General features: G+C 63.5%; 90 protein-coding genes, 1 tRNA gene and 1 pseudogene (1 of these 92 running past the window's edge). 49 read left to right on the top strand and 43 right to left on the bottom strand.

Annotated features, from left to right (window positions below; all coding sequences use genetic code 11):
- Window positions 1–150: 150 nt before the first annotated feature.
- From I2H31_RS08100 to I2H31_RS08110, 3 genes are all read right to left on the bottom strand, one after another.
- Window positions 151–3,648 carry a DUF4394 domain-containing protein gene (locus tag I2H31_RS08100; protein WP_196292526.1) on the bottom strand — a complete coding sequence of 1,166 codons (3,498 nt, stop codon included), beginning with the start codon at window positions 3,646–3,648 and terminating at the stop codon, window positions 151–153.
- A gap of 269 nt (window positions 3,649–3,917) precedes the next feature.
- Window positions 3,918–4,433: an MOSC domain-containing protein gene (locus tag I2H31_RS08105; protein ID WP_196292527.1), complete on the bottom strand. Its 516-nt coding sequence runs from the start codon at window positions 4,431–4,433 to the stop codon at window positions 3,918–3,920.
- Between the two features lie 30 nt (window positions 4,434–4,463).
- Window positions 4,464–4,928 carry a hypothetical protein gene (locus I2H31_RS08110; RefSeq protein WP_196292528.1) on the bottom strand — a complete coding sequence of 155 codons (465 nt, stop codon included), beginning with the start codon at window positions 4,926–4,928 and terminating at the stop codon, window positions 4,464–4,466.
- A 365-nt stretch (window positions 4,929–5,293) separates the two neighbouring features.
- Between I2H31_RS08110 and I2H31_RS08115 the strand changes: the two genes are divergently transcribed.
- From I2H31_RS08115 to mutM, 3 genes are all read left to right on the top strand, one after another.
- Window positions 5,294–6,265: a M48 family metalloprotease gene (locus I2H31_RS08115; protein ID WP_196292529.1), complete on the top strand. Its 972-nt coding sequence runs from the start codon at window positions 5,294–5,296 to the stop codon at window positions 6,263–6,265.
- A gap of 112 nt (window positions 6,266–6,377) precedes the next feature.
- On the top strand, window positions 6,378–7,292 hold the full coding sequence (locus I2H31_RS08120) for a PhzF family phenazine biosynthesis protein (RefSeq protein WP_196292530.1): 915 nt from the start codon (window positions 6,378–6,380) through the stop codon (window positions 7,290–7,292).
- 221 nt (window positions 7,293–7,513) lie between these two features.
- Window positions 7,514–8,344 carry a DNA-formamidopyrimidine glycosylase gene (gene mutM, locus I2H31_RS08125; RefSeq protein ID WP_196292531.1) on the top strand — a complete coding sequence of 277 codons (831 nt, stop codon included), beginning with the start codon at window positions 7,514–7,516 and terminating at the stop codon, window positions 8,342–8,344.
- A gap of 113 nt (window positions 8,345–8,457) precedes the next feature.
- Here mutM and I2H31_RS08130 read toward each other — a convergent pair whose 3' ends face one another.
- From I2H31_RS08130 to I2H31_RS08170, 10 genes and pseudogenes are all read right to left on the bottom strand, one after another.
- Entirely contained in the window at window positions 8,458–12,888 is a 4,431-nt protein-coding gene (locus I2H31_RS08130) for a beta strand repeat-containing protein (RefSeq protein ID WP_196292532.1), read from the bottom strand.
- A 269-nt stretch (window positions 12,889–13,157) separates the two neighbouring features.
- Window positions 13,158–13,457, bottom strand: a complete 300-nt coding sequence (locus I2H31_RS08135; RefSeq protein ID WP_196292533.1) for a hypothetical protein — start codon at window positions 13,455–13,457, stop codon at window positions 13,158–13,160.
- Window positions 13,458–13,547: 90 nt separating this feature from the next.
- The gene (locus I2H31_RS08140) at window positions 13,548–13,820 is read right to left on the bottom strand and encodes a hypothetical protein (protein WP_196292534.1); all 273 of its coding nucleotides are present in this window, start codon (window positions 13,818–13,820) and stop codon (window positions 13,548–13,550) included.
- Window positions 13,821–13,832: 12 nt separating this feature from the next.
- On the bottom strand, window positions 13,833–14,123 hold the full coding sequence (locus tag I2H31_RS08145; protein WP_196292535.1) for a hypothetical protein: 291 nt from the start codon (window positions 14,121–14,123) through the stop codon (window positions 13,833–13,835).
- A 179-nt stretch (window positions 14,124–14,302) separates the two neighbouring features.
- Window positions 14,303–15,412: a radical SAM protein gene (locus I2H31_RS08150; RefSeq protein ID WP_394368957.1), complete on the bottom strand. Its 1,110-nt coding sequence runs from the start codon at window positions 15,410–15,412 to the stop codon at window positions 14,303–14,305.
- Window positions 15,413–15,568: 156 nt separating this feature from the next.
- Window positions 15,569–15,709, bottom strand: a pseudogene (locus tag I2H31_RS25880) (radical SAM protein); the annotation flags it as partial.
- A gap of 48 nt (window positions 15,710–15,757) precedes the next feature.
- Window positions 15,758–16,480 carry a tetratricopeptide repeat protein gene (locus I2H31_RS08155; RefSeq protein ID WP_196292537.1) on the bottom strand — a complete coding sequence of 241 codons (723 nt, stop codon included), beginning with the start codon at window positions 16,478–16,480 and terminating at the stop codon, window positions 15,758–15,760.
- Window positions 16,481–16,577: 97 nt separating this feature from the next.
- On the bottom strand, window positions 16,578–17,063 hold the full coding sequence (locus tag I2H31_RS08160; protein ID WP_196292538.1) for a hypothetical protein: 486 nt from the start codon (window positions 17,061–17,063) through the stop codon (window positions 16,578–16,580).
- 118 nt (window positions 17,064–17,181) lie between these two features.
- Window positions 17,182–18,114, bottom strand: coding sequence for a DUF2806 domain-containing protein (locus tag I2H31_RS08165; protein ID WP_196292539.1), 933 nt, complete (start codon window positions 18,112–18,114; stop codon window positions 17,182–17,184).
- Window position 18,115: 1 nt separating this feature from the next.
- Entirely contained in the window at window positions 18,116–18,868 is a 753-nt protein-coding gene (locus tag I2H31_RS08170; protein ID WP_196292540.1) for a prolipoprotein diacylglyceryl transferase family protein, read from the bottom strand.
- 270 nt (window positions 18,869–19,138) lie between these two features.
- Here I2H31_RS08170 and I2H31_RS08175 point away from each other — a divergent pair, with 270 nt between their 5' ends.
- From I2H31_RS08175 to I2H31_RS08185, 3 genes are all read left to right on the top strand, one after another.
- Window positions 19,139–20,833, top strand: a complete 1,695-nt coding sequence (locus I2H31_RS08175; RefSeq protein ID WP_196292541.1) for a hypothetical protein — start codon at window positions 19,139–19,141, stop codon at window positions 20,831–20,833.
- Window positions 20,834–20,838: 5 nt separating this feature from the next.
- On the top strand, window positions 20,839–22,077 hold the full coding sequence (locus tag I2H31_RS08180) for a radical SAM protein (protein ID WP_196292542.1): 1,239 nt from the start codon (window positions 20,839–20,841) through the stop codon (window positions 22,075–22,077).
- A 318-nt stretch (window positions 22,078–22,395) separates the two neighbouring features.
- Window positions 22,396–22,635, top strand: coding sequence for a hypothetical protein (locus tag I2H31_RS08185; protein ID WP_196292543.1), 240 nt, complete (start codon window positions 22,396–22,398; stop codon window positions 22,633–22,635).
- A gap of 159 nt (window positions 22,636–22,794) precedes the next feature.
- On the opposite strand, the gene I2H31_RS08190 is transcribed toward I2H31_RS08185, so the two are convergent.
- The gene (locus I2H31_RS08190) at window positions 22,795–23,838 is read right to left on the bottom strand and encodes an SDR family NAD(P)-dependent oxidoreductase (protein WP_196292544.1); all 1,044 of its coding nucleotides are present in this window, start codon (window positions 23,836–23,838) and stop codon (window positions 22,795–22,797) included.
- A 188-nt stretch (window positions 23,839–24,026) separates the two neighbouring features.
- On the opposite strand from I2H31_RS08190, the gene I2H31_RS08195 reads away from it, so the two are divergent.
- Both I2H31_RS08195 and I2H31_RS08200 read left to right on the top strand, forming a co-directional pair.
- Window positions 24,027–24,554 carry a hypothetical protein gene (locus tag I2H31_RS08195; RefSeq protein WP_196292545.1) on the top strand — a complete coding sequence of 176 codons (528 nt, stop codon included), beginning with the start codon at window positions 24,027–24,029 and terminating at the stop codon, window positions 24,552–24,554.
- Window positions 24,555–24,686: 132 nt separating this feature from the next.
- Window positions 24,687–25,724: a bile acid:sodium symporter family protein gene (locus I2H31_RS08200; RefSeq protein WP_196292546.1), complete on the top strand. Its 1,038-nt coding sequence runs from the start codon at window positions 24,687–24,689 to the stop codon at window positions 25,722–25,724.
- Between the two features lie 146 nt (window positions 25,725–25,870).
- On the opposite strand, the gene I2H31_RS08205 is transcribed toward I2H31_RS08200, so the two are convergent.
- A complete protein-coding gene (locus I2H31_RS08205; RefSeq protein WP_196292547.1) occupies window positions 25,871–26,584 on the bottom strand; it encodes a dienelactone hydrolase family protein in 714 nt (237 codons plus the stop codon).
- A 148-nt stretch (window positions 26,585–26,732) separates the two neighbouring features.
- On the opposite strand from I2H31_RS08205, the gene I2H31_RS08210 reads away from it, so the two are divergent.
- From I2H31_RS08210 to I2H31_RS08220, 3 genes are all read left to right on the top strand, one after another.
- A complete protein-coding gene (locus I2H31_RS08210) occupies window positions 26,733–27,782 on the top strand; it encodes an LLM class flavin-dependent oxidoreductase (RefSeq protein ID WP_196292548.1) in 1,050 nt (349 codons plus the stop codon).
- Window positions 27,783–28,028: 246 nt separating this feature from the next.
- Window positions 28,029–30,527, top strand: coding sequence for a TonB-dependent receptor (locus tag I2H31_RS08215; RefSeq protein ID WP_230687591.1), 2,499 nt, complete (start codon window positions 28,029–28,031; stop codon window positions 30,525–30,527).
- A gap of 6 nt (window positions 30,528–30,533) precedes the next feature.
- The gene (locus I2H31_RS08220; RefSeq protein WP_196292550.1) at window positions 30,534–31,811 is read left to right on the top strand and encodes a PepSY-associated TM helix domain-containing protein; all 1,278 of its coding nucleotides are present in this window, start codon (window positions 30,534–30,536) and stop codon (window positions 31,809–31,811) included.
- An 88-nt stretch (window positions 31,812–31,899) separates the two neighbouring features.
- Here I2H31_RS08220 and I2H31_RS08225 read toward each other — a convergent pair whose 3' ends face one another.
- The 3 genes from I2H31_RS08225 to dnaB all read right to left on the bottom strand — a co-directional run bounded on the left by I2H31_RS08225 (window position 31,900) and on the right by dnaB (window position 35,680).
- Window positions 31,900–32,682 (bottom strand): sulfite exporter TauE/SafE family protein, encoded by a 783-nt coding sequence (locus I2H31_RS08225; RefSeq protein WP_317192200.1) that lies wholly within the window; start codon window positions 32,680–32,682, stop codon window positions 31,900–31,902.
- A 24-nt stretch (window positions 32,683–32,706) separates the two neighbouring features.
- Window positions 32,707–32,910: a hypothetical protein gene (locus tag I2H31_RS08230; RefSeq protein ID WP_196292551.1), complete on the bottom strand. Its 204-nt coding sequence runs from the start codon at window positions 32,908–32,910 to the stop codon at window positions 32,707–32,709.
- Between the two features lie 211 nt (window positions 32,911–33,121).
- Window positions 33,122–35,680 carry a replicative DNA helicase gene (gene dnaB / locus I2H31_RS08235; RefSeq protein ID WP_230687636.1) on the bottom strand — a complete coding sequence of 853 codons (2,559 nt, stop codon included), beginning with the start codon at window positions 35,678–35,680 and terminating at the stop codon, window positions 33,122–33,124.
- A gap of 277 nt (window positions 35,681–35,957) precedes the next feature.
- Here dnaB and I2H31_RS08240 point away from each other — a divergent pair, with 277 nt between their 5' ends.
- Together I2H31_RS08240 and I2H31_RS08245 are read left to right on the top strand one after the other, a co-directional pair.
- Window positions 35,958–37,355, top strand: coding sequence for a UDP-N-acetylmuramate--L-alanine ligase (locus I2H31_RS08240; protein WP_262895770.1), 1,398 nt, complete (start codon window positions 35,958–35,960; stop codon window positions 37,353–37,355).
- 2 nt (window positions 37,356–37,357) lie between these two features.
- Window positions 37,358–38,059, top strand: coding sequence for an alpha/beta fold hydrolase (locus tag I2H31_RS08245; protein WP_196292554.1), 702 nt, complete (start codon window positions 37,358–37,360; stop codon window positions 38,057–38,059).
- A gap of 261 nt (window positions 38,060–38,320) precedes the next feature.
- Here I2H31_RS08245 and I2H31_RS08250 read toward each other — a convergent pair whose 3' ends face one another.
- Window positions 38,321–38,881, bottom strand: a complete 561-nt coding sequence (locus I2H31_RS08250) for a hypothetical protein (protein WP_196292555.1) — start codon at window positions 38,879–38,881, stop codon at window positions 38,321–38,323.
- A 68-nt stretch (window positions 38,882–38,949) separates the two neighbouring features.
- On the bottom strand, window positions 38,950–39,741 hold the full coding sequence (locus I2H31_RS08255; protein WP_196292556.1) for a M48 family metallopeptidase: 792 nt from the start codon (window positions 39,739–39,741) through the stop codon (window positions 38,950–38,952).
- A 221-nt stretch (window positions 39,742–39,962) separates the two neighbouring features.
- Between I2H31_RS08255 and I2H31_RS08260 the strand changes: the two genes are divergently transcribed.
- The 7 genes from I2H31_RS08260 (at window position 39,963) to I2H31_RS08290 (ending at window position 47,650) form a co-directional block, all read left to right on the top strand.
- A complete protein-coding gene (locus I2H31_RS08260; protein ID WP_196292557.1) occupies window positions 39,963–40,577 on the top strand; it encodes a fumarylacetoacetate hydrolase family protein in 615 nt (204 codons plus the stop codon).
- 172 nt (window positions 40,578–40,749) lie between these two features.
- Complete coding sequence (locus tag I2H31_RS08265; protein ID WP_196292558.1) at window positions 40,750–42,735, top strand: M23 family metallopeptidase; 1,986 nt, start codon at window positions 40,750–40,752, stop codon at window positions 42,733–42,735.
- Window positions 42,736–42,902: 167 nt separating this feature from the next.
- Window positions 42,903–43,349, top strand: a complete 447-nt coding sequence (gene bcp / locus I2H31_RS08270) for a thioredoxin-dependent thiol peroxidase (RefSeq protein ID WP_196292559.1) — start codon at window positions 42,903–42,905, stop codon at window positions 43,347–43,349.
- A 360-nt stretch (window positions 43,350–43,709) separates the two neighbouring features.
- Window positions 43,710–44,594, top strand: a complete 885-nt coding sequence (locus tag I2H31_RS08275) for a transketolase (RefSeq protein WP_196292560.1) — start codon at window positions 43,710–43,712, stop codon at window positions 44,592–44,594.
- A gap of 79 nt (window positions 44,595–44,673) precedes the next feature.
- Window positions 44,674–46,101: a vWA domain-containing protein gene (locus tag I2H31_RS08280; RefSeq protein WP_196292561.1), complete on the top strand. Its 1,428-nt coding sequence runs from the start codon at window positions 44,674–44,676 to the stop codon at window positions 46,099–46,101.
- A gap of 117 nt (window positions 46,102–46,218) precedes the next feature.
- Window positions 46,219–46,581, top strand: a complete 363-nt coding sequence (locus I2H31_RS08285) for an endonuclease domain-containing protein (RefSeq protein ID WP_196292562.1) — start codon at window positions 46,219–46,221, stop codon at window positions 46,579–46,581.
- A gap of 112 nt (window positions 46,582–46,693) precedes the next feature.
- The gene (locus tag I2H31_RS08290) at window positions 46,694–47,650 is read left to right on the top strand and encodes a transketolase family protein (protein WP_196292563.1); all 957 of its coding nucleotides are present in this window, start codon (window positions 46,694–46,696) and stop codon (window positions 47,648–47,650) included.
- Window positions 47,651–47,862: 212 nt separating this feature from the next.
- Here the strand turns inward: I2H31_RS08290 and I2H31_RS08295 are convergent, their stop codons facing one another.
- Together I2H31_RS08295 and I2H31_RS08300 are read right to left on the bottom strand one after the other, a co-directional pair.
- On the bottom strand, window positions 47,863–49,266 hold the full coding sequence (locus I2H31_RS08295; RefSeq protein WP_230687593.1) for an eCIS core domain-containing protein: 1,404 nt from the start codon (window positions 49,264–49,266) through the stop codon (window positions 47,863–47,865).
- A 13-nt stretch (window positions 49,267–49,279) separates the two neighbouring features.
- Complete coding sequence (locus tag I2H31_RS08300; protein ID WP_196292564.1) at window positions 49,280–49,513, bottom strand: hypothetical protein; 234 nt, start codon at window positions 49,511–49,513, stop codon at window positions 49,280–49,282.
- 201 nt (window positions 49,514–49,714) lie between these two features.
- Between I2H31_RS08300 and I2H31_RS08305 the strand changes: the two genes are divergently transcribed.
- From I2H31_RS08305 to I2H31_RS08320, 4 genes are all read left to right on the top strand, one after another.
- Window positions 49,715–50,263 carry an RNA polymerase sigma factor gene (locus I2H31_RS08305; protein WP_196292891.1) on the top strand — a complete coding sequence of 183 codons (549 nt, stop codon included), beginning with the start codon at window positions 49,715–49,717 and terminating at the stop codon, window positions 50,261–50,263.
- A gap of 66 nt (window positions 50,264–50,329) precedes the next feature.
- Window positions 50,330–50,785 (top strand): hypothetical protein, encoded by a 456-nt coding sequence (locus I2H31_RS08310; RefSeq protein ID WP_196292565.1) that lies wholly within the window; start codon window positions 50,330–50,332, stop codon window positions 50,783–50,785.
- 13 nt (window positions 50,786–50,798) lie between these two features.
- Entirely contained in the window at window positions 50,799–51,290 is a 492-nt protein-coding gene (locus I2H31_RS08315; protein ID WP_196292566.1) for a hypothetical protein, read from the top strand.
- 268 nt (window positions 51,291–51,558) lie between these two features.
- Window positions 51,559–52,752 (top strand): aspartate aminotransferase family protein, encoded by a 1,194-nt coding sequence (locus I2H31_RS08320; protein ID WP_196292892.1) that lies wholly within the window; start codon window positions 51,559–51,561, stop codon window positions 52,750–52,752.
- A 222-nt stretch (window positions 52,753–52,974) separates the two neighbouring features.
- On the opposite strand, the gene I2H31_RS08325 is transcribed toward I2H31_RS08320, so the two are convergent.
- Window positions 52,975–53,433 (bottom strand): tellurite resistance TerB family protein, encoded by a 459-nt coding sequence (locus I2H31_RS08325; RefSeq protein ID WP_196292567.1) that lies wholly within the window; start codon window positions 53,431–53,433, stop codon window positions 52,975–52,977.
- A 233-nt stretch (window positions 53,434–53,666) separates the two neighbouring features.
- Between I2H31_RS08325 and pfkA the strand changes: the two genes are divergently transcribed.
- Window positions 53,667–54,638, top strand: a complete 972-nt coding sequence (gene pfkA, locus I2H31_RS08330; protein WP_196292568.1) for a 6-phosphofructokinase — start codon at window positions 53,667–53,669, stop codon at window positions 54,636–54,638.
- A 77-nt stretch (window positions 54,639–54,715) separates the two neighbouring features.
- Here the strand turns inward: pfkA and miaA are convergent, their stop codons facing one another.
- Window positions 54,716–55,636 carry a tRNA (adenosine(37)-N6)-dimethylallyltransferase MiaA gene (gene miaA / locus I2H31_RS08335; protein ID WP_196292569.1) on the bottom strand — a complete coding sequence of 307 codons (921 nt, stop codon included), beginning with the start codon at window positions 55,634–55,636 and terminating at the stop codon, window positions 54,716–54,718.
- 31 nt (window positions 55,637–55,667) lie between these two features.
- Window positions 55,668–56,807, bottom strand: coding sequence for a glycosyltransferase (locus I2H31_RS08340; protein WP_196292570.1), 1,140 nt, complete (start codon window positions 56,805–56,807; stop codon window positions 55,668–55,670).
- 130 nt (window positions 56,808–56,937) lie between these two features.
- Between I2H31_RS08340 and I2H31_RS08345 the strand changes: the two genes are divergently transcribed.
- From I2H31_RS08345 to I2H31_RS08365, 5 genes are all read left to right on the top strand, one after another.
- Window positions 56,938–60,639 (top strand): PAS domain S-box protein, encoded by a 3,702-nt coding sequence (locus I2H31_RS08345; RefSeq protein ID WP_230687595.1) that lies wholly within the window; start codon window positions 56,938–56,940, stop codon window positions 60,637–60,639.
- A 56-nt stretch (window positions 60,640–60,695) separates the two neighbouring features.
- Window positions 60,696–61,082: a response regulator gene (locus I2H31_RS08350; RefSeq protein ID WP_196292572.1), complete on the top strand. Its 387-nt coding sequence runs from the start codon at window positions 60,696–60,698 to the stop codon at window positions 61,080–61,082.
- 94 nt (window positions 61,083–61,176) lie between these two features.
- Complete coding sequence (locus I2H31_RS08355; RefSeq protein WP_196292893.1) at window positions 61,177–61,944, top strand: MBL fold metallo-hydrolase; 768 nt, start codon at window positions 61,177–61,179, stop codon at window positions 61,942–61,944.
- 18 nt (window positions 61,945–61,962) lie between these two features.
- The gene (locus I2H31_RS08360) at window positions 61,963–62,421 is read left to right on the top strand and encodes a hypothetical protein (protein ID WP_196292573.1); all 459 of its coding nucleotides are present in this window, start codon (window positions 61,963–61,965) and stop codon (window positions 62,419–62,421) included.
- Window positions 62,422–62,427: 6 nt separating this feature from the next.
- Window positions 62,428–64,032: an NFACT RNA binding domain-containing protein gene (locus I2H31_RS08365; RefSeq protein ID WP_196292574.1), complete on the top strand. Its 1,605-nt coding sequence runs from the start codon at window positions 62,428–62,430 to the stop codon at window positions 64,030–64,032.
- Between the two features lie 165 nt (window positions 64,033–64,197).
- Here the strand turns inward: I2H31_RS08365 and uxuA are convergent, their stop codons facing one another.
- From uxuA to I2H31_RS08405, 8 genes are all read right to left on the bottom strand, one after another.
- A complete protein-coding gene (uxuA, locus tag I2H31_RS08370) occupies window positions 64,198–65,361 on the bottom strand; it encodes a mannonate dehydratase (RefSeq protein ID WP_196292575.1) in 1,164 nt (387 codons plus the stop codon).
- Window positions 65,362–65,526: 165 nt separating this feature from the next.
- Window positions 65,527–66,348 (bottom strand): SDR family oxidoreductase, encoded by an 822-nt coding sequence (locus I2H31_RS08375; protein ID WP_196292576.1) that lies wholly within the window; start codon window positions 66,346–66,348, stop codon window positions 65,527–65,529.
- A gap of 148 nt (window positions 66,349–66,496) precedes the next feature.
- Window positions 66,497–68,752 (bottom strand): glycoside hydrolase family 3 N-terminal domain-containing protein, encoded by a 2,256-nt coding sequence (locus I2H31_RS08380; RefSeq protein ID WP_196292577.1) that lies wholly within the window; start codon window positions 68,750–68,752, stop codon window positions 66,497–66,499.
- A gap of 236 nt (window positions 68,753–68,988) precedes the next feature.
- The gene (locus tag I2H31_RS08385) at window positions 68,989–69,855 is read right to left on the bottom strand and encodes a sialate O-acetylesterase (protein ID WP_196292578.1); all 867 of its coding nucleotides are present in this window, start codon (window positions 69,853–69,855) and stop codon (window positions 68,989–68,991) included.
- 152 nt (window positions 69,856–70,007) lie between these two features.
- Complete coding sequence (locus I2H31_RS08390) at window positions 70,008–71,432, bottom strand: agarase (protein WP_196292579.1); 1,425 nt, start codon at window positions 71,430–71,432, stop codon at window positions 70,008–70,010.
- Window positions 71,433–71,566: 134 nt separating this feature from the next.
- Window positions 71,567–73,438 (bottom strand): glycoside hydrolase family 2 protein, encoded by a 1,872-nt coding sequence (locus I2H31_RS08395; protein WP_230687598.1) that lies wholly within the window; start codon window positions 73,436–73,438, stop codon window positions 71,567–71,569.
- Between the two features lie 123 nt (window positions 73,439–73,561).
- Window positions 73,562–75,100 carry a RagB/SusD family nutrient uptake outer membrane protein gene (locus I2H31_RS08400; RefSeq protein WP_196292580.1) on the bottom strand — a complete coding sequence of 513 codons (1,539 nt, stop codon included), beginning with the start codon at window positions 75,098–75,100 and terminating at the stop codon, window positions 73,562–73,564.
- A gap of 164 nt (window positions 75,101–75,264) precedes the next feature.
- Entirely contained in the window at window positions 75,265–78,468 is a 3,204-nt protein-coding gene (locus I2H31_RS08405) for a SusC/RagA family TonB-linked outer membrane protein (RefSeq protein ID WP_196292581.1), read from the bottom strand.
- A 316-nt stretch (window positions 78,469–78,784) separates the two neighbouring features.
- Here I2H31_RS08405 and I2H31_RS08410 point away from each other — a divergent pair, with 316 nt between their 5' ends.
- Window positions 78,785–79,801: a LacI family DNA-binding transcriptional regulator gene (locus I2H31_RS08410; RefSeq protein ID WP_196292582.1), complete on the top strand. Its 1,017-nt coding sequence runs from the start codon at window positions 78,785–78,787 to the stop codon at window positions 79,799–79,801.
- Window positions 79,802–80,021: 220 nt separating this feature from the next.
- Here the strand turns inward: I2H31_RS08410 and I2H31_RS08415 are convergent, their stop codons facing one another.
- Together I2H31_RS08415 and I2H31_RS08420 are read right to left on the bottom strand one after the other, a co-directional pair.
- On the bottom strand, window positions 80,022–85,418 hold the full coding sequence (locus I2H31_RS08415) for a carbohydrate-binding protein (RefSeq protein WP_196292583.1): 5,397 nt from the start codon (window positions 85,416–85,418) through the stop codon (window positions 80,022–80,024).
- A gap of 437 nt (window positions 85,419–85,855) precedes the next feature.
- Window positions 85,856–85,937, bottom strand: a tRNA-Leu gene (locus I2H31_RS08420).
- Window positions 85,938–86,135: 198 nt separating this feature from the next.
- Between I2H31_RS08420 and I2H31_RS08425 the strand changes: the two genes are divergently transcribed.
- The gene (locus I2H31_RS08425; protein ID WP_196292584.1) at window positions 86,136–86,600 is read left to right on the top strand and encodes a low affinity iron permease family protein; all 465 of its coding nucleotides are present in this window, start codon (window positions 86,136–86,138) and stop codon (window positions 86,598–86,600) included.
- Between the two features lie 77 nt (window positions 86,601–86,677).
- Here I2H31_RS08425 and I2H31_RS08430 read toward each other — a convergent pair whose 3' ends face one another.
- The gene (locus tag I2H31_RS08430) at window positions 86,678–87,364 is read right to left on the bottom strand and encodes a Dps family protein (protein WP_196292585.1); all 687 of its coding nucleotides are present in this window, start codon (window positions 87,362–87,364) and stop codon (window positions 86,678–86,680) included.
- A 114-nt stretch (window positions 87,365–87,478) separates the two neighbouring features.
- On the opposite strand from I2H31_RS08430, the gene I2H31_RS08435 reads away from it, so the two are divergent.
- The 3 genes from I2H31_RS08435 (at window position 87,479) to I2H31_RS08445 (ending at window position 91,271) form a co-directional block, all read left to right on the top strand.
- A complete protein-coding gene (locus I2H31_RS08435; RefSeq protein ID WP_196292586.1) occupies window positions 87,479–88,201 on the top strand; it encodes a VIT1/CCC1 transporter family protein in 723 nt (240 codons plus the stop codon).
- A gap of 80 nt (window positions 88,202–88,281) precedes the next feature.
- A complete protein-coding gene (locus tag I2H31_RS08440; protein WP_196292587.1) occupies window positions 88,282–89,112 on the top strand; it encodes a polyphosphate kinase 2 family protein in 831 nt (276 codons plus the stop codon).
- Between the two features lie 92 nt (window positions 89,113–89,204).
- Window positions 89,205–91,271 carry an IPT/TIG domain-containing protein gene (locus I2H31_RS08445; RefSeq protein WP_196292588.1) on the top strand — a complete coding sequence of 689 codons (2,067 nt, stop codon included), beginning with the start codon at window positions 89,205–89,207 and terminating at the stop codon, window positions 91,269–91,271.
- A gap of 324 nt (window positions 91,272–91,595) precedes the next feature.
- Here the strand turns inward: I2H31_RS08445 and I2H31_RS08450 are convergent, their stop codons facing one another.
- The gene (locus I2H31_RS08450; protein ID WP_196292589.1) at window positions 91,596–93,383 is read right to left on the bottom strand and encodes an ABC transporter ATP-binding protein; all 1,788 of its coding nucleotides are present in this window, start codon (window positions 93,381–93,383) and stop codon (window positions 91,596–91,598) included.
- 129 nt (window positions 93,384–93,512) lie between these two features.
- On the bottom strand, window positions 93,513–93,911 hold the full coding sequence (locus I2H31_RS08455; RefSeq protein WP_196292590.1) for a DoxX family protein: 399 nt from the start codon (window positions 93,909–93,911) through the stop codon (window positions 93,513–93,515).
- A 362-nt stretch (window positions 93,912–94,273) separates the two neighbouring features.
- On the opposite strand from I2H31_RS08455, the gene I2H31_RS08460 reads away from it, so the two are divergent.
- The gene (locus I2H31_RS08460; protein ID WP_196292591.1) at window positions 94,274–94,636 is read left to right on the top strand and encodes an STAS domain-containing protein; all 363 of its coding nucleotides are present in this window, start codon (window positions 94,274–94,276) and stop codon (window positions 94,634–94,636) included.
- A gap of 49 nt (window positions 94,637–94,685) precedes the next feature.
- Entirely contained in the window at window positions 94,686–94,952 is a 267-nt protein-coding gene (locus I2H31_RS08465; RefSeq protein ID WP_196292592.1) for an antitoxin VbhA family protein, read from the top strand.
- 139 nt (window positions 94,953–95,091) lie between these two features.
- Here I2H31_RS08465 and I2H31_RS08470 read toward each other — a convergent pair whose 3' ends face one another.
- A complete protein-coding gene (locus I2H31_RS08470) occupies window positions 95,092–96,117 on the bottom strand; it encodes a chemotaxis protein CheB (RefSeq protein WP_196292593.1) in 1,026 nt (341 codons plus the stop codon).
- A gap of 171 nt (window positions 96,118–96,288) precedes the next feature.
- On the opposite strand from I2H31_RS08470, the gene I2H31_RS08475 reads away from it, so the two are divergent.
- Window positions 96,289–99,333, top strand: coding sequence for a CheR family methyltransferase (locus tag I2H31_RS08475; protein ID WP_196292594.1), 3,045 nt, complete (start codon window positions 96,289–96,291; stop codon window positions 99,331–99,333).
- A gap of 26 nt (window positions 99,334–99,359) precedes the next feature.
- Here I2H31_RS08475 and I2H31_RS08480 read toward each other — a convergent pair whose 3' ends face one another.
- Together I2H31_RS08480 and I2H31_RS08485 are read right to left on the bottom strand one after the other, a co-directional pair.
- A complete protein-coding gene (locus tag I2H31_RS08480; protein ID WP_196292595.1) occupies window positions 99,360–99,566 on the bottom strand; it encodes a hypothetical protein in 207 nt (68 codons plus the stop codon).
- 74 nt (window positions 99,567–99,640) lie between these two features.
- Complete coding sequence (locus I2H31_RS08485) at window positions 99,641–99,841, bottom strand: hypothetical protein (protein WP_196292596.1); 201 nt, start codon at window positions 99,839–99,841, stop codon at window positions 99,641–99,643.
- 356 nt (window positions 99,842–100,197) lie between these two features.
- Between I2H31_RS08485 and I2H31_RS08490 the strand changes: the two genes are divergently transcribed.
- Both I2H31_RS08490 and I2H31_RS08495 read left to right on the top strand, forming a co-directional pair.
- Window positions 100,198–100,590: an endonuclease domain-containing protein gene (locus I2H31_RS08490; protein WP_230687600.1), complete on the top strand. Its 393-nt coding sequence runs from the start codon at window positions 100,198–100,200 to the stop codon at window positions 100,588–100,590.
- Between the two features lie 72 nt (window positions 100,591–100,662).
- Window positions 100,663–101,082, top strand: coding sequence for a hypothetical protein (locus I2H31_RS08495; protein ID WP_196292598.1), 420 nt, complete (start codon window positions 100,663–100,665; stop codon window positions 101,080–101,082).
- 279 nt (window positions 101,083–101,361) lie between these two features.
- On the opposite strand, the gene I2H31_RS08500 is transcribed toward I2H31_RS08495, so the two are convergent.
- The gene (locus I2H31_RS08500; RefSeq protein ID WP_196292599.1) at window positions 101,362–101,844 is read right to left on the bottom strand and encodes a hypothetical protein; all 483 of its coding nucleotides are present in this window, start codon (window positions 101,842–101,844) and stop codon (window positions 101,362–101,364) included.
- Window positions 101,845–101,966: 122 nt separating this feature from the next.
- On the opposite strand from I2H31_RS08500, the gene I2H31_RS08505 reads away from it, so the two are divergent.
- The 4 genes from I2H31_RS08505 to I2H31_RS08520 all read left to right on the top strand — a co-directional run bounded on the left by I2H31_RS08505 (window position 101,967) and on the right by I2H31_RS08520 (window position 106,347).
- Window positions 101,967–104,345, top strand: a complete 2,379-nt coding sequence (locus tag I2H31_RS08505; RefSeq protein WP_196292600.1) for a PAS domain-containing sensor histidine kinase — start codon at window positions 101,967–101,969, stop codon at window positions 104,343–104,345.
- Window positions 104,346–104,525: 180 nt separating this feature from the next.
- On the top strand, window positions 104,526–105,641 hold the full coding sequence (locus tag I2H31_RS08510) for a cytochrome-c peroxidase (RefSeq protein ID WP_196292601.1): 1,116 nt from the start codon (window positions 104,526–104,528) through the stop codon (window positions 105,639–105,641).
- Between the two features lie 114 nt (window positions 105,642–105,755).
- On the top strand, window positions 105,756–105,980 hold the full coding sequence (locus I2H31_RS08515) for a heavy metal-binding domain-containing protein (RefSeq protein ID WP_196292602.1): 225 nt from the start codon (window positions 105,756–105,758) through the stop codon (window positions 105,978–105,980).
- A 151-nt stretch (window positions 105,981–106,131) separates the two neighbouring features.
- Window positions 106,132–106,347: a heavy-metal-associated domain-containing protein gene (locus tag I2H31_RS08520; RefSeq protein ID WP_196292603.1), complete on the top strand. Its 216-nt coding sequence runs from the start codon at window positions 106,132–106,134 to the stop codon at window positions 106,345–106,347.
- A 286-nt stretch (window positions 106,348–106,633) separates the two neighbouring features.
- Here I2H31_RS08520 and I2H31_RS08525 read toward each other — a convergent pair whose 3' ends face one another.
- Window positions 106,634–109,228, bottom strand: coding sequence for a cellulase family glycosylhydrolase (locus I2H31_RS08525; protein WP_196292604.1), 2,595 nt, complete (start codon window positions 109,226–109,228; stop codon window positions 106,634–106,636).
- Window positions 109,229–109,426: 198 nt separating this feature from the next.
- Between I2H31_RS08525 and galK the strand changes: the two genes are divergently transcribed.
- The 5 genes from galK to I2H31_RS08550 form a co-directional block, all read left to right on the top strand.
- Complete coding sequence (gene galK, locus I2H31_RS08530; protein ID WP_196292605.1) at window positions 109,427–110,593, top strand: galactokinase; 1,167 nt, start codon at window positions 109,427–109,429, stop codon at window positions 110,591–110,593.
- Window positions 110,594–110,728: 135 nt separating this feature from the next.
- Window positions 110,729–111,784 (top strand): UDP-glucose--hexose-1-phosphate uridylyltransferase, encoded by a 1,056-nt coding sequence (locus I2H31_RS08535; protein WP_196292606.1) that lies wholly within the window; start codon window positions 110,729–110,731, stop codon window positions 111,782–111,784.
- 99 nt (window positions 111,785–111,883) lie between these two features.
- A complete protein-coding gene (locus tag I2H31_RS08540) occupies window positions 111,884–112,918 on the top strand; it encodes a LacI family DNA-binding transcriptional regulator (protein WP_196292607.1) in 1,035 nt (344 codons plus the stop codon).
- 173 nt (window positions 112,919–113,091) lie between these two features.
- Window positions 113,092–113,814: a 3'-5' exonuclease gene (locus I2H31_RS08545; RefSeq protein WP_196292608.1), complete on the top strand. Its 723-nt coding sequence runs from the start codon at window positions 113,092–113,094 to the stop codon at window positions 113,812–113,814.
- A gap of 140 nt (window positions 113,815–113,954) precedes the next feature.
- Window positions 113,955–115,343 carry the 5' portion of a DUF294 nucleotidyltransferase-like domain-containing protein gene (locus tag I2H31_RS08550; protein WP_196292609.1) on the top strand. Its footprint extends 525 nt past the window's final position, so only the first 1,389 of its 1,914 coding nucleotides appear in the window; it begins with the start codon at window positions 113,955–113,957; its stop codon lies beyond the right edge, outside the window.

A 115,343-nucleotide genomic window follows, 5' to 3' on the forward strand; every position in this document is an offset into this window, starting at 1 on the left:
CGCAATCCGTGCCCACTGCGCGTCCGTCAACAAATAGTCCATGCCCAAATATACTACTTACTGTTAACACCTCCTAGCCACAAAAAAGCCCCGACTGCTTCCAGTCGGGGCTTTTTCGCTTTAGAAACCGGGTGGTTCCGCCAGCTTGTCTTATTCCACCACGAGGCGTTTCACCACGAGGCCGGCGGCGGTGCGGGCCTGCACCGAGTACACGCCGGCGGCCAAGCCGGTCAGGGGCAGCTCCAGGGTTTCGGCGGCGCCGACGGCCAAGGTGCGGGTGAGCACCGTGCGGCCCAGGTTATCCACCACCGATACGGCCGTGGCTTGCTGGCCGCGCAGGGCCGCGGGCAACAGCAGCGCGGCCGTGGCGTGGGCCGGGTTGGGGTACACCGTGGCCAGCTGCGCCAGCTTGGCCGGAGCGGCCGCCAGCACGGTCAGGTTCTGGGTCGAGAACACCACGGCGTAGCGCCCGCCCAGCGCCGCGTTGGCGGCCAGCTGCAGGCTCACCGACGGCGTGGCGGCCAGGTCGGTATAGGTGCCGTTGAGGGCATCGCGCAGGTAGGCGTGGTAGCCGGTGGGCAGGTTGGCCAGGTTGTCCACGGCCAGCGTGTAGGCGCCCGTGGTAGCGGCGGCCACTTGCAGGGGCAGCACGGCGTCGGCCCCGGTCAGGGCGGGCCGGCCGTCGATGGACAGAGTTTCGGTACCGGCTTCGGTGGCCAGCCACAGCCCGTTGGTGGCCGCCAGGAAGTGGGCATCATACGCCGCGTCGAAGCCAGCGGTGGCGCCTTGTTCGAAGTACATCACCGCCTGCAGGGCCGCGGTGGCGTTGCGCAGGGTGAGGGCCAGCTGCGGGCGCACATCCACGGCGGTGCGCTGGAAAAGGGTGTTGTCGTAGGTGGTGAGGCGGGCGGCGTTGGTGAAGTTCACGGTGCCCGTCTGGCCGGCGGCCGTCCGCACAAAGAAGCCCTGGGCCACGGGCAGCACGTTGGTGCCGCCGTTCACGCTCACGCCGTTGTTGTAGCTGGCGTAAGCCCCCGTGTATTGGCCGTTGCTCTTGAACACGTACAAAGCCGGTTCCATGCCCGAGGAGGCCGCCAGCACTGTGTTGTAGTCGATGGCCGACGGGTAGGGGTTGCCCAGGAACTGGTAGCCAGCGGTGGCCTGCGGGCCGCGCGCGAGGCCGGTGCGCGAAACCGCCCCGTTGTTGAGCGTGCCCACGAAATCGACCAGCTGCGAGGCATTGATGTTCACGGTGTAACCGGCGCTCACAATGATGGGGTCATTGAGGGCATTGGGCGACTGGAAGCCCTTGTCGAACTCCGGCGACGTGTTGCTCAGGCCCAGGCGCGACTGGTCGTAGGTGAAGACGTTGGGGAAGGTCGGGAAAAGCGGCGGCGTGGGGCTGGTGTTGTAGCCGGAATTCACCACCGGCGTGAAGCCCGCGGTGGCAAAGTCGGCCACCGTGTTGCCGTTCACCGGCGAACTGTAGTGGCGGTAGCCCGGCCCGTTATTCAGGTTAGACGTGATGTAGCGCTGCACGGAAGCCGTGCCCACCACCACGCCGCCGGTGTTCACCACCACTGCCGTGCCAGCTGCCGACGACAGCAGCGTCAGGGGCTGGCCACCGGTGATGAGGTTGCCGGCTTGCAGCAGCAGCACCTGCGTTACGCTCACGGCTTGGCTCAGCGTGACGCCCGCGGGGCTGCCAATGGCCAGGTTGAGCACGCGGCTGGGCAGGCCCGAACCCGTCACCTGCGCCTGAGGCACGGTGTTGGAGTAGCCATAGTTGGCATCGGGGCTGAACGTGCGCGTGCCGGTTACCAGCACCGCTCCGGCGTTGGTGCCCGTGGAGGTAATGCCGGCCGGGTCGCAAATCACCAGGTTGGCCTGCGCCTCGAGCACAAAGTTGCCGGAGCCCGTCAGCGGCTGGCAGTTTTGCTGCAGCGTGCCGCCGGTTTGCACCAGGAAGGTGCCGGTCACGGAGAGGGGACCGTTCAGGATGGCGTTGCCGGTGGCGGTCACGGTCACGTTGTTGTAGTTGCCCGATATGGATTGCGTCGTGCTCACGGTCAGGTCCGTCAGCGGGGCCGCCGCCGTGGTGAAGGCCACCGTGGCCGGCCCGGCCGTGGCGCCGCCGGCGCAGTTGCTCACAATGCTCACCGTGTAGGCGGTGTTGGGCGTGAGGCCCACCAGGTTGGCCGAAGTCGCGTTGGCCGGCAGCGTCTGGGTGGTGGTGGCCGGCGCGGTGGTCAGGGTATAGGTAGTGGCCGAGCCGTTGCCGGAGAAGGTTATCGTGGCCGAATTGCTGGTGACGTTGGTGGCCGTCAGGCCGGTGGGAGCGGCGCAGGTGGGCGCCGTGGTCGTGAACGTGGTGCTCACGGCGCTCGACGTGAGCAGGCCCGCAAAGCAATTGCTCACGATGCTCACCGTGTAGCTCGTGTTGGGCGTGAGGCCCGTCAGCACCACCGGCGAGCCCGTGGCGGTCTGGGTGGTGGCCGTGCCGCCGGCCGGCGTCACGGCCACGGTGTAGTTGGTAGCCGAGGGGTTGGCGGTAAAGGTGATGGAAGCGCCGGTATCGGTAATGCTGCCAGCCGCCGGGCTGGTGGGGGCATCGCACACGGGCGGCGCGATGGGCACGGCCACGTCGAACACGTTGAAGCCGGCAGACTGGGCCGTGGGAATCACGGTGCGCTTGTTGTCGACTACGCCCGTCGCCAGGTTCACGTCGAACACGTTGGTGGGCGAAATGCCGCTGCCGTTGGCCACCGCCGTCTGTATCAGGTAACCGGTGGTCGAGTTGTTGGCAATGTCCAGCCCCAGCGCCAGCGAGTTAGTCAGGTTATCAAAGCCGTTGAACACCAAAGCAGGCGTGTTGTTGATGAGGGTGCCCGAGGCGGGCGGGCTCTGCACTGCCAAAATGTTGCCGTTGGCTTTGTCGAGGTCGTAAAGTGTGGTGCTGGTGCTGCCAATGGTCGAATTGGTGTAAGCCGCCGTCACCACGCCCGGCGTGGCTGGCGTGCCCCCGGAATAGGCCAGCGGCGTGTCGGTAGCAATCAGCGAGCCGTTGACCGGGCTAAGGCGGTAGTTGTTGCGGTTGCTGCTCAGCACCCGGATTTGGTCCGCTACGGGATTGAAATCGAAGCTGATGTTGAAGACGAAAAGAGGATTAACGGGCTGGCCCAGGTCCAGCGACACGCCCCCTCCCACCGGCGTGACCGCCCCGGTGGACACGTTAACGGTGTAGAGCTGCGTATTTTTTACTGTATTAGTTGGGTCGAAGGCGATGGTGGGGTCGTAGCCCAGGCCGTACAGTTGGCCGGTGAGCGGGCGCGAGTCGATGCCCACCAGCCTTTGCCCGGGCGTAACGCCTACAACTTTCTTGGGGAAGTCAGCGGGGTTGGCGTTACCCCCGGCGTTGGCGGTGAAAAAAGTAATGATGCCCTGGTCACCAACGGCCGCGCCCGCCGGGAAGAACAGGCTGCTGTTGGGGGCGATGGGCTGCGTGGCGGTGCCGAGGCCGTAGAGCGTGGTGGCCTGGGCCGGCGCCTGGGCCCGGGCAGCGCCCGTGCCGGCCAGCAGCAGCGCGGCGCACCATACGTATCGGAAGTGCCGGCGCAGGGCCGACAGCGAAGGTAGGGATGTGTTCATTTATAACTATTTAAAGGTTGAAAAGGGCGAAATCGTTAAGCGCGAAAGGTTCGGAGTCATCGGCAGCACGCTTGCTGCCAAGGTACGTTAGCAAAGAAAAAACGAATGAGATTTGAGTGGTTTTAAGTCGCTGGCTCGGTGGGCATAGAGCCGCTTAGGCCAGTAAGCGAGATTTTTAGGGAGAAGTTGAAGGGTTTTTGGATTTCATAAGCCATTGAATTTACCGAAATCCTTTGAGAAAGGCCCGGTTAAGTGTGCTGCTAGTGCCCTCAGCTTAGCACCCGCACCGTGTCGCCCACCCGAATGACGCCGCCCTGGGCGATGTGGGCCGTGAGGCCGCCGTGGCCGCGCATGGCGTTGTAGCCGCCGGGGCCCAGCTCTTCTTCCATGCGGGAGCAGGGGTGGCACTCGCCGGTGATGTCGAGAATGACCTCTGTGCCAATTTGGATTTGGCGGTTTTTCAGAGCCAGCAGGTTCAGGCCGCTCACGGCCAGGTTGCGGCGCAGGCGGCCGGGGTCCACGGGCGCATTCAGGCCCAGAAAACCAGCCACCGCCGCCAGGTGCTCGTGCTGAATGAGGGTGACCTGCCGCTTGCCGCCCGCCTTGGGCCGGGCGTGGTCGCCGAGCAGGTGCGAGTCGGTTTTCAGCTCCGCTTCCGGCACCGCGAGCAGGGGCTCGCGCCGCAGCGGGCGCTGGCCTATCCATTCGAGGCGGCCGGTTTGGGGCAGGGTGGCCAGCAGGCGGGCCACGGTCGACTTATCATCGCCGAAGAAAGGGAATGGCATGCGCACGGGTACGCGGGCGCCGGGCCGGGGTTACAACTCATTGGGCGTGCCGAAGCCTTCGCGGATTTCCACGTGCCCAATCAGCCCGCCCAGGTAGCCGGCCCGGGCCAGCAGCCCGAAGCTGGCCACCGCCACCGCCAGCGCCGCCCACGCCATCAGAGCGGCCCGGGGCGAGGCGTTTTTGCGCAGTAGCAGGCCAAACAGGGCCAGCGCCGCCGCGCCTTCCAGCGTCCAGAAGCCCAGCTCGGCCGCGGCGGCGTGGGCCTGGATGAGGGCCCGGCTCACGCGGGGCAGCTGCTGGGCAACGGCCGCCGCGCCTTCGCCCGTGAGCTGGGCGGGCAAACACAGCAAGCCGGCCGCCAGCACGGCCACCAGCCCGGCGCCCACCACCGACGCCTCGCGCCGCAGCAGGCCCGCGCCCAGCAGCACGGCGGCGAACAGGCTGCCCACGATGGGCAAGTGGTTGACCAGAAGGTGCAGATGCGCTTGATTCATTCGAATAAAAAAGAAGGGCTGGCCCGACCGGGCCGGCAAAGCTACTTCGGTGGCCCAAAGCCGGTGGCCCAACGCAACCGTTGGGCCCCGGGTGCGACTCTCCTAAATTGAACTGCTACCCCCGCGAAATCGTTATTTCAGCAGCTCCGTCGGCGCCGGCCAACGCGACGTTTTCGTTGGTTGCCGGGCAATGCCGGGAGGGCGCGGCCGTTGTTGGAAAGCCCTGCTGGTCTGGTGGTTTTCCTGCTTTGCGCCGCAGTGGTTTGGGTGCCGGTGTTGGCTCAGTGCATTGATGCCAACGGCCAATTCTGGCACTTTGCTTGCCTAGATTTCAGTCAGTAGTCATTCACCTGTTGTCTTTCGCTATGACTTTCCTCCCCCGTTTTTTCCGCCGGCTCGCCGCTCCGCTGCTCCTGGCGCTTCCTGTTGCTTTTACCCCCAGCGCGCAGGCCCAAACGGCCCCGGCGCCCACCGATGTTATCCGCGAAATCACCGACGCGGTGGGCCTCAAAGCCCGCTTCGAGCTGCGGGCCACGCGCGACGTCGACAACGCCGCGGCCGTGGTGTACAACGGCAAGCGGTTCCTGCTGTATAACCCCGATTTTCTGAACGCTGTGAACCGCGCCGGGCACACCGACTGGGCCGGCATCAGCATTCTGGCCCACGAAATGGGCCACCATCTCAACGGCCACACCCTGCGCGCCGGCGGCTCGCAGCCGGCCGACGAGCTGGAAGCCGATGAGTTTTCCGGCTTCGTGCTGCGCAAGCTGGGCGCCAGCCTCGCCCAGGCCCAGGCCGCCATGGCCACCGTGCCCGACGACGGGGGCTCGGACACGCACCCCGGCCGCGCGCCGCGCCTGCTGGCCATCGGGCAGGGCTGGGAGCGCGCCAACGGCCAGATTGTGGCCAGTGCCAAAGCCGCCGCGCCCTCGGCTACTCCGGCCGTGGTGGCCGCCGCCCGCCTGCAGGCGCCAGTGGTGCGCCAGGCTTCGTATGACAATACGCCCGTGCGCCTTTTCCCCACCGAGGAGGCTGACCAGAATGCCCGTGAAATGGTGGCCATCAACCAGGCCAACGGCAACGCGGTGAAGCTGGTGGGCCAGCTCACGTTCCGCAACGACCCCAGCCGTCGCTACTACCTCACCAACGCCCTGAAAGTGGTGCGCGTGGACGACGAGGACAACGCCGAAGAAGTGGGCCGCATCACCCGCACCACCAGCGAAACCTTCCCCTACGTGCTGACCGACGGCCAGCAGCGCCGCCTGTTCATCACCGCTCGCGGCGATGTGTACGACAAGCAGGGCCAGCGCGTGGCCAAGGTGCACGACCCGTCGTAATGCCTGATAACCGGAAAATAGAAGGCCCGTCTGATAATTCAGACGGGCTTTTTTATTTCCGCTACGCTTGGCCGTTCTTTCGTGGGCCCATCTGCTATTCATAATCTATTTCATGTCCCAATTGCCGTTTTTGCTCGTCGACGCTTTCACCACCGAGCCGCTCCGGGGCAACCCCTGTGCGGTGGTGCTCGACGCCGATGCCCTGACGCCCGCCACCCGCCAGCGGTTGGCCCGGGAGTTCAACCAGTCGGAAACCGCTTTCGTGAATGAGGCCGCGCCCGGCATTTCTGAATTCACCGTGCGCTACTTCACGCCGGCCGAGGAAATTCCGCTGGCCGGGCACCCCACCATTGCCACGGTTACGGCCTTGCTGCACGCGGGCCGGGTGGCCCTGCCGGCCGATGGCTCGTCGCTCACGCTAACGCTCCAGCTGCGCGACGGGCCCATCCGGGTGGATGTGCTGCCGGGCGCCGCCGGCCAGCCGCCGTTGGTGTGGATGACGCAGCGCCGGCCCGTGTTCGGTGCGGTGCACGCGTCGGAAGCGGTATTGCCACTTTTCGGCCTCACGGCCGACGACCTGCTGCCCGGCGCGCCCATTCAAACCGTGAGCACGGGCACGCCGCAGCTCATGGTGCTGCTGCGCGACCACGCCGTCCTGCGCCGCGCCCACGTGGCCGATGCCGCCGGGCTGGCCGCCTACCGCGCCGCGAGCGACTTTTTCAGCCCGCACCTGTTTTGCCTGGGCGGCGCCACGGCCGCCGGGCACACCTTCGCGCGCCACTTCGGCACCCCGCCGGACATTTCCGAAGACCCCGTCACTGGTTCGGCCACCGGCGGCATGGCGGCCTATCTGTGGCACCACGGCTACCTGGCTACCCCCGATTTTGTGGCGGAGCAGGGGCACGACATGGGCCGGGCCGGCACGGTGCAGGTGCGCGTGCGCGGCCCGCGCGAGGCCATTGAAGCGGTGCAGATTGGCGGCACGGGCGTGGTGGTGCTGGAAGGCGGGCTGCGCGGGGATTTGTAGGCGCCCGCGTGCAACTTGGCGGAGGTTTGGGCTGTTGACGAGAACGAAGAAAAGTAAAAAGACCGTCATGCTGAGCTTGTCGAAGCATCTCGCGTGCTGAAGTAATTCAATCGTATGATTTTACTTCAGCACGCGAGATGCTTCGACAAGCTCAGCATGACGGTCCGTTTGTCCAGCACGACGTTCTACATAACAACGCAACCGCCGCCAATCCCTTCTAAATGCCCGAATTACCCGAAGTCGAAACTTACCGCCGCTTTATTGACGAGCTGGCCGTAGGCCAAACCATTGCCGCCGTGCAGGTAAACGATGCCCACGTGCTGGCCACGCCCGAAGACCAGTTGCGCGCCGGCCTCGTGGGCCGCACCATCACGGGGACCAGCCGGCTGGGCAAAAACTGCTTTCTGGAGCTGGACAACGGCCAAGTGCTGGTGCTGCACTTTGGCATGACCGGCGACGTGGGCGCCTACCGCGACGAGCCCGACGCCCCGCGCTTCACCCGCGTGGCCTTGCACCTGGAAGATTCCGGCCTGCGCCTGGCCTTCATCGACCCGCGCAAATTCGGCCGCATCCGGCTGGCCGACAGCGCCGCTGCGCACCAGAAAGCCAAGAAAATAGGCCCCGATGCGCTGGAAATAACTGCGGCTGAGCTGCACCAGAAGCTGGCCCGCCGCAAAACGCTGCTCAAGCCGCTGCTGCTCGACCAGAGCATCACCGCTGGCCTCGGCAACTGGATAGTGGACGAGGTGCTGTTTCAGGCCAAAATCCACCCCGAGCGGCTGGGCGCCAGCCTGTCGGAAAAAGAAGGCAAAGCCCTGCACCAGGCCGTGCAGCTGGTGCTGAACACGGCCATCAACCAGGAGGCGAATTACCGCCACTTTCCGGCCAGCTTCCTCATCCACGCCCGCGAGTGGGACACGTCGGCCACGCCCGCCAGCGACGACGCCCACACGTTTTGCCCGCGCCATCCCAAGGTGAAAATCGACAAGTACTACGTGGGCGGCCGGGCCACCTACACCTGCCCCAGGTGCCAGCCCACCCCGCAGCCCTGAGCTCGGTGCGCAACAGCCCGGCCCGGCTGGCGCTGGCAATTTCCATCCAACAAAAAGCCCCGCCGGCACTACTGCCAGCGGGGCTTTTTGCAGAATAAAAATTCCTGAAAACGCTAGTCACGCACCACGCGCTGCGTGAGTACGCCATCGGCCGTCAGCACCCGCACGGTGTAGACGCCGGCTGCCAGCTTGCTCAGGTCCAGCGGAACCGTGCCGGCCGCCGTGCCGGTGTGCACTACCTGGCCCAGGGCATTGAGCACGGTGAGGGGAGCGGTTTTGGCCGCAAGTCCGCTCAGTTCTACCGTCAACTGGCCGTCGGCGCTGGGGTTGGGGTACACGCGCAGGCTCACGCCGTTGCGGGTGGCCGTGGCGGTGGCCGTCACCACCGAAGGCACCGAGGTGGCCGAGCAGCCTGTGGAGGCCGTGACGACCACGGTGTAGCTGCCACTCAGGCCGTTGGGCAGCGTGAGGGTGTTGCTGCTGCCGGGCGCGCCCAGCGACGTAGTGCCCAGGAAGAACTGATACGTGGCGCCCGCCAGGGGCGAGGCCGTGAGCTGCACCCCACCGCCGGCCAAAGCCGTGGCCGTGAGCGTAGGCGTCACCACCCCAAACTGGATGGTGATGGTGCTGGAAGACGTGACCGTGCCGCAGGCCCCCGGCGTCGTCACCGTGTTCACAATGGTATACGTGCCGTCGCTGGTGCTGCGCGCCAGGTCGATAGCACCCGTGACCGGGTCGAGCCGCAGGCCCCCGCCCGAGGTGCTGAACGTGCCCGCCACTGCGCCGGGAGCCAGCACCGGCGTCACGGTGGTGGGCGCGCCCGTGCAGAAAATGCCCGCCGGGTACGCAAAAGCCGTGACGGGCGGCGCCACCAGCGTGAGCACCACCTGCGCCGGCGAGGTGCAGGGCGCGGCCGGGCCGGTGGGCGTCAGCGTCAGGGTCACGGTGCCGGCCGCCACGTCGGCCGCCGAGGGCGTGTAGGTGGCGTTGAGCGTGGTGGCGTTGGGCGAGAACGTGCCCGTGCCGCTGGTCGTGTACACCGCGCCCGTGGCCGTGCCCGCAATGCTGCCGGCCAGCTGGTAGGGCGCCTGGGCGCAGGTGCTGGCGGCGGCCACGGGCAGCGCAGCCACCAGGCCCGGTGCCACGTTCACCTGAATGGGCGTGCGGGCGGCGCTCACGCACTCGTTGCGGAAGGTCAGATTGAAAAAGCCGTTGTAGGTGGTGTTGGCGTAGCTGGGCGAGATAGAAAGCGTGTACGAGCCCCTGACTATCAGCACGCCGCCGGCAGCAGCCAGCGGGTAGGTGCCGGTGTAGGTGGCGAAGCGTCCCAGGCCGCCCACCGTGGTGGACAGCTTGTATTCGCCCGGCGCGAGGGCGTAGTTCAGCGGCACCGTGAGGCGGGTGCCCACCTGGGCCGCCGTGATGGCCAGGGTCACGTCGGAGCCGGGCACGGCCGTGGCATTGCCCGAAGGCTGACTGCCGCTCACCGAATACAGGCGAATGATGAGCGTGCCCACCGCCGAGGGGTACACGTCGGCAGTCGTCAGCACCCCGGCCTGCGTCACAGCAAAGCCCAGCGAATAGTCGGTGTTCGTGGACTGCTGGAACGTGCCGTAAGTCGAGCTGTTGTCGGGCAGGCCGCCCACGCTAGTGGTGGCGGCAAAAGCTTCGGCGTAGTAGGTGGCACCGGTCGTGAGCGGCGGCGTGGTGTAGGGGTTGCCCGAGGCCACGGGCGTGCCGCCGGTGGCCGCCGCGAAGTAGCGCACCGAAATGCCCGCTGGCACCGTGGCCGACAGCGTGGCCGAGCCGCCCACGCAGGTGCTCAGGGGGGTAGGGGCCGTCGAAATGACGGGGTTGTTCACCGTCACGGTCACCACGTTGCTGAAGGCGGTGTTGGCGTTGCAGGTGGCGCGGGCCCGGTAATAAGTGGTGCTGGTGAGCGTGGGCGTGATGTAGGTGGCCGCCGTGGCCCCGGCAATGTCGGTAAACGTCACGTTGTCGGGACTACTTTGCAGCTGCACGTTGCCCCCCACCGAGCCGCTGAGCGTGAGCGTGGCGGTGCCGCTCTGGCACAAACTCACCAGCCCGTTGTTGGCCAGGGTGCCGGCCACGGGCTGCACGGCAATGCGCGTGGTGGGCGTCGGCAGGGTGTTGTTGGCCGCTTTGAGGTCGCCGGTGGCCGTGGTGGTGATGGCGAACGAGTAGGTGCCAAGCGGGGTCATGTTCAGCGTGCTGCTGAAGGTGAAGCTCTGGGTGGCCCCGCTGGCCAGGGTGCCCGTGCTCACGGTGCCCGTAAGGGTTTGGGTGGCGCCGCCGGGCAGCGTGACCACCACCGTCACGGTGGTGGGGTTGGCGGCAAAATTGAGGGCGGCGGTGCCGTTGTTGCGCAGCTGCACCACCACGGGCTCGGCCGGGCCAAAGCAGTTGGCGGCCGCGGCCGGGCTCAGCAGGCTCACCGGGGCCACGTCCACGGCCTCGGCCGTAAACTCGTAAGCGCCCAGGTCCGGGGCCGTGCCGCGCGGGACACCCGTGAAGTCTTCCGTGACGCGGGCCAGCGGCGTGCCGGCGTTGTTCAGCAGCACGTTGTCGGGGGTGAGGTTGCCGGTGCCGGCGCCGTTCACCACGGGGTCCGTCGACACGCTGTTCTGGTCAAACGCGCCGCCGTTGGCCGTTTGCCAGTTGGCCAGCGTGGTGTAGGTCGTCGTGTTGTAAAGGCCCACGCTGCCGCCGGGCACGTACACGTCGTTGTAGTTGCTGGTGGTGGGCACGGTGTAGTACAGGCCCACTTTGGCGCCGGGCCCCGAGCGGGTGATGCTCACGATGTTGTTTTTGACGTCGGCACTGGCGCCGGCCGAGGTATTATAGATGCCGTAGGTGACGGCCGAGGTCGTAGCTGCCTGATTGTCCGAAATCAGGGTGTTGTGGTAAATCCGGGTGTTGGCGGCGCCCGAATTGTAAATCAGGTACTGCAGGCCGTTGCCGGTCAGGTTGTAAAACAAGTTGTTCACCACGTCGTTGGGCGTGGCGGCCGTGGCGCCGGTGCTGGTGGCAATGTAAATGCCGTACACGAGGTTGGTCGACACGGACGCGGACGTGAAGGGGTCGTGAAAGCGGTTTTTCTCGATGGCCTGGCTGCGCGAGCCGCCGAACGTGTAGATGCCATAAAACGGCCCCGAATTGCCGCGCAGCGGCCGGCTCAGGTCGTTGCCAATAAACCGGGCGCCGTCCTGGTAGCCCGTGTAGATGCCGTAAGTGTAGAAGTCGCGAAAGGTGTTGTTGCTCACCACGTTGCCCGTGTTCAACGACGCCGTGCCGGCCCCGAACATCGAAAGGCTGTAGAAGCCGCCGTTGATGGTGTTGCCGTCCAGCAGCAGGCCGTTGGCCGAGTTGCCGGTGGCGGTGGCGCTGCCCGTCGAGCCGTTCACCACCACGCCCGCGTAGCTGGTGGACGTCGAGTTCAGGCCCGCGTTGATGACGTTGTTGGTGATGCGGTCGTTGTCGGCGGCGTTGGTCAGCAGCACGCCGTAGCCGTAGGTGCCCAGGGCGGGTGCCGTGGGGCCGCCCGTTGCGTCAATCACCAGGTTGTTGATGGTCACGTAGTCGCTGCCGTTGAGCTGCACCACGGCGCGCCGGAAGGGGTTTTCCGGGGCAAACTGCAGGGTGGTGCCGTTGCCGTTCACCGCCACGGTGTTGGTGGCGCTGCTGCCGGGTATCTGGTTCAGCAGCAGCTGCTCGGTGTAGGGGCCGTTGCTCACGGCCAGGGTCACGGGCCCGCTCACGCCGTCCAGGTTCAGGCGGGCGGCCGCGTCGGCGAAGCTGGCGAAGTTGGTGCCGCCCGTGTTCAGGCTTTTGTTGATGGTGTAGGCGCCGCTCAGGGGCGTGGCCGCGCGGGTGGTCAGCGTCACGTTGTCGAGGGCCACGGGCGGCTGGGTGCCGCCGCCCAGGTCGTTGCGCCACGTGAACACGAGGCGCTGCGTGGTGCCCGCCACGCTGGCCGGCACCGGCAGCGAAGTCCGCCCAAACGTCGCCTGAAAATTGAGGTTGTCGCCGATTTGCAACGCGCCCGCCGTGCCGTTCACCAGCGCCGAGCCGGCGGCGGGCGTCACCGTGCTAGGCACCACAAATACCTGCAGAAAATCGACGGTGCCCTCGCCGCCCGCCTGCCAGTCGAAGCTCAGCAGCACCGCGCCTTCGCCTGCCGGAAACGTCACGTCGCGGTAAAAGTGCGTCACCGAGGCCGTGCCCAGCGTGTAGGCGTTGGTGGCGCCCGCGTCGTTGCTGATGAAGGCCGATTTGGTGCCGGCCGTGGTGGGGCCGTTGCCGCCCGCCGTGCCCACCACCCACTGGTTGGGCTGGGTGCCGTTCACGGCCGTGAAGCTGTTGGTGGTGCCTTCAAAGGTTTCGCTGAACACGATGGTTTGCGCCCGGGCACCCAGGCTGCTCAGCAGCAAAAGCCCCGCCCCGAGGAGTTGAAGGGGCCGCCGCACGCGCCCTGAAGCGCCAGTGAGCGGCCGGGTTGTTTTGGGAAGTAAGAATGTTTGCATAGATGAGAATGAGGGAAGGGAAAAAGGGTGGAAAGGCAGCAAAACCCAGCTACACGCCAACGGCGCCTGACCTGAGTAAATGCTTATTAGAACATTTCAAGAAAAGTAAGTACTCAGCCTCCGGAAACCAAATTGTCTGGTCACCACACTGCTTCCCCCACGCCCGCCAACAGCCCGCATTGCGAGAAAGCGGAAAACCTGCCCGTGAGGGCTCCGGCGGCAACCAGACCAGACAACCGCAAAATGGGAGGAGCCTGTTTGCGCTGGCTTCAGCGCATGTCGCCGAGGCTGCCCGCCACGATAAAGATGCCTGAGCACGCCCCGAAACCGATGATAAGCACCAGCAGCGTGCTCAGGAAATAGGGAGCCGCCCCCACGTCTTCCGGCCCCCGGGTCAGGTGCACAAACGCCAGAATCAGATTGAGCAAAGCCTGACCCAGGTAGACAAAACCGAACAGAAGGATGGCCGAATCGTCAATAAACTTGGCGGCTAGGCCAAGCAGCACGGCCGCCGCCAGCAAGACCAGCAGGTTGTTGCGGATGATGCTGCCGAAGGTGGGCTTGTTCATAAAAAGCAGACGGCTCAAAGTGGAACAATACCGGCGCGGCGGGCGCGCCTACGGGCCTGCCACGGCGCTTGGGCCAGGCTGGTCAGCCTCTCACATGCGAATGGCCGCCCCGGCCAGGCACGCCCCGAAGCCGATGAGCCCCACCAGCAGCAGGCTGAGCCAATAAGCGCGCGTGTTTTCCGACGATTTGCTGAACAGCGCCGCCAGCAGCAGCACAAACAGGTGCACCCCCAGCACCAAAGCCATCATAATCACAAACCCCATGTCCGATTCGCGCCCGCGGTTCAGCAGCCGCAACGCCACGGCCAGGGCCAGCATGATGCCGAGATTAATGCCGAGAATGCGCTGGAAGGGCGTTTTCATAGGAGAAAGGATTTAGTTCATGGGGCCCATGTTCGACAGCAGGATGCCGCAAATGCCCGCGCCAATCAGCAGCAGCAGCAAGGCCGACAGGAAAAACGCCAGCGCGTAGTGCAGCCGGTTGCCGGCCAGCAGGTTGATGAGGCCGGCCACGCCGTTGATGAGCACCAGCACGCCCACTGCGCCCGGCAACAAATTGACGCCGCCCATCACGGCCACTAGCAAGAGCAGCCCCAGGTTGATTACCAGCGGCCAGGTAACGGGGTTTTTATTGTCGGGCGCGGGCGGTGGGGGAGGAGTTTGCATGGCGAAACGGAGCAGAAGGCGCGCCGCCGGAAGCGCGGCCGGGCGCAGTTATCAATAGGAGCCGCCGCACATGCTCCAGCCAATCAGCAACAGCACCAGCCCGATGAGTGCAGCGATAAGGCAGCCATTCATTTTGAGCTGCTGGTCCGGGGGCGGCGGAATAGGGGCGGAAGGCTGCATTACACCACGCCGGTGCGTTCGGCCCGCAGCTCTTCCAGCCGCGCCAGCTTTTCCTGGTCTCGATAGAAGATGTTCATCGTCTCAAACGGAATGATTTTCAAGTCCTTGCTCACAATGTGCACGCAGGATTTTTTCACGGCGCGCACGTCGAAATTGTGCGCGTCCATGAACTGCAGGATGATGATGCGGAACAGGTTTTCGTAGCCCAGGTTAGGCGCCGACACCTGCGGCAGGCAGCACAGCAGCTGGTTGATTTCGGGCACCACCGTGTCCACGGTGTTGGCGGTGCTGAAGAGCTTGAGCATGTGCTGGCGCAGGCGCGGGTCGCGCTCGTACACAATGGTGTTGCTGCTGTTGCTGAGCAGCTCGGCGGGGTCGATGTAGCGGGTGAGGGGGAAGACTTCGCCGTCGAGCTTCAGGGCGTAGGCCATGGCCAGGGCGTCGGGGTTGCAGGGCACGGGCAGTAGGTCCTGGGCCGAGAACACCGGGCTTTGGTCGATGATGCCCTGGCGCACTTCGGTGAGCGAAAACGAGTCGGTTTCGGGGTTGAAGTTATCGAGGCGCCCGGCCGCCTGCGTGGGCTGAAACGTGACGCCGCGCACGCAGCGCTGCTTCAGGGCGTAGTCGATGATGTCGCCCATCTCGTCATCGTTCAGGCCTTTCTGCAAGGTCACCACCAGCGTGGTGCTGAGGTTGTACTTGTTCAGGTGCTCAATGGCCTGTTTCCGCACCTCGCGCAGGTCGCGGCCGCGCATGGTCAGCAGCACGTTTTCGCGGAAGGAATCGAACTGCAAATACACCTCGAAGGCGCCCGCGTAGGTGGCCAGCCGCGCCACGAAAGCCTCGTCCTTGGCCAGGCGCACGCCGTTGGTGTTCACCATCAGGTGCTTGATGGGCTTGCGCTTGCACATGTCCAGGATTTCCCAGAACTGCGGGTGCAGCGTGGGCTCGCCGCCCGAGATTTGCACCACGTCGGGCTCGCCTTCGTTTGCCACCACCAGGTCCACCATGGCTTCCACTTCTTCCAAGGAGCGGTGCCGGCCGTGGGTGGGGCTGCTTTCGGCGTAGCAAGTAGGGCAGGTGAGGTTGCAGCGGTCGGTTATCTCGATGACGGTGAGGCAGCTGTGCTGCTCGTGGTCGGTGCAGAGGCCGCAGTCGTAGGGACAGCCGAAGTGCGTGGCCATGTTGAAGCGCCGCGGCGTCTCGCTGGGCTTCACGTAGTTGCGGATGCTCTTGTAGTACTCAATGTCGGTGGCAATGCGCACCTTCTGCCGCCCGTGCTCGGGGCAGCGCTTGAGCATGAACACGTTCCCGTCCTCGAAGACGATTTTGGCCTCGATGCGGCGCAGGCATTGCGGGCAGAGGCTGAGCGTGAAGTCGTAGTAGGTGTAAGGACGTTCGGGCATGGAAAGGAAGGGAAACCGGGATGTGAGCGGGAAGGTAATAAAAAGCCGCTAGCGCAGCGCTTGCTGCACTTCGTAAGCCGTGATTTGGCGCGGGTAATTCGCGTAATAAATATTGTCCTCGTTCAGCGCGTAGCCTTTCGCCAGCGCCTGCTGCGCCGTTTGAAAGCAGCGTTTCGCGGCTTCCGCGTTGCCCTTGGTGCGGTGCACCAGCCCAAGGTAATAATTGGCTTCGGGGTGCTGCGAATAGGCTTTCAGGCATTGGGCCAGGGCTGTTTTCGCGGGCTCGTAGCGCTTCATTTCCAAGTTCAGCACGCCCACATAAAACAACGTGTTGAAATGCACGTCGCCGCGGCCGTCGGCGCCGCGCTGCAACTGCACATCGCGCTGAAAACACGTTTCTGCCTGCGGGTAATGACCCAGCTCCAGCTCACACAAGCCCTCAAAAAACGCGTAGGTATGGTCCATCTCCCGGCCGTTCGGCAGCAGCCGCGCTATTTGTTGGAAGTCGATAATTGCGCCCGCATAGTCTTTGGTGAAGATGCATTTCAGGAAACCGCGGTAGGCCAGCCACTGCTTGGGGTCAAGCTCCGCGGCCTTGTTTTCCAGGGCAAAGGCCGCTTCGTACTTGCCGTCTTTGATGAGCGGCACGGCTTTTTGCTGGTAAGCTACTGCAATGCCGGGGCAAATGGCAATCAGGCTGTCGCAATACTGCGTCCAGCGCGGGTCGTTGTAGCTGAAACGTTGCGCGCCGTGCTCAATGTACTTGGCCACCAGGCTGTCCTGATAGCGCTTATTGCCGCACGGAGAAATAGCGGGCAGCCGCGCAGGTCCCGACTGGCAATGGCTCGCCACCGGCGCCACCAGCAGGCTAAGGAATAACGGCCACCACTTTCCCATCGGTGATTTTGAAGCTGAGGTACGCGTAATAATTAACCAGCTGCCCACTGGCGCCTTTGGCTACGCGCCACTCCGTGAGGGTTTTCAGAAAGCCGTACAGCTCGCTCACCAATTCCGGGTGGAAATGGTAGCGCTGGTAGGCGGCGTCGGTTTGCAGCACCTGCACCCGCGGCAGCCGCCGCGCCTGGCAGTCGATGATGAACCGAAACGTGACGTAGCCGCTGCCCTGATACGCCCGGTGCTGGCGCGCCAGAAACGCCTGCGCCGCCTGCCGCAGCGTCTCGGAGCTACGCGGGTATTTGCCCGCCACGTTGTAGTAGCGCGTCATTATGGCCTTAGCGCAGGGCGAGTGGCGGGTGCTGGTGGTGTCCATATACTCGCCGTCGGGCAGCGCAATGGTTTGGCCTTTAGCAGCAAAGCCTAGAAGCAATAGGCTGACGGTGCAGATGTGCCTCATGCTGCTATTCACCGGGCAGCGTTGGTGCTGAGAAGGCTGAGCGTGAAGTCGTGGTGGGCGCAAAGACTTTCAGGAATTTAGGAGAATATAAATACCAAAAATTAATATCAGCTCTTTGTTAAAGCATGAATTTATCCTGGAGCCTAGATTTTATTTTTTCTGTGTAAATCTTATTCTCTGTAAGTTCTAATAAGTTTCTAAGCTCGCGGCCGCTTTTCGTAAATTGAATCAAACGTACTTGTTGTCCTGCCAAATCTATATTTAAGGGCAGGCCAGCATAGTTTACTTGCTCAAACACGATGGAATCATTTTCTCTTTTAGAATAGTTAAGCATCAGCGTTTCAGCAGAGCGAATCAACCCTGCGCCATCCAAATCAAATAAATCGTCATACGATATATCATAATCATTTAACGGGCCTATGTTTTGAAATGCAAAAACGTTGGGATGTATTATATAGCAACTAGTACCGTCGTCAATGGATAAATTGCTTAATCGTTGAAAAGCGTTGCCTATATCTGATGTTAGTACAGATAATAGTTGTAGGGTGTATGGGCTAATGCATCCAGGATTAGTGACTTCTTTTGCTAGAATTCTAGAGAGTATTTCTTGAACATCATCCCTGCTTTTTGTTTCTGATAAATTCCAGAATTGTGTTAACCAATCCTCATCAATTTTTTTGTCTTCTATTCGATTGCCTTCCACATCTTTCAAGTGCCCAATCATTTTTACAGCGACTTGTTCTCTGTTAAACTGTTGCTCAACTATCTTTCTGCCAAAGTGATAAAATGCCCTGTTGGCTAAGTCGGAATCAGTGTTAAATAATTTTGTGGCTGAATCTGCTGCTGCTGTGATTAATTTGGCCTTGGCATCTCCTTCAGCTCTAATTATTTTCGAGTGTTGCTCAAAATAGGCAACAGGTATATCTGAGGCACTTGTAATAATCTTGCCCAATCCTGTTGATAAGGCTGTAAGTACATTATTCTTTATGAAGTCAGGAATTGGCATGCTTTTTACAAGTTCCCAAAATCCTTTTTCCCCTTGCTTATCCATATCAGAGCTGGTTGTCGTGCTTAAGGGCTACAGATAGCCAAATATAATACCCCAGCCCTGCCACGCAGGCCCACTGTATCGCAGTGAGGCCCAGCCCCGGCAGCGCCGCCGTGGGCTTGATGAACTCCACCAGCAGCCGAAACAGCAAGTAGCCGCTCAGAAACAGCTGAAACCGCCGCCCATCCGCCAGCGGCCGGCGCCGTTCCAGCCCCCACAGCAGCAGCGCCAGCGCCCCCAGAAACAGGATTTCGTACAGGTTGGTGGGGTGGCGCCGGACGCCGTCGCCAAAATCAATGCCCCAGGGCAGGGCCGTGGCGGTGCCGAAAGTGCCGTCTTCGAGGCCGCTGAAGAAGCAGCCGAGCCGGCCGATGCCCAGGCCCAGCAGGATGGGAAACACCATGAGGTCGCCGCTGCTGGCCGTCACGCCCAGGCGCTTTTTGGTGAGTTCCACGCCGATGAGCCCGCCCAGGAAGCCGCCCACGATGGTTTTGTTGGTGGTGTAGTAAAGCCAGCCGCCGGGCGGGTGCGCCAGCAGTTCGGGGTGCTCCAGCAGGCCCAGCAGGCGCGAGCCCAGCAGCGCCCCGGCGGCGGCACCCACGAAAATCCACTGCCGGTGCGCGCTGCTGATGCGGTCGGGGTGGCGGGCGCGCAGGTGGGTGTAGAGGCGGTAGCCGAGCGAATAGGCCAACACCTCGCACAGCAGGTGCACAGGCAGGCGCGCGGGGCCCAGGGCCAGTTCAACGGGAAAGTGCATGCGGCGGCAAGGTACAGATACAGCAGACTCAACGAAGCGCAAGCTACACCCGCCGCCGCGCCTTTTTGGCTGCTCTGCTGATTCGATTTACGCAAAAAATGTGCAGAGGTAATGTCCTTTAATGCGAAGCGCTAATAGCTGTAAACTAATAGGTTATTGGGGAGAATGACGCCCGGATAAAGTCTGAAAAATTCGACTATTTAATTTGTTTCCAAAGGCCAGGCTGGTACTATTGAGGCGGTTGTTCGCATCACTTAAATCGGCTGACTCATGAAAAATCTTTTCGCGGTTGCATCTCGGGTGCCCGGGCTGCTGGGGCTGTTTCGGCGGCGGCGCGTGGCGGCGGGTGTGGCCTGGCTGCTGCTCGCGGTTTTTGGCCCCTTGGTAACCGGCTGTAATTACTACCGCACCGACAACAAGGCCGTGAGCAAGGAAACGGTGAACATGCTGGCCAATGCCAAGACCTTCGTGGTGCACCAGGGCGAAGCCAACTGGGTGCTGCGCAACCCGCGGCTCAACGGCGAAACGCTGGAAGGCACCCAGGAAGCCATTGCCGGCCCGCTCGCTAAATACCAACAGCTGCCCGACCGGCGCCACGCCCCGCGCTACCTGCGGAAGGAAAGGGACGTGGTGCTCAACATTGTGCACGTCTACCTTACCGAGGCCCCGGTGACGGCCGGCGACCGGGTCAGCATTCCCTTTTCGGCCATTCGCCAAATAGATTTGGTGGAGCAGGACACGGGCCGCACCCTGGCCTCCTACGTCTTTGGCGGGCTGGGAATTGCGGCGGGCGTCTTCGCGCTGCTGGCGGTCATCGTGGCCCTCACCAAAAGCTCGTGCCCCTTTGTGTACGCCCACGATGGCCAGCAGTACCGCTTCGTGGGCGAGGCCTACGGGGGCGCCATTTTCGCGCCGGCCGAGCGCGACGACTACCTGCCGCTGCCCAATATTCAGCCCGAAAACAACCAGTACCGCCTCAAAATCAGCAATGAGCTGAAGGAGCGCCAATACACCAACCTGGCCGAGCTGTGGGTGGCGCAGCACCCCGCCGGCACGCAGGTGCTGCTGGACCAGCGCGGCCACGTGCAAACCCTGGCCGCGCCGCTGCCGCCCACCCAGGCCCGCACCCCGGCCGGCCAGGATTGCACCGCCCAACTGCGAGCCCCTGACGACAACGCGGTGTTATTCAACGAGGAAATTGCCGGTAATGCGCCCAACGAAGTGGTGCTGACCTTTGCCCGGCCCGCGGCCGCCCGCCACGGCAAGCTGGTGCTGCGCGCCCAGAACTCGCTGTGGCTGGATTACCTCTACGGCCAGTTCATTGAGAAATTCGGCGGCGCCTACAACGGCTGGGCCGGCCAGCAGAAAACGCAGCCCGCCGCCATCAACCGCCAGTGGGCCCTCGACCAGGGCATTCCGCTGCAAGTGTACGTGGACGCCGGCCGGGGCTGGCAACTGGCCGAAAGCATCCCCACCGTGGGCCCGTTGGCCGCGCGCGACGTGGTGGTGCCCCTCGATTTCGGCGCCCAGGCCAGCCCCACAGTGCGGGTGAAGCTCGCCTGCGGCTTCATGTTTTGGGAAGTCGACTACGCCGCCCTCGACTGCAGCCCCAACGTGCCGGTGCAGCTCGAAAACTGCCGCCTGCAAACCGCTCGCACCGAGCGCGGCGCCGACGCCCGTGCCGCCCTGGCCGCGCCCGACACGCTGCGCCTCAAGCAGCTGCACGCCGGCACCGTGGTTGACCTCACCTACCAATGCCGGCTGCCCGCGCCGGCGGCCGGCACGCGCCGCAGCGTGTTTTTGCGCACCCGCGGCTACTACGAGCACGTGCGCGAGTTCAAAGGCCTGCCCAACCTTCCCGAGCTGTACGCCTTCAAAAAGCCGGGTCGCTTCATCGAATTCTCGAAGGAGAAATACCACGACGCCACCGCCCAAAACAACGCCCTCGCCACCACCAGCCGCTAATTTTTATGGAAGCTGCCCTCATTGCCGATATCACCTACGTGCCGGCCGCCGCGCCCCCGGTGCCCGTGCCCAGCCTGCCGCCCGTGGTGGTGGGCTCGAAGGTCCGGCGCGCCTTTGTTTTCGTCCTTTTCTATTTGGCCGAAGTACGCTTGTTGTGGCGTTTTCTGCGCACCCCGGCCCGGCTGAAACTGGCCGCCGCGCGCATCAAGGAGCTAAAGCAGGTGTATTATGGCAACCTCAAAGTGCGGAAAGTGGCCCACGTGGCCGGCCGCTACTTCCGCGAATACCAGACGCCCGGCTGGCCCAGCGCCGCCTACGACGCCTACATCGCCACCACCGTCAACCGCCTCGTGCCCTTTCGCGGCGACGCCGACACGCTGAACCTGGTGTTTCTGGCCATCACCAAAAAGTGCCCGCTGGCCTGCGACCATTGCTTCGAGTGGGACGCGCTCAACCAGAAAGAAACCCTCACGCGGGCGCACATCCAGGAGCTGGTGGCCCAGTTTCAGGCCCGCCACGTCAGCCAGATTTTCTTCAGCGGCGGCGAGCCCATGCTGCGCGTCAACGACCTGGTGGCCGTGGTGGCCGCCGCCCGGCCCGGCACCGATTTCTGGGTGTTCACCTCGGGCTTCAATTTTACCCGCGCAAACGCCCGCCGCCTGAAGCAGGCCGGTTTCACGGGCGCCAGCATCAGCCTCGACCACCACGAGCAGGCCCGCCACAACGCTTTCCGCGGTTCGCCCGATGCTTTCCGGAACGCCATGCAGGCGGCCACCTACGCCAGCGAAGTGGGCCTAGTGGTCAATCTGGCCCTGTGCGCCACCCGGGAGTTCACCACCGAAGCCAACCTGCTGGCCTATGCCCGGCTGGCCCGGCAGCTGGGCGTGGCCTTCATCCAGGTGCTGGAGCCGCGCGCCGTGGGCCACTACGCCGGCCAGAACGTGGACCTGAGCCCCGCCCAACTGGCCCTGCTGGAAGATTTTTACCTGAAAATGACCTTCGGGCCCGACTACCTCGACTGGCCGCTGGTGCACTACTACGGCTACCACCAGCGCCGCATGGGCTGCGGCGGCGCGGCCGACCGGTTCCTCTACGTCGACACCGACGGCGACCTGCACGCCTGCCCGTTTTGCCAGAAGAAAAGCGGCAGCGCCCTGTGCGGCGGCAAAGGCGGCTCCCTCGACGATGCGTTGGCCGCCCTCAAAACGCGGGGCTGCCACCCGTTCACCCAGGCCACGATGTAGAAAGCCACCCGTTTTCGCGCCAAAGGGTCGGCCGCAAACAACTTTTTTTATTTTTTTTCGTGGTGGGCGGGTTTGCGCGGTCAGCAAACGAGGCTCAGGCTCAAAAGTAACTGGTAATCAAAAAGGTTATGGGCGGCGCGGAAGCAGTTGAGATGCCGAGGCAGGTGCCTGATTTGGTCGACTCATCGGGCCAGATGGCCGAGTAGGAGGGGAGGTGCTGCAATATTTTCGGCGTGGCTGGGGTTAACAACTCGGAAGCGACCTGCTGCAAGGGGCGCGACTAGCTGTTGGATTACCCACTTTTTATCCCGTTCCATTATGCTCCGCAACCTCTTTCTGATTGCCTTGCTGCTCGGCCTTTTTGCCAGCGCGGAAGCTTCGGCCGCCACCACCAAACGCACCCCCACCCGGAAGATTATGCCCGGCAACCACCGCCCGAATTACCGGCGCTACGGTCACCACGGCCTCTTCCACAATGGCTTCCTGGGCATCCATAGCCGCCGCCAAACCAAGATTTCAGGCTCTTCAGTGGGCAAAAAGCACCGCGGCACCTTATAAAAAGGCTTGGGGCGTTTCTTAAAGAAAGAACGTCATGCTGAGCGCAGTCGAAGCATCTCTACCGCAGTACTAAATGATTAATTAGTAAGCGGTAGAGATGCTTCGACTGCGCTCAGCATGACCGTTTTTAAGAAGCAGGGTTAGCTTAATCCGAACGGATTAAACTTCGTTGTTTTTCACCGCCGCTTTGCGCGTCAGCGCCGTGATAGGCGAGCGGGTTAACTCACTTTCGCTCTCGAAGCCGGTGCGGCGCACGTTGGCGGCGGCGCTTTCGCCGGTAGCGGGCAGGGCCCGGTTCATCCAGCTCAAGATGTCGGTGGTGGTGCCGGGCAGCAGGCCGTGGAAAGCTGCCAGAAACTTAGCCGGCAGCGAGAGGATGATTTCGCCGTCGCCGCGGCGGCAGGCGTTCCAGATTTGGCGGGCGGCCTGCTCGGCGCTCATCGTGAGGCCGGGCAAAGAGTCGGCGATGCTGAACCAGGCAAACTCCTTTTGGTGCTGGCCCTTCACCAAGGCGTGGTCGGGGCTGCCGGTGCGCAGCAGGCCGGGGCACACCGTCGTCACGCTGATGCCGTGCTGGCGCAGTTCGGCCCGAAACCCTTCGGACAAGCCCACCAAAGCGAATTTGCTGGCGCTGTAAGGGGCCATGTGCGGCAACGCCACCTTGCCGCCCAATGACGAAATGTTGACGATGCGACCCTGGCCACGCCGGCGCATGCCCGGCAGCACGGCCTGCATGGCGTGCAGCGGCGCCCAAAAGTGAATGGCCATGGCGTCCTCATAGTCGCGCGAATCCATGTTGTCGAGCGGGCCGCCGACGATGATGCCGGCGTTGTTGATGAGCACGTCGATGGCGCCGAGGCGGTTTTCCACTTCGGCCACCATGGTGCGCACCTCCACCTCGTTGGTGATGTCGCGGGAAAGGGTCAGCACGTCGGCTTCGGCGGCGCCGGCCAGCAGCAGGTCCTGGCGGGCGCGGGCCAGTTCGGCTTCGTCGCGGGCGCAAATGGCCACGCGGGCACCTTCGGCCACTGCCTGGCGGGCCAGCACGAGGCCCAGGCCGCGCGAGCCGCCGGTGATGAGCACGACGCGCCCGGTGAGGGCGTAGGAGCCGCGGCGGTTGCCCCACATGGTAGCGGCCAGGGCCGCCGCGCCGAGGCCGGCGGCCAGCAGCCAGTTTTTGGAAGTACGCTTGTCGTCTTTCATGGGGAGTTGTATGCCAAACCGGTCCGAAAGGTTGCACGGAGGAGGTTGCAGAGCCGGATTTTCGGCCGGGCCTGGCACGAATCGGGGTTGGCGGGGCGTTAAGGGCTGAAAGAGCGGCCTTTTCCGCCGATATTTACCCCGTCGCAGCCCCCTCTTTTTCTGTGATTGTGTTTCCACCCCCGTTTCCCATGAAAGTTCTTTTGCTCTCGTCGCTGCTGGCCGTGGCCGTCGCGCCGGCCGTGCTGGCCCAGGCCCCGGCCCCGGCCAAAACCACTCTCAAAACCAAGACCAAGCCGGTGGGCCAGGCCAGCATCAAAACCAAGACCAAAGCCGCCGCCCCCGCCGCCGAAGAACCCATGCCGCTGGCCGATGCCGCCATGGTCGATGCCAAAAGCAACGCCCTCACCACCAACATGCAGCAAAACCTGGGCCTCACGCCCCAGCAAACCGAGAAAGTGCGCGCCATCAACCGCCGCAGCGTGGATGCCGTCGAGTCGGCCCGCCTGCGCTACAAAACCGACCCGCGCAAGCTGGCCGGCGTAGTGGAAAGCGTGGGCAGCTCCCGCCTCTCGGCCATCAAAGACGTGCTCACGCCCCAGCAGTTTGCCAAGTACCAGCGCAAGCGCGAGGAGAAGATGGGCGTGCCCAACGTGCAGGGCGTGCAGGGCACCCCGCCGCCCGGCCTGGGCACCGGCGGCGCCGGCGGCGACCAGTAATTCCTTGTCCTGTCATCCTGAGCGCAGCGAAGGACCTTTTCACGTCGGAGTACTCGGGCGTGAAGAGGTCCTTCGCTGCGCTCAGGATGACCGAAAAGGCGACCAAAGGCTTTCCGTTGCGTATTCCTGCGCATGACTTCTCCTGCTACGCCTGCTTCCGCCCCCAACCGTTTTGTGGCCCTGCTGTCCCGCGCCGGGCTCGACTGGTTTTTGCTGGCGCTCATCGGCGTGGTGGCGCTGGCCTACTTCCAGCCGGGCCTGGGCAGCAAGGCCAGCGCCGTGCCCTGGAAAACCATTACGACCGTGGGCGTGGCGCTGGTATTTTTCTTCTATGGCCTGAAGCTGAGCCTGGAAAAGCTGCGCGCGGGCATGCGCAACTGGCGCCTGCACCTGCTGGTGCAGCTGGCCACGTTCGCACTGTTTCCGGCCCTGGCGCTGCTGGTGCGGCCGTTTTTTGGCAGCGCGGGCGGCGACTTGCTCTGGCAAAGCATCTTTTTCCTATGCGCGCTGCCCAGCACCGTGTCCACGTCGGTGGTGATGGTGAGCATTGCCGGCGGCAACCTGCCGGCCGCCATTTTCAACGCCAGCATTTCCAGCCTGCTGGGCATAGCCCTCACGCCGCTGCTCACCAGCCTAGTGCTGCACACCGGCACGGGCGGCAGCCAGCTGTGGGGCCTGGCCGGGCAATTGCTGTGGCAAGTGGTGCTGCCGGTAGGGGCGGGGGTGCTGCTCAATTCGCGCTTCAATGCCTTCGTCGACCGCCACAAAGCCGGCCTGCGCGTGTTCGACCAGGTCACCATCCTGCTCATCGTCTTCACCGCTTTTTGCGATTCCTTCGCCGAAGGCATCTTCACCCGCTACCAAGTGGCCGATATTGTCAAGCTCGGTGCGGGCATGGTGGCGCTCTACTTAATAGTGTTCGGCATCATCTGGGGGCTGAGCCGGGCGTTGCGCTTTTCGCGGGCCGACCAAGTGGTGGCCGTGTTCTGCGGGTCCAAGAAGTCGTTGGTGCACGGCAGCGTGATGGCGAGTCTGCTTTTCCCCGCCAGCGCCGCCACGGGCTTGATTCTGCTGCCGCTGATGCTTTATCATGCCCTGCAGATTATTCTGGCCAGCAGCATGGCGCAGTACCTGGGCCGGCAGGCCGCTGCGGCGCCGGTTGTGGCATAACGATAAAAAAGAACGTCGTAGAAGCCGAACGTCATGTCGAGCTGGTCGAGACATCTCGCGTGCCGCCACTAATCCATTGATTATTGCCCCGGGCGAGATGTCTCGACCAGCTCGACATGACGTTCTGGTGTGCAATGCCAGCGTTCTTACGCGCCCAGCTTCTCCTTAAAGAACGCCAGCGTCAGGGCCCAGGCTTCGGCGGCGGCTTGCGGGTGGTAGCTGGGCCGCTCGTCGCAGTTGAAGCCGTGGTCGGCGTAGGAAATGACGGTGCTGATGTAAGGCTTGCCGGCGGCTTCCACGGCGTCCGTTACCTGGGCAATGTGTTCCTTTTTAATGTGTGCATCCAATCCGCCCCAGAAGAACAGATGCGGCGCGTGCAAGTCCTGCGCGCGGTCCTTTAAGAGGTGAGTGCCGCCGCCGTAATACGACACGCCGGCCGCCAGCGGCAACACGGCATTGGCCAGAAACGACACCCGGCCGCCCAGGCAGAAGCCGATGCTGCCGATTTTGTCGCCCATCACCAGCGCCTGGCTCGTCAGCCAAGCGTGAGCGGCCTGCAGGTCGGCCGTGAGGTCGGTGGGGGTGATGGCTTGGAAATGGGGCGCGGCCACGGTGTTGAAATCCGAATAGGCAATTTCCAGCCCCGGCGCGGCGGTGCGGTGAAACAGCTCGGGCGCTATCACGGCGTAGCCGGCCGCCGCCAGCCGGTCGGCCACGCTGCGGATGTGGCGGTTCACGCCGAAAGCTTCCTGCAGGAGAATGATGCCCGGCACGGGGCCCGTGCTGCTGGGGAAAGCCGCGTAGGCGCGCATTTCGGTGCCGTCGGCTACGGATAGGGTCACGTTGTTTTGGTCGCTCATATTAGAGGGGTATCGATAAAAGTCCGGGTGCGTAACAGCTAAGTCGGGAATTGTTCATGCCAATAGCGCCGTCCCCGGCCGCACGGTCAAGCTGCCTCGAACCGGATGACCCCACCGGCGGTTTGGTGCTTCTACATTATATCTAGTCATGAATCCCTCCCCCACTATTCGCCTCAACGTGCTCGACCAGTCGCCCATCCGGCCGGGCGCCACGCCCCGCCAGGCCCTGCTCGAAACCGTGGAGCTGGCCCAACTGGCCGACCGCCTCGGCTACACCCGCTTCTGGGTGAGCGAGCACCACAACACCAACACGCTGGCCGGCTCCACGCCCGAAGTGCTGCTGGCCCACCTCGGCAACCACACCCGGCGCATCCGCCTGGGCTCGGGCGGCGTGATGCTGCCGCACTACTCGGCCCTGAAAGTGGCCGAAAACTTCCGCATGCTCGAAAGCCTGTTTCCGGGCCGCATGGACCTGGGCATGGGCCGGGCGCCCGGCGCCGACCGCCTCACCGCCTATGCCCTCAACCCCAGCAACCAGTTCAACGAAAAGGACTTCGTGGAGCAGCTGATGGACCTGCAGGCCTACCTGCGCGACGAAAAAGTGCCCGACACCATTCACGAGCGGGTGATGGCCATTCCGCAGTCGGCCACCGCCCCAGAGCTCTGGATTCTGAGTTCCAGTGGCCAGAGCGGCTTGTTTGCGGCGCACCTTGGCATGGCGTTTTCGTTTGCCCAGTTCATCAACGGCGTGGGCGGGCCGGCGGCCGTGCAGCAGTACCGCCAACGGTTCCGGCCCTCGGCCGAACTGGCCGCGCCGCTGGCCAACGTGGCCGTGTTCACCCTCTGCGCCGACACCGAGGAGAAAGCTAACGAGCTGCGCAAAGCCATGGACATGCAGCTCATCCGCTTCAACCGCGGCGAATTTCGCACCTTTCCTTCCACTGAGGAGGTGCGCAGCCACCAGTTCACGGCCGAAGACCAGGCCCACCTGCTGCACAACCGCAACCGCGTGGTGAGCGGCACCCCCGAGCAGGTGCACGCCCAATTCACCCAGTTGGCCGCCGATTACGGCGTCGACGAGCTAACCGCTGTTACCATCACCGCCGACTTTGAGGACCGCCGCCGCTCCTACGAATTACTGGCCGAAGCTTTCAACCTGACCCCAACGCCCACCAGGCAGGGGGCCGAGATGGCTTGAGCGCGGCCGTTACCGACCTGCTTAGTTACAATAAATGGCCAGCCGTAGTGCTGGCCATTTTTATTGGATTTCAATTATTTGCCAATGGCCGGTGTGCAGTGCGGCAAAAATCAGCGGCAGTAACGCAAAATTCGTGAGTTCATTATTTGGAACAATTCTAAATAGGCTGCACCTTTGCATCGTATTTTGAATCTGTCTAAATAAGCTATGCGCTCAGTTCTTCTTCCTCTTCTTGCTGTTGGCAGTTTGTTGCCGTTGGTTAGCACTGCTCAATCGGGTGACCCGCACCGGCACCACGAGAAGCGTCACGACCGGATGGGTGAAGTAACCGGCCGCATCGAACTGGCTGACGGGCAAGCCGCTGAGCAGGTTTCCATCCGGGTGAAAGGCACGTCGCTGGGCGTGAATTCGGCCGCCGACGGCACGTTTCGCATTCAGGCGCCGGCCGGCTGGCAGGTGCTCACGGTGACCTGCCTGGGCTGCACGCCGCAGGAAGTGACGGTGGAAGTAAAGCCCGGCCAGACGGTGGTGGCCCAGCCGGTGCGCCTGGCTCCCGGCGAGCAGCAACTGCAGGAAGTGACTGTGAAGGGCACGAAGAGCCTGAACGAGCGCACCCCGAGCGTGGGCAAAATGCCCATCGCGCCCCTCGACAACCCCCAGAGCACCGTCACCATCGAGCGCGAAGTGCTGGAGCAGCAGCAGGCCCTGCGCCTGAGCGACGTGCTGGCCAACGTGGCCGGCGTGTACATCATGGGCACCACCGGCGGCGCGCAGGAAGAAATTGCCAGCCGCGGCTTCGCCTATTCCAGCTCCAATACCTTCAAAAACGGCGTGCGCTTCAACAACGGCATCATCCCGGAAGTGAGCTCGCTGGAGCGCATGGAGGTGCTGAAAGGCAGCGCCGCCATCCTGTACGGCAACGTGGCCGCCGGCGGCGTGCTGAACCTGGTGACCAAGAAGCCGCAGTTTGAGCGCGGCGGCTCGGTGGGGCTGCGCCTGGGCAGCTACGGGTTCGTGAAGCCGCAGTTTGACGTGTACGGCGCCGTGGGCCAGAGCAAAACCGTGGCCTTCCGCCTGAACGGCACCTACGAGCGCGGCGACAGCTACCGCGACGGCGTGAAAAGCAACCGCGTGTACGTGAACCCCTCGCTGCTGTTCCGCCTCACGCCCAAGACGGACCTGATTATTGAAGGCGACTACCTGCGCGACAACCGCACGCCGGACTACGGCATCGGGGCCATCAACTACGAGATTCAGGACTCGCGCAGCCGCTTCCTGAACGTGCCCGACGCCACCAACGCCACCAACCAGACCAGCGCCACGGCCACCCTCACCTCGCGCCTCACCGAGGCCTGGCAGGTGCGCGCCGTGGGCTCGTTCCAGCGCTACGACAACGACTTGCGCAGCGCCGCCCGCCCCACGAGCATCGTGGGCACGCCCGGCGCCACCTACGGCAACTGGACGCGCGGCCTGCAGCGCACCGAAACCTCGGAAAACTACTTCTTGGCCCAGCTGGACCTGACGGGCACGTTCCGCACCGGCTTCCTCGGCCATACCTTGTTGGTGGGGGCCGATGCGGACCAGTACGACAGCAACGTAACCGGCTACACCAATCCGGCTTCGGCCGGTAGCGCCACCACGGCCGTATCGACCTACGACATCATCAACGTGTTGGACTTCAGCAAGAAAATTGCGCAGCCCACTGAGCGCCTGACCGGCTTCAACAGCCTGGTGCGCAACTCGCTGACGCAGGGCAACACGCGCCGCGCCGGCTTCTATGCCCAGGATTTGCTCAGCCTTTCGGATAAAGTGAAGGTGCTGGCCGGCCTGCGCTGGAGCTACCAGGAAACGCCCAGCAACGTGTACAACTTCAACACGGTGGCCAACGTGAACGCCAAAACGGCCAACACCTACGTGGAAACCCGCCGCTACGACAACGCCTTCTCGCCGCGGGTGGGGTTGGTGTACCAGCCCATCAAAACGACCTCGCTGTTTGCTTCTTATGCCAATTCGTTCGCGCCCAACACGGGCATCGACTTGCAGGGCAACACGTTGGCGCCTTCGCTGATTGACCAGTACGAAGTGGGCATCAAGAACGAGCTGTTCAAAGGTGCCTTGTCGGCCAACGTCACGGCCTACCGCATCGTGAACAGCAACCAGGCCCAGGCCGTGCTGCCCAACGACCCGCGCTACAACACCGATAAAACCGCCAGCCCGCAGGAACTGGCCGGCCAGGTCACCAGCAAAGGCGTGGAAGTGGACATCCAGAGCCGCCCCGTGAACGGCATCTCGCTCATCGCCGGCTACAGCTACAACTACACCGCCTACACTAAAAGCAACATCTACGAAGACGGCAGCCGCCTGCGCTACAACCCCGCCCACACCGCCAACGCCAGCCTGTTCTACAGCTTCGGCAGCGTGTTTGCCAACAACGCCCTGCTGCGCGGCCTGAGCGCCGGCGTGACCGGCTACTACGTGGGCGACCGCCTCGCCGGCCGCAACAACCGCAAGGTGAACCCCGCCAATGGCCAGCCGTGGCCGGCCACCGGCGACGCCTTCAAGCTCATTGCCCTGCCCAACTACTTCCTCTTCGATGCCTCGCTGGGCTACGCCTACGAGCGGTTCTCGCTGCGGTTCAAAATGGCCAACCTGCTCAACGAGCTGAGCTACAACGTGCACGACGACAACAGCATCAACCCCATTGCGCCCCGCACGTTCTCGGCCACGCTGGGCTACAAGCTGTAGATTTTTATGAAAAGCCCGGTCAAAAGCTTCATTCGCACCATTCACCTCTGGCTGGGCCTGGCCTCGGGGCTGGTCATCGTTTTCGTGTGCCTCACCGGCAGCATCTTAGCCTTCGAGACGGAGCTGGAGCACGCCTGGCACCCAGCGCGCTACACCGTGGCGCCCGCCACCACGCCCGCGCTGTCGCTGGCGCAACTCACGGCGGCCGTGCAGGCCTACAAGCCCAAGGCCAAAATCAGCGGCTTCAAAGTGTACGCCGACCCCGCCCGCAGCGTGGAGGTGAGCCTGGCCGGTGGCCCGGGCGGGCCCGGTGGCAAAGGCGGTGAGGGCCGCAAAGGCGAAGGCGAGCGCAACAAAGCCGATGCCGGCCGCCCCGCGCAAGGCCCGGCGGCGGTCAAAGGCGGCGAAGGCCCCGGCAAAGGCGGCAAGGGCAAGGGCGACGGGGGCGGCCCCCGCGTGTACGTGAACCCCTACACCGGCGCCATTCTGGGCGAAATGAACCCGCGCGGCAACTTCTTCCACACCGTGGAGCAGCTGCACCGCGGCCTGGTAGCCGGCAAAATCGGCAAGCTGGTGATGGGCGTGAGCGCCTCGATATTCCTTTTTATCCTGGCCACGGGCCTGGTGCTGTGGTGGCCCACTGCGCGCAAAGCCCTCACGCCGCGCCTGAAAATCAAATGGGGCAGCGGCTGGAAGCGCCTCAACCACGACTTCCACATCGTGCTGGGCTTCTATGCGTCGCTGTTCCTGTTCGTAATGGCCCTTACCGGCGTGGGCATGTCCTTCGATTGGGTGGGGCAGAGCATCAACAAACTCACCCACTCGCCCCTGAAGCGGCCCGAGCCGCCCGTGTCAGTGGTTCCCGCGGGCCAGGCCCAGCGGCCCGCCAAAATTGCCGCCGACGCCGTGCTGGCCCTGGCCCGCCAGCAGGCCCCCGCGGCCGAGTCCTACTCCCTGCAACTGCCGAAGGAGCCGACCGGCAGCATCCGCGTGGCCGTGCTGCGCCCCGGCGCCATCACCGAAAACGCCACCGATGAGGTGTACCTCGACCAGTATTCCGGCCAGGTCATCAGCGGGCAGACGTATGCGCAGCGGCCGGTGGGCCAGCGCATTCGGGGGCTGTTCAAGCCGGTGCACACGGGCGCCATCGGGGGCTTGCCCACCAAGGTACTGGCCTTCATCATTGCCTTGCTGGGCGCCACGTTCCCCGTCACGGGCACCATCCTGTGGCTGAACCGTATTCGCAAAAAGGGCAAAAAGCAGCCGCAGCTGCAAGCCGCATAAACCCACCCCGGATTTCCTATTCAACCCGCGTGAACACCCATTATTTATTCGCGCGGGTCGAATAGGAAATCCGGAGTGGGTTTATGCGTCAGGAGAACGTTTCCCAGCCCAGCTTCAGAATAAATGCGCTGACCACCGCCAGAAACAGCACCCGCACAAAGCCCGTGCCCTGCCGCAGGGCCAACCGCGCGCCCACCAGGGAGCCCAGCACGTTGCAAACAGCCATGGGCACTGCCACGTGATAAAGCACCTGCCCGGTCGAGATGAAATAAGCCAGCCCGGCAATGTTGGTGGCCACGTTCACCACTTTGGCCGACGCCGACGCAGCCAGGAAATCGTAGCCAAACAACCCCACGAAAGCAAACAACAGCAAGCTGCCCGTGCCCGGCCCAAAAAAACCGTCGTAGAAGCCGAGGCCCGCCCCCAGTGCCACACCCGTCCACAGCTCGCGGCTACCGTGCAGGCGCGGCGCGTGCAGGCTGCCAAAGTCCTTGCGCCAGAAGGTGTAGGCGGCCATGAGCACCAGCAGGGTCAGCACCAGCGGCTTCACCAGTTCCTTGTTGAGGCCGCTCACGGCCCGCGCGCCCAGCAGCGCGAAGCAGCCCGCCACCACGGCCGCCACCGTCACCGTGCGCCAGCGAATAGGTACCCCCGTCAACCCCCGCAAATACCGAAATGCCGAAGCCGATGTGCCCGCCAGACTGGCCACCTTGCCAGTACCCAGCACCGTGGGCACCGGCACCCGGGGCAGCAGCAGCAGCAGTGCCGGCAGTTGAATGAGCCCGCCGCCGCCCACCATGCCATCGATAAGACCGGCCAGGAAGGCGAAAACGCTCAAGAGGGCCGTGGTGCCCAGCGAAATAGATTCCACAATAAAACAGGTAAGCGGGCAGCCCTATCGAAGAAACAGCCGGGCTAAGGTGGGAAATCCGAAAATGAGTGACAACAGCAGCCCGATAAGCAGCGGCGTCCCAAGCGACTTGTGGGGCAGGCTGCGCGCTTCGGGCGCAAGCTGGTTGTAGCGTCGGCTCAGCCATAGCACGCCGACCAGGTTCAGCCCGACGCCTACCATATTGTTGCTAACGACTGTGTTGTTCAACAGCAAAACTACACCCAAACGCGTTACTGTGAAGAAAATACATTCCCACAGCAAGTGGCGCGCAGCCGTCCGATGCCCCAGGTTTTGAGGCTGGCATGAGCCATTACCCCGCCAAATAGCGGCAGCAGGAAAAATGCAAAAAGCTGCACTGCTACCGGCGAGTATAGCGGCGATGCCGGCCGGCAACAGGGCTATTTGCGGGCTCCATGCTTTAGAAGGGTGGGTCTTCGTGCGCGTTGAAGTTGCTCTTGGGGAAGGGCACCGGCGACTCATTAATCTTCGAGCCCAGGCGAATGGTGTTCGGCGCGAAGGAACTGGGCTCGCTGTCGAAGTTGCTGGCGGGCAGCCCCATGGGCTGGTAGCCGCTGGGGTCGAAGCCGCCCATGCCGTCGAGGTCGGCAAACTTGGTGTACTTGCCGATGAACTTGAGCTGCACGGTTTCGAGGGAGCCGTTGCGGTGTTTGGCAATGATGACTTCGCCCACGCCCTGCGTCGAGTTGCCTTCGGCGTCCTGGTCGAGGCCGTAGTATTCGGGGCGGTAAAGGAAGATTACCATGTCGGCGTCCTGCTCGATGGAGCCCGATTCGCGCAGGTCACTGAGCTGCGGCTTTTTGTCGCCGCCGCGGGTTTCTACCGAGCGCGAGAGCTGCGACAGGGCCAGCACGGGCACGTTCAACTCTTTGGCAATGCCCTTGAGGGCCCGCGAAATGCTGGCGATTTCCTGTTCGCGGTTGCCGCCGCGGCCGTCGGTATTGCCGCTCATCAGCTGCAGATAGTCGACGATAATCATCTGTACGTCCTTCTGCGAGCGCAGGCGGCGGCACTTGGTGCGCAGCTCGCGGATGCTCAGGCCGGGCGTGTCGTCGATGTAAATCGGGGCCGCCGAGAGGGCCGTGATTTTGTGGTTGAGCTGCTGCCACTCGTGGTCGGCGAGGCTGCCCTTCTTGATTTTTTCGGAATCCAGCTCGGCTTCGGCCGAAATCAGACGATTTACGAGCTGCAGCGAGGACATTTCCAGCGAGAAAATGGCCACGGCTTTCTTGAAATCCACCGCCGCGTTGCGCATGGCCGAGACCACGAACGCCGTGTTGTGCGTCACCGTCATGTCCTGAAGCAGGAACAGGCGGTTGCCGTCAATCTCAAAGCCGTAGTAGTCATCCACTTTGTCAAACTCCACGGTAATGCCCGTCTGTCGCCAATCGACGGGCGAGGCCCAGGGCTGGGCCTTTTTGCGGGCCACGCGCACCGGCACGCGGTTGATGTCGCCGTAGAGGCGCACGCGCCACACCTCGCTCTCGTAGCCGATGCTGGAAATGGTGGCGCGCTTCTTCGTGAGCGAGGTGCGAAAGCCCAGCGAGTCGCCCAGAAACTTGATTTGCCGAGCCAGCCGGTAGTTTTTCTGGGTGATTTCGTAGCCGTTGGACACCGGGTCGAGGTGGCCGTCGCTGTCGATGAGGCCGGCCAGCAGGCGCAGCCGATTTTCGGTTGAGTTGATGGCGTAGGAGCGCGGGATGTGCTTGTTGCCCAGCACGCCCAGCTGGCGCAGCTCGTCCTGCAAGGAGTATTCGGCAATGTTGCCGCCCTGCCGGTCCTTGGTGATGCCGTAGCTGTTGCAGCGGTTTTCGACCACGCCTATGGTTACCTGCATATTTAGCGCAGCGGCGTATTCGTGCAGGTAGTCAATGATTTCGAGGTCCTGGCCCGTGATGCGGCAGTTGTCGCTGGCGCCGTCGCCCAGCCACACGCCCAGGAAATACGGGTCTACCGGCAATTCCTGCGCCTCAAACTCCACGGGCACTTTGTATCCTTTGTAGTTCGAGCGGAACTTGGGCCCTTTGGCCAGGTAATCCTTCACTGTGATGTTGAGCACGTCGCCGTGGCGGTGCGGGCCCTCGTTGCGCGAGCGTTTCAGCGAGAGGATGTGGCTCTCGTTCACGCGGTAGTCGTTGCCCTTGTTTTGGCGCACCCAGTACATGTTTTCGCGGCCGCGTGCAATGCTCAACACCCGGCGCGGGGTGGAGTCGTCGCCCATCAGCAGGTCGCCGGGCAGCACGTCCTCCACGTTGCGCAGGTCGCCGTCGAACATCAGGACCTTGGTGCCTTTGCCCAGGCACTTACCCATGCCCGGGCGGGCGGCAATAATCACCAGGTCAGACGGTTGCCAGCCGCTCGTGACGCGGTCCAGCGCCGTAAATCCGGTGGGCACGCCGGTCAGGCCGTCGCTCTGGTTCTTCTTTTCCTCCAGCTCTTTGATGGCCTTGCCCATCAAAGAGCGCATGTCGTCGAAGTTCTTGCGGATGTTCGACTCCGACACCTCAAACAGGGCCGATTCGGTGTCGTCGAGCAGCTTGAACACGTCGGTGGTGTCCTCGAAGGCGTCGCGCTGAATTTCGCTTGAAATCCGAATCAGCTCGCGCTTGATGGCCGTTTCGGTGATGATACGGGCGTGGTATTCCACGTTGGCCGCCGAGTTCACTTTCAGCGTGAGGTTGGCCACGTAGAAGGGGCCGCCGCAGGCTTCGAGCTCGCCCATTTCGCGCAGCTCGTGCACCACGGTGAGCTGGTCGATGGGCTCGGATTTGTCGAACAAACGGATGACGGCCCGGTAAATCCGCTGGTGCGCGTCTTTGTAAAAGCTCTCGGGCTTGAGCAGGTCAATGACCGAGGTCAGGGCGTCTTTTTCCAGCATCAGGGCACCAAGCACGGCCATTTCGAGCTCGGGCGCCTGGGGCGGCAGTTTGCCAGCGGCGCTGGCATTGTAAGGGACCATGCCCGACGCCCCGCGGTTGGCCAGCGCGGCTTTGGCGCGGGCGGCGGATTGTTTCAGGCGGTCGTCCATCCGGTCTTGCATCGGGTTGGGAAGGGAGTGGAAGGGCGAGGGAAAAGCGGGCGGCCCGATTAAAAAACCATCGAACACGCCTTGTATACAAAGCTAACCCGTAAGTCGGGGAAAAGTGCAGGCGGAAAATTCGATTCTTTGCGCTATGGAATGGGCCCGGCGGCCGGGCGTTTGTACTTTCGCGGCCCAGCTTTTTTTGTTTCTTCGCTTGGCTTCCGACTCCCTTTCTCCGCAATCCGCTGCGCCGCAGCGCGTCCACCTCATCGCCGTGGGCGGGAGCATTATGCACAACCTGGCGCTGGCCTTGCACCGGCAGGGCGCCCGCGTGACGGGCACCGACGACGAAATTTTTGAGCCCGCCCGCGGCCGCCTCGCCGCCGCCGGCCTGCTGCCCGACCAGGAAGGCTGGGACGCCGCCCGCATCACCCCCGACCTCGACGCCGTGATTGTGGGCATGCACGCCCGCCCCGACAACCCCGAGCTGCTGCGCGCCCAAGAACTGGGCCTGAAAGTGTATTCCTTCCCGGAGTACATCTACGAGGCCAGCCGCGATAAGCAGCGCATCGTCATCGGCGGCTCGCACGGCAAAACCAGCATCACGGCCTGCATCCTGCACGTGCTGCGCTACCACGGCCGGCAGTTCGACTACGCGGTGGGCGCCCATCTGGCCGGTTTCGACCTGATGGTGCAACTGACGGACGCGCCCATCATCATCATCGAAGGCGATGAATACCTCTCTTCGCCCGTCGACCGGCGGCCCAAGTTTCACCTCTACCAGCACCACATCGGCGTGATTTCGGGCATCAGCTGGGACCACATCAACGTGTTTCCGACCGAGGAAATCTACCGCGAGCAGTTCCGCATCTTCGCCGACATGACGCCCAAGGCCGGCGTGCTCATCTACGACCGCGACGATGAGCAGGTGCAGCTCGTGAGCGTGCCCACCAGCCCCGACGTGACCTACATCGGCTACGGCCCGCACGAGCACGTCATTCGCAACGGCAAAACCTTCCTCATCAATAAGAAAGAAGAGGAAGTGCCCATCCAGGTATTTGGCGAGCACAACCTGCGCAACATCTCGGCCGCCAAGGAAGTGTGCAAGCAGCTCGGCATCAAAGGCAAGGACTTTTTCAAGGCCGTGGCTTCGTTCCCCGGCGCTGCGCGGCGCCTGGAGCTGGTGAAGGAAGGGGCCACCTCGGTAGTGTATAAGGATTTTGCCCACGCACCCAGCAAGCTGAAAGCCACCGCCACGGCGCTGAAGAAGCAGTTTCCGCAGCGGCGCCTGGTTGCCTGCCTGGAGCTGCACACCTTCAGCAGCCTAAACCCGGATTTCCTGCCGCAGTACGCGCATTGCTTCGATGCGCCCGACGTGGCCGTGGTGTACTTCAACCCGCATGTGCTGGAGCACAAGCGCCTGCCGCCGCTGGCCGCCGCTACCGTGGCAGAGGCATTTCAGCGCCCCGATATCAAGGTGATTACCGACAGCGGCGAACTGGCCGCGTTCCTGCGCGCGCAGCCCTGGGCCAATGCCAACTTGCTGCTCATGTCGTCGGGTACTTTCGATGGGCTTGATTTGACCGCATTAGCCACCGAAATCACGGGCTGATTATGAAACCGACGATTCTGCTGCTACACGGCGCCATGGGTAGCCCGGCGACGCTGGAACCGCTGGCGGAGCTGTTGGCGGCCGATTTCGATGTGAAAACCTTTGCTTTCGCCGGCCACGGTGGGAGGGGGGTAAGCCTGGCAACATTCACGCTGCCGCACTTCGCCGAGGAAGTTTTATCGTTTCTCAAAGCGCACGAAACGGCGCCGGCGCACGTGTTTGGCTACAGCATGGGCGGCTACGCGGCGCTGCTGGCGGCCCACCAGGAGCCGGCGCGGTTTGCCAGCATCACCACGCTGGGAACCAAGCTGGACTGGTCGCCGGAATCGGCCACGGCCGAAACCCGGTTCCTCGACCCGGAGAAGATGCAAGCCAAAGTGCCGGCCTTTGTGGAGCAACTACGCCAGCGGCACGCGCCGGCCGACTGGGCCGCCGTGGTGCGCGCCACAGCCAGCATGATGGTGGTGGCCGGCGCCGCCCCGCCGCTGGCCGCTGCCGACTTTGCGACCCTGCAAGTACCTGTGCAGGTGCTGATGGGCGATGGCGACCTGACCGCCGAGCGGGGGGACGCCAGCAGAATTCTGGCCGAGCAGCTGCCGCAGGGCCACTACACGGTGCTGCCCAATACGCCGCACCCCATCGAACGAGTCGACATCACAGACCTGGCAAGTCGCATTCGGGCTTTTGCGTTGCATCATGCCTAAAAGTAAACCAATGTAGAGACGCCTATTTGCGTCTCGTCGTAGAACGGCTTGCGGTAGAACCATTGAATAATTTTGTTCAATGACGAGACGCAAATAGGCGTCTCTACGCCGTTCTGCTAGCTTTCTAAACCTTTAATAGAAAAGCCCGCTACTCAGCGGGCTTTTTTGGCGTTTGCGGGGCTTTGGGGCGGGGCCGGTCGGTGGTGATGAGCAGGGCCAGGGCGGTGAGGGCGGCGCGGAGCAGCCATTTATTGCGCGTGGTCATTGGGCGTTGGCGAAGAGCTCGTTGTTGGGCTCTACTTTCAGGTCGCAGTGGCTGCCGGGGGAGCTTTCGGAGCAGCTCGTGCCCACGATGCGGCCGTTCTCGAAGTTGAAAAAGCAGGCCGGGCAGCCGGTGCTGATTAGGGTGTAGCGCTCGGCCGAAGGGCGGAGGTAGAATGTGTTGTCGCCGCCGCTGGTGAGGGGCAGGGCCATGGCCCGGAACATGCCCCCGCGCAACCCCAAGCCGATGAGGTAGTAAGTGGCCACCGTGCCGGCATCGACGGGCGCCTTGCGCACCTGGATTTTGTCGACCACGGTGCCGTCGTTGAACTGCCGGATGAACGCTTTGGCCAACTCGCTGCGGGGCGTCTTGTACTCGGTGGTCGTGTCGGTGAAGTGCACAATCTGCCGGCTTTCGGGCTTGGCAATGACCTCGCCCTTGATGCGGTTGGGACTGCCAAACTCACCGGAAGTCGACTTGGTGCTTTCGCACGCCATGGTGAGCAGGGCCACCAGCAGGCTCAACAAACCCAAACCAAGCAGACGAGGAAGCAATTTCATGAGGGAAGAAAGAGAAAGAACGGAAAGAGAGCGCATCGGCTGACACCTCCTCTTTCCGTTCAACGATACTAGCGGGGTTTGTAGTACTTACGCGCCTCGGGCAGCTCGCGTTGGATGTCGGCAATGCGGGTGCCGTTGGAGGGGTGAGTGGAGAGGAATTCGGGCGGGGCTGCCCCGCCTTTGGCGTCCATGCGCTGCCAGAACGCGATGGCACCTTCCGGGTTATAGCCGGCCATGGCCATGAAAATCAGGCCCAGGTGGTCAGCTTCTGATTCCTGGTTGCGGCCGTATTTCAGCAAGCCCACCTGCGAGCCCACGCCGAACGCCTGCAAAGCCAGCTCCTGCGTGGCCGCGCTGTTGGTGGACAGGGCCGCCGAAAGGGCCTGCCCGCCGGCCTGTTGCAGCAGGCTCTGGCTCATGCGCTCGGAGCCGTGCTTGGCCACGGCGTGCGCGATTTCGTGGCCCAGTACCACGGCCAGGCCGTTGTCGTCCTGCGTGATGGGCAGGATGCCGGTGTACACGGCCACTTTGCCGCCGGGCATGCACCAGGCGTTTTCCTGCTTATCGTTGATGACGTTGAACTCCCACTGGTAGCCGGCCAGCTGGTCGGTGGCGTTTTGCTGGCGGAAATACTGCTCCACCGCCGCCTGAATGCGCTGGCCCACGCGCCGCGTCTGAGCCAGCTGCTCCGAATTGGTGGAAAGGGGGCCTTTGGCGATGACTTCGCGGTACTGCTGGGCGGCCAGGGTGTTGACTTCGGTGTCGCTCACGAGGCTGAGCTGGCGGCGCCCCGTGATGGGCACCGTGGCGCAGGCGGCCACGAAGGCCAGGCCGGCAACGAGGGTGAGTTTTTTGAGCATGGAACGGGAAAAAAGGAAAGTATAACCGGACCAGTGGCTGGCCCGTTTAGCCGGCAGGTAAGGGGAGAACTCAAACCCGCCGTTGCCGCCTATACGGCAGCAGGTCGGGTAAATGTTTAGCTGCGGTGGGCAAGAAGGCCCAAAAACCGCCCGCCCGGTTGCCGCAAGCCCGCCCCCGGCCGTAGTTTTGGCTTCCTTCCGCCCCGTCCCGACTTCCTTTCATGAAAATCATTTGCATCGGCCGCAACTACGCCGACCACATCGCCGAGCTGCAAAACGAGGTGCCCAGCGCGCCCGTCATCTTCCTCAAGCCCGAAACGGCACTGCTCCAGCGCGGCCAGCCGTTTTTCCTGCCCGAGTTCTCGCAGGACATTCACCACGAGCTGGAGCTGGTGCTGCGCGTGAGCAAAAACGGCCGCCACATCGAAGAGCCGTTTGCCCATACCTACTTCGACGCCATCGGCCTGGGCATCGACTTCACGGCCCGCGACCTGCAAAGCGAGCTCAAGAAAAAGGGCCTGCCCTGGGAGCTGGCCAAAGCCTTCGACGGCTCGGCCCCGGTTTCGCCCACTTTCAAGCCCGTGGCTGAGTTCGCTGACCTGACCAACATCAACTTTCATCTTGAAGTGAACGGCGAAACCCGCCAGACCGGCAATTCCAGCCTGATGCTGCACCCGTTTGCCAAAATCATCAGCTTCGTGTCGAAATACATTTCTCTGAAAATGGGAGATTTGATTTTCACGGGCACGCCCGCCGGCGTGGCCGCCGTGAAGCTGGGCGACCAGCTCACCGGCTACCTGGAAGGGGAGAAGCTGCTGGAATTGGCGGTGAAGTAGGGGCGGGGCGTTTATTTAATTACGAATCCAGAACGTCATGTCGAGCTTGTCAAGACATCTCGCGTGCTTTAGTAACTCAAATGATTGGATTACTAAAGCACGCGAGATGTCTCGACAAGCTCGACATGACGGTTCCATTTGAATAGAGTACAAGTTGAAGAAGCAAGCGAAGTTGATAATTGGTCTGGCGCTGGCCTTTCTGGCCGGGCTGCCCGGCCGAGTAGGAGGGCAGGAAGCCGATACCTCAGAACGCAGCCGCAGCACCATCAGCGAGATGCTGAAAGCGGGCCGGCCCACGGTGCCCAATGGCTATTTCATGTTTCCCATCGCGCCGGGTAAGCCCAATTTCCTGGCCGGCAGCATGGGCGAGCTGCGGCCCAACCACTTCCACGGCGGGCTCGACATCAAGACCGGCGGCGGCGTGAACCAGCCCGTGTACGCGGCCGCCGACGGCTACATCTCGCGCCTCAAACAGTCGTCGTTTGGCTACGGCAACGTGCTCTACATCACGCACCCGAACGGCCTGACCACGGTGTATGGGCACTTGAATGAGTTCAAAGGTGCGTTTGCGGCCGAGCTGCTGCGCCGCCAATACGACAAGCAGAGCTACGAGCTGGAGGCCTTCTTCGAGAAGGACCGGTTTCCGGTGAAGCGCGGGGAGCTGGTGGCGCTGAGCGGCAACACCGGTGGCTCGGCCGGCCCGCACCTGCACTGGGAAGTGCGCGACGCCCAGGACCGGCAGTACAACCCGCTGCAGTGGGGCGGCTTTCCCGAAATTCAGGACCACGTGGCGCCTTCGCTGCAGGCGTTTGCGCTGGAGCCCCTGGGCATTGAGGCGCGGGTGAAGCGGGTGTTTGCCAAGGCCGTGTTTGTGCCCAAGGTGCTGCCCGGGCCGGGCGTGGCCACCACCTGGGCCGATACCATCAGCGCCTTCGGCACGGTGGGCTTGCTGGTGCAGGGCTTTGATAGGTTTGATAACGCGTGGAACAAAAACGGCATTCAGCGGGTGAGCATGACGGTGAACGGCCAGCCGTTTTACCAGCACACCATCGACGCCGTGCCCTTCCCCACGGGCACGCGGCAGGTGGGCAACTTCGTCGATTTCCTCTACCAGAACACCCAGGGCCGCACCCTGCAAAAGCTATGGGTGGACGACGGCAACGACCTGCCGATGTACGCCACCGGCCCCACCAAAGGCCGCCTGAACGTGGAAGCCGGCAAGCTCTACGCCCTCGACGTGACGCTGGCCGACTCCTACAACAACCAGACCCAGCTGCACCTGGTGCTGCGCGGCGAAGCGCCCGACTACTTCAAAACCCGCTCGGCCGCCGTGAAGAAAACGGCCCTGCGCTTCGAGGTGACGCGCAACCTGCTGAAAGCCGTGGTGGCCGACCCCAGCCCCGACTCGGTGGCCGCCAACCTGACGCTGCTGCGCGGAACCCGCCGCCTCGAAATCCGGCCCAGCTACACGCAGAACAGCGAAAACGTGTACCTCTACGACCTGCGCGCCGGCCTGCCCGATTCCATCCGCTTCGGTGCCATCACCAAGAAATTCGACCGGCAGGTGATGATTCCGGCGGGCCAGGAAACGAGCTACGCCACGGCCCACCTCAACCTGGTTTTCGGCCTCGAAACCCTCTTCGGCAACCTCTACCTGAGCACCGGCTTCAAGCCCGAGGCCACCGGCAGCGGTTTCTGGACGGTGGGCTCGCCGCTGCTGCCGCTCTACCACACGGCCGTGCTCACCCTCAAGCCCGCCACCCCGCCCAGTGACCCGCGCCGCACCGCCATCTACGCGGCCACGGCCAAGGGCGGCAAGGCCTACCTGGGCGGCGTGTGGGACGACAAGGGCCAGATTACGGCCAACATCCGCCAGTTTGCTTCCTACCGCATTCTGCGCGACACCACCGCGCCCCGCGGCAGCCTGGTGGGCCGCGCGGGCGGGCAGCTGTCGTTTACAGTGGGCGACGACATGTCGGGCCTGGCAAGCTACCGGCTACTCATCGGCGGCAAGTTCCGGCTGCTGCGCTACGAGCACAAGAAAGCCCTGCTCTTCACCGTGGCCTCCGACACGCTCGGGCCCCGCCTGCACGGCCCCGCCGAGCTGCGCCTGACCGACCAGGCCGGCAACGAGCGGGTGATTCCGCTGAGCTTGTAGCGTTGTTTATTTGTCATCCTGAGCGCAGCGAAGGACCTTATCACGCTAAGGACCTTATCACGCTTTAACAGTTTGCAGTAATCACTGCCGCTGGCGTGAGAAGGTCCTTCGCTGCGCTCAGGATGACAGACGTTATCCTGCCTTCACACCTCAACCCCCAACGCCCCATGCCCCTCGAACCCGGCCAACCCGCCCCCGATTTCACCGCCCAGGACCAGGACGGCAACACCATCAGCCTGCACGACCTGCGCGGCCAGAAAGTGGCCCTCTATTTCTATCCCAAAGACGACACGCCCGGCTGCACCGCCCAGGCCTGCAACCTGCGCGACCACCAGGAGGAGCTCAAAGCGAGCAATATTCAGGTTATCGGCGTGAGCATCGACGGCGAAATGGCGCACAAGAAGTTCGCCCTGAAGTACGACCTGCCGTTCCCGCTGCTGGTCGATACCGAGAAGAAAATCGTGCATGACTACGGCGTGTGGCAGGAAAAGAAAAACTACGGCAAAACCTACATGGGCACCGTCCGCACCACGTTTTTGATTGACGAAAACGGCGTGATTGAGAAGGTGATTAAGAAAGTCGACACCAAAGAGCACGCCGCGCAGCTGCTCTAGCCGCCATGTTGCCTGGTAACGGGCGTTGCAACCGGTTGCAGCGGGCATTTGCGGGCGGCGAAGGGCGCTGCAACTGGTTGCAATGGCCATTTCCGTCCGGCGTAGCCCGGTGCAACCGGTTGCAACGCCCGTTTCTGCGCAGCTTGGCCCAGTGCAACCGGTTGCAACGGCCATTTCCGTCCGGCGAAGCCCACTGCAACCGGTTGCAGTGCCCGTTTCCGTCCGGCAAAGCGCACTGCAACCGGTTGCACTGGCAGAACAGCCTATCGTAACCGATTGCAATAGCCAGCGACCAACAAATGCCGGTAGGTCCTTCCCGCGCGTTGCTACCTTTACCTCATTGAACCCAACTTTCCGACCATGACCGACACCACCGCCAAGACCGTTGAACAACCCGAAAAAAGCAACGAAGAGCTCAAGGAAATTGCCACGCAGGTGCGCCGCGACATCGTGCGCATGGTGCACGCCGTGAACTCGGGCCACCCCGGCGGCTCGCTCGGCATCACCGATTTGCTGGTCGCGCTCTACTTCAAGGTGATGAAGCACCACCCCGAGCCCTTCGACATGGACGGCAAGGACCAGGACCTATTCTTCCTGTCCAACGGCCACACCTCGGCCACCATGTACTCGTGTCTGGCGCGCTCCGGCTACTTCCCCATCAGCGAGCTGAGCACCTTCCGCAAGCTCAATTCGCGCCTGCAGGGCCACCCCACCACCCACGAGGGCTTGCCCGGCGTGCGCGTGGCTTCGGGCTCGCTGGGCCAGGGGCTGAGCGTGGCCTGCGGCGCCGCCCAGGCCAAAAAACTTAATGGCGACAAGCAGCGCGTGTTCGTGCTCATGGGCGACGGCGAGCTGGAGGAAGGCCAGAACTGGGAAGCGGCTATGTACGCCGCCCACCACAAAATCGACAACCTGATTGCCATCGTGGACCGCAACGGCCAGCAGATTGACGGCAGCACCGACCAAATCGGCGGCCTCGGCGACATTGGCGCCAAGTTCAAGGCCTTCGGCTGGCAGGTGTTTGAGGGCGACGGCAACCACTTCGACGCCCTGCTGCCCATGCTCGAAAACTGCGTAGCCGCCGCCGGCAAAGCCAAGCCCATCATGTTTGTGATGGACACGAAAATGGGCTTCGGCGTCGACTTCATGATGGACGGCCACAAGTGGCACGGCGTGGCCCCGAACGACGCGCAGCTGGCCACCGCCCTGGACGAGCTGAAAGTGGGCACCGAAGGCGACTACTAGCATGTGGTACCGCCCGGACGTGACGCCTCACCCCCTGACCCCTTCTCCGATGGAGAGGGGGCACCGGTCTTGCGCGGTCATGAACCGTCACGCTTCCCCTCTCCACCGGAGAGGGGGCCGGGGGGTGAGGCGCCACGCCTGGGCATTACTGCTGCTACTGAGTTTTGCCGCCCGCGCCCAAAACGCCGCGCCCGAAAAGCCCAAAGTCACCCGCATCCTGTTCCTGCTCGATGCCTCGGGCTCGATGATGGCGCCCTGGGAAGGCCAGCCGCGCTGGGCCGTGGCCAAGCGCATGCTCAGCAAGATGGTCGACTCGCTCAACGCCTACCCCAACCTGGAGCTCGGCCTGCGCGTGTACGGCCACCAATTCCCGAACGCCGACAAAAACTGCCAGGACTCGAAGCTGGAAGTGCCGTTTGCCCCGCGCAACGCGGCGGCCATCAAGAAAAAGCTCACCGAGCTCAAGGCCCAGGGCAACACGCCCATCACCTATTCGCTGGAGCAGTCGGCCAACGACTTCCCCACCGACAAGTCGTCGCGCAACGTGCTGCTGCTGATAACCGACGGCCTCGAATCCTGCAACCGCGACCCCTGCGCGGCCTCCATTGCCCTGCAGCGCAAGCACGTTTTCCTCAAGCCCTTCGTCATCGGCATCGGGGCCGAGCGGGATTTTGGCAAGCAGCTCGAATGCCTGGGCCAGTACTACAACGCCGCCGAAGTAGCCACCTTCCGCACGGTGATGAACGACGTCATTGCGAAAACGCTGAGCAAAACCACCGTCTCGGTGAACCTCACCGACGCCGCCGGCAAGCCCGTGGAAACGAACGTGAACATGACCTTCGTGAACAACGTGACCGAGCAGCCCGAGTATAACTACGTGCACTACCGCGACGCCCAGGGCAAGCCCGACGTGCTCGACATCGACGCCCTGCAGAGCTACGACCTCGTGATAAACACCGTGCCGCCCGTGCGCCAGGCCAACATCCCCATCACCCCCGGCAAGGCCAACGTGCTCACCTATAAAACGCCCCAAGGCACGCTCTGGCTGCAAAACCCGCCCCTCACGCCCAACCCCTACGGCACCATTCGGGCGGTGGTGCGCAGCCAGGCGGGGGCCACCGTCACGGCCGGCACCTTCGGCACCCGCCAGAAGCTGCTGGCCGGCAACTACGAAATCGAAGCCCTCACGCTGCCCCGCACCGTGCGCCGCATCACCATCAAGCAAGGCCAGGAATACACCTTCACCTACGCCGCGCCCGGCACCCTCAATATCACGTCGGATTTGAAAGGCTACGGCAGCCTCTACCAACTCAACGATGACGAGTCGCAAACCTGGATTTACGACCTGCCCTACGGCGGCAGCAGCAAAGTGAACCTGCCCATGCAGCCGGGCGCTTACCGGCTGGTATTCCGCACCAGCAATAGCAACGGCAGCAAGTTTACTGATGTGCGCAACTTCACCATCCGCAGCGGGCAAACGACGTCGGTGGCCATTTTTGGGAAATGAGTTAGAACATCAAACTCCCCTCCTTTTTTAAGGAGGGGACGTTTCAGCGCAGCTGAAACTGGGGTGGTTAAGTCGTTGAACGACCCATCTGGAAGACAATAGAACAACCAATCTGTCATGGATAACTATCACAACCTTCCGCAGAAAAAAGATGACCGGCGCACCTTGCGTAGTGCCCTCACACCTGCTGAAGCGACATTGTGGAAATCCCTGAAAGGCGGGCAGCTTGCCGGCCGCAAGTTTCGCCGCCAGCACAGCGTCGGCAGCTACGTTTTGGATTTCTACTGTCCTGAAGAAAGATTGGCCATTGAGCTTGACGGCGCTGGCCATTACACAGCGGCTGGAAACGCTCACGATACCGTCCGAACCGACTACCTCAATACGCTCGGCATTCAGGTCATCCGCTTTGAAAACAAATTAATTTGGTCTGCATTAGAAAGCATATTGCAAACCATCAAAAGTAAATTTCACGCTGCTTGATTTTCGGGCGCGAGTCGTTCAACGACTCAACCACCCCAATTTTCACTGCGTGAAAATGTCCCCTCCTTAAAAAAGGAGGGGAGTTTGTTCTAACGAAACCTCCTTACATATCATGAAAGACTTTCCCTACACCGAATCGAAAGACACCCGCAGCGGCTTCGGCGCGGGCCTGGCCGAGCTGGGCAAAACCAACCCCAACGTAGTCGCCCTCTGCGCCGACCTCACTGGCTCGCTCAAAATGGACGCCTTCAAAAAGGAAAACCCCGACCGGTTTTTCCAGGTCGGCATCGCCGAGGCCAACATGATGGGCGTGGCCGCCGGCATGACCATTGGCGGCAAAATCCCCTTCACGGGCACCTTCGCCAACTTCAGCACCGGTCGCGTGTACGACCAGATTCGCCAGAGCATTGCCTACTCGGGCAAGAACGTGAAAATCTGCGCCTCGCACGCCGGCCTCACGCTGGGCGAAGACGGCGCCACTCACCAGATTCTGGAAGACCTGGGCATGATGAAAATGCTGCCCGGCATGACTGTCATCAACCCCTGCGACTACAACCAGACCAAAGCCGCCACCATCGCCATTGCCGACTACGAAGGCCCGGTGTACCTGCGCTTCGGCCGCCCCGTGGTGCCCAACTTCACGCCCGCCGACCAGAAATTTGAAATCGGCAAAGCCTGGACCCTGAACGAAGGCACCGACGTGAGCATCTTCGCCACCGGCCACCTCGTGTGGAAGGCCGTGCTGGCCGGCAAGCTGCTGGCCGAGAAAGGCATCAACGCCGAAATCATCAACATCCACACCATCAAGCCGCTCGATGCGGAAGCCATCCTCGCCTCGGTGCGCAAAACCCGCTGCGTGGTGACGGCCGAAGAGCACCAGATGAACGGCGGCCTCGGCGACAGCATCGCCCAGTTGCTGGCCCGCGAAGAGCCCCTGCCCCTGGAAATGGTGGCCGTGCACGACAGCTTCGGCGAAAGCGGCACCCCCGACCAGCTGATGGAGAAATACCACCTCAACGAAGCCGCCATTGTGGAAGCCGTGGAGGCGGTGATGAAGCGGAAGAAGTAGTGGAAACACCTGTTGTCGCGCAATGCTGATGAAAAAAATGCCGGATGGCATTGCGCGGCAACAGGCGTTTCATTTCATGGAGTTGTTTAGCAATTTCTCAGAACGTTCTGATTCGGCTCCGTCCAACAGGGCCAGATGACGCCCTAAAGAACCCGTTCCTGTGACGATAACGGCTGGTACGTAGGGAAAAGAAACCGAAATTATTGGCCTGCTCAGCGGGTGACGAAATAGCGCCTTTCGCCAAATGAGTCGGATTGAATTAGTATGACCGGTGCTGTTTCGTAGCCTATTGTGTCCATTCTGGCCGATGTGAGCTTTAAGGTGAAGCCGAGATAATCGTGCTTCCAGTCTTGCGGCCACGGGTTCCCACTGAGTTTGCCACCCTCATACCCGCGCAACGTACCGTGCTGATAGCCGCGCTTGTGGATGGTGCCGTAGCAAAAAAGGCAGTGGCCCTGCGAGGAAGCAAGCGCCTGTAGGCCAGGAAACTTGGTTATGTGAAGCATTTCATCATGTTGAGCTGTTTTTCGGTTTCCAAGCGCCTCAGTTGAGCCCGACTCTGGCAGCGCCGATACTGCGCCCGAAAAATCGGCACTGCCTTGGGTGCTGGTAAAGGGAGTGGTGCCAAAATAGTTTGACCCGCCCAAGCCAAATGTGCCGTTGCTGGTTTGGGGCAGTGTATTGGCCACCGTCTGATGCTGTAGAAGGGCTTGCAAGCGCTTGTATTCCTCGCCGGATTGTGCTGCTCCATTGTGCGCTTCAGCCGCTTCAACAATTTCCCGCATTTCTTCGATGGCGGTAGCCAGTAGGTCATCATCTATTGCATTACCGGCCCTGGCGATGCTAACTCTTGCTGCTTGAACAACGCCCGTCGAGCCGCTGCCGAGAGGGGCGCGTGGCTTTTCGTAGTGCTTCACCGCTACCAATTGCGCCAGTTGGTTCGGAATAGCTCGTTGCTGCAGGACAGATGCGGGTTGCCGTTCCGGAGCTGTGCGGAGGGCTTTGGCTCCCATCACGGTTGCTTCCCTTTCCAAGGAATCGTCATCGTTTACCGCTTGTTCATTAATGGTCTTTTGCGCTTGCACTCGTTCTTGCTTCTGCTGAACCACGTGCCAGGCTTCGTGCGGTAAATGCTTTTCCTGTCCGGTTGCAATGTGAATGTCGGTTCCCTGCGCGTAGGCGTGAGCCTGCAATTGGGCCGGTTCTGCAGAATTGTAGTGAACCCTCACGTCATCCATCGAAAAACCGGAAAGAGTTTCAACGCCCGCTTTCAGCTCAGCGGGCAGGCCAGTCTTGTTCGGTTCGGCCCGCGCAGGTTGAGCTTGTTTCGCAATGGCTTGTGTTGCCACTTGCCGCTGGGCCACCCGCGGGCTGGCATCCATGGCTCCCTGCAAGGCTTTTTGCCGCTGTACGTGCGGACTGGCTTGTATGGCTTCTTGAAAGGATTTTTGTTGCTGGAGGCGCGAGTTGCTGTTTATAGTTGCTTGCAGGCTGCCTGCCGGCTGCTCGCTATTGCTAAGCGCGGCAGGAGATTTCCCAAACATTTCCCGTTCAGGAAAGCGCTGTATTGCCGCGTGGTGCTTACCTGCGAAGGCTTTGTTGTCGTAAGTATTCATGCCCAGGGCGTTGTTAGTGTACCGTATGATTTGGGGAAGCGAAAGCAATCAAGTAGTGCGTCTGGAGCTTGCCCTGCGCTGCTTTTCCCGCCCAAGCTATCATTTCAATCTTCGCTTCGATGTCTTGAGTTGCTACCGACAGTTCGCGGATAGTGTCGATACATTCGGCGATGGTGTCAGTCAACTCGTATCCAGAGCGTTTGAACTCTTTGCCCACGGCACGGGGCGATTCTTGCGGGTGGCGCATGCGGTGAACCATTAGGCGTATAGTGGCTTGAATATACTAAAAATTTTGAGCAAAATGAGGTAAGTAACAGCTTGCTTTCTTGGTGAATACCTACCGGTGTGGGGCATCATGGCAACCTTTTTTCATCGTTGGCATTAAACGCGACCTGTGCCGGCGCGTCAAACCCCCGCCTTTGTCGCCCAGCCTTGTTTGACTCCCCGTTTGGAAGACCACGACATCCTCCTCAAGTTTCAAGACCCGGCTTCGCGCAACCTGGCGTTCAACCAGCTCGTGCGCAAGTACCAGAGCAAGGTGTACTGGCACGTGCGCAAGATGGTGGTGGACCACGACGACGCCGACGACCTCACCCAGGACGTGTTCGTGAAGGTGTGGAAGCACCTCGAAAACTTCCGCCAGGACGCCGCCCTGTTCACCTGGATTTACCGCATTGCCACCAACGAGTGCCTGAACTTCCTGAGCAGCAAGCGGCGCAAGTTCCTGCTGCCGCTCAACGACGTAGGCGCCGAGCTGGCCGCCAAAATCGAAGCCGACCCCGCCCTGGCCGGCGACGAGATTGAGCTAAAGCTGCAACAAGCCATTCTGCGCCTGCCCGACAAGCAGCGCCTCGTCTTCAACCTGCGCTACTACGACGAGATGCCCTACGAGCAAATGGCCGAAATAACGGGCACCAGCGTGGGCGCGTTGAAAGCCAGCTACCACCACGCCGTGAAAAAAGTGGAAGAATACGTGACCCGCACCACCGACGACTAAATCGGCCAAAAGACAAAATATTACCCGCGTAGTTAAACGCCGCCCCCCGTTCTCCATCCAACAGCCATGAAACCTTCCTTCAAGCTAGACGCGCACCCCCGGCGGCCCCGCCCGCTGCTGAGCGAGCCGCCCGCTGGCTATTTCGATGCACTGCCCACCCAGATTATGGCACGCCTGCCCCAGGCCGCGGCCCGCGCCACCGTACCCGGCTGGTTGGCCTGGCTCACGCCGGCCCTGCGTACCAGCCTGGCCTCGGTGACCGTGCTGGGCGGCTTTGCGGCTTCCTTCTACCTGAGCGGCCCGGCCCAACCGGCCACCGCCGCCACGGCTTCGCTGGATGCCGTGCCGCGCACCGAACTGGTGGGCTACCTGCTCACCAGCGGCGCCCGCGTCGAGAATTCCGACCTCGCGGTGCTCGCCGCCGCCCACCCCAACATCACCAAAGGCTTCCTGCACGCCTCCGCCGAAGAAGTGGCCGATGCCCTCGACGAGCAGCCGTCGGAAGACCTGACCTACTTGTAATTCCTTTCCGCACATGCCCTCTATTTCATCCGTATTTCGATTATTTAGCTTCGCCGTCCTGCTGCTGGCTGCTGTCCCGGCCGCGCACGCTCAGGACGGCCCCGGGCGCGGCGGCCGCAAAGGTCAGCGCCTCGGCCAGCTCGAAAACGCCAAAATTGCCTTCATCACCAACCGCGTGGCCCTCACCCAGGACCAGGCCCAGAAATTCTGGCCGCTCTACAACGAGTTTTCGGCCAAGCGCCGCGAGCTCAACCGCGGCGGCCGCCTGCTGCGCCGCGACGTGACCGAAGGCATGAATGACCAGCAGATTCGCGACAATTTCAACCAGGCCTTCGCCATGCGCCAGCAGGAGCTGAACCTGGAGAAGGAATACTTCGACAAGTTTCAGAAAGTCATTTCCCTGCGCCAAGTGGCCCAATTGTTTCAGGCCGAGCGCGACTTCACCAAGGAAGTCATCAAGCGGGTGGCCGGCCCCGGCGGCCAGGCGGCCGCCGATACCAACTAGTTTTTTGCCCAGCCCGGGCTTGGGTTCCAGGAGGCCGCTGTTCCCACAGCGGCCTCTTTATTTTTGTGGGATAATCGAAACGAGTCGCCGTCGGTTTATCAGAGAATATTCTTACCACCTGTCATCCTGAGCGAAGCGAAGGACCTTCTCACGTTAGAAGGTTTCGCTCAATCGTGAAAAGGTCCTTCGCTACGCTCAGGATGACAGTCATAGTGGAAGTACACCTACAAAACCCGTAAATCCGCTTAAATCCAAGAACTCCGTGGTCCTGACCCCCCGCCAATTATTCCTGCGCCACCAGGCCCAAACCTCTGATTTCCCGCTGCTGCTGGAGATTGAGCGGGCCGAAGGCGTGTACATGTACGCCCCCGACGGCCGCCGCTACCTCGACCTGATTTCGGGCATCGGCGTGAGCAACGTGGGCCACCGCCACCCGCGCGTGCTGGCCGGCATCCAGGCCCAACTTGATAAGTATTTGCACCTGATGGTGTACGGCGAGCTGGTGCAGGCTGTGCCCGCCCGGCTGGCCGCGGCCATCCATCAAACCCTGCCCGCCCACCTCGACTCCGTCTATTTCACCAACTCCGGCACCGAAGCCATCGAGGGCGCCCTGAAGCTGGCCAAGCGCCACACCGGCCGCACCGGCCTCGTTTCCTGCCTCAACGCCTACCACGGCTCCACGCACGGCGCCCTGTCCATCACCGGCTCCGAGGGCTTCAAGAACAGCTTCCGCCCCTTGCTGCCCGACGTGCAGCACATCCGCCACAACGAGCTGGCCGACCTGGCGTTGATAACCGAGCACACGGCCGCCGTTATTATCGAAACGGTGCAGGGCGAGGCCGGCGTGCGCGTGCCCGGCCCCGAATACCTGCCGGCTCTGCGCGCCCGCTGCACCGAAGTAGGCGCCCTGCTCATTCTCGACGAAATTCAGTGCGGCTACGGGCGCACGGGCAGCATGTGGGCATTCGAGCAGTTCGGCATCGAGCCCGACATTCTGGTGTGCGCCAAGGGCATGGGCGGCGGCATGCCCATCGGCGCCTTCATTGCGAGCACCGAAGTCATGAGCGGCTTCAAAACCAACCCAATTCTGGGGCACTGCACCACCTTCGGCGGGCACCCGGTGAGTTGCGCGGCGGCCCTGGCCACCCTGCAAATCATTCAGGACGAGCAACTGGCCCAGGGCGTGGCTGCTAAAGCCGCCCGGTTCCGGGCGCAGCTGCGGCACCCGGCCATCCGGGCGGTGCGCGGCTGCGGCTTGCTGATGGCGGTGGAGTTCGAGTCCTTCGCCGTGCTCAAGCCCATCATTGATTACGCCCTGGAGCACGAGGGCATCCTCACCGACTGGTTTCTGTTCTGCGACAACTCCCTGCGGCTGGCCCCGCCGCTCATCATCACCGATGCCGAGATTGACGAAGCCTGCGCGGCGCTGCTGCGGGCCATTTCGCACGTTACCGGTCATTGAACGAGGTAGGGGCGGGGCCTGCCCCCGCCCGCCGTTAGCTTCGCTGACTTTCGGTTGAGCGGAATTGTTGAAATGGCGCATGCGGCGGGCGGGGGCAGGCCCCGCCCCTACACCGTTCAACGCCGAAACGCAAGCCGGCCCGCCGCAATCCTGCAAAATCAGGAGCGGCGGGCCGGCTTTGTGTTGAGGCAACGTTCGGGTTCGTAAGCGTATGCCATAGGCCTACAGCGTTATCGTGGGCCGGGGCAATTCGTTGTAGTTCAAAAAGGAGTTGCTTTCCTCTTTGATGCGCTCGCGCGGCAGGCCGTCTTTCACGCCCTGCGAGATTTTGCGGACCAGCACGCCCACAATGGCCTTGCGGAAGCCCAGCTTCTCGGCCATCATGATGCAGAACTCCATTTCCGTTTCGTCCACGATGCCGTCGGCCAGCATCATGTCCACGAGGTCAAAAATCTGGTCGAACCGCTCGGAGTCGTTGGTGGGCAGGTCGCTGCTCGTGCCTTTGGCGCCCGACACCAGGGCCTGCACCTCTGATTGGCTCAGGCCGTTCTTCTTGCCCACGGCCAGGATGAAATTCATCTCCCGCGCGTCGATGTGGCCGTCGGCTTTGGCCAGCGCCGCCAGATTCAGCAAGTGCCCTTTAATTTTTTTGGCTTGCTCATTTTCAAAGAAACCGAACATAAAACGTGGGAATTAGGAGGTGGAAGATGATTTTATCGCAATCGGACCGATTGTGGGAGTAATGTACTAAGAAAACCGGCTGATTTCTGCCATTCTTACGCAAAACGCAAAAAAAAAGGTAAAGCCAGCTGTTGAGCTATTTCGGCACGCACTGCAGGAGGTTTGCAATCGTTTCGCCAACTTTGCGGGGTTTGGGCGCCATTGGCCGGCCCGCTTGCTTTAAGAACCAGTAGATGAAAAGAATAGCAGTATTTACCAGCGGGGGCGATTCGCCGGGCATGAACGCCGCCATCCGGGCGGTGGTGCGCACGGCCACTTACCACGGCATTGAGGTATACGGCATTATGCGCGGCTACAGCGGCATGATTAAGGGCGAATTTGTGCGGCTCGATTCGGCTTCGGTTTCCAACACGGTGCAGAAGGGCGGCACCATCCTCAAATCGGCCCGCAGCCTGAAGTTCATGACCAAAGAAGGCCGGCAGCAGGCCTTCGACCAGCTGGTGAACCACGGCATTGAAGGCCTGGTGGCCATCGGCGGCAACGGCACCTTCACGGGCGCCATGATTTTTGAAGAGGAATTTGGCATCCCCACCGTGGGCGCGCCCGGCACCATCGACAACGACCTCTACGGCACCGACTACACCATCGGCTACGACACGGCCGTGAACACGGCGCTGGACTGCATCGACAAAATCCGGGACACGGCGGACTCGCACGACCGGTGCTTTTTCGTGGAGGTGATGGGGCGCGACTCCGGCTACATCGCCATCCCGTGCGCCATTGGCGGCGGGGCCGAAATCGTGATGATTCCCGAAACCCAGATGAGCACCGACGTGGTGGTGGAAACCCTGCAGGCCGGCTGGAAACGCTCGAAAACGTCGTTCATCGTCATCGTGGCCGAGGGCGACGAGGAGGGCAACGCCACCCAGGTGGCGGCCCGCGTGAAGGACGCCATTCCGCAGCTCGACACCCGCGTCACGGTCATCGGCCACATTCAGCGCGGCGGCTCGCCCACGGCCGCCGACCGCCTGCTGGGCTCGCAAATCGGCATCGCCGCCGTGGAAGGGCTGATGAACGGCATGCGCAACGTGATGGCCGGTATCATCGACAAGAAGCTGGTGTACACCCCGTTTATTGACACCATTAATAAGAAGAAGCTCATCAACCAAAGCTTCATGCGGATGGTGGAAATCCTCTCGGTTTAATTATGAATTTTGAATCATCAATTATGAATTGATACGCGTGCGGCGGAGGCATCAATTCATAATTGATAATTCAAAATTCATAATTCGACCCAGGCGTAGCCTGGGTCGCGGCGCAGCCAGGTGAGCTGGCGCTTGGCGTAGCGGCGGGTGTTGCGCTGGAGCAGGCGCACGGCTTCGGCCCAGTCGTAGGCGCCGTCGAGGTAGCCGAAAATTTCCTGGTAGCCCACGGTTTGCAGGGCGTGGTGGTGGCGGTAGGGGAGCAGGCCTTGCACTTCTTCCAGGAGGCCGGCGGCCAGCATGTGCTCCACGCGCAGGTTGATGCGCTGGTAGAGGACTTCCCGCTCGCGGGTGAGGGCCACTTTCACGTTGCGGAACAGCGGGTTTTCGGGCGGCGGGCCGTCGGTGTGGAAGCTGGAAAACGGCCGGCCGGTGGCGCGGGTGATTTCCAGGGCGCGCACGATGCGCTGGGGGTTTTGCTGGTCGATGCGGGCGTGGGCCACGGGGTCGGTGTAGGCCAGTTCGGCCACAAGGTGCGGGAGGCCGTGGGCGGCCAGCTCGGCCTGGAGCCGGGCCCGCACTTCGGGCGGCACACTGGGCAGCTCGTCCAGCCCGTCGGTCACGGCCTGCACGTAGAGGCCCGAGCCGCCGGTGAGGATGACGAGCGGGAATTTTTGGAACAAATCAGCCAACCGCGTCAGGCAATCGGTGGCGAAGCGGCCGGCGCTGTAATCCTCGCTGATGCTGTGGCTGTCGATGAAATGGTGCGGCACGCCCTGCATCTCCTCCGGCGTGGGCTTGGCCGTGCCGATGCTCAGCTCGCGGAAAAACTGGCGCGAGTCGGCCGACACGATTTCGGTCTGAAATTGCTGGGCCAGCTGCACGCAGAGGGCCGTTTTGCCCACGGCCGTGGGGCCGGCAATGGTGAGCAACACCGGGCGCGGGTCGGCGGCCGTGGGCGCCAGCTGGGCGAGGATGGAGGGAGGCAGCAGGTCCGCCATGTGAGTCAGGTGGTCAGAAAAGGCGAAATCTTTACGATGCCAGCGGCACCAGTTCCCGGTACAGCCGCAGCAGCGTTTGTTCCTCGTGCTGCCAGCTGAGCTGCGGGCGGGCGCGCCGGCAGTTGGCGGCCAGGTGTTGGTAGCGGGCGGGGTCGTCGCGCAGCAGGCGGTTGAGGGCGGTAGCGAGGGTGGCCGGGGCCAGGTTGGTCACCAGCTCGGCCACGTCGAACTCGTCGTTGAGGGCTCGGTATTCGGGGAAGTCGATGAGTACCTGCGGGATGCCGGCATGCACGTAGTCGAAGAACTTATTGGCCAAAGAATAGTAGTAGCTCAGGCCAATATTTTCGAGCAGCATGATGCCCACGGCGGCGTGGCGCGTCACTTCCCGCAGGGCCTCGGGCAGCACGAAGCCGCGAAACTCCACCTGCCCCGAGGCCAGCAGGCCCAGCCGCTCGGCGCGGGCGCGCAGGTCGGCCGAAAGGTCGCCTTCGCCGCAGATGACCAACTGGCCTGCCACCTGCGGCATGGCGTCGAGCAGGTTTTCGAGGCCGCGGCCCACGTTCAGGGCCCCCTGGTAGAGGATATAGCCGCCGGCCGGGGCGGTGGCCGGTGCGGGCAGCAGCGTTTCCTCCTCACGCAGGCGGCTCACGTTGCGCACCACGGCAAAGGGCCGGCCGTAGCGCTGCGCAAACACCCGCGCCAGGGCCGGGCCCACCGTATAGGCCAGCCGGGCCCGGGGCACGATGAAGCCTTCTACCCAGCGCCACACGCGCTGCACCGCAGGCCGGGCCACCACTTCGGGCACTTCGGTGAATAGCTCGTGGGCGTCATACACGAAGGGCCGGCCGCCGAGCCGGGCCCGCAGCCACACGGGCAGGGCCGTGTCCAAATCGGCGGCGCACCAGGCGGCGGCGCGCTGGCCCAGCAGGTAGAGCAGCAGTCGCAGGTTGTACTCCAAGTAAAAAAGCTTGCCTTTTTGAAACCAGCCGCGCAGGCGGTGCTGTTGGTAGGACTGCGGCGTGAGCGGCGGCGAGGCGGGCCGCTGCCAGCCCACGAGTTGCACCCGGTAGCCGGCCGCGGCCAGGCTGCCGCAGATGCGCTGCATGCGCTGGTCGAAGCACAGGTCGGTGGTGACGGCGAAGAGCAGGCGCGGCGCGGAGGGGGGCGGCAAGGGCGGAAGCCGGCGCCGCCGAAGCGGCCCGGCGTTAGTCGTTATTTTATTATTGGCCAAATTTACGGCGCCGCCCGGCACGACGCCCGTTATATTAGCAGGAAATTCACCCGGTAGGACGCGTTTTTGTATGGCTTCATTCCCAGCAGCTTCTTCGACCCGCCCCGTGGCGCCGCCGCTGACAGCGCTGCTTGACCAGTTGGGGCAGGTGTACGTGCTGCTGGACGCGGCCGGCACCGTCGCGGACGTGAACGAGGCCTTTCTGGGCCTGACCGGCTACACGCGCAAGCAGGTCATCGGCCGCATTGGCTTCGAGATGTTTACGCCGCAGGCCGAGCGCGCCGCTCAGCGCCAGGACTACCTGGAAGCCATTGCCCACGAAACCATCGCCCCGAGCGCCGAGCGGCCCATCCTCACGCGCACCGGCCAGCTCCGGCAGGTGCACTGGCGCATGGGTTTCACCCGCGACGTGGCCGGCGTGGTGACGGGCATCTGGATGGCGGGCGAAGTGCCCAACGAGCAGTTGCTGGCCAGCCCCGCGCTGGCCGGCGACAGCACCCACCTGCAGGACTTCCTCGACAACGCCCAGGACCTGGTGCAGCACCTGAGCGCCGACAACGGCTTCCTGTTTGTGAACAAGGCCTGGAAGGAAAAGCTGGGCTACTCCGACGCCGAGCTGGCCACCCGCACCCTGGCCGACGTGGTGCACCCCTACTACAAGGCCAAGCTGCTCTACCAGCTGCGCAACCTGTATGACGGCGAGCCGGTGAACAAGGTCGAAACCGTGTTTCTGACCAACCAGGGCAAGCCGGTGCACCTCATCGGGAGCATGAGCGTGGTGCGCGAAGACGGCCAGCCGGCCAGCAGCCGCGCCATTCTGCACGACATCACGGACCGCATCAAGGCCGAGCGCCTGCAGAAGGTCTACTACAGCATCGCCAACCTGGCCATCTCGGCCAAGGACTTGCCCAGCCTCTACGGGGCCATTCACCGCGAGCTGAGCAAGATTATTGAAACCAGCAACCTGTTTATTGCGCTGTGCGACGACGCCCGCACGCAGCTGCAGTTTGCCTACCACGTCGACCAGCACCCGCAGCACCGGCCGCTGGGCGCGCTGCCGTTCGGCAACGGCGTGTCGGAGTACATCATCGCCGGCGGCCAGCCGCGCTACCTCACGCACACCGATTTTCAGCAGTTGGTGCGCAGCGGCACCGTCACGGCCCACGGCCTGGTGCCGGAGGTGATGCTGGCCTCGCCGCTGAGCATCGGCGACCGGATTATTGGCGTGCTGGCCGTGCAGGACTACACCCGCGCCGACGCCTACACGCCCGGCGACTTGGACGTGCTGCACTTCATCTCGAACCAGGTGGCGCTGGCCATCGAGCGCAAGCGCAACGAGGAGCAGATTGGCAAGCAAACGGCCCGCCTGAACGCCATTTTCGAGAGCGGCTCGCACGTGATGTGGACGGTGAACACCCGCGCCCACCTCATGAACTTCAACCGCAACTATGCGGCCCTGTTCCTGCGGCGCAACGGCACCTACCCCGTGCGCGGCCTCAACCTGTGGGATGCCGACCTGGCCAACATGCCCGAGCACGAGCGCGACATGTTTGTGAAGCACTACGACGCCGCCGCCAAGGGCCAGGCCCAGCGCTTTGAGATGCGCCTGCGCGACGCCCGCGGCTACGACGTGTGGACCGACATTCACCTGAACCCGATTTATCTCGGCGACGGCTCGTTTGAGGAAATTTCGGCCATCGCGCACGACATCACCGAGCAGAAGCGCGCCCAGCTGGCCCTGGAGGCCCAGGAAGAGAAGTTTCGCTCCATCTTCGAGTCGTTTCAGGACATCTACTACCGCACCGACGACAACGGCATCCTCACCATCGTCAGCCCGTCGGTGCGCGAGGTGCTAGGCTACGAGCCCGAGGAGGTCATCGGCCAGCCCGTGGCCAATTACTACGTCGACGCCGAGGACCGGCCCAAAGCCAACGCCGAAATCGGGCGCAACGGTGGGCTGCGCAACTTCGAGACCCAAATGTGGCACAAGGACGGCTACCCCGTGAGCGTGCTCGTGAACGCGCGCCTGGTGAACAGCCCCGCGGCCGGCACGCCCAATCCCAACGGCGATTTCGGCACCGAAGGCATTGCCCGCGACGTGACCGAAATCCGGCAGATGCAGGACGACCTGCGCCAGGCCAAAGACGCCGCCGAAGCCGCCCTGGAAGCCAAAACGCAGTTCCTGGCCAACATGAGCCACGAGCTGCGCACGCCCATGAACGGCATCATCGGCATGATTGACCTGCTCGACCAGACGGTGGAAACCGAGGAGCAGCTCGACTACGTGGACACCCTGCGCAAGAGCTCCGACGCCCTGCTCACCATCCTCAACGACATTCTCGACCTGTCGAAAATCCAGGCCGGCAAGCTGCAGATTCACGAAACGCCCATCGAGCTGCAGGCCGTGATGGAGCGCATCCGGGCCCTGTTCATCTACCGGGCCGAGCAGAAGCACATCCGGTTCACCTACCACATCACGCCGCACACGCCGCGCTTCGTGATTACCGATGAGGTGCGTTTGCTTCAGATTCTGAGCAACCTCGTGGCCAACGCCATCAAGTTCACCAACGAAGGCACCGTGGCCATTGTGGTGAGCAGCGTGAGCACCGACGGCGAGCTCCACACCCTGCGCTTCGCGGTGCAGGACTCCGGCATCGGCATTTCCAACGACAACGCCAGCCTGCTCTTCACCAACTTCACCCAGCTCGACACCACGCCCAGCAAGGCCTACGGCGGCACGGGCCTGGGGTTGAGCATCAGCCGGCAGCTGGCCGAGCTGCTGGGCGGCGAAATCGGGGTGCTGTCGGACGAGGGCGAGGGCTCGGTGTTCTGGTTCACCATCAGCGCCCGCGAGGCCCTCACCGGCGAGCTGCCCGAGGAGCCGCAGGTGCGCGAGCCCGTGTTCCAGCCCTTTGAAGCTTCGCCGCGCGTGCTGCTCGTCGACGACAACGCCATCAACCAGAAGGTGGGCCAGCGCCTGCTCACCAAGCTGGGCTGCGACGTGACCGTGGCCGGTGGCGGCCCCGAAGCCATTGAGCTGGTGACGGCCCCCGGCGCCGGCTTCAACATCATTTTCATGGACATTCAGATGCCCGACATGGACGGCGTGGCGGCCACGGCCGAAATCCGGCGCCTGCTGGGCGAAAACTGCCCGCCCGTGGTGGCCATGACGGCCTACTCCATGCAGGAAGACGCCGGCCGCTTCATGCGCCAGGGCCTCGACGACTACGTGGGCAAGCCCGTGAAAAGCCGCCACCTCTACGAAGTGCTGCACCGCTGGCTGCGCCCGCGCCCCGGCCGCCCCGTGGGCGAAGGCGCGGCTGTGCCGGCCGCCACCGCCGCACCAGCCGCTGCCGTGGCCCCGGCCGGCCGCGCCCCGCTGCCCACGCCCTCGGCCGAAGTGGCTGGCGAGCCCACCCTGGACGAAACCATCCTGCGGCAGCTGGTCGAATTGGGCGGCCCCGAATTCACGTCTGACCTGTACCAGGAGTTTGAGCAGGAAGCCGGCGACCTGCTGCGCGACGCGGCCCCCACGGCCGCCGAAGGCAGCTTCCGCGAGCTGCTGCCCATGCTGCACCAGCTCAAGGGCACGGCGGCCACGCTGGGCGGCGTGGCCCTCGCGGCCCAGGCCCGCTACCTCGAACACCAGCTCAAAGGCGGCCGCATGGAAGAAGGACCGGGGGGATTTCAACTCCTGGAACATTACTTTGCACAGTTCGTGGCCGAATATCCCGGCGCCGTTGAGCGAGCCATCAGTACTCCGGCCGAATAATCCGGCTTTTCTCTCACCTATTTCTACCCCCCGAACCCAACCCAACCCCCACGCTCATGTCCGTCGATACCCAAGCCAAAACCATCCTGATTGCTGAGGACAGCTCGGTGATTCTCAACCTCACCCGCAAGATTCTGGAACTGCAGAAATACAAAATCGTGCTGGCGAAAAACGGCGGCGAAGTCCTCAAGCAACTCGAATCCAACCAAGTGGATTGCGTGCTCATGGACATCAACATCCCCGTGAAGGACGGCATGCAGTGCACCCGCGAAATCCGGGCCCACGCCGACCCCAAAATCAACAAGCTGCCCATCATCGCCATCACCGGCAACGCCAACAACTATTCGATGGACCAGTTCCGCGAAGCCGGCGTGACCGACTACCTGCCCAAGCCGCTCGATTTCGACGCCCTGGTGCGCGTGGTGAAGCAGTACGTGGGCTAAGGAAATGTGCTAATTTTTCGATGTGCTGATGTGCTGATTCCCGAAAATTCTCCGGCGGTATAATCAGCACATCGGCACATCTATGAATCAGCAAATCAACGTTACGTTTCTCGGTACGGGTACTTCTTCGGGCGTGCCCATGATTGGGTGCACCTGCCCGGTGTGCCGCTCGCTGGACCACCGCGACAAGCGCCTGCGCGTGTCGGTGCACGTGCAGGTGGACGGGCGCAGCTTCGTGATTGATTCCGGGCCCGATTTCCGCCAGCAGATGCTGCGCGCCCGCGTTGCGCACCTCGACGCGCTGCTCTTCACGCACGAGCACAAGGACCACACCGCCGGCCTCGACGACATCCGGGCCTTCAACTTTCGGCAGCAGACGGACATGCCGGTGTATGGGGAACCGCGGGTGCTGGCCCAGCTGCAGCAGGAATTTGCCTACATTTTTGCGGAAAACAAATACCCCGGCGTGCCGCGCGTGACGCTGCACCCCATCGAGCGCGACGACGCGCCGTTTGACGTGCAAGGTATTTCGGTGCAGCCCTTGCGGGCCCTGCACCACCGCCTGCCGGTGCTGGGCTTTCGCATCGGCGGCTTCTGCTACCTGACGGATGCCAACCACCTCGGCCCCGAAACCCGGGCCCAGCTTCGTGATGCGGACGTCATCGTGCTCAACGCTTTGCGGCGTGAAGAGCACATTTCGCACTTCACGCTGGCCCAGGCCGTGGCCGTGCTGGAAGAAGCCCAGCCCAAACGGGCGTTTCTCACCCACATCAGCCACCAGCTGGGCCGCCACCAAGAAGTGGAAGCCGAACTGCCGCCCTGGATTCGGCTGGCGTACGACGGGCTGCAGGTGGAGGTGTAAGCGCTCTGTGCCCATTTTATGAATGTGCTGCCGTTTGAAAGTTTTTGGGTGCAGTCGTCATTGCGACCCAATCAGGTTGTGGCAGCAATTGCTGCTGAGCCCCGGAAGGTGCCAACTGCTCGCTTGGCAAACGGCGAGGTGGAGGTATTTGAAATCCGGCCTGTGGTACTGTACAGAAGCTCGTTCCTGCCAAGAATTACGGGCAATGTCAAACCCGCTGAAAACGGCAGTGAAGTCCACATTGAAATGCGCTTGCCGGTGATAACATACGCCTTTTTAGGTGCGCTCATTGCATGGGGAGTCGCCAGCATTGTGTTGTTGCTGGTTGACGAAAAAGGCGGTTCTAACGCATTGAAGCTGGTTCCAATAGCGGTTGCTTTTACCATAACGCCCTTATCTGTGCTGCTATTCAAATTCGAAGCTTCCAGAAACCGGCGCTACTTGATGAAAATATTGAAAGCCTCGATAGTGACATAGCCGAACATGCACACTAACTACTATTTTCTGCGCCAGCTGGCCCCCGCGCTCACCGAGCAGCTAAGAGGCTACCGCGTGGCGGTGTGCTTTTCGCAGGAGAAGGACGAGTTGGTCATCGGCCTGACGAATGGTAGCAAAGAGTTCTGGCTGAAAGCACAGTTGGGGGCGAGTTTCCCGGCCCTGGCATTGCCCGAAACCTTCCAGCGGGCCCGCTCCAATTCCGTCGACCTGTTTCCGGAATTGCTGGGAGAGCAGGTGGAAACGGTGGTGGCCTGGCCGCAGGACCGGGTGCTGCAAGTGAATTTCCGGAGTGGCGCGCGGCTGGTGTTCAAGCTCTACGGCTCGCGGCCGAACGCCATTTTCCGCACGGCACCGGATGCGCCCGCGCAGCTGTTTCAGCAAAAGCTAGTGGCCGATGCGGAGCTACGGCCGCAGCCCGCCCCCCAAGCCGCATCACAATCGTCTGAATCTGCGCAATCCGTTCAATCTGCAGAATCTGCGGTTCAGAAGCTGCCGCCCCCGCTGGCCGACTTGCCCCTGCGCTACCTGCGCGCCCACGGCTACGACCAGGCGCCGCCCGACGCCCGGCCGCGGCTGGTAAACCAGGTGCTGGCGCAGCTGGAAAAGCCAGCGCATTACTACCTCATCCAGCTTGAGGGCCGCACGCGGCTGAGCTTGCTGCCGCTGGGCGACATTCTGGAAACGCTGCCCGGCGACGACCCCATTGCCGCCCTGCGCCGCTTCGTGCCAATGGCGCTGGGCCGGCGCGCGCTGGAAATGGAAACCAAGCAGCTGCGGCAGCTATTGGAGCGCCGCGCCGATGAGGCGGGCACGGCCGCCGCCCACGCCCGCCGGCGCCTGCACGCCCTGGCCCACGAGGCCGGCTACCGCCACACCGCCGACCTGATTATGGCGCATCTGCACGAGATTCCGGCGCGGGCTGAGCAGATTGAAGTGCTGGATTTCTACACCAACCAGCCCAAAGTTATCAAGCTGAAGCCCAACGAAAAGCCCCAGCTCACCGCCGAAAACCTTTACCGCAAGGGCAAAAACCAGCAAATCGAAGAGCGCCAGCTTGCCGAGCGCATTGCCCGGCGCGAAGCCGAAGCCCTCACGGCGCTGGAACGCTTGGAGGAAATGGACACCCAGCCGCAGCTGGCCGAGCTGCGCGGCCTGCGCGCTTGGCGCAAGCTGCACGGCCTCGACCCCGCGCCCACGGCGGCAAAAACGGCCACGGAGCTGCCGTTCAAAGTATTTGAAGACCGGGGTTTTACCATCTTGGTGGGCCGGAATGCGGTCAATAACGACTTGCTCACCCAGAAGTACGCCCACAAAGACGACCTCTGGCTGCACGCCAAGGATGTGACGGGCTCGCACGTCGTCATCCGGCACCGGGCCGGCCAACCCGTGCCCGAGCCCGTGATAGAGCACGCCGCGCAGCTGGCCGGCTGGTACTCGCGCCGCCAGCACGACACGCTGTGCCCCGTGACGGTGACGCCCAAAAAATTCGTGCGCAAGCCCAAAGGAGCCTTGCCCGGGCAAGTACTCGTGGAGCGGGAACGGGTGGTGCTGGTGAAACCCGGCAACCCGTTCGATAAAGAAGATAAGTAAGAAGCTACAAAGAAAAAAGAACGGTCATGCTGAGCGCAGCCGAAGCATTTCGCGTGCTTTCACTACTCCTTTTCGTTCAGCGAGTGGATTACTATTGCGCGCGAGATGCTTCGACAGGCTCAGCATGACTGTTCTTTCTTCTTTGTAGCCTCTACCGCGTAGTCCCTACAGCCCCCGGCTGATGCCCAGTTCCAGGCCGCGCAGCTCGGCCAGGCCGCGCAGGCGGCCGATGGCGGAGTAGCCGGGGTTGGTTTTCTTTTTAAGGTCGTCGAGCATCTGGTGGCCGTGGTCGGGGCGCATGGGCAGGCTCACGTTGCGCTGGCGCATGACGCGGATGAGCTCGCGCATCACGGCATACATGTCCACGTCGCCTTCCAGGTGGTTGGCTTCGTAGAAATTGCCTTCCGCGTCGCGCTGGGTGCTGCGCAGGTGGATGAAGTGAATGCGCTCTCCGAACTGGCGCACCATGGCGGGCAGGTCGTTGTCGGCCCGCACGCCGTAGGAGCCGGTGCAGAAGCACAGGCCGTTGCGGAGCGAAGGCACGGCTGCCGCCAAAGCGGCCACGTCTTCGGCGGTGCTCACCACGCGCGGCAGGCCCAGGATGGGATAGGGCGGGTCGTCGGGGTGAATGGCCAGGTTGATGCCGACCGACTCCGCCACCGGCACGATTTCCTGCAAAAACAGAATCAGGTGCTCGCGCAGCCGGGCCGCGTCGATGCCCTCGTACGCATCCAGCGCCTGCTGAAACTGGGCCAGGGTAAAGCTTTCCTCGCTGCCCGGCAGGCCGGCGATGATGTTGCGCTGCAACAGCTGTTTCTCGTCGCCGCTCATGGCGGCGAAGCGGGCTTCGGCCCTGGCCAACTCCTCGGGCGTGTAGTCCTGCGCAGCATTGCGGCGCTTAAGCAACAGGGCGTCGAAGGCCACGAAAGCGGCCTTCTCGAAGCGCAGGGCTTTGGAGCCGTCCTCTACCTCGTAGGCCAAATCGGTGCGCGTCCAGTCGAGGACGGGCATGAAATTGTAGGTGACTGTGAAGATGCCACAGGCCGCGAGGTTGCGCAGCGACTCCTGGTAGTTCGCGATGTAGTGCTGGAAATCGCCGGTGCGGGTTTTGATGTTTTCGTGCACCGGCACGCTTTCCACCACGCTCCAGGTGAGGCCGGCGGCTTTGACCAGCTCTTGGCGTTTCCGGATTTCCTCCACGGTCCAGACCTGGCCGTTGGGGATGTGGTGCAGGGCCGAAACCACGTCGGTAGCGCCGGCCTGGCGAATGTCGGCGAGGCTCACGGGGTCGTTGGGGCCGTACCAGCGCCAGCTTTGAATAATGGGCATTTGATGGGAAGGTTGTGGATTTCTATTCAGAACGTCATGCTGAGCGCAGTCGAAGCATCTCGCGTGCAATAGTAATCCAATCGTTAAAAAGGATTAGTGATGGCACGCGAGATGCTTCGATAGGCTCAGCATGACGTGAAGTTTGTTTCGTTCTAAAAATAAACCCTACACGCCGCTGTAGGCGTTGAAGCCGCCGTCTACCAGCACGGTTTCGCCGTTCACGAAGCGGGAGGCGTTGCTAAGCAGGTAGATGAGGGTGCCGGTAAGCTCCTCGGGCTCGCCGAAACGCTGGTAGGGCGTGTGGCTGATGAACTTGCGGGCGCGGTCGGTGTGCGAGCCGTCGGCGGCGATGAGCAGGTCGCGGTTTTGCTCGGTGAGGAACACGCCCGGCGCGATGGCGTTCATGCGGATGCCGCCGCCGTAGCGCAGGCCCAGCTCCGTGGCCATCCAGCGGGTGTAGCCTTCGATGGCAGTTTTGGCCAGCGTGTAGCCCATCACGCGGGTGAGCGGGCGCTGGGCCGTGAGCGAGGAAATGTTGACGATGGAGCCGGTGCCTTGCCCCGCCATCACGCGCCCAAAAACGGTGGTCGGAATCACGGTGCCGAAGAGGTTGAGGTCGACGGCGCGGCGGGTGTCTTCAATGCCCACGTCGAACAGGTTTTGGGCGGGGCCCACGGTGGCGCCGGGCATGTTGCCGCCGGCGGCGTTCACCAAGCCGTCAATCCGGCCCCAGGTGGTCATAATTTTGTCGCAGGCGGCGTTCATCTGGCCCACGTCCAGCACATCGGCCAGCACCACCAGCGCCTGGCCGCCGATGGCGCGAATGGCCGCGGCCCGCGCCTCCGCCCGCTCAGCGTTGCGGCCCAGGATGGCCACTTTGGCGCCCGCTTCGGCCACGGCCAACGACATGGAGGCGCCCAGCACGCCGGTGGCGCCGGTGATGACGACGACTTGATTGGCCAGGGAAAATTGATTGAGGGAGGGCATTTATGGAAAGGGTAAAGAAGAGAGAATGAACGTCATGCCGAGCGCAGCCGAGGCATCTTTACCGCTTCGTTGCGGCTATTGTAGAAGCTTGATTACTTACAGCGGGCAAGATGCTTCGCTGCGCTCGGCATGACGTTTGGGTTGGATGCTAGGGCAGTAGCTCCATCTGTCCTTCGAGGCGAATGTCATCGGAGGCGCTGCCCACCATGAGCTGGAAGGCGCCGGGCTCGGCTTTCCACTCCAGCTGCTGGTTGTAAAAGGCCAGCTTGTCGCGGTCGAGGGTGAAGGTGACGGTTTTGCTCTGGCCCGGCTTGAGGCTGATTTTGCGGAAGTCTTTGAGCTCCTTGAGCGGGCGCACCACGCTGGCCACGGGGTCGCGCAGGTAGAGCTGGGCTACTTCCTCGCCGGCGGTTTTGCCCGTGTTGGTGAGGGTGAAGCTGACCTGCACCGACTCGCCGGCTTTGAGCTGCGGGCGGCTGATTTTCAGGTCCGAGTACTTGAACGCGGTGTAGCTCAGTCCGTGGCCGAAGGCGTAGCGCGGCGTGTTGGGCGCGTCGATGTAAGCCGATTTGTAACGGATATCGCCGGGCTTGGTGATGGGGCGGCCGGTGTTGTACTGCTGGTTGTAGGCAATGGGAATCTGGCCCACGTTGCGCGGGAAGGTGATGGGCAGCTTGCCGGCGGGGTTGTAGTCGCCGAACAGCACGTCGGCCAGCGCGAAGCCGCCTTCCGAGCCGGGCCACCAGGCGTAGAGAATGGCGTCGGCCTGGTCGGCAATGGCGTCGAAAATCAGCGGGCGGCCGCCAAACACCACCACGGCCACGGGCTTGCCGGCGGCTTTGAGAGCTTTGAACAGCTCTTCCTGCGGGCCGGGCAGGTGGATGTCGGTGCGCGACTTGGCTTCGCCGCTCATGTCCCAGGTTTCGCCCACGGCCAGCACCACGAGGTCGGCGCGCTGGGCGGTGGCCACGGCCTGGGCGAAGCCGGCGCGGGAGTCGCCGCTGGTGTCGCAGCCTTTGGCGTAGAGCAGCTGGGTGTTTTTGCCGGCGCGCTGGCTCAGGCCGTCGTAGAGCGAGGTGATGCGCGTGGTGTCGGTGTCCACGGTCCAGCTGCCGTTGAGGTCGCGCTTGGCCTTGGCCAGCGGGCCGATGAGGGCCACGGTGCGCAGCTGCTTGGTGAGGGGCAGCGTGGCGTTCTGGTTCTTGAGCAGCACCAGCGACTTCTGGGCCATCTGGCGGGCGGCCACGCGGTTTTGTGGGTCGCTGAGCACCTGCTTTTCGCGGGCTTCGTCCGAGAAACGGTAGGGGTCATCGAACAAGCCCAGCTCGAATTTCTTGCGCAGGATGCGGCGCACGGCGTCATCCACGAGGTCTGTTTTCACCTTGCCGTCTTTCACCAGCTGGGCCAGGTTCTGGCTGTAGGCGTCGCCTTCCATGTCCATGTCGGAGCCGGCGGTGAGGGCTTTTTGGGCGGCATCTTTTTTGTCGGCAGCGTAGCCCCAGTTAGCCAGCTCGGCAATCGAGCCCCAGTCGCTCACTACGAATCCGGGGTACTGCCACTGGCCTTTCAGGATGTCGCGCTGCAGGTAGGCGTTGCCGGTGGCCGGGATGCCGTTCAGGGTGTTGAAGGAGTTCATGAACGTGGCCACGCCCGCGTCGGCGGCCGCTTTGAAGGGCGGCAGGTAGGTTTCCCAGAGCTGCTGGGGGCTCAGGTCCACGGCGTTGTAGTCGCGGCCGGCGGTGGCGGCGCCGTAGGCCGCGAAGTGCTTGGCGCAGGCCAGCACGGCATCAGTCCCACCCAGCTTCTCGCCCTGGAAACCCAACACGCGGGCTTTCGCAATCTGCGAGCCGAGGTAGGTGTCTTCGCCGGCGCCTTCCATCACGCGGCCCCAGCGCGGGTCGCGGCCAATGTCCACCATGGGCGCGAAGGTCCAGTGAATGCCGGAGGCAGCGGCTTCCTTGGCGGCCACGTGGGCACCGAGGCGGATGGCGTCGAGGTCCCAGGAAGCAGCCTCGCCCAGCGGAATCGGGAAGGTGGTCTGGTAGCCGTGGATGACGTCGAGGCTGAACAGCAGCGGGATGTGCAGGCGCGATTCCAGCGCCACGGCCTGAATTTCGCGGGTGTCCTTCACGCCTTTCACGTTCAGCATCGAGCCCACCTGCCCGCTGCGGATGCTGTTGAGCAAGGTGCTTTTGCGGTCGCTGGCCGGGCCCGTCACTTCGCGGCCGGAGTACTGGTTGAGCTGGCCCACTTTTTCTTCCAGGGTCATCTGGGCCAGCAGGGCCGTCACGCGTTGCTCAATGTTCGCGTTTGGCGAGGCGGTGGGTTTGGTTTGGGCCAGCGCCGCCGTGCCGGGCAGCAGCAAGCCCAAAAATAGCAGCGGTTTACGAAGCGAAAAGGTCATGACGTAGCAGTTGAATAGCCGTTGAAACGGCTAAGGAAACAGGTCGCGCGCATTGGCGGCCACCGGCCACCGCATTCCCCGCACGGGCCTCGCGCTCTTGTCCCACCAATTGGGGAGGCGCCGTGGGGCCGGGGTTTGCGGCTTTTCGTGGTCCACGTCGGGCCGGCAGCCGCCAGATAGGCGCAGTACTGCCGAGGGAATCAGCAGCGAAAGAAGGGTGTAGGGTGAAAGAAGGGTTATTTTTTGCGGGGTAATTTTCGTTGTAGCTTTTGCATAGCCGCCGCGTAGCGCTGGCCCAGCAGCCGGGCCGAGGCGGTGTTGAAATGCGTGTGGTCGCCGATGTCGGCCGTGCCTTCCGCGGTGATGAAGTCGTAATGCGGCACCTGTTTTTGCAGCTGCGCCACGGCCTGGTTGATGCGCAAAGCGGCTTGGTTGGTTTGGGACTGGCCGTCGGGGCCGGGCTTGTTTATCTGGAAAGCGGGCAGTTGCCCGGCCACGAAGGGCACATTCGGTGCCTGCAGGTCCGTTCGCAGCCGTTCTATCAGAGCCTTAAGCTTGGCCTGGTAGGCGGCGCTTTTCTCCGGGTTGCTGTCCGACTCGCCCTGGTGCCAGATGATGCCGGCCAGCGTGCCCGTTTGCAAGGCCGTTTTGGCGCGTGCCAGGGCGTCGTCGTAAGGGTGGCTTTTGGTGTCCGGGAAGTAGGCGCCGGGCATCCAGAAATCAATGCCGGAGCCACCCACCGCGCCCGGAATCAGCCCAACGGTAACGCTGGTATTCCGGGCCGCCATCAGTCGGCCAAAGGTGAGGCCCGGGCCGACGCCAGCCACGGGTTTGTCGAAGTGAATGGGGTCTTTGGCTATTTCCCACTGCCCGGCGGGGCTAAGGCGCAGCACGTGGCGGTTGGGGAGGGTGTCCTGGGATTCCACCGCGCCGCGCCCGGCCATGTTCGACTGCCCAATCAGCAGGTACAACTGAAATTTCTCTTTCCGAGCCGGCGGCGCTACTACCTGCCGCAGCCTGGGTTTCAACACCTGCGCCCGCAGTCCCGCGGCGGGCAGCGCCAGCAGCAGGAGTTTCAGCAGTATCGGGCGGGGGCGGGGCATGGCTGGGGGTAGAGACGCAAAATATTGCGTCTCGTCGTTGCTGATGTTGTTATAACTGCGCGGGTTGGGCGGTTCTGGTCGTCCAACGTGGGGCGTTCAGGCGTCGTCGTTCAACGACGAGACGCAAAATATTGCGTCTCGACATCGTTCAATTAGCGCTGGTCGAAGAAATCGGCCAGGTGGTACATCTGCTGGTTCAGTTCGCGCATCTTGTCGAGCAGAGGCGTGTAAGGCTCCAGGTAGTTGTCCACGATGCCTTTGTTGGCGTTCGTGTTCGAGGGCTCGGCGCCCACAATGGTGGGGTCGTTGTCCTGGTACTTGAACCAGTGCCAGCCCACGCAATTCTTCGATTCCAACAGGCCCAGCGTGAAATTCTGGTAGAACAGGCCACGGTCGGCCTGGGTCTTCACCACCCAGCCGGCGCCGGCGGTGTTGGCCAGGCCGGGGGCGTCCTCGCCCTTCACGTACCACTCCGTGACGATGAAGGGCTTGCCGGCGAAAACTTCCCAGTCGCGCACCCAGGTTTTTTCGGGCGTCCAGTTGTTGTAGTAGTTGATGCTCACCACGTCCAGGTACTTGCCGGCCACCTTCATCAGCTCCGGGTAGTAGCGCTGGGCACCGTGGAAGCGGCAGCCGAGGTACAGGTGGTTGGGGTCGTACTTCTTCAGGGCCTTGGCCACGATGGAGAAGTACTTATCGGCCGCGAAAGCCAGGAAATCCTGCCGGTTCTGGTCCGTTATGGTTTCGAGGGTGATGCTGCGCTCGTCGGCCCATTTTTTGGCGGCTACGTAGCCGGGCTCGGTGGTGGGCAGCTTGAGGTAGCCGTCGAGGTTTTTGCGCAGCAGCGGCATTTCGTTGTCGGAGAAATAGCCGAAGAGATTCTTGTCCTTTTTGTTGCTGGCCAGGAATTTGGCGCGCTCTTCCACGTACTCCTCAAAGCCGGGGTCGAAGGTGAAAATGACGTCGTTGGGGTAGCCTTTGTGGCCGGGCTGCACGTAGGTGCCGCCGCGCTTGCTGCCGTAGCCGCTCATCAAATCCAGATTGATGGTGTAGGCCAGCGGCTGGTCGACCCGAGCATTTTCTGCCTGAATTTCCTTGGTGGCCGACCAGGCGCCCGCGCCGTTGAAGCCGTTGGCGAAGAAGAACTTGCGGGTGGCGGCCATCCAGCCAGCGCGGTCGCCATACTTATCTGCCAAGGCTTTTTTGGTGCGCTCCGAGCTGCCGGGCTGCACGTCGTTGGGGGCGTTGTGCAGGAAGTAGTAGCCGTCGGGGTCCACGGCCCACCAGCGGCCGGCTATTTTTTCCACGTGGAAGTAGCCGGTGGCTTTGGTCTTTTTGTCGAGGCGCCCGCCGTATTTGTCCAACTTCACGGTGGCAGGCTTGAAGCCCTGCAGCGTGGCCACGGCACGCGTGGGGTAGTTCTTGTATTCCGAAAAGCCCGCTTTGCCGTCAACCGTGGAATTGTTGATGGTCTTCTTGGCGGCCACGCGCAGGGTGTATTCGGCGCTGTCGCGGGAGGCGGTTTGGGCGTTAGAGGTGAGGGCGCATAGCACAAAGGCGGCTGTCAGCAGGCGCAAGGCCTCACCCCCCGGCCCCCTCTCCGGGGGAGAGGGGAGGGCAGACGCAAGTTTCGTTGAACACTCCCCCTCTCCCCCGGAGAGGGGGCCGGGGGGTGAGGCGTACGCTTGGCGAATTTGATTCGTCGCTTCCATCATTTTCCGTCGTATTTCTGACCCATCTGCCGGTAATATTCCTGCAGCACGTAAAATGCTTTCTTCTTCACGCCGGTGCTTGAAATCAAACCTTTGCGGTTGAAGCCGTTCTGGTACACCGGGTGCTGGCGGCGGGTGGCGCGGAAGTCGGCCAGAATCCAGGGCGTCATGCCGCGCAGGCCTTTTATCGTGCTCAGCATCTTGAGCTGGTTCACGTAGAGGGCCTCCTGGTACTCCTCGCTCCAGCGAGTTTCGGCGTCGCCGTGATAGCCGCCCAGCGCGTCGCCGCCAAACTCGCTAATCATCACCGGCTTGTTGTACTTGATGTCGAAAGTGTACTTGGTGATTTCGCTGGGTTTGCCGCCCCAGTACCAGCCGGCGTACTCGTTGAAGCTGGTCAAATCCAGGAATTCGCCCAGCGGGTCGTCCACGTGAATCACGTTATCGGGCGTGCGGTGCAACTCCAGGGCAGCCGCAATGAGGCGGGTGTCGTCGAGGCTGCGCGCCTTCTTCACCAGGTTGGTCATGAAGGCGAGGCGCGGGTCGCCCAGTGGCGTTTCGTTGCCCACCGACCACACCACCACGCTGGCCCGGTTTTTCCCCATCGAAATCAGGTCCGAAAGCTGGGTCTCGGCGTTTTGGTAGGTGGCGGGGTTTTGCCAGGCAATGGTCCAGTACACGGGCACTTCGGCCCAGACCAGCAGGCCCATTTCGTCGGCCAGCTTGAGCATGGTTTCGTTGTGGGGGTAGTGGGCCAGGCGCACGTAGTTGCAGCCCAGCTCCTTGGCCCAGGTGAGCAGCATGCGCAGGTCGCCCTCGCTGCGCGCCCGGCCCGGAATCAGCGGGTTTTCGTCATGCATCGAAATGCCGCGCATGAAGGCTGACTTGCCGTTCAGCAAAATGTCTTGCCCCCGGGTTTGGATGGTGCGGAAGCCGATGCGGTCCTGCACCGTCTCGTTGCCATTCGTGAGCGTCACGGCGTACAACTTGGGGCTCTGGGGCGACCATAGTTTCAGCTTCTTCGCCGGCAGGCTGAAGCTGGCGCGGCCTTCGCCGTCGGTTTTCAGCGTTTGCTTAAGGCCGGCTTCGGCGATGTTAAGCGTCACGGGTTGGCCCGCTTTTCCGGCGCCGTCGAGCTGCACGTAGCCGGCCAGCTGGGTCAGGTTGTCCTTGGCCAGCTGCACTTTGTAATCGACGATGAACGTCTCGGGCGTTTCGGCAATGAAGACGTCGCGGGTGATGCCGCCGTAGTTCCACCAGTCGGTGTTGATGGTCGGCACGGCTTCCAAGTGGCGGGTGTTGTCGGCCTTCACCACCACGAAGTTGTCGCCGCTCGGGTTCAGCTTGCCCGTCACCTCGTACTGAATGGGGGTGAAGCCGCCCTGGTGCATGCCCAGCTTCTTGCCGTTCAGGTAAATGTGCGACTCGTAATTAATCGCCCCGAAATAAATAAAGTAGCGCTTGCCGGCCGCGGGCTTTAGCTGGAAGCTCTTTTTCAGCCAGATGGTGCCTTCGTAGTACAGCAGCTTGGGGTCCTGCGAGTTCCAGTCGCCCGGAATCTGCATCGCGGCCGAGTGGTCGAAGTCGTACTCAATCAGCTCGGGTTCCTGGGCGGTGCTGGGCTTGGCGTTGTCGTAGTACCCGCCCTTGCCGCTGGCTGATTTGTCAAAAGCCTCGCGGCGGTAGTCGTAGAAGCCGTTTTCGTAGGGGTCGATGATGTAGTTCCAGCTGCCGTTGAGGCTGAGCACGCGGCGGGCCGGGGCGTTCTGGATGAGGCTGGTTTGGGCGCGGGCCGCCGGCGCGGAGACGCTGCCCACGACGCCCAGCAGAATGGCCAGCAGCATCATCTTCAACGGGGTGGGAAAGGTCATAATCAGAGGGAAAAGAAAGGACTGCGGTTAAAAAGCGAAGTGATGAAAGCCGGCTTGGCCCCAGCCCTTGTAGTGGCCTCGCGGGGTTGCGCCAACCTTCACCACTCGCTCACTCACCAAGGCTTATTTATACCCATTGTTCTGGGTCAGGATGGGGTTGGTCTGGATTTCCTGCACCGGAATGGGGAACAGCAGGTCGTCCTGGTCAATTTTATTCGGCGTGGTGCCGGCCGCCGCGGTGCGAATGAAGTAGGCGTTCATCACGGCGATGGCGCGGCCGGTGCGCACCAAGTCGAACCAGCGGTGGCCCTCAAAGTTGAGCTCCAGGCGGCGCTCCAGCTCGATGCGGTCGCGCAGTGCGGTTTGGGTGGTGGCGGCGGGCAGGTCCACGGCGGCGTTGGCGGTGGCCACGGGCAGGCCCCGCGAGCGGCGGATAACTTGGTTGACGGCCGTCAGGGCCGGGGCGGTGGGGCCGGAGGCCTCGTTCACGGCTTCGGCGTACATGAGCAGCACGTCGGCCTGGCGCAGCACAATCCAGTCGTTTTCGGCGTCGGTGGCGCTGGTGGGCGTGTCGATGTATTTCTTGGTGTAGTAACCCAGGGTGGTGGCGGCGCCGGCTGGCAGCACGTAGGACGTGGCGGCGCGCAGGTCGGGCAGGGTGGGCGTAGACGCGGAACTCGCCGTGAAGGCGGCTATCAGGTCATTATCCACCGTGTTGAACTGCTGGCCGGTGAAGGCCGCCCCCAGCAAAGCCGTAGACTGCGTGGTGCCATACGCCGGCATAAACCACGTGGTGAAAGCGCTGCCCAAGCCCAGCGTGCCCTTGGTGTAGCGCGCCGCGAAAATGATTTCGCTGTTCATCTCGTTGTTCGTCGCGAAGATGTTGGCGTAAGTGGCTTGCAGCGCATAAGTCGAGCCCGTGGCCAGGAGCGCGAGCTTGTCGGCCGCGGCCTGGTACTTCTGCTGGGTAAGCAGCACCTTGCCAAACAAGGCCGTGGCGGCACCCTTGGTGGCGCGGCCCAGGTTGTTGCCGGTTTGCGTCACGGGCAGGTTCTTTTCGGCAAAGTCCAGGTCCTTTTCAATCTGGATGTACACGTCTTCCACCGCCGCCCGGCCGAACGGGTAAGCGTCCTGAATGGACTGGATTTCCTGGGTCACCAAGGGAATTTTGCCCCAGATGCGCACGGCGTTGAAGTAAGCCAGCGCCCGGATGAAGCGCACCTCGCCGTAGTAGCGGTTGCGGGTGGCGTCGGTGAGCTTCACGCCGCCGGCGCGGCTCAGGATGAGGTTGCAGCGCGCAATGGTGCGGTAGGTCGAGAGCCAGTAGCTCTGGATGTGCTGGTTGTCGGCGAAAAGCGTGAAGTCGTTGAACTCATTCAGGCGCTCGCCCGAGGTCACGGTGTAGCTGTTGTCCGACGGGATTTCGGCGAAGATGAACCAGCCGCGGCTGCCGCCCCCGCGCCCGTACAGGTCCTGCAAAGAGGAGTAGGCCGCCGTCACGCCGTTGAAAACGCTCAGCGAGTCGGTGTAGCTGTCGGCGGTGGGAATGCGCGTGGGGTCGTCCAGCTCGATGAAGTCCTTCTGGCACGAGCTGGTGCCCAGCGCGCCCAGGCCCATCAGCGAGGCAACGGCAGCTCCCGAGAAAAATTTATTGAAAGTCATGGTGGGAATTGGTTAATGTTTGGTGGGAAAGCACGTCATGCAGAGTAGGCCGTCATGTCGAGCTTGCCGAGACATCTCGCGTGGGGTAGTAATTAGTTTTCCGCGGCGAGATGTCTCGGCAAGCTCGACATGACGTTCTTCTTTGCTGCGCTTTGCACAAGGTTCTAGAAGCCGACCTGCAGGCCCAGCGTGACGGTGCGGTTCATGGGGTAGGAGCCCTGGTCCACGCCGTAGGTGGGGTTGGTGGTGTTGCCGTAGTTGTTGGCTTCGGGGTTGTAGCCCACGTACTTGGTGAAGGTGTACAGGTTCTGCACCGCGGTGTAGATGCCGGCGCTTTGCAGGCCGGCTTTCTTGGCCCAGCCCACGGGCAGGTTGTAGCGCAAGGTTACGTTGCGGATGCGCAGGAACGAACCGTCCTGAATGAAGTAGGAGTTGAACACCGTGCGCAGCGAGCTGGCCGACGTGGCAAAGGGCGTTTTGCCGTCGCCGGGGTTTTCGGGGCTGCGCCAGCGGTCCACCAGCTGCACGCGGCCGTTGGTTTGGCCGGGCGAGTTGAAGGTGTACCGGTCGCCGGCGTAGAGCACGTCGTTGCCCTGCGAGCCCTGCAGCGTAACGGCCAGCGACAAGTCTTTGTAGCCGAAGGTGTTTTGCAGGCCGTAAGTGAAGTCGGGGAAGGGGTTGCCGATGACGCCCACGTCGAGGGTGTTAATCTGGCCGTCGCCGTTCAGGTCCTTGAACTTGAAGTCGCCCGGCTGCACGGCCAGGGTGCTGCCCGTCCACTTGGGGCTGGCGTCCACGTCGGCTTTGTCGCGGTACACGCCTTCCTGCTGGTAGCCGTAGAACACGCCCAGCGGCTGGCCCGGCACCACCCGGATGGAGCTGGTGTAGCCAAACACGGCGTCGAACGTAATCTGCTCGTTTTCGCCGGCCAGCGCAATGACCTGGTTGCGGTTCAGCGAAAGGTTGGCCGACGTGCTCCAGGTGAAGGGGCCGTTCACGATGTTGGCCGTGTTCAGCTGGAATTCCAGGCCGCGGTTGCGCACCTCGCCCACGTTGGCCAGCGCCCGCGACGAGTAGCCGAGGATGGACGGAATGTTGCGGTTCAGCAGCAGGTCGGTGGTGTTGCGCTGGTAGGCGGCCACGGTCAGGTAAATGCGGTCGCGGAACAGGCCGAAATCGAAGCCGGCGTCGAACTGGGTGTTGGTTTCCCAGCCCAGGTTGCGCAGGGCCAGGCCGTTGGGTGCGAAGCCGTAGTTGCGCACGCCGTTGCCGGTGCCAAACACGTAGTTGGCGGCCGTCTGGTAGCTCTGGTAGTTGTAGTCGCCGATGTTGTTGTTGCCCGTCACGCCGTAGGAGGCGCGGAATTTCAGCTCCGAAATGGCCGGAATGGCTTTGATAAAGGTTTCCTCACCGGCGCGCCAGGCCAGGGCCACCGAGGGGAAGGTGGCGTAGCGGTTGTCGGGGCCGAAGCGCGAGGAGCCGTCGGTGCGCAGCGCGGCCGTCAGGATGTAGCGCTCCTTAAAGGCGTAGTCGACGCGGCCAAACAGGGAAACCAGCGAGTTGGCCGAGTAGGCGGTTTGGCCGAAGAGCTGGCCGGCGGCCGTGGCGTACTCAATGTCGGGGGTGGTGTAGGTGCCGGTCTGGCCCAGCACGGTGCTGCCCTCGTTCTGGTTGTACTGGGCCGAGTAGCCGGCCAGCACGGTCACGTCGTGGTCGGCGCCGAGCTTGCGGTTGTAGGTGGCCGTGTTTTCCCACACCCAGTTCAGGTTGGTGCTGTTCACCTGCCGCGCGTCGATGTTGTTCAGAATGGGCGTGGAGAGGTTGGCGCCGGCGTTGTTTACCGTGCCCAGCGTGGCCGGCACGTAAATGGCGCGGCGGTTATTCACCAGCTCGGCCCCGAAGTTGGTGCGCAGGTTCAGGCCCTTGAGGATTTCAAAATCCAGGAACGCCGAGCCCAGACCGCGCACGGCGGTGGTGCGGTCCTTGTAGAGGTCGATGGTGGCCACGGGGTTCAGCAAGTCGCCGGGCGTGGTGAGGCCCGAGCCCGAGTTGCGGATGGCGCCGTAGTCGCCGTTGGCCAGGCGCACGGGCACCACGGGCGGCAGAATCAGGGCCGCCGTCACAATGGCCGTTTCGCCGCCGGGGCCGCCGCCCGAAATGTTGCCGCCGTTGTAGCTGCCCGAAATCGGCTTGATGTCGGTGCGCGAAAAGTTGGGGGCCAAACTCAGGCCCAGCTTCAGCTTCTTGCTCAGCTGCGCGTCGTAGTTGGCGCGCAGAGCAAAGCGGTCGAAGCCGGTGTTTTTGATGACGCCCTGCTGGTTGAAGTAGCTGCCCGAGATGTAGAAGCGCGAATTGTTGGTGCCGCCCGAGGCCGACAGCTGGTACTGCTGCTGCGAGCCGGTGCCGAAAATCTCGTTCTGCCAGTTGGTGTTGGGCAGCTCGGGCGCGCCCGGCGCCAGCTGGGCCGGCAGGGCCCGGTTGCCGTTCCGGAAGGACTCGCGCAGGTAGTCCAGGTACTGGTCGCGGTCCATCAGGTCCACTTTCTTGGCCACCTCCACCACCCCGGCGTTGGCCGTGAAGTTGAAGCGGGTCTGGCCGTCGTTGCGGCCGCGCTTGGTGGTCACAATCACGATGCCGTTGCCGCCGCGCGAGCCGTAGATGGCGCAGGCCGCCGCGTCCTTCAGAATCTGGATGCTGGCGATGTCGCCGGGCGGAATCTGGTTGTAGCTGTCGGCGTTGTTGAGCGGGTAGCCGTCCACCACGTACAGCGGCGAGTTGCCGGCCGAAATCGAGCCCAGGCCCCGCACGCGAATCACCGCGCCCTGGCCGGGCTCGCCCGAAGGCTCCGTAATCTGGGCGCCGGCCACCAGGCCCACCAGGGCTTCGGAAGGCGACGACACCGGAATCAGCTCCACCTGCTTGGCCGAAATCGAGGAAATGGACGTGGCCAGCAGTTTTTTCTCCTGCACGCCGTAGCCCACCACCACCACTTCCTCCAGCGCCTTCGAGTCGGGCGCCAGCGAGGCGTTGATGGCCGTGCGGCCGCCCACGCTTTCTTCCTTCGTCAGGTAGCCCACGAAGGTGAAAATCAGCGTCGCGTCCTCGGGCGCTTTGATGGTGTAGCGGCCGTCCACGTCGGTTTGGGTGCCGTTGGTGGTACCCTTCACGATGACGTTGACGCCGGGCAGGCCCGCGCCTTTCTCGTCCAGCACGCGGCCCGTGATGGTGATGTCGGCCTGCACCCCCCGCGCCAGCGGCAGCGGGGTGGCCAGGGCCAGGGTGGGGGCGCTCAGCCCCAGGCTCAGCGCGGGCAGCAGCACCAGGGGCCGCAGGTAGCGCCGAAAATCGGGTCGTAAAATGTCCGTCATGTGGTGGGTGGGTTTGGTGACGATGGGAGGCCGCGGCGGGCGGTAGGGGGGGCGCGCGGGCAGAGCAAAAGTGGCCTAGCGCCACTGGCAAGCGTGGTCAGTGAAGACTTACCCAGCCGATTGCCCTGCGAAGTACCGGATTCTTCTCACCGATTGCACCTCGCCGACAGGTCTTTATTTACGCAAACGTTTTCACCCGCCGTGCTCAAAATGGCGGTTTTCCGGCCCCCAACTGTTAGGTTTGTATGTATTGCGGCTTTGCCAATTGTTATAGAAAATTGCCTTTTCTTCTCGTTCGTATCTCCATTCTCCTGCCATGACGCCCGTGAATCTGAAGTCGCTGGCCGAGCAACTCAACATGTCTATCGCCACGGTTTCCAGGGCCTTGCGCGATAGCCACGAAGTGTCCGACGCCACCAAAGCGCGCGTGCGGGCCCTGGCCACGGCCCTCAACTACGAGCCCAATGCCTACGCCAGCAGCCTGCGCCGCAACCTGAGCAAAACCATCGGCGTGGTCATCCCCAAGGTGGCCAACCACTTCTTCGCCCTCGCCATCAACGGCATCGAGGAGGCGGCCCGCCAAAGCGGCTACCACGTCCTCATCTACCTCACCCACGACGATTACGCCCGCGAAGTGTCCATCGTGCAGCACCTCAAAGGCGGCCGCATCGATGGCCTGCTGATGTCCGTGGCCAGCGGCACCGAGGACTTTGCCCACATCAAAAGCCTACAGGAAACCAACCTGCCCATCGTGTTTTTCGACCGTGTGTGCGCCGAAGTGGCCACCGCCAAAGTCACCACCAACGACTACGAAAGCGGCTACCGCGCCACCGAGCACCTGATTTTGGCCGGCTGCCGGCACGTCGCCCACTTGCTGATTTCCAACAACTTGTCTATTGGGCAGTTTCGCCAGCAGGGTTACCTCGACGCCCTGCAGGCCCACGGCCTCACGCCCGACCCCGACCTCGTGCTGCACGGCGTGATGGACAACGAGCAGAACGTGGCCCTCATCCGCGAGCTGCTGCTGCGCCGGCCCGACATCGACGGCGTGTTTGCGTCCGTTGAGCGGCTGGCCATCAGCACCTACCACGTGTGCAAGGAGCTGGGCCGCCGCATTCCGGAAGACGTAAAAATCATCGGTTTCTCCAACCTCGAAGCCGCCGCCCTGCTCGACCCGCCGCTGTCCACCATCACCCAGCCCGCCTACGAAATCGGCCGCGAAGCCGCCAAAATCCTGCTCCGGGCCGTGGAAAAGAAGAAAGCCGTGCTGCCCGCCCAGAGCATCGTGCTGGAGTCTACGCTGTTTGAAAGACGCTCCACCGCTTCAGAATAATAAAGCTGCTCAGGAAGTAAAAAGTAAATAGACCGTCCTGCTGAGCGCAGCCGAAGCACCTTTACTGCGCAAGTATTTAGTTACTATTCGGTAGAGATGCTTCGGCTGCGCTCAGCAGGACGTTCAAATAGTTTGAAGAAACCTAAACGGCTTTAATTTCAACACAAAAAGGCCCCGAAATAGAATTTCGGGGCCTTTTTAATGACTTGCTAAGTCGGCGTTACTCAATAACTACGCGCTTCGTCAGCAATTCCTTATCGGCTTGCAAGCGCAACGTGTACACGCCTGCGGACAAGTTCCGGGTGTTGAATTCCGCCGTGGCGCCGGCCGCACTCAGCCTAATGGTGCGCGCCTGCACCGCCTGGCCCAGCGCGTTGAACAAGGTGGCGCGCACCGCAAACTGGCCCGCCAGCGGCGGCAGCAGCACCGTGAAACTGCCGTGGGCCGGGTTGGGGTAGAGGCTCACCGTGGCCGCGCTCAGCTCCGCCCGCGCAGCCGTGACGGCCGCCGGGCTAAACACGAGGCTAAAGCGTCCGTTACCAGCAGTCAGCGTGTTCAGCGTGAACGGGTAGCGGCTGCCAACCGCCAGCAGTTGCTGGGCACCGGTCAGCGCATCGCGCAAATACACGCGCGCCGACCCGAAATTGCCCAAATCAGCTACCGCAAGGGCAAACGTGCCAGCTTGCGGCACGCGCAGGCTGAGCGGTACCACCACATCCGTAGTCAGCGGGGCCAGGGCGTTGATGGCCAGCGGCGTGGCGCCGGCCAGCGAGGCCAAGTCCAGGCTGGTGGGGTTGGGCAGCTTGGTAGCGTCGAATTCGGCATCTACGCCGGCCGTGGCGCCTTGCTCGAAGTACACGTAGGCGTCGTCCTGCAGATTGGCCCCGCTCAGCGTGAGGCGCAGCAGGGGGCGGGCATCCACGGTGCCGCGCCCGAAGGCAGGCTGGGCGGCGAAAGTGGTGACGCGGTTGGCGTTGGTCAGGTTCACGGCGCCGGGCGTGCCAGGGGCCGAAACGCGGGCGAAGTAGCCCGAGCCGGCCACAATCAGCGGGGAGGCGCCCACGCCGTTGGTGTAGGTGCGGTAGGTGCCGGCGTACTGGCCGGTGCTTTGGTACACGTACATGGCCGCGTCCATGCCCGGGCGCTGGGCCGGCGTCACGGTGTTCCAGTCGAGGGGCGAAGGGTAGGGGTTGCCCAACAGCTGCCAGCCGGCGTCGGCATCGGGGCCGTGGTTCAGGGTACCGGAGTTTTGCGCGCCGTTGTTGAACGTGCCGGTGAAGGCCACGGGCGCGCTGGTGGCGGGCATGTTCACTGTGTAGCCGTGGGTGGGCTGCATGATGTCAGAATCCATCGCGGGCGAGAACCAGCCTTGGTCAAACGCTCCATAATTGGACCTAACGGCCCCCACCCGGCTTTCCTCGTAGCCAAACACCGTGGGGAAAGGCGACACCGCGCTGGGCGTTATGCTGGTGTTGTAGTCCGTGTTAAATGTGGGCGAAAAGCCCGCCGTGGCTACGCTGCCTAGCGGCGCACTGGCTACTGGTGAGCTGAAATGGCGGTAGGCTGGCCCGGTCACGCTGCTGGTGATGGCCCGCTGCAGGGTGCCGGCGCCATTCACCACGCCACCGGTGTTGTCGAGCAGCGCTGTGCCCGCCGCCGAGGACAGCAGCGTGAAAGCCTGGCCCCCGGTGTTGAGGTTGCCGCTTTGCAGGCGCGCCACCTGGGCCACGCTCAGGGGCTGGCTCAGCGCCAGGGTGCGGTCGGTGGCCAGCGCGGCGGTGTTGTTTACCGTGAGGCTGCGCACGGTGCCGGGCAAGCCAGTGCCGGTTACCTGCGGGCCCGTGCCGTTGTAGGTGTAAAGCGCATCGGCAGAAAAGCTGCGGCCCGCCAGCTGAATGGCGCCGATGGCACCAGTCGCCGCAATGCCGGCCGGGTCGCAGATGTGCAGCTCGGCGCCGGCTTGCAGCTCGAAGCTGCCCGCGCCGCTCAGCGTCTGGCAGTTGGTGATGAGCTTGCCGCCCGTGAGCACCTGCACCGTAGTTGCCACCGTGGCGTTGAGCTGCAGGGTGAGGGTGCCGCCGCTTTGCACCGTGATGCTGTTATAAACGCCGCCGGCCGCCATGCTCTGGCCGTTCAGCACCACCAAATCCGGTCCCGTCACGGCGTTGCGCAAGGACTGGATGTATGTAATATTGGGCGTGCCGAAGCCATAGCCCCAGTTCAGCGCCGTGCTGCCCGAGGCGCTGGCCTTGCCCGTGCCGTTGTAGTCGGCTACGGTCTGGGTGGGGTTCAGGGGATAGACAAACTTGCTCGGGCTGCCGCCGTTGTCCAGGTCCGGGGCGGCCATTTTGTAGTTAGGCGTGGCCGTGTAGTTGGCCGTGGTGCCGGCCGGCACCGAGCCGCCCAGCGCCAGGCGCGTGGCAAACGTGTGAATTGCCCCCGTCACGCCCGCCGCGGGCGAGCCCGCGGCCTTAATCATCACCATGTCGTACTGCGTGATGTTGAAGTTGGTAGCCAGCGGCGTAAGGTAGGTGTTGTTGCCGAAGAAGAAATCCAGCGTGAAGTCCGAGGCGTCGTAGTCGGGCACGTAGCCCGCGGGGCCGCCCAGCTGGCGCAGCACGATGGTGGTGCCGCTGCGCAAATCCGCCCACAGCGCGTTGGTGGTGAACTGGTATTTTCCGCCGGTGTCGGCCGTGCCGTTGCTCTCAAAGTCCTTCACAATCATGCCACGCACGTCCAGGTGGTCCTGCACCACCAGCAGCTCCACGGCGTCGAGGTTGCCGGTACCGTCGTTCGAGCCGTTGTAAATCCGGTTCACCACGATGGGCGGGGCCGTGGCCGCCAGTCCGCGCAAGGTGTTGATGTAGGTGATGTTGGCGGGGCCAAAACCGTCGCCCCAGTTGCGGCTGGCGCTGGTCGACGTCAGCACGTTGGTGCCGTTGTAGTCGGCCGTGCTTTGGGCCGGGTTGGTGGGGTACACGAACGCGCCCGTGCCCAGGCCGGTGCTCAGCAGCAGCTTGGGACTGGCCACAGCCGCGTACAGGGCCAGCCCCGTGGCGTTGGTGGCCAAGGCGTGCACGGCGTTGTCGGTGCCGCTGGCGGTGCCGGTTTTCAGCAGCACCATGTCGGTTTGCGTCAGGTTGAAATTTTGGCCGGCGGGTGCCAGCGCGTCCAGGTAAGTGCTGTTTTCCATCAGCAGGTCGATTTTGAAATCGGCCGGGTCCACGTCCTCCGCGTAGCCCGTGATGCCGGACGTGAGGCGGCGCAGCACGACGGTGGTGCCAATGCGCAAATCTTTCCACAAGGTGTTGTCCTTGAACTGGTACTTGCCGCCGTTGTCGAGGGTCAGGTTCGATTCAAAGTCCTTTACTATCAGCCCGCGAATGTCGAGGTGGTCCTGCACCACCAGCAGCTCCACGGCGTCGGTCGCGCCGTCCGAAGTCGAGCTGCCGTTGTACAAGCGGTTCACCACGATGCCCGAAATAGGCTGTTCGGCAAAGGTAATTTTCGAGAAGTTGAAGCTGCTGGCCACGATGTCGAACTTGAGCGTGGCGTTGGCGTCGGCGCTCAGGTACACGTTGTTGAGTACCAGGTCCTGAAAAGCCTGGTAGCCGCCCGTGTTGGGCACGCTTATCAAGCCGGTTTTGTCCACGTCGTTCACCGACAGGCGCAGGCTGCCGCCCGTGGCGTTGCCCGAGGCCACCCGCACCGTGACCCGGTACAGGCCACTGCGCAGCACATTCACCGAGTATTTCAGCCATTCGCCGTTGGCCGAATAGCCCACGTTGCCCAGGCCTTCGCCGCCGTTTTCAGTATCAACCGACTCCCCGGCGCGCGGCACCGAAGGGTCGAGGGCCGCGCCGCGGTTGGCCACGTCCGAGTCATTGTAAGCCACGCCCTGGCCGCCGTTGTCAAACTCCACGGCCTTCACCACACCCGGAATCACGGCATTGGTGCCGGTGAAGGGCGTGCGCACGCAGGCGCTGACTTGCACGTAGTTGGCCTTGGTCACCACGATGGTTGTGTCGGGGTTCACCAGCGTCAGCGTGACGGTTTTGTTGCCCGGCGTGGCGTAGGTCACGGCCGGCGGGTTCTTGCCGGTGCCCACGGCCGGCGTGGCGCCCGCGCCGAAATCCCAGGTCAGGGAGGTGGCTTCACCCAGCACCGTGGCCGCGTAAGTCACCGCCTCCGGAGCCACGCAAGTGAAGGTTTTATCAGCCGAAAAAGACGCCAGCGTAAACGTTTGCCCAGGTTTGAGATACGTCGGCGGCAACGTGTTCTGCGCGTGCTGCAGCGAGTACACAATCTTGCGCGTGAGCGCGCCTTGGGCATCAAACAGCAGCACCAGCGTCGACTGGGCGTAGATTTTGTCGTTGTAGGAGTTGTTGATGCCGGCCGGCACGTTGATTTTGAGCGCGTTCGCGCCCGGCACCGTATTGCCGTTCAGCTGCACCGTGAAATCGTAGTCCGTCGCGTCGCTTTCGTTCAGTATCATCACCGCCGTGGTGCCGTTGTCGGTGCTGCTGAGCACTTTCACCAGCGCCTGGTTGTCGGTGGCATTCAGGTTGGTGCCGTGCAGGTTTTCCGCCACCAGCATCTCGTGCCAAAACGCCGAACGCGGCTTAAACGTGGTGGGCGTGCCCCCGTCGATGTAGCCCAAGTCGCCGGTGCCGCGCGCCCCACTGCCCTCGTGAATGGACCAGGGCATCATCGACACGGCCTCGTACTTCATGCCCACGCCAAACACCTCGGCCCAAAACTGCCCGTTCAGAAAGGAATGCACACCTACGCCTTCCACCGTGTTCACGGTCGGGTTGGCGTAGTCCACGTTGAACTCGGTGAGGGCCCAGCGCAGGGCGTTGGCGCCGGTGCGGTTGTTTTTGGCGTTGGCCGCCGCCATCAGGCCCAGCAGGTTGTTGACGTTGGTGGTCAGGTTGTTGGTACCGCTCACCACGCCGGCGCGGGTTTGCGTGCCGTTGAAGGGATAGGTGTGGAAGGAAATGACGTCGATGTAGTAGCGGCCGTTGGCATCGGTACCGGTGATGTCGTTGGCGCCGCCCACCAGCGCGGGCATGTAGCCGCCGCCATACGAAGCATTTTCCGGCCCCACGGTCAGGATGGTAGGGTCCACGGCCTTCATGGCCGAAGCGAAGGCCTTAATGTAGGCCTCCACGCCCGCAATGCTCACCGGATTCGGCTGCGAAGAATTGTTCAAATCGGGTTCGTTGCCGATAATCCAGTATTTCACGTGGCGTTGCATCGTGATGTTGACGTGCTGCACCACCTGCGCCGCCTGCGCCGCCGTGAACCGGCCGCGGCCTTCCGATACCTGCACCATGGGCTCGGCCCCGATGCGCCGAATGGAGTCAATCAGGGCAATGTACTGGGCGTTGGTGACCAGATTAGAGTTCACCCCGTTGCCGCCGATGCGAATCATTTGCACCTTCGACTGCTTCACCAGCGGCCACAGCCGGTCGAGCTGCCCGTTGAATACCTGTGTGCCCAGGGCCGTGGGCAGCCAAGCGTTCTGGCCGGCGAGGTAGGGCGAAATGGCCTGGCCGTGGGCGGCGCTCAGCGCGAGCCAGCTCAGAAGGAGCAAGGATAGCAGTCTTTTCATAGACGAGTGGGAATTTTTGGGGTTGGGAAGTCGGGCGAAAGGCGCGGCGAAGGCGCGTTGCCGGTGGGACAGTGCCGGGAGGTTGCGGTAGGGCTCGGAAGCTGTTGAAAAGCGTTTCCGGATTTCTACAAGGCCGTAACCAGCGTTGCGAAGGCAACAAAAGCGGCACTAAGGCACCTCAAGAAGTAGTGGCCGGCCAGTGGCGTAGGGCAGGAGGGAGCAGCCAGCAGAGAGGGGCCAAATGAGTCGAACAGGCCGCTAAAGGTATTCGCCGACTTTCCCTAAAAGCGCAGGACATACCCAATTTATCTACGAAAACGTTTGCGGTGATTCCGCGTTTTTTCTCGCCTAGAAATCCCGCTCGGTGCCGCCGGGCAAAGGGCCGCAAAACAGAAAGGCCCGTTCCAACTGCTTGGAACGGGCCTTTCTGTTTTGCGTGCGCGCGGGGAGATTCGAACTCCCACACCCGAAGGCACCACCCCCTCAAGATGGCGTGTCTACCAGTTTCACCACGTGCGCAAAAGGCAACTAAACCGGGCAATTCGGCCGAAACCGGCTCCGCTGAGGCGGCGAAGCGGGTGCAAAGATAACCGGCGAATTTGGCTCGCGCCAAACATTGGCACGGCTTTTTCATCAAACCGCCATTGTTCAGCTGTTTACCTTGCGGAATCGTGGCGCTGCCACTGCCGCATTGTTCACCTTAGCCCTCTCTTTGCGATGAATTCTTCCGAAAATCCCGCCCCCAATTCTCTTTTCGGCCGGATGGCCAGCGCCATTACCACGTTCACGGGTTCCACCATGGCCTTCGTGACGGCCGTGGGAATTGTGCTGGTATGGGCGGTTTCCGGGCCCTTGTTTCATTATTCCGAGACCTGGCAATTGGTCATCAACACGGGCACCACCATCATTACGTTTCTGATGGTTTTTCTCATTCAGCGCGCCCAGAATAAAGATTCCCTGGTGCTGCACCTCAAACTCAACGAACTGATAGCCGCCACCAAAGGCGCCAGTAACCGCCTTATCAACGCCCAAGACTTTTCCGAAGAAGAAATCAAGCTGATGCACGACTTCTACTGCGCCCTGGCCGAACTGGCCAAAAAAGACAACGACCTCGGCAAAACGCACTCTATCGAGGAAGCCGAGGACAACCACAGCGAAAAGCTGGCCGCGCACATGGAGTGAATGCATCAGCAGTAGAAACGCAAAAAAGGCTGCCGCATGTGTTGCGGCAGCCTTTTTTGCAACCTAAAACGGTGAGCCTATTCGGCCTGAATGAGCGGCGAGTCGACCACGTGCTCCGACACGAACCACACCTGCATTTCGTTGGTGCGGATGAGCTGGCTCACGATGAGGTCGTTGGTGCCGTCGTCGCCGGACTCGTCGGCTTTGTCGGCGTAGTCGTGGCAGTTTTTGAGGAGACGCTGGTGGGCGTCGAGCAGGCGCGACACCTGCACGGGAGCCTCCTCACGGTCGCGCGGCACGCGCGGAATGCTGCTGAGCTCGGCCACGTCGTGGGCCATGGCCACGGCCACGCCGCCCAGAATCTGGATGCGCTCGGCAATGGCATCTACCAGCGTGGACTGCTCTTCATAATGCTTGTCGTAGAGCAAATGCAGCTGGTAGAAAGTGGGGCCCACCACCTGCCAGTGGTGTTTTTTATACATGTCGCGCAGCGTGATGGTGTCGGCCAGCAATTGGTTGAGGCCGGTGACGCTTTGCTGGCGGGTCTGCTCGTCGAGGCCAATGGGCAGGCGCTGGCTCACGGTGCCGTAGCGCTGGGTGGGCGCGGGGGCGTTGTTTTGCTGGTTGAGCACGGGCTGGATGTCGACGGCGGCGTTGCTGCCGGCGCCTTTGCCGGTGTTGCTGCCAGCGTTTTTGCCGGCGGCCGGGGCCGACTGTTTAGCAGCCGTGGCTTTGGGCGCGGCGGTTTTGGCGGATGATGCCATAAGGGAAAGGGCAAGTGAGGTGAAAGAAAACCGGAGGCTTCCGGCGTCAAAAAAACTATTCCTGCGTACGTAAAGCACCCTGCCGGGTTAAGCCCGGCGGCCCGATTTTGCGCCATGAACGACCCCGCCGCCACCGAACCCCGCTTCGTGCTGCACCCCGAGCACCACCTCACCAGCTCCGCCATGCTGCAGGACGTGGTGATTGGCCTGTCCGACGGCCTCACCGTACCCTTTGCCCTGGCCGCTGGGCTGAGCGGCGCCGTGGTTTCCTCGGGCTTGGTGATAACGGCGGGGCTGGCCGAAATCGTGGCCGGCAGCATTGCCATGGGGCTGGGCGGCTACCTGGCCGGCCGCACCGAGGTGGAGCATTACCAAGCCGAAGGGGCCCGCGAGCGCCGCGAAGTGCGCGAGGTGCCCGACGTGGAGCGCGCCGAAGTCGACGAGCTGCTGGCCGAAATGGGCCTCTCCGCCGACACCCGCGCCCGCGCCGTGGCCGAGCTCACCGCCGACCCCGAGCAGTGGGTGAAGTTCATGATGAAGTACGAGCTGGGCTTGGAAGAGCCCGACCCCCGGCAGGCGCCCAAAAGCGCGGCCACCATCAGCCTCTCGTACGCCGCGGGCGGGCTGATTCCGCTCAGCGCCTACTTTTTCACGGCCACTCCGGCGCAGGGGCTGGGGTGGTCGGCGGCCATCACGCTGGTGTGTTTGCTGGTGTTCGGGTTTTTCAAAAGCCGGATGACGGGCCAGCCGGCCGTGGCGGGCGCGATTAAAATGGCGGTGGTGGGGGCGTTGGCGGCGGCCGCGGCGTTTGGCATTGCGCGGGCCGTGAGCCGGTAGGAACGCGCCACGGCGCGTTCAGCAATGGCTGTTCAACTGTTTACAACAACCGAACGCGCCGTGGCGCGTTCCTACAACCTATGGATTTCAAGCTACCCAAAACGCCCGCCGTTTTCGTCAAGAACAAGTCGTTTCGTTTGTCGGAGGTCGACCCAGACGACACCGCCCCCTTCGAGCACCACCCCGACGAGCGCGAGGACGTGCTGCCCCGCCTGCAGGCCCTGCGCCAGCGCCTGAGCGAATTACAGGAGCTGCTCTACGCCGAGCATTCGCGCAGCCTGCTCATCGTGCTGCAAGCCATGGACACCGGCGGCAAAGACGGCGCCATCGAGAACCTGCTCACGGGCGTGAACCCGGCCGGCGTGCAGGTGGCCACGTTCAAAGCGCCCACCACCGAGGAGCTGAAGCACGATTTCCTGTGGCGCATTCATGCCCAGGCACCCAAGAAAGGGCACATCGGCGTGTTCAACCGCTCGCACTACGAAGACGTGCTCATCACCCGCGTGCACGGCATGATTGACGAAAAGACCTGCCAGGAGCACTACGAGGACATCAACCACTTCGAGCAGCTGCTGACCCGCAACGGCACCGTCATCCTCAAGTTTTTCCTGCACATCTCGAAAGAAGAGCAGGCCGGGCGCCTGCAGGCCCGGCTGGACGACCCGGCCAAAAACTGGAAGTTCGACCCCAATGACCTCAAGGAGCGGGCTTATTGGGACGACTACCAGCAGGCCTACGAAGACGCCCTGCGCCACTGCTCGTCCAAGGAAGCGCCGTGGTTTGTGATACCGGCCAACCACAAGTGGGCCCGCGACCTGGCCATGTCGGAAATCGTGGTGGCGGCCCTGGAAGCCATGAACCCGCAACCTCCCAAGGTCGATTTCGACCCGAAGAAAATGGTGGTGAAATAGCCCCGGCCGGGGCCGTTGGTTTAGGAATTTGAGCGGACTTTTGCGGTTTGTTCAGCTGGCTACCCTCGCGGCAGCCGCCTAAATTGATTGCGATGACGAAGGTTTACAAGAATTGCGCCCGTGGAGTAGTGGTGGGCTTGCTGTGGTTGGGGGCCCTGGTTTCGGCCCGGGCCCAGGAAAGCTGCCTGCTGGTGCCGGTGCCGCTGGCCGAACGCGTGGCGGCCGCGCCGCTCATCGTGGAGGCCGGCGTGGGCGCGCAGCAGGCCGTTCGGAGCGAGGACAGCCACATTTACACCCTCAGCCAACTCACCGTGTACGCCGTGTTTCGGGGCAAGGAGCCGGCCGCGCTGCAGCTGGCCGAAGCGGGCGGCACCGTGGGCCTGCGGCGCGAGGTGGTGAGCCCCGGCGTGGCCCTGGCGCCCGGCCAGCAGGGCCTGTTTCTGCTGGAGCCCAACCCGGCGCAGCCCGGCACCTACCGCCTAGTGGCCGGCCCGCAAGGCCTGGTGAGCTACGACCTCACCGCCCGCTCGGCCACCGAGCCTTTTCGACAATACCCGTCCATTGCGGGCGCGCTGTACCCCGCCGTGGAGGCCCTGACGGGCCAGCCGCGCCGGGTGGTGCAGCCCAATGCCGCCCTGGGCCGGGCGCAGGCCGCGGCCCGGCCGGTGGCGCAGCCCGTCATCACGGGGTTTGCGCCGGCCAGCGTGGCGGCGGGCAGCGGCGCGGTGCTCACCATCGACGGGGCCAACTTTGGCGCCACCCAGGGCAGCGGGCACGTCGATTTCCCAAACGCCAACGACGGCGGCAGCAGCTTGGCCAGCGCCAACCCCACCGACTACGTCTCGTGGACCGATACCCGGATTGAGGTGCGGGTGCCTTCGGTGGTAATTGCCAACGGGCGGACGGCGGGCACGGGCGTGTTTCGGGTGGTGAACGCGGCCAACGAAACGGGCAGCAGCCCGTCGGCCCTCGTGGTGGTGTACGCGCTGAGCAACGTGCTGCCGGGCGGCAGCAGCACCCCCGGCCGCCCCCGGCTGGTGAACGACGACGGCGCCGGCGGCTACACCCTGCAGTACAGTCCCAGCTTCGTGACCGTGACCGGCGCGGCCGCGGCCTTCGAGCGGGCCCTGGCCACCTGGAGCTGCGCCAGCCGCCTGCGCCGTGTGGTGGGGAGCCCGGTGAGCACCGAGGCCACGCCCACCAACGGCGTGAACGAAGTCAGCTTCGGCACCTTGAGCGCGGGGGTGCTGGGCGTCACCCGGTCCTATTTTTCGGGGTGCTTCGACGGGGACGGGGTGGTGCAGTTTTCGCTCGATGAAACCGACTACGTCTTCACGCCCACGCCCTCGGCCGGCACCACCTGGCAGTTTGGCCCGGCCGCGCCCGGCACGGCGCAATACGATTTCGAGAGCGTGGCGCTGCACGAGCAGGGCCACGGCACCCAGCTCACGCACATCATCGACCCCACGGCGGTGATGCACTTTTCCCTCACCAACAGCCAAACCCGGCGCACGCTGAGCACCGCGTCCGACGTGGCCGGGGCCGCTGACGTTTTCACCTACAGCCTCACCAACCCCTGCGGCGACCCCGGGCCCGTGGCCACCGCCGTGCCCGCCGGCTGCCTGGGCTCGCTGCCCGTGGAGCTCACGGCCTTCAGCGCCCGCTACCAGGCCGGGCGCGGCACCCAGCTGGACTGGGCCACGGCGGCGGAGCACCACAGCGCGTATTTCGCCCTCGAAAGCCAGGAGGCCGGCGCGGCCGCGTGGCAGGAAATCGGGCGCGAGCCCGCCGCTGGCACGTCCGCCCGCGCCCACACCTACCAGGCCCACGACCCGCGCCCGCTGGCCGGCACCCGCTACTACCGCCTGCGCCAGGTAGACCAGGACGGTACCACCGCCTACTCGCCCCTGGCCGCCGTGTCGGGCGCGGAAGACGGCCTGAGCTTGTACCCCAACCCGGTAGCCGGCCGCCTGCAGGTGGGCGGCCCCGCCCGCGCCGGCCAGCTGCGGTGCTACGACCTGGCCGGGCGCGAAGTTGCCCGCTTCGCCCTCACGCCCGGCCCCAACGACCTCGACGTAGGCGCCCTGCCCGCCGGCCTCTACCAAGTGGAGTGGACCGACGGGGCCACTACGCGCCGCGCCCGCCTGCAAAAGCTGTAGCGGCCTGGGTCGCCGTCCAACCCAAAAGCCCGGCATACCGAGGTACGATGCGTTTCCAGAAGTACCGGAAGGGCATCGTACCTCGGTACGCCGGGCTTTTGCAGTTCCGGAAGGGCACTGTACCTCGGTACGGTGGGCTTCCGGATACTCGTGAAATGCTCCGCACTTCGGTACAATAGGCTTTTGGAACTACCGGAAACGCCTCGTACTTCGGTACGGTGGACTTTCGGATGTGCCGGAAGTGACTCGACGCGAAGTGCGAGCCACTTTCGGTAGTTCCGAAACCCGCCCCGCCGAGGCGGGAGGGGTTTGGGGCCGGGCGCTTTAGCCGGCTACGGCTTCGGCCAGGGTTTCCTTGCGCTCGCCAATTTGCTGGCGCCACATGGCGTAGTAGAGGCCTTTTTGCGCCACAAGCTCCTCGTGGGCGCCCTGCTCGGCAATGTGGCCGCGTTCGAGCACGAAGATGCGGTCGGCGTGCAGGATGGTGCTCAGGCGGTGGGCAATGAGGATGGTCATGTGCTGGCGCGAGCCCGAGAGCTCCCGCACGGTCTTGCCGATTTCCTCTTCCGTGAGCGAGTCCAGGGCCGAGGTGGCTTCGTCGAACACCATGAGGGTGGGCTTGCGCAGCAGGGCGCGCGCGATGCTGAGGCGCTGCTTTTCGCCGCCCGAAACCTTCACGCCGCCCTCGCCAATCACGCTGTCGAGGCCCTGCGGGGCGCGGGCCAGCAGCGTATCGGCCGCGGCCTGGCGCAGGGCGTGCAGGCATTCCTCGTCCGTCGCGTTGGGCGCCACGAAGCGCAGGTTCTCCCGAATGGTGCCGCTGAATAGCTGCGTGTCCTGGGTCACGAAGCCGATTTGCTCGCGCAATTCATCCAGGTCGATTTCCGAGCCGGGGATGCCGTTGTAGCGAATCTGGCCCGAGAGGGGCGGGTAGAGGCCCACCAGCAGCTTCACCAGGGTGGTTTTGCCCGAGCCCGAGGGACCCACAAAGGCAATGGTTTCGCCGAGCTTGGTGCTGAAGGAAATATTGGTCAGGGCGTTATTATTGGCCGTGAGGTGCTTGAAGCTGACGTGGTCGAAGGCCAGGTTGTCGATGTGGGCCACCGACTTGGGGTGGGCCGGCTTCACGTCCTTCGGCGTGTCGAGGATGGTCTGGAAGTTGCCCAGCGAAATCTCCGTTTCGCGGTAGATGCCGATGATGGCGCCCAGCTCCTGCAGCGGCCCGAAGATGGAGAACGAGTAGATGAAGAACGAGAAAAACTCGCCCAGGCTAATGTGGTTTTGCACCCGCAGGTACAGGAGCAGCATGATGATGATGTTGCGCAGCAGGTTCACGAACGTGCCCTGCACGAAGCTCAGCGAGCGCAGGTAGCGCACCTTGCGCAGCTCCAGCTTCAGGATTTTGGCGGTGGTGCCGTTCAGGCGCTCGGTTTCCTGCTGGGCCAGGCCCAGGCTCTTAATCAGCTCGATGTTGCGCAGGCTTTCGGTGGTGGAGCCGGCCAGCGCCGTGGTTTCGGCCACAATGGTTTTCTGGATGACCTTGATGCGCTTGCTCAAAAAGAAGCTCAGAATGCCCAGCAGCGGAATGGTGAGAAAGTAGCCCAGGGCAATGGGCCAGTACACCGTGATGGCGTACCACATGACGAACGTGATGCCCACCAGCGCGGTAAAAACCACGTTCACAAAACTCTGAATCAGTTTCTCTACGTCGATGCGCACCTTCTGCAGCTTGCCCAGCGTCTCGCCCGAGCGTTGGTCCTCGAACACCTGGTAGGGCAGCTCCAGCGAATGACGCAGGCCGTCGGAGTACATCCTGGCCCCCAGCCGCTGGGTAATGACGTTGACGTAATAGTCCTGAAAGTTTTTGGCGATGCGCGACACCATGGCCACGCCTAGCATGAGGCCCACCAGCGGGATGGCCTCCCAGAAGAACGGCCAGAAGGACACCAGCCGCACCCCCGCCACATCGGGGTACTTGGCCGTGAAATGGTCCACCAGCTGGCGGAAAAAGTAGGGGTCGAGCAGCGAGAACACTTGGTTGACGGCGGCCAGCACCAGGGCCAGCACCAGCAGCGGCCAGTAGTTGCGCAGGTAGCTATAGAGTATTTTCATGAAGCAAGCGAGAGCGAGAAGGCGGCACCAGCCGCCGGAGAAGTAAGCTAACCCGTGGGAGCCATAATGGTTCGGGCCCGGCACCGCGCGGCGCCGGGCCCGAAACCGGTAGGGCAACAAACAACCGCGCTACGCCAGACGGGCCACTGGCCGGCGCAGCAGGTACACCACCACCAGCAGCACCAAGAGCACCATCGCCGGCATGCCGTTGGGCTGAAAGCCTTTGTCGGTGGTGGCCGGCAGCAGGCCGCCCGGAATTTTGGTGGCGTGCACCCACACCGCCCCAATCATGATGACGATGAGGCCCAGCGCCGCCGGGCGCACCGTGCGCGGCACCAGCAGCCCGATGCCGCCCAGCAGCTCGGCCCCGCCGATGAGATAGGCAAACCACTCCGGGAAGCCCATGCTGCCAAACATTTTGGCGGTTTCCGGGCCGTGGCTCAGCTTGTTGAAGCCAGAGAAAATGAACATGGCCGCCAGCAGCGCCTGCAAAATCCAGGCAATGACGTTGCGTACAGAAGGACTCATAAGGTAAAAGGGGGAAAGTGAGAAAATACGATGCCGGTTGGCGCGCCCAAAGTACCGGCTGCCGCGCGGCTGGCAATGCTGACGCAAGCCGGACGCTAATATTTTATTTCCTCTATAATAAAAAAACCTCTGCCGCCGGCTACCGCAAAGGGTGCCGGCGGGGCAGGAGAAGCCCGAAAATTGGGATTTATCCTAGTGTCAGTTTCAGTATTTTCCCCAGAAAGAACCCGTACTTTCCCCGAATATTTAGAATATAGCCGAGGGTAAATTTGTAAAGCCAATAGCGGCCGCCCTCTACTCGGCGCAGTCTGGGCGCTCCGCGGCCGGCTCCCCCTTTATCCGCTCACCTATTCCTTTCCGCTATGACCGTCGTTTATCACGAATTACTGCCCGACAGCTACTTGCTCATCCTCGCGCCCAGCCGCGCCGACGAGCCCGAAGCGGCCCTGGCGCACTCGCTGCACTGCGCCCAGCGCAGCGGCAAACCCGCCGTGTGGGTTGATTGCGGCATGCTGCACTCGCTTTCCGACGAGGCCGCCGGGCTGCTGTGGGGCGCCCACCACCAGCTGGAGGAAAAGCACGCCCAGCTGGTGCTGGTGCACGTGCCCGAGCGCGTGAAAAAAGACCTGCTCCAGCGCGAGCTGGGCCCGGCCCCCTGCATGGTGCCCACCCTCCTCGACGCGGCCCGGCAGCAGGCCACCCAGGCCCAGCACCGCGCGGTCTGATTTCACCCCCGCTCTGCGACCAGATAGGCTACTCACTTATTGCCGCCTCATGCTACCCTTTGCTTTCGCGCCCGTTCCGGACGGCCTGCCCGCCGACCAGCGCGCTCACTGGCAGCGCCGCCAGCTCACGGCACGCAACACCCTCGAACTTCAGGCCCTCACCGGCAGCGTGGCCAACGCCGAAACCGTGGCTTTCTTCCAGCGCTACGTGCGCGGCGAAATCACGCTGGCCCAGGCCATTGCGCAGGTGCGCGAGCAAATGGCCCAGGAGCACCAGAGCTACCGGCAGTTTCTGAACCGGCGGAACATTATATAGTTCGGGCGCGGTGCCACAGAAAGAAAGGTCATGTCGAGCTTGCCGAGACATCTCGCGTGCTGAAGTAATCAGTTTTCCGCGGCGAGATGTCTCGGCAAGCTCGACATGACGGCCCGAATGCGCGACGATTTTTCGCGGCTTAATCCTCCGGCGTGACCACCGTGGAGCCGCTGCCGCCGGCGCTGCCGTTGAGCAGGAACTCGCGCAGGCGGTTGATGTGCTTTTTGATTTCCTCGATGCGCTCTTCCTGCTGCACCGAGTAGGGGCCCACGCCGCGGGTGGCCATGCTGCTGAGCAGGTTTTTGCGCTCCTCCATCATGCGCAGGGCCACCCAGAGGGTTTCTTCCAGGGTTTGCTGGGCGCTGTGGAGCAGGCCGTCGGCCGTGAAGGCGTGGCCCGTGTGGCAGCGGTAGCGCAGCAGCTTGCCGTGCTCCACCTCAAACAGGCTGCCGCCGCAGTCGGGGCAGGTGAGGGGCACGGGGTGCGCTATTTTGAGTACTTCTTCGGTGGTTCCCACGACTCTTTCCGCAATGGCGGCCTCCTGTTTTAGGTCTTCCGGTACTTCTGCTTTGCGCTCGGATACTTTGCGGGCGGTGATTTCTTCGAGCAGCGCGCCCATTTGGTTCAGCGGCACCACGTAGTCCACGTCCACGTTGCGCAGGGCGGTTTCGGGCATGCTGGGGTACTCGGCTTCGTGCGGGTCCTGCACGATGGCGATGCCGCCGCAGCGCTTGATGAATTCGAGGCCGGCGGTGCCGTCGTGCAGCATGCCGGTGAGGATGACGCCCACCACGTTGGCCCCAAAGGCCACGGCCGCGGAGCGGAACAGGGCATCGGCCGCCGGGCGGTAGTGGTTTTCGCGCGGGCCCTTGGTCACGAGCAGGTGCGGGGTGCCGCCGTCTTTGGCCAGCAGGTGGCGGTCGGGCGGGGCCAGGTACAGGGTGCCGGCCTCGATGGATTCGCCGTGCACGGGCAGGCGGCAGGGCATGGCGGTGTGGCGGGCCAGGCGGTCGACGAGGTGCTGGCCGTCGGAGTCGGGCGCGAAGTGCTGCACCACCAGCACGGCGGCCGTGAGGGTGGCTGGCAGCTGGGCCACGAGCTGCACCAGCGCGGGCATGCCGCCGGCGCTGGTGCCGACAACAATCAGATGGGAAGGAGCGGGCATTGAGCGGAATGGAAAGGACTGTGAGTATCTACGCCAATGGTAAGCAAATGGGGCATCATTGGCGGGTTTTTCCGGTAAATTTGTTGCAGGCGGTTGAACTGCATTCCCGCGCGTCGTTTTGGTTTCGGCGGCCGGTTTGCTTGCTTGTTTTGCGGCCTTTTCCCTGCCCTGATGACTCCCAACGACCTAGAACCTGCCACCGACGAGCCCGGCGTGGTGCTCACCCCGCTGAAGGATTTGCCCCGCGACGCCGACGAGCCCCTCACGCCCACGCTGCTGCGCGAGGCCGGCCGCCTCGACGAAGCCGCCGCCGACAAGTTTCCGCTGGTGGGGCTGGGCGGCTCGGCGGGTTCGCTGGCCGCGTTTGAGCATTTCTTTCTGGCCATGCCCGCCGATAGCGGCATGGCCTTCGTGGTGGTGACGCACCTGGCGCCCGACCAGGACTCGATGCTGGTGGGCGTGCTGCAGCGGTTCACCAAAATGCCGGTGCTGGAGGCCGAAGACGGCCTGCGCGTGCGCCCCAACCACGTCTACGTCATCCCGCCCGACCGCGACATGAGCATCCTGCACGGCACGCTGCTGCTGTTTGCGCCCACCCAGCCGCCGGGCCGCCGCCTGCCCATCGACTTCTTTTTCCAGAGCCTGGCCAAGGATGCGCGCGAGCGCGCCGTGTGCGTGGTGTGCTCGGGCCTGGGCACCGACGGCACCCTGGGCCTGAAAATGGTGATGGAAAACTTTGGGATGGTGATGGTGCAGGACCCCGCCACCGCCGAGTACGACGCCATGCCGCGCTCGGCCCTGGCCACCGAGTTTGTGGACTACGTGCTGCCCGCCGAGCAGCTGCCCGCCAAGCTGCTGCAGTACGTGCGCCACCCCGACCGCCGCCCCCGCCTCAAGGAGCCCGAAAGCACCAGCAAGCCGGCCCACGCGCTGCAGAAAATCTTCCTGCTCATCCGGGCCCAGACCGGGCACGACTTCTCGTTCTACAAGCGCAACACGGTGTTCCGGCGCATTGAGCGGCGCATGAACGCGCACCAGATTAAGGAATTCACGCACTACGTGCGGTTTTTGCAGGAAAACCCGGCCGAGGTGGAAGCCCTGTTCAAGGAGCTGCTGATTGGGGTGACCAAGTTTTTCCGCGACCGCGAGGCCTACGAGCACCTCAAGGGCCGGCTGCTGCCGCTGCTGCGCCAGAAACCCGCCGACAGCACCGTGCGGGCCTGGGCGCCGGGCTGCTCCACCGGCGAGGAGGCCTACTCGCTGGCCATGACGCTGCTCGAATGCCTCGACGGCGTGGACCCCGGCAAATACCTCCGGCTCCAGATTTTTGCCACCGACATCAACCCCGACGGCATCGACTTCGCCCGCAGCGGCTTGTACACCGACAACATCGTGGCCGATGTGAGCCCCGAGCGCCTGCGCCGCTTCTTCACCAAAACCGAGGGCGGCTACCGCATCAAGAAGGAAGTGCGCGACGTGGTGGTGTTTGCCGTGCACGACCTCAACAAGGATGCGCCCTTCACCAAGCTCGACCTGCTGGTGTGCCGCAACCTGCTCATTTATCTGAGCGCCGAGCTGCAGCGCAACCTCATTCCGGTATTTCACTACGCCCTCAACCCCGGCGGCCTCTTGTTTTTGGGGCCCAGCGAAAACCTCACCGGCTTCCAGGATTTGTTTCAGAGCCTGGACGTGAAGTGGAAGATTTCGCGGCGCACCGACACGCCGGCTTCCGTCACGCGCCTCGCGGCGTTTCCCTTCAACCTGGTCCGGCAGCCCACCGCCTCCGCGCCCACATCCACTACCGGCCCCATGAGCCCCGATTCCGTTCGCAAGGAAGGCACCTTTGCCACCCTGGTGCAGCGCCTGCTGCTGCGCCAATACACGCCGCCCGCGGTGGTCATCAACGCCAAGGGCGAAATCCTGTACGTGAACGGCCGCACCGGCCGCTACCTGGAGCCCGCCCCCGGCCTGGGGGGCCTGAACCTCTTCGACATGGCCCGCGAGGAGCTCAACTACGAGCTGAGCAGCGCCGTGCACCGGGCCGCCACCACCCGCGAGGCCGTGGTGACCGACAACGTGAAGCTGCGCCAGGACGGCGGCGTGCAGCTGGTGCGCGTGACGGTGAAGCCCCTGGAAGAAAACGAGCAGCTGGCCGGCCTGTTGCTGGTGGTGTTTGAGGAGCAGCCCACGCCCGCCAAGGTGCGCACCGGCAAGGCCCGCCTAGCCGCCGACCCCGGCCACGAAGCCCAGGTGCAGGCCCTGGAGCGGGAGCTGCAATACACCAAGCACCGCCTCCAAACCACCATCGAGGAGATGGAAAGCAGCGTGGAGGAGCTCAAGAGCACCAACGAGGAGCTGCAAAGCGCCAACGAGGAGCTGCAAAGCACCAATGAGGAGGCCATGACCAACAAGGAGGAGATGCAGAGCCTGAACGAGGAGCTGATGACCCTCAACATGCAGTACCTCAGCAAAACCGAGGAGCTGAGCCAGGCCGCCAACGACATGAAGAACCTGCTCGACGCCACGGAAATTGCCACCATCTTCCTCGACAACGACATGGTGATAAAGCGCTTCACGCCGCCGGTGCACCGCATTGTGCCCCTGCTGCCCGCCGACGTGGGCCGCCCCATCACGCACTTTGCCAACACCCTGCGCCACGAAACCCTGGCCCAGGACGTGCAGCAGGTGCTCGACCGCCTCGTGGTGGTGGAGGCCAACATCCAGACCACCCGCGGCGAGTGGTACGCCATGCGCATCCTGCCCTACCGCACCCTCGACAACTACATCAGCGGGGCCGTCATCACCTTCACCGACATCACCGGCCTCAAGCGCCTCGAAGCCCAGCTCCAGGAAAGCACCCGCTTCGCCGAAAGCATTGTGGAAACCATGCGCGAGCCCCTGCTCGTGCTGGGCCCCTGGCAGCAGGTGCTGGCCGTGAGCCAGGCCTTTGCCGAGCTGTTTGGCCTGGACGCGGCCCGGGTGAAGGGCCTGCCCCTGCGCGAGCTCGACGGTGGCGTGTGGCAGCAGCCGGCCCTGCGCCAGCGCCTGGAAGACGCCCTGGCCCACCCGGCCGAGCCCTTCGAGGACTTTGCCTTCACGGCCGACTTTCCGGCGCTGGGCCGGCGCACGCTGCAGCTCTACGGCCGCAGCCTGGTGAGCCAGGGCGCCCCCACAGGCCCGCTGCTGCTGGGCGTGCGCGAAGTGCGCGAGGAATAGAAACTAGAACTAGAAACCCCAGGCGGCTACCGGGGCTGCCTGGGCGGGCGCTGGAACGTGGCCCCGGCGCGGTCGAGCAGGGCGCAGTAGGGGCAGCGCTTGCCGGAGGGGCCTTTGCCGGGCCGCCGGTCAGCGGGGGCCACGCTGCGGGCCACGGTGCATTCGTCGTTGTCGTGCCACACGTCGTCGAGGGCGATGCCGCGCAGGGGCGAGTAGAAAGCAGGAATACGCATGAAGGACTATCCGGTGCTGGCGGGTGAAGCCCCAGCAGAACCAGACAACAGCTTACTAACTGACAGTGGAAGGATTAAGTTGCCGGGTTGGCATCAAGGGCGCGGCGCACGTCGGGCCAGCTCAACTCGCCGGCCACGTAGCGGGCGTAGAGCTGCCGGGCGTAGGCCGTGGCCTGCGTCTTGAGCTTGGGGTGGGTGAGCTGGAGCTGCCGCAGCACGTTGGCGCGCTGCTCCGGCGTCTGGGCGCTGGGCCCGAAACGAGGGTCGTAAGCCACGGTAGATGAGCTTGGGTGAAAAGGAATCGAAGCGTAGTGCAAATTTCCGGCGGCGCCTGCCCGCCAGGCAAGGGGCGAATACGGATTTTGGGGCGCGGGTAAATACCGAATGTTGGGGGCGCCGGGCTGGCGGGGGCCTCACCCCCCGGCCCCCTCTCCCCAGGGAGAGGGGGAGCCAGTCAACGTTTTTGCTTGTCCATTCTCATATCCCAAATTGTCTACCTGAAAAACGCCTGCGCCGCCGTGGCACCCCCTCTCCCTGGGGAGAGGGGGCCGGGGGGTGAGGCCCCACATCAGAACGACCAAGCACGGGAGGCCCAATGCTAGCACAAACTCTTCATCAGTACATTCACCGCATGGACCACCACCGAGAAGACTATATCCTTAGCGCCGACAAACGCTTGTATGGCAAACTCAACTTAAAGGGCCGGGCCAGCGCCATGCGCCGCGAGCCCACCGAAGCCGAAAATGTCCTCTGGCAGGCCCTGCGCGGCGGAAAAGTAGGCGCCAAGTTCCGCCGCCAGCACCCCATTGACCGTTACATCGTGGATTTTGTCTGCATCGATACTAAACTGGTGGTGGAAACCGACGGCGACGTGCACCTCAGCCCCGAGCAGCGCGACTACGACGCCGGCCGCTCCGCTCTGCTGGCGGAAATGGGCTTTCGGGTGCTGCGTTTCTCGAATGAGCAAGTGCTGGAAGAGTTAGACGCCGTGCTGGATGCCATAAAAGGGGCACTGATAGGGTGAAGCTGGTGGCGTGAGGCCCCCGCCGGACCGTCCCGCCGTAGTAGCTTTGGCAATCCTCCACCGCTGCGCACCATGCCCGCCGTTCCGTCCGTCCAGTTTGCCTACCGCCCCGACCTCGACCTCTTCACCGCCCGCTGGCAGAGCCTGACCCTGGCCGCCACCACCCAGGCCGAGTACGACGCCCTGCTGCAAGCCCCCGAAGCCCTGGGCACCCCGCACTGGCTGCTCGACGTGCGCCGCCGCCCGCTCATCACCCTGGAGTCGGCCCGCTGGGTGACGCAGGACTGGCTGCCCCGCGCCGCCGCCGCGCTGCGCCCCGCCCGCCTGCGCCTGGCCTTCCTGGTGGCCCCCGTGCGCGCCGAAAACCTGCGCCTCGACCCGGCGCTGCGCGCCGTGATGGAGGCCGCCTACGTCCCCGGCCACCCCTTCGACCTCCGTACTTTTACGGACGAGGGCGCCGCCGTGGCTTGGCTGCTGGGGCAGCTGGCGTAAGGGCGCCCCAGCCGGATTTAATCGGGGGTCGGACCCCCGAAATCGAGGGTCCGACCCCCGATTTCGACCCACAGTGGACCGATTTCCTGGGTCTGACCCCCGATTTCGGGCCAACGCGGCCCGAAATCGAGCCAAGCCGGCCCGAAATCGAGGGTCGGACCCGCGATTTCGGACTAAAGAGGACCGAATTCGAGCCAAAGAAGCCCGATTTCGAGGCTCGCGGCTTCAAAATCGGGCTTCTTTGGCTCGAATTCGGGGTGGGCCCCGGCGGGTGGGAGCTTAGGGCTGGGCGGCCTTGGCCTTGCGGCCGGCGTTGGCATGGCCGGGGAAGCGCTGGCTCAGGTCCTCGTAGGCGGCCTGGGCGCCGGGCTGCTTGTTCTTGGCCAGGTACTTCACGTTGCCATACACCGTAAGAGAGTTGCCGTAGGCTTCGGAGCCGGCCACCATCACCGTGGAGTCGAGGTCGAGGGCCAGCTGCTCGAACTGCTGGCGCAGGGACGTGAGGGCGGTCATGCCGGCCACGTCCTGCTTCAGCTCGGCCAGGTCCACGAAGCCGGGCACAAAGGCGGGGTTGTTGGTGGCGTAGTCGGCGGTTTTGCTCACGAAGGCCACCGTCTTGTCGGCCATGCGCAGCATGGTTTTGCGCTCCTCGGGCGTGAGCGACAGCAGGTAGGGGCCCAGCTCGGCCTTGATGGCGTCGAGCTTGGCCTGAACCGACGCCAAAACGGCGGCGGGAATGTCGGTGTGGAACTCGTTGGGCATAAGAAAAAAGCTTTGGGGTAGGGTTTAGGTAAGCGGCGCCACTCGGCGGGCGGAAGGTAGTGGTTTTTAAGCCGTACCCGTTGGGTTTGCGTATCTTCCCCCGACGACTTCTCCGCGCGCCCATGTTTCCCGCCGACTCCTCTGCTCCCCAGGCTTCCGGCCCCGACGACCCCCACGCGGCCCTGCTGGCCCTGCGCGCCCGCGCCGAGCAGCGCCGCCACCTGGTGACGCAGGCCGGCGAGCAGCACTCGCCCGAAGAAGTGCAGCGGCTGCTGCAGGAGCTGCAAGTGCACCAGATAGAGCTCGAAATGCAGTACGAAGAGCTGCTGCTGGCCCAGGCCGAGGCCCAGGAGGCCCGCGCCGAGTTCATCGACCTCTACGATTTTGCCCCGGTGGGCTACTTCACCCTCAACCACCTGGGCGCTGTCACCCAGCTCAACCTCTGCGCCAGCCAGCAGCTGGGCACCGTGCGCCAGCGGCTGACGGGGCGGCGCTTTGCCCTGTTTGTGGCCCCGCCCGACCGCCTGGCGTTCGGCCAGTTTCTGGCCAAAGTGCTGACCAGCGACGGCACCCAAAGCGGCGAGTTCAGCTTGCAGCGCGAAGACGGTACGCCTTTCTACGCCCAGCTCGAAGGCCTGCGCGCCCCCGGCCCCGACGGGCCGCAGTGCCGCCTGGCCGTGCTCGACAACACGGCCCGCCGCGTGGCCGCCGACGCCCTGGCCGCCAGCGAGGCCCGCTTTCGCCGGCTCTTCGCCGACAGCAACGACGCCGTGGTGCTGCTGCAGGGCCACCAGTTTGTGGACTGCAACGAGGCCGCCGTGCGCCTGCTGGGCGCCCGCTCCAAGGCCGACATCGTGGGCAAAGCCGCCTGGGCCCACGCCCCCGAGTACCAGCCCGACGGCCGCCGCACCATCGACCTGTTTCGCGACACCACCGAAGCGGCGCTACGCACGGGCTCGCAGCGCTGCGATGCTATGATGCTGAAAAACACGGGCGAGGAAATGTGGGTCGAAGCCGTGCTCACGCCCATCGAAATGGGCGGCCCGCAGCCGCTGGTGCACATCTTGTGGCGCGACGTGACCCGCGCCCGCGCCGCCCAGGAAGAGCTGCGCCTCAGCCAGGAGCGCCTGCAAATGGCCCTGGCCGCCTCCGAAAGCGGCGTGTGGGTGTGGGAGCTGGCCGGCCACGAGCTGTACTGGGACGCCCGCGCCCAGGCCATTTTCGGGCTGGACTACAACCCCGAGCCGGTGTCGTTTGAGGTGCTGCGCGGCGCCGTGCACCCCGACGACCTGCTGGGCGTGGCCGCCGGCCTCAAGCGCGCCCTCGCCGGGCACACGCCTTTCGATTTGGAGCACCGCATTGTGTGGTCCGACGGGGGCGTGCGCTACGTGGCCGCGCTGGGCAAGGTGGTGTACGACGAGCACGGCCAGCCGCTGCGCCTCATCGGCATCATGCGCGACGTGACGCCCCGCCGCGAGGCCGAAAATGCCCTGCGCCGCGAGAAGGAATTCACCGAAAGCCTGCTCGACAACTCCATCGACGGCATCATCGCCCTGGACCGCGAAACCCGCATCACGGCTTGGAACGCCGAGGCCACCCGCCACTTCGGCCAGGAAGCCGCCGCCGTGCTGGGCCGGCCGCTGTTTGAGGTGCTGCCCTTCATGAACGACAAGGCCCACACGGGCGTGGCGCAGGCCCTGGCCGGCGAGCGGGTGACCTGCCCGGCCCAGCCTTTTGTGGTGCGGCCCGGCCAGTACGACGCCTACCTCATCCCGCTGCAAGACGACGGCAACCCCGAGCCCAGCGGCGTGCTGGCCATCATCCGCGACGTGGCCGAGCGCGACCGCCTGGCCGAAGAAGCCACCCAGCTGCGCCTGCGCCAGCAGCAGGAAGTGCTGGCCGCCATCCTGGCCACCCAGGAAACCGAGCGCAAGCGCATTGCCGAAGGCCTGCACAACGGCCTGGGCCAGCTGCTCTACGCCACCAAGCTCAGCCTGGAAAACCGCGCCAACCGGCTGGTTTCGCCGCGGGACGCACTCAAGCTGCTCGACGACGCCATTCGGGCCACGCGCACTATTTCCTTCGAGCTCACGCCCGGCGTCCTCGAAGACTTCGGCCTGCGCACCGCCCTCGAAACCCTGGTGAAGCGCATGGCGCCCGCCGGCCTGCCCGTGCGCCTGCACCTGCTGGGCCTGGAGCAGCGCCTGCCGGCGCCGGTCGAAATTGCGGTGTATCGGGTGGCGCAGGAACTCCTCAACAACGTGATGAAGCACGCCCGGGCCACCGAGGTTGAAATGCACGTGGTACACGAAAACGGCCACCTCGAAGTGAGCGTGGAGGACAACGGCTGCGGGTTCGACCCGGCCACCCTGGCCACGCAGCCGCTCACGGGCATCGGCCTGTCGGGCGCGCGCAACCGCGTAGCTCTGCTTGGGGGCGAGCTCTTCATCAAGTCGCGGCTAGGCCGGGGCACCATCATCAGCTTCGAGCTGCGCGTGTGAGTTAGGTTCGGTTGGGTTTTTGTGGGACTAGCCGTGGCCCCGCGGCGGTGCCTTTCGGCGACGAAAATCCGGCCCCGGGCGACGCCGGCGAACCTATTCGCGGCGGCCGTTGTACGTTTGGAGCCTGTTGATGAGCCACAAGCGTTAACTTTACGAGAACCAAGCCGACCCGTATTTGCCATGAAATCTACGTTGATAGCCGGAGTTGCGTTGCTGATGTTAGGCCTGGCCGGCTGCAAGCACGACGCCGACACCCCCGACCCGGAAGGCCCCGTGGTGCCGCCCACGGCCTACGTGCTCGACCCCGTGCCCGACTACTTCCCCACCCGGCCCGCCGACCCGGCTGATAACCCCCTCACGCAGGAAGGCGTGGCCCTGGGCCGGCACCTGTTCTATGAAAAAGCGCTGTCGTTGAACAGCCAGGTGGCCTGTGCTACCTGTCACCAGCAGGCGCGGGCCTTCACCGACGGCCTGGCCCACTCCGTGGGCGTGAACGCCACCAAGACCGTGCGCAGCGCCATGGCCCTCAACAACCTGGCCTGGGAGCCCAAGCTGACCTGGGACGGCGCCGCCACCGGCCTCGAAAACCAGGCCCGCATTCCCATCGAAAACCCGCTGGAAATGCACCAGAGCCTGGCCGTGGGCGTGACCCACCTGCAGGCCACCGACAACTACCCGGCTATGTTCCGCAAGGCCTTCGGCAGCAGCACCATCACCGAGGCCAACGTGCTCAAGGCCCTGGCCCAGTTCGAGCGCACGCTGGTGTCGAGCAACTCGCGCTACGACCGGTACCTGAAAGGCGACCGCACGGCCCTCACGCCCGATGAAGCCGAGGGCATGCGGCTCTTTAACACGCACCCCGTCAATACCGGGCCCGTGGCGCTGCGGGTGCGCGGCGGCAACTGCGGCGACTGCCACTCCGTGCCGCTGCAAACCAACTTCACTTTCAGCAACAACGGCCTCGACGCCACGCTGACCGACCTGGGCCTGGGCGCCATCACCGGCCTGGCCACCGACAACGGCAAGTTCCGCGTGCCGTCGCTGCGCAACATTGCCCTCACGGCGCCCTACATGCACGACGGCCGCTTTGCTTCGCTGGAAGATGTGCTGAGCCATTACAACGAGCACATTGCCCCCAACAGTCCCAACATCGACCCGCAGATTCCGGCCGCCAGCAACCTCAGCGGCGGCGGGTCGCTGGGCCTGACGGCCGCCGAGAAAACGAAAATCATCGCCTTCCTGCGCACCCTCACCGATTCCACCTTCATCAAGGACCCGCGTTTCGCCAGGCCCTAGCCGGTTGGCGGCACCCAGGAGAGCGGCGGGCCGCAAGCCGCGCTGTGCCGTAAATTTGTGGTTTAGGGCCACCTCTGGCAATGCTGCTGCCGGCTCTACAACTTTTATCGCCTTATGCTCCTGCCACTTCGCGCCACCCTCATTCTGGGCCTTTCGGCCGCCACGCTGCTGAGCGGCTGCGAAAGCCGCAAGCCCTCCGCGGCCACCAAGCCCGCCGCACCTGCCACCGCACCCGCCGCCGAGGCCCGCTACGAGTGCCCCATGGGCTGCGCCGGCAGCCAGAGCACCAAGCCCGGCAAGTGCCCCACCTGCGGCATGGAACTGGAAAAGAAGTCCTAAGCCACGCCCACGCCAACGGCAGAATCTTGCAGGTTTTGGCGGCAATTTTATGCGCCCGAAGTTTCGGCGGTGGGTAATTTTGGGAAGCTGCCAGCCGTTGTGGCAGCGCGCCGGCCGCACGGCCGCGGGCGGTACCTAACCTTCTTTCGCCATGGAATCCCTTCGTTTCAAAACCAACATCAATTGCGGCAATTGCATCAAAGCCGTCACGCCCGCCCTCAACCAGCAAGTCGGCGCCAATAACTGGCAGGTCGACACGGCCAACGCCGACAAAATCCTGACTGTGACGGCCCCGCAGGCCACCGCCAGCCAGGTAGTGAAAGCCGTAGAATCAGCCGGATTTGAGATTCAGCCGCTGGCTCGGTAAGCTTCATAGCCTCCAATAAAAAAGGCGTTTCCAATGCGGAAACGCCTTTTTTATTGGAGGCTATGAAGCTTACCGAGCCACTTTCTGGGGGTGCGCACGGGAGGCCGGGCCAAAGAGGGCCAGCCAGCCAAGCACCAGGAAAGAAAGTACAGGTTTCATCATCGGGTGCAGGTGCGCAACAAGCCTTCCGGACATACAACAGCCGGTTTGGGTGGAACAGCGTCTACAAATTCCCAATGCAAACGACTGTATAATCTCGTTAAAAAACAGTCTCTCGGTGTTTGTTTTACTGCAGGCTCACCGATTCGATATCCAGGCTGAGCGGGGCGCCCGTCACCGGGGCCGCGTCCCACACCACCTGCACTACTTCCGCCTCGGCAAGTTTGAAGGCTGGGGCCGTGGCGGGCTGGTAGGTCAGGGGGTTGAAGCCGGGGTAGGGGCAGGGCATCAGCAGCAGGGCATCGGGGCGAAAGGCATTGAGCGGCAGGCGCACGTCCCGGAGCTCGGCGTCCAGCGGCAGCGGGGCCGAATACGTCACGGCGTCTTTGGTGGTCAGGGTCACTTTGGCGCGGGCGCCGGGCTGGCTGCTGCGGGCCCGCACCACCACTTCCGTGAAGCCGGCCAAATCCGACCGGCGGCCCGCCAGCTTGTCGCCAAAATAGGCCCGCAGGCTGGCCGCCGGGCCGGTGGCGGCGGGCTGGCCGGCGCGCGGTGGGCCCTGCACCAGGCGCAGGGCCAGCGTACCGGCCGGGGTGGTCACGTAGTCGGTCAAGGCGTCATTGCCCACGCCGCGCGCTTCAATTTGCTCTTGGTCGCGGCTGGCCAGAAACAGCGGCAGCTGCGTGCCGGCGGCCACAATGGGCACTTCCCAGTGCTCGGCGTGGGCGTAGTCCCAGTCGCGCGGCTGGCCGCTGTAGCCGCCGGGAAAGGTGAGGGTTTGCCCGCCTTTTTTCAGCACCAGCCAGTAGCGAAGCTGGCCGGGGTAGAGCAATTCGGCCGGCACGGTGGCTTCGTAAGCGGCGTAGGCGGGGCTGCTGGTGGGCAGCGTGCGGGTGCGGCCGTAGTAGTGCTGGGCCACCAGCAGCACGCTGTCGCCCGGGCTCACGCCGCTGAGGGTGGCGCTCAGGCGCAAGGGCTGCCCCGCCGCGGCCTGCGTGGGCGGCGTGTGGCGCGCCTGCTGCTGGGCACCTTCCAGGAAGGTAAACCCTTTCGGCGCGGCGAATTCGCGCAATTCGCCGGGGCCAAACGCGGTGCGGGGCGTGAAGGCGGCCGTCGATTTGCCGGCGGCGGCCAGCAGGTACACGCCGGGGCGCACGGTGAGGCGGCCGTCGGTGGTGCGCGCCGCAAAGGAGTTGTCGTCGTTCAGCGGCTTCAGCGAAAAGCTGGGGCCGAGGTCCGGCAGCGCCAGCGTGAGCGGTTGCTCGTTCCACGAAATTTGCGTGACGGGCTTGCTGAGCGAGGCCTTTTCAAACGGGTCGCGGATGGGCACGGCGTCGGGCAGCACTTCCAGGCGCCACACGCCGGGCGCCAGCTGGTCGAGGAAATAGGCGCCGAGCCCGCCGTAGCGCACCACTTTCGAGGAGCCCACGCCGGCCACGTGGCGTAGCCGGGCGGCCTGCCTGGGCGTGGTGCTGGTGTTGGCGGTGTAGTAGAATTCCTCCGGCGTGTTCATCTCGCTCAACTGCTGGCGGTAGCTCACGTGGAAGGCGCCAAACACGGAATCCTGCGGGTAGCGCGCGAACTGCTGCCCGCGCTTCACAGTGCGAAACACTTTGCCGGCGATGAGCAGGCTGATGGCCTTGGCCGGCGTATAGGCCAGGTTTAGATAGTGGGTCTGGTACTCGGTGTTGGCGTAGGCAATGGGCAGCGGGTCGTAGGCAAACTGCGTGGCCCACTGAAAGCCGGCCTCGCGGAAGCTGCGGGCCATAAACGGGTACATCACCGGCTGAATGATGTCGGCCGACTCAAACTCGTACACCATCCGGGCCTTGCGGGCGAAGCGCGGGTCGGTGCGGTAGGGGATAGGGTACTGGTCGACGTAAGGCAGAAAGTTGCCGCGCAGCGCGTGGTTGGCCACCAGGCCCTGCGGGTACCACTGAAACGTGAGGCCGTCGACCTTGGCGTTGAGCACGGCCTGGTACACGTCCGGGTTTTCCGATACGTTGTAGAACACCGGCTTGCGGCAGCCCGTGGCCCGGATGGCGGCGGCCATGCGGTCGGCGAAGCTCGTCACTTCGCGTTCGGGTTGGTGGTAGCGCGGCTCGTTGCACACCTCGAAGGCCAGAATGTCGGGGTCTTCGCGGTTGAGCGTTTGGGTGTAGGGGTTGCGGTGGTTGAGAAACTGCGTGAGGTACCGCTCCTGGGCCGCAATGGCGCGCGGGTTGGTGTAGGCTTCGCCCTTCGAGAAAATGCTCGAAAAGCCCGTGCCGGTATCCTTTTCGGGGTAGCCGTTGTTCCAGTAGGCAATGGGCGTGAGGATGATGCGGATGCCGCGCTGCTTGAGCTCGTTCACCAGAAAATCGAGCAGGCGCAGGTGCTCGTTTTCCAGCAGGTTGCCGGTGGTGTCGGTGATTTCCACGTCCCAGACGTGCACCCGGAAGGCATCCACGCCCAGGCGGCTCAGGTGGTACACGTCCTGCCGGATGGCCTGCTCGTGGCTCACGCCCAGGCGCTGCAGCGCGCGGTAGGAGTAGGCAAAGGGCGCGGTGTAGTTCACCCCAAACAAGGCCACTTCCTGCCGGCCCTGCTGCCAGCGCAGCACGCCGTTGTTGTCCACAAACACGTCGCCGCGCGGTTCCTTGGCCGTTTTTTGGGCCCGGGCGGGCGCCAGCGCAGCCAGCAGAAACACGATACTCAGCAGCAGCATCCGGCGTTGCGACATGGGGCGGGTGGGATTGGGAAGAGGTCGAGCAGGAGAGTACGCGAAAGTACGCCTGCGGGGTGGCTCAGGCAAACGTTTGCGCATTTGCAACGCGGGCGTGTTACTTTTCGGCCCGCAAGGCATTTTGCTGGCCGTTTCCGGCCAAATTGCGTACGCGGGAAAAGTTTTCCCGTTTCCGTTCACCCCACCTCGTTTTCCATGTCTGCGTCTCTCGCCCAAGCCGTTGCGGCCAATTTTCACCAACACTTTGGTTATGAGCCGCTGCTGGTGCGGGCGCCCGGCCGGGTGAACCTCATCGGCGAGCACACCGACTACAACGGCGGCTTCGTGCTGCCCGCGGCCGTGGACAAGGAAGCCGTATTTGCCGTGGGACTGAACCAGGGCGCGCAAATCCGCCTCGTGGCCCACGACTTGGGCGAAACCCTGGAGCTGGCCAACGCCGCCGAAATCAGTCCCAGCGACACGCACTGGGCCAACTACCTGCTGGGCGTGGCGGCGCAGTTTCAGCAGCGCGGAGTGGCCGTGCCGGGGTTCGACTGCGTGTTTGCTGGCACCGTGCCACTGGGGGCGGGCATGTCGTCGTCGGCGGCCATCGAGTGCGGCCTGGCTTTCGCTCTTAATCGCCTGCTCGGGGCCGGGTTTGAAACCATGGAGCTGGCCCGCATCGCGCAGCTGGCCGAGCACACCTACGCCGGCGTGATGTGCGGCATCATGGACCAGTTTGCCAGCCTGTTCGGGCGCGACGCCCACGTGGTGCGCCTCGACTGCCGCTCGCTCGAATACGAGTATTTCCCCTTCGATACCCAGGCCTGCCGCATCGTGCTCTGCAATTCGGGCGTGAAGCACAGCCTGGCCAGCTCCGAATACAACACCCGCCGCCAGGAGTGCGAGCGCGGCGTGAGCGTGCTCCAGCAGCACCACCCCGAAGTGGTCAGCCTGCGCGACGCTACCATGGAAATGCTCGAAGCTCACCGCAGCGAGCTGGGCGGCACCGTGTACCGCCGTTGTGCCTACGTGGTGCAGGAAAACACCCGCGTGGAGGCCGCCTGCCAGCACCTAATCGACGGTGACCTTGCCGCCTTTGGCCAGGAGATGTATGGCAGCCACGCCGGCCTGCGCGACGACTACGAAGTGAGCTGCGCCGAGCTGGACGTGCTGGTGGAAGCCGCCCGGGCCGCGCCCGGCGTGTTCGGCGCCCGCATGATGGGGGGAGGCTTCGGCGGCTGCACCATCAACCTAGTAGCGCCCGACAAGGTGGACGCGTTTATCGAAAGTGTGGGCAAGGCGTATGAGGAGAAATTCGGCCTGAAGCTCGAAACCTACCAGACGACGATAGTGGATGGGGTGGGGGTGGTGGCCAAATAGGCCGTCATGCAGAGCGCAGCGAAGCATCTTGCCCGCAACAGTAAATCCATCGTGAAAACGTTAATAAATAGTGGTGGCGGGCAAGATGCTTCGCTGCGCTCTGCATGACGTTCTTGCTAAAAACCACCCAACTCCATGTCCGCTTCCTTCGATTCCACCGAACACCCGCACCGTCGTTTCAACGCCCTGGCCGGCGAATGGGTCCTCGTGTCGCCGCACCGCTCCAAGCGGCCCTGGCAGGGCCAGCAGGAAGAAACCGAGCAGGACCAGCGCCCCGCCTACGACCCCACCTGCTACCTCTGCCCCGGCAACAGCCGCGTGGGCGGCGAGGTGAACCCGAAGTACGAGTCGACCTTTGTCTTCAACAACGACTTCGGGGCCCTGACGGCCGACGTGCCCACCGGCGGCGTGAACGAAGGCGGCCTGCTGCGCGCCGAGGCCGAATCGGGCATCTGCCGCGTCATCTGCTTCTCGCCGCGGCACGATTTGACCCTGCCCCAGATGACGGTGCCCGCCATCCGGAAAGTGGTCGATTTGTGGGTGGAGGAATTTCAGACCCTGGGCGCGCGGCCCGACATCAACTACGTGCAGATTTTCGAGAACAAAGGCCCGATGATGGGCTGCTCGAACCCGCACCCGCACGGCCAGATTTGGGCCCAGCGCACCGTGCCCGGCGAGCCCGCCAAGGAGACGGTGCAGCAACTGGCCTACTTTCAGGAACACGGCCGCACGCTGCTGAGCGACTACCTCAAAATTGAGTTGGAAAAACAGGAGCGGGTGGTGCTCGAAAACGAGCATTTCGTGGTGCTGGTGCCGTTCTGGGCCGTGTGGCCCTACGAAACCATCATCATCTCGCGCCGCGCCGTGCAGGACATTACCCAACTCACGCCCGACGAGCGCGACGCCCTGGCTGACGCCGTGCGCCGTCTCACCATTCGCTACGACAACCTGTTCCGCATCTCCTTCCCGTACTCGGCCGGCCTGCACCAGCGCCCGACGGATGGCCAGGAACACCCGGAATGGCACCTGCACATGCATTTCTACCCGCCGCTGTTGCGCTCGGCCACGGTGCGCAAGTTCATGGTGGGCTACGAGATGCTGGGCGACCCACAGCGCGACGTGACCCCCGAATTCAGCGCCGGGCGGCTGCGCGAGCAGTCCGAAGTGCACTACAAAGACGCGGGCGAATAAGGTTTTAGAATGATAACAGTCGGGTGAGGTCTGGCCGGGCGAAAGGCCTACTTTTGCAGTCCCGCCGCTCCCGTTTCGCCCCATCAGCTTTCTGTTCCCTTGGCCCTCAAACACGCTTCTATTTCTGACATTGCGAAGGAGCTGAACCTCGCCGTTTCCACAGTATCGCGGGCCCTGAGCGGGCATTCCCGCATCAGCGAAGCCACCCGCCAGCGGGTGTGGCAACTGGCCGAGCAGCTCAACTACCAGCCCAACCACCTGGCCGCGGCCCTGCGCAAGGGCCGCAGCAACACGCTGGGCGTGATTGTGCCCAACATCGACGGCCATTTTTTTGCGCTGGTGGTGAAGGGCGTCGAGGCGGTGGCCAACCAGGCCGGCTTCAACGTGATGCTTTGCCAGAGCAACGAGGACTACGCCCACGAAGCCAAAAACGTGGAAACCCTGATAAACGCGCAGGTCGATGGCATTCTGGTGTCGTTGGCGCGCACCACGCACGACTTTAAGCACTTCGAGAAAGTGCGGCAGCGCAACATGCCGCTGGTGTTTTTCGACCGCATCCTCAACGGCAGCGACGTGAGCGCCGTGGTAGTGGACGACCAGCACGGCGGCTACCTAGCCACCCGGCACCTGCTGGCCCAGGGCCGCCGCCGCATTGCCCACCTCGGCGGCCCGCAGCACCTCAACATCTACAAAGACCGGTACGAGGGCTACTGCCAAGCCCTGCGCGAGGCCGGCCTGCCCGTGGAAGAAGACCTGGTCGTGCTGTCCAAAGACATGTCGCTGGCCGACGGGGCGGTAAGCATCCGCCAGCTGCTGGCCCTGCCGCAGCGCCCGGATGCCATCTTCTCGGCCGGCGATTTTACGGCCGTGGGAGCCCTGCAGGCCCTCAAGGAGCACGGGCTGCGGGTGCCGCACGATGTGGCTCTGGGGGGCTTCGGCAACGAAACGTTTTCCTCCCTCACCGAGCCGCAACTCACCACCATCGACCAGCAATGCGAGGAAATGGGCGGCGCCGCCGTGCGCCTGCTCCTGGAAATGGTGCAGGAAACCAGCCTGCGCCTGACGCCCCGCAAAATCGTGCTGGAGCCCCACTTGCTGATGCGCGAGTCGTCGGGCCGGCGGCAGGAGGCGTAGGAAGGTGGGTGGAAGAGGAAAAAAGAAACGAGCAAAATGCCCGTCATGTCGAGCTTGTCGAGACATCTCGCGTGCTTGAGTAATTCTATCGATTGCAGCGAAGCACGCGAGATGTCTCGACAAGCTCGACATGACGGGTGCCTCCGGGCCGATTGTTCACCGTTAACCGCGCTGTGAAAGACTACCTGCTGTTCGTCGACACCGAAACTTCGGGCATTCCGCGCGACTGGACCAAGCCCTACGCCAGCCGCAAAAACTGGCCGCACATTGTGCAGCTGGCCTGGGTGGTGTGCACGCCCGACGGCCGCGAAATCAAGGCCGAAAACCACTACATCCAGCCCAGCGACTACGACATGAGCCCGGAGTCGGGCCGCGTGCACGGCCTTACGGTGGACTTTTTGCGCGCCAACGGCCGGCCCCGCCACGCCGTGATGCAGCGCCTGCACCGCGACTTGCTGCACTACAAGCCGCTGGTGGTGGCCCATTTCATGCAGCTCGATTTCCACATGGTGGGCGTGGGCTTCCACCGCGCCGGGATGAAAAATCCGTTGGTTGATTTGCCCACCTTTTGCACCATGCGGGCCACCAGCCCGCTGGTTCGCCACCCCACGCAGGGCTTTCTGCGCCTGGGCGAGCTGTACCAACGCCTTTTTCACGAGCCCCTGCAAAACGCCCACGATGCCTTGGTGGACGTGCGCGCCACCGCCCGCTGCTACTTCGAAATGCGCCGCCAGGGCCTCATCACCGACGAAACGGTGGCCCGCCAAACGCCCGTGACCGTGCCCGAACCGCGCCCCGTCACGTTGCGGCGCAAGCGGCTGCGCATCGGCGTGGCGCCTTGGTTGCTGCTGGCTACGGTGGCGCTGCTGTTGCTGGCTTTTTTTCTGATTAGGTAAATAACGGAATGCACAAAAAAGGCCGTCATGCAGCGCGCAGCGAAGCATCTTTACCGCAGCAGTAATTCAAGTAACAGAATTAGCGGCGGCGGGCAAGATGCTTCGCTGCGCTCTGCATGACGTTTTAGAACACTCCAACCATGTCCGAAAAACTTGATTTTCTGCGCACCGTGAAGCCTTTCGACCTGCTACCCGAGGAGGTGCTGGCCGAAGTGGCCGAGGCCCTGGAGGAAGTGCGCCACCCGCGCGAAGCCATCATCTACTACCAGGACGTGACCAAGCTGCGCGGCATCGACATCATTGTGGAGGGCGAGTACGAGACGTTTTTCTACGACAGCCAGCAGAACCCGCGCGTGATTGAGCACAGCCGGGCCGGCGAATGCTACGGCGGCATCTCGGTGCTGCTGAACAAAAAACGCTCTTTGCGCACCGTGCGAGCCAAAAAAGACACCCGCGTGTACTTCCTGCACCGGCGCGAGTTCCGGGCCCTGTGCAAGGCCTACGAGAAGTTCTTCCACTTCTTCACGGCGCGCTACGGGCAGCGCATGCTCAATGAAGAGTACGCTCACTTTGTGCGGCCGGCCAGCGGCGGCGGCGAAAACTACCTGGCCTCGGACCAACTGTTTTCGCGCCGCATCGAGACGCTGGAAATGCGGCCCCTGGACGTGTGCGCCGCCTACACGCCCATCCACGAAGTGGCCCGGCGCATGGCCGCCGCCCGCACCAGCTGCTACTTCATCACCAACGCCGACGTGGACGGCCACATCATCGGCTACGTGACCGACATCACCCTGCGCGACAAGGTGGTGGCCGGCCTGGCCGACGCCCGCCTGCCCGTCGAAACCATCGTGGAGGCGCCGGTGGTCAGCATCAGCTCGCGGGCCTTCGTGCACGAGGCCATCCTGCTCATGTTCCGGACCAAGACGCGCTACCTGCTGGTGGAAACCGACGGCGAATACGTGGGCTCGCTGAGCCGCAACAAGCTGCTGACCGACGACCAAGCGCAGTCGCCGTTCATCTTCATTCAGAGCGTGAAGCAGGCCCAGGCCGTGCCCGAGCTGAAGCGCCGCTGGGAGCAGGTGCCGGAAATGGTGTACCAGCTCCTGAACCGCGGCGTGAAGCCCGAAATCGTGAACCAGGTCATCACCACTGTGTCCGACACCATTGCCCTCAAGCTCATCGAGGGCGCCATTGCCGAGCTGGGCCCGCCGCCGGCCCGGTTCGTGTACATGGTGCTGGGCAGCGAGGGCCGCCAGGAGCAAACCTTGCTCACCGACCAGGACAACGCTATTATTTACGAAGACAAGGCCAACGAGCACCGCGACGAAGTGCGCGCCTACTTCCTGCAGTTTGCCGAGATGGTGAGCGACCAGCTCCACGCCATCGGCTTCAGCTACTGTGAGGGCGGTTTCATGGCCAAAAACCCGAAGTGGACGCACTCGCTCTCGCACTGGAAGCGCAACTACGTGGAGTGGATGACCGAATCGAACCCCGAGTCGGGCATGCAGTTCGCGGCCTCCTTCGACTGC

It is taken from the genome of Hymenobacter ruricola (assembly GCF_015694525.1).
In the GTDB taxonomy this organism is placed as follows: Bacteria; Bacteroidota; Bacteroidia; order Cytophagales; family Hymenobacteraceae; genus Hymenobacter; species Hymenobacter ruricola.

What these genes read in the sequence shown, in the direction of transcription:
- I2H31_RS08100 (WP_196292526.1), bottom strand. Translation starts at nt 3,648, where the DNA reads ATGAACACATCCCTACCTTCGCTGTCGGCCCTGCGCCGGCACTTCCGA.
- I2H31_RS08105 (WP_196292527.1), bottom strand. Translation starts at nt 4,433, where the DNA reads ATGCCATTCCCTTTCTTCGGCGATGATAAGTCGACCGTGGCCCGCCTG.
- I2H31_RS08110 (WP_196292528.1), bottom strand. Translation starts at nt 4,928, where the DNA reads ATGAATCAAGCGCATCTGCACCTTCTGGTCAACCACTTGCCCATCGTG.
- I2H31_RS08115 (WP_196292529.1), top strand. Translation starts at nt 5,294, where the DNA reads ATGACTTTCCTCCCCCGTTTTTTCCGCCGGCTCGCCGCTCCGCTGCTC.
- I2H31_RS08120 (WP_196292530.1), top strand. Translation starts at nt 6,378, where the DNA reads ATGTCCCAATTGCCGTTTTTGCTCGTCGACGCTTTCACCACCGAGCCG.
- mutM (WP_196292531.1), top strand. Translation starts at nt 7,514, where the DNA reads ATGCCCGAATTACCCGAAGTCGAAACTTACCGCCGCTTTATTGACGAG.
- I2H31_RS08130 (WP_196292532.1), bottom strand. Translation starts at nt 12,888, where the DNA reads ATGCAAACATTCTTACTTCCCAAAACAACCCGGCCGCTCACTGGCGCT.
- I2H31_RS08135 (WP_196292533.1), bottom strand. Translation starts at nt 13,457, where the DNA reads ATGAACAAGCCCACCTTCGGCAGCATCATCCGCAACAACCTGCTGGTC.
- I2H31_RS08140 (WP_196292534.1), bottom strand. Translation starts at nt 13,820, where the DNA reads ATGAAAACGCCCTTCCAGCGCATTCTCGGCATTAATCTCGGCATCATG.
- I2H31_RS08145 (WP_196292535.1), bottom strand. Translation starts at nt 14,123, where the DNA reads ATGCAAACTCCTCCCCCACCGCCCGCGCCCGACAATAAAAACCCCGTT.
- I2H31_RS08160 (WP_196292538.1), bottom strand. Translation starts at nt 17,063, where the DNA reads ATGAGGCACATCTGCACCGTCAGCCTATTGCTTCTAGGCTTTGCTGCT.
- I2H31_RS08165 (WP_196292539.1), bottom strand. Translation starts at nt 18,114, where the DNA reads ATGGATAAGCAAGGGGAAAAAGGATTTTGGGAACTTGTAAAAAGCATG.
- I2H31_RS08170 (WP_196292540.1), bottom strand. Translation starts at nt 18,868, where the DNA reads ATGCACTTTCCCGTTGAACTGGCCCTGGGCCCCGCGCGCCTGCCTGTG.
- I2H31_RS08175 (WP_196292541.1), top strand. Translation starts at nt 19,139, where the DNA reads ATGAAAAATCTTTTCGCGGTTGCATCTCGGGTGCCCGGGCTGCTGGGG.
- I2H31_RS08180 (WP_196292542.1), top strand. Translation starts at nt 20,839, where the DNA reads ATGGAAGCTGCCCTCATTGCCGATATCACCTACGTGCCGGCCGCCGCG.
- I2H31_RS08185 (WP_196292543.1), top strand. Translation starts at nt 22,396, where the DNA reads ATGCTCCGCAACCTCTTTCTGATTGCCTTGCTGCTCGGCCTTTTTGCC.
- I2H31_RS08190 (WP_196292544.1), bottom strand. Translation starts at nt 23,838, where the DNA reads ATGAAAGACGACAAGCGTACTTCCAAAAACTGGCTGCTGGCCGCCGGC.
- I2H31_RS08195 (WP_196292545.1), top strand. Translation starts at nt 24,027, where the DNA reads ATGAAAGTTCTTTTGCTCTCGTCGCTGCTGGCCGTGGCCGTCGCGCCG.
- I2H31_RS08200 (WP_196292546.1), top strand. Translation starts at nt 24,687, where the DNA reads ATGACTTCTCCTGCTACGCCTGCTTCCGCCCCCAACCGTTTTGTGGCC.
- I2H31_RS08205 (WP_196292547.1), bottom strand. Translation starts at nt 26,584, where the DNA reads ATGAGCGACCAAAACAACGTGACCCTATCCGTAGCCGACGGCACCGAA.
- I2H31_RS08210 (WP_196292548.1), top strand. Translation starts at nt 26,733, where the DNA reads ATGAATCCCTCCCCCACTATTCGCCTCAACGTGCTCGACCAGTCGCCC.
- I2H31_RS08220 (WP_196292550.1), top strand. Translation starts at nt 30,534, where the DNA reads ATGAAAAGCCCGGTCAAAAGCTTCATTCGCACCATTCACCTCTGGCTG.
- dnaB (WP_230687636.1), bottom strand. Translation starts at nt 35,680, where the DNA reads ATGGTCCCTTACAATGCCAGCGCCGCTGGCAAACTGCCGCCCCAGGCG.
- I2H31_RS08245 (WP_196292554.1), top strand. Translation starts at nt 37,358, where the DNA reads ATGAAACCGACGATTCTGCTGCTACACGGCGCCATGGGTAGCCCGGCG.
- I2H31_RS08250 (WP_196292555.1), bottom strand. Translation starts at nt 38,881, where the DNA reads ATGAAATTGCTTCCTCGTCTGCTTGGTTTGGGTTTGTTGAGCCTGCTG.
- I2H31_RS08255 (WP_196292556.1), bottom strand. Translation starts at nt 39,741, where the DNA reads ATGCTCAAAAAACTCACCCTCGTTGCCGGCCTGGCCTTCGTGGCCGCC.
- I2H31_RS08260 (WP_196292557.1), top strand. Translation starts at nt 39,963, where the DNA reads ATGAAAATCATTTGCATCGGCCGCAACTACGCCGACCACATCGCCGAG.
- bcp (WP_196292559.1), top strand. Translation starts at nt 42,903, where the DNA reads ATGCCCCTCGAACCCGGCCAACCCGCCCCCGATTTCACCGCCCAGGAC.
- I2H31_RS08275 (WP_196292560.1), top strand. Translation starts at nt 43,710, where the DNA reads ATGACCGACACCACCGCCAAGACCGTTGAACAACCCGAAAAAAGCAAC.
- I2H31_RS08280 (WP_196292561.1), top strand. Translation starts at nt 44,674, where the DNA reads ATGAACCGTCACGCTTCCCCTCTCCACCGGAGAGGGGGCCGGGGGGTG.
- I2H31_RS08285 (WP_196292562.1), top strand. Translation starts at nt 46,219, where the DNA reads ATGGATAACTATCACAACCTTCCGCAGAAAAAAGATGACCGGCGCACC.
- I2H31_RS08290 (WP_196292563.1), top strand. Translation starts at nt 46,694, where the DNA reads ATGAAAGACTTTCCCTACACCGAATCGAAAGACACCCGCAGCGGCTTC.
- I2H31_RS08295 (WP_230687593.1), bottom strand. Translation starts at nt 49,266, where the DNA reads ATGAATACTTACGACAACAAAGCCTTCGCAGGTAAGCACCACGCGGCA.
- I2H31_RS08300 (WP_196292564.1), bottom strand. Translation starts at nt 49,513, where the DNA reads ATGCGCCACCCGCAAGAATCGCCCCGTGCCGTGGGCAAAGAGTTCAAA.
- I2H31_RS08310 (WP_196292565.1), top strand. Translation starts at nt 50,330, where the DNA reads ATGAAACCTTCCTTCAAGCTAGACGCGCACCCCCGGCGGCCCCGCCCG.
- I2H31_RS08315 (WP_196292566.1), top strand. Translation starts at nt 50,799, where the DNA reads ATGCCCTCTATTTCATCCGTATTTCGATTATTTAGCTTCGCCGTCCTG.
- I2H31_RS08325 (WP_196292567.1), bottom strand. Translation starts at nt 53,433, where the DNA reads ATGTTCGGTTTCTTTGAAAATGAGCAAGCCAAAAAAATTAAAGGGCAC.
- pfkA (WP_196292568.1), top strand. Translation starts at nt 53,667, where the DNA reads ATGAAAAGAATAGCAGTATTTACCAGCGGGGGCGATTCGCCGGGCATG.
- miaA (WP_196292569.1), bottom strand. Translation starts at nt 55,636, where the DNA reads ATGGCGGACCTGCTGCCTCCCTCCATCCTCGCCCAGCTGGCGCCCACG.
- I2H31_RS08345 (WP_230687595.1), top strand. Translation starts at nt 56,938, where the DNA reads ATGGCTTCATTCCCAGCAGCTTCTTCGACCCGCCCCGTGGCGCCGCCG.
- I2H31_RS08350 (WP_196292572.1), top strand. Translation starts at nt 60,696, where the DNA reads ATGTCCGTCGATACCCAAGCCAAAACCATCCTGATTGCTGAGGACAGC.
- I2H31_RS08360 (WP_196292573.1), top strand. Translation starts at nt 61,963, where the DNA reads ATGAATGTGCTGCCGTTTGAAAGTTTTTGGGTGCAGTCGTCATTGCGA.
- I2H31_RS08365 (WP_196292574.1), top strand. Translation starts at nt 62,428, where the DNA reads ATGCACACTAACTACTATTTTCTGCGCCAGCTGGCCCCCGCGCTCACC.
- uxuA (WP_196292575.1), bottom strand. Translation starts at nt 65,361, where the DNA reads ATGCCCATTATTCAAAGCTGGCGCTGGTACGGCCCCAACGACCCCGTG.
- I2H31_RS08375 (WP_196292576.1), bottom strand. Translation starts at nt 66,348, where the DNA reads ATGCCCTCCCTCAATCAATTTTCCCTGGCCAATCAAGTCGTCGTCATC.
- I2H31_RS08380 (WP_196292577.1), bottom strand. Translation starts at nt 68,752, where the DNA reads ATGACCTTTTCGCTTCGTAAACCGCTGCTATTTTTGGGCTTGCTGCTG.
- I2H31_RS08385 (WP_196292578.1), bottom strand. Translation starts at nt 69,855, where the DNA reads ATGCCCCGCCCCCGCCCGATACTGCTGAAACTCCTGCTGCTGGCGCTG.
- I2H31_RS08395 (WP_230687598.1), bottom strand. Translation starts at nt 73,438, where the DNA reads ATGACCTTTCCCACCCCGTTGAAGATGATGCTGCTGGCCATTCTGCTG.
- I2H31_RS08400 (WP_196292580.1), bottom strand. Translation starts at nt 75,100, where the DNA reads ATGACTTTCAATAAATTTTTCTCGGGAGCTGCCGTTGCCTCGCTGATG.
- I2H31_RS08405 (WP_196292581.1), bottom strand. Translation starts at nt 78,468, where the DNA reads ATGACGGACATTTTACGACCCGATTTTCGGCGCTACCTGCGGCCCCTG.
- I2H31_RS08410 (WP_196292582.1), top strand. Translation starts at nt 78,785, where the DNA reads ATGACGCCCGTGAATCTGAAGTCGCTGGCCGAGCAACTCAACATGTCT.
- I2H31_RS08415 (WP_196292583.1), bottom strand. Translation starts at nt 85,418, where the DNA reads ATGAAAAGACTGCTATCCTTGCTCCTTCTGAGCTGGCTCGCGCTGAGC.
- I2H31_RS08425 (WP_196292584.1), top strand. Translation starts at nt 86,136, where the DNA reads ATGAATTCTTCCGAAAATCCCGCCCCCAATTCTCTTTTCGGCCGGATG.
- I2H31_RS08430 (WP_196292585.1), bottom strand. Translation starts at nt 87,364, where the DNA reads ATGGCATCATCCGCCAAAACCGCCGCGCCCAAAGCCACGGCTGCTAAA.
- I2H31_RS08435 (WP_196292586.1), top strand. Translation starts at nt 87,479, where the DNA reads ATGAACGACCCCGCCGCCACCGAACCCCGCTTCGTGCTGCACCCCGAG.
- I2H31_RS08440 (WP_196292587.1), top strand. Translation starts at nt 88,282, where the DNA reads ATGGATTTCAAGCTACCCAAAACGCCCGCCGTTTTCGTCAAGAACAAG.
- I2H31_RS08445 (WP_196292588.1), top strand. Translation starts at nt 89,205, where the DNA reads ATGACGAAGGTTTACAAGAATTGCGCCCGTGGAGTAGTGGTGGGCTTG.
- I2H31_RS08450 (WP_196292589.1), bottom strand. Translation starts at nt 93,383, where the DNA reads ATGAAAATACTCTATAGCTACCTGCGCAACTACTGGCCGCTGCTGGTG.
- I2H31_RS08455 (WP_196292590.1), bottom strand. Translation starts at nt 93,911, where the DNA reads ATGAGTCCTTCTGTACGCAACGTCATTGCCTGGATTTTGCAGGCGCTG.
- I2H31_RS08460 (WP_196292591.1), top strand. Translation starts at nt 94,274, where the DNA reads ATGACCGTCGTTTATCACGAATTACTGCCCGACAGCTACTTGCTCATC.
- I2H31_RS08465 (WP_196292592.1), top strand. Translation starts at nt 94,686, where the DNA reads ATGCTACCCTTTGCTTTCGCGCCCGTTCCGGACGGCCTGCCCGCCGAC.
- I2H31_RS08470 (WP_196292593.1), bottom strand. Translation starts at nt 96,117, where the DNA reads ATGCCCGCTCCTTCCCATCTGATTGTTGTCGGCACCAGCGCCGGCGGC.
- I2H31_RS08475 (WP_196292594.1), top strand. Translation starts at nt 96,289, where the DNA reads ATGACTCCCAACGACCTAGAACCTGCCACCGACGAGCCCGGCGTGGTG.
- I2H31_RS08480 (WP_196292595.1), bottom strand. Translation starts at nt 99,566, where the DNA reads ATGCGTATTCCTGCTTTCTACTCGCCCCTGCGCGGCATCGCCCTCGAC.
- I2H31_RS08490 (WP_230687600.1), top strand. Translation starts at nt 100,198, where the DNA reads ATGGACCACCACCGAGAAGACTATATCCTTAGCGCCGACAAACGCTTG.
- I2H31_RS08495 (WP_196292598.1), top strand. Translation starts at nt 100,663, where the DNA reads ATGCCCGCCGTTCCGTCCGTCCAGTTTGCCTACCGCCCCGACCTCGAC.
- I2H31_RS08500 (WP_196292599.1), bottom strand. Translation starts at nt 101,844, where the DNA reads ATGCCCAACGAGTTCCACACCGACATTCCCGCCGCCGTTTTGGCGTCG.
- I2H31_RS08505 (WP_196292600.1), top strand. Translation starts at nt 101,967, where the DNA reads ATGTTTCCCGCCGACTCCTCTGCTCCCCAGGCTTCCGGCCCCGACGAC.
- I2H31_RS08510 (WP_196292601.1), top strand. Translation starts at nt 104,526, where the DNA reads ATGAAATCTACGTTGATAGCCGGAGTTGCGTTGCTGATGTTAGGCCTG.
- I2H31_RS08515 (WP_196292602.1), top strand. Translation starts at nt 105,756, where the DNA reads ATGCTCCTGCCACTTCGCGCCACCCTCATTCTGGGCCTTTCGGCCGCC.
- I2H31_RS08520 (WP_196292603.1), top strand. Translation starts at nt 106,132, where the DNA reads ATGGAATCCCTTCGTTTCAAAACCAACATCAATTGCGGCAATTGCATC.
- I2H31_RS08525 (WP_196292604.1), bottom strand. Translation starts at nt 109,228, where the DNA reads ATGTCGCAACGCCGGATGCTGCTGCTGAGTATCGTGTTTCTGCTGGCT.
- galK (WP_196292605.1), top strand. Translation starts at nt 109,427, where the DNA reads ATGTCTGCGTCTCTCGCCCAAGCCGTTGCGGCCAATTTTCACCAACAC.
- I2H31_RS08535 (WP_196292606.1), top strand. Translation starts at nt 110,729, where the DNA reads ATGTCCGCTTCCTTCGATTCCACCGAACACCCGCACCGTCGTTTCAAC.